Annotated in this window: 108 protein-coding genes (2 of these 108 running past the window's edge); 65 read left to right on the top strand and 43 right to left on the bottom strand. The window is 72.5% G+C overall.

Translation table 11 applies throughout. The features are described 5' to 3' along the window. Positions 1-1,505: the 3' portion of an ABC transporter substrate-binding protein gene (locus ACU436_RS04255; RefSeq protein WP_459021802.1), read on the top strand. 124 nt of this gene lie to the left of the window's left edge; 1,505 of the gene's 1,629 nt are visible here — the last part of the coding sequence; the start codon falls outside the window, past its left edge; it ends in the stop codon at positions 1,503-1,505. Here ACU436_RS04255 and ACU436_RS04250 read toward each other — a convergent pair. Both ACU436_RS04250 and ACU436_RS04245 read right to left on the bottom strand, forming a co-directional pair. After that, on the bottom strand, positions 1,478-1,921 hold the full coding sequence (locus tag ACU436_RS04250) for a DUF4267 domain-containing protein (protein ID WP_459021800.1): 444 nt from the start codon (positions 1,919-1,921) through the stop codon (positions 1,478-1,480). The genes ACU436_RS04255 and ACU436_RS04250 overlap by 28 nt on opposite strands. A 17-nt stretch (positions 1,922-1,938) precedes the next feature. Further along, complete coding sequence (locus ACU436_RS04245) at positions 1,939-2,385, bottom strand: anthrone oxygenase family protein (protein ID WP_459021798.1); 447 nt, start codon at positions 2,383-2,385, stop codon at positions 1,939-1,941. Positions 2,386-2,475: 90 nt separating this feature from the next. On the opposite strand from ACU436_RS04245, the gene ACU436_RS04240 reads away from it, so the two are divergent. Continuing rightward, positions 2,476-3,054, top strand: coding sequence for a TetR/AcrR family transcriptional regulator (locus ACU436_RS04240; RefSeq protein WP_459021796.1), 579 nt, complete (start codon positions 2,476-2,478; stop codon positions 3,052-3,054). Positions 3,055-3,060: 6 nt separating this feature from the next. Here the strand turns inward: ACU436_RS04240 and ACU436_RS04235 are convergent, their stop codons facing one another. Together ACU436_RS04235 and ACU436_RS04230 are read right to left on the bottom strand one after the other, a co-directional pair. Beyond that, positions 3,061-4,521 (bottom strand): FGGY-family carbohydrate kinase, encoded by a 1,461-nt coding sequence (locus ACU436_RS04235; protein WP_459021794.1) that lies wholly within the window; start codon positions 4,519-4,521, stop codon positions 3,061-3,063. After that, the gene (locus tag ACU436_RS04230; RefSeq protein ID WP_459021792.1) at positions 4,518-5,387 is read right to left on the bottom strand and encodes a DeoR/GlpR family DNA-binding transcription regulator; all 870 of its coding nucleotides are present in this window, start codon (positions 5,385-5,387) and stop codon (positions 4,518-4,520) included. The genes ACU436_RS04235 and ACU436_RS04230 overlap by 4 nt, the downstream gene beginning before the upstream one ends. A 154-nt stretch (positions 5,388-5,541) precedes the next feature. Here ACU436_RS04230 and ACU436_RS04225 point away from each other — a divergent pair, with 154 nt between their 5' ends. The 6 genes from ACU436_RS04225 to ACU436_RS04200 are packed head-to-tail and all read left to right on the top strand — an operon-like array spanning position 5,542 to position 12,091. After that, positions 5,542-6,576 carry a substrate-binding domain-containing protein gene (locus ACU436_RS04225; RefSeq protein WP_459021790.1) on the top strand — a complete coding sequence of 345 codons (1,035 nt, stop codon included), beginning with the start codon at positions 5,542-5,544 and terminating at the stop codon, positions 6,574-6,576. Between the two features lie 2 nt (positions 6,577-6,578). Beyond that, complete coding sequence (locus tag ACU436_RS04220) at positions 6,579-8,078, top strand: sugar ABC transporter ATP-binding protein (RefSeq protein ID WP_459021788.1); 1,500 nt, start codon at positions 6,579-6,581, stop codon at positions 8,076-8,078. Continuing rightward, the gene (locus ACU436_RS04215) at positions 8,075-9,103 is read left to right on the top strand and encodes an ABC transporter permease (protein WP_459021786.1); all 1,029 of its coding nucleotides are present in this window, start codon (positions 8,075-8,077) and stop codon (positions 9,101-9,103) included. Before ACU436_RS04220 ends, ACU436_RS04215 begins: the two co-directional genes overlap by 4 nt. Then, entirely contained in the window at positions 9,103-10,191 is a 1,089-nt protein-coding gene (locus tag ACU436_RS04210) for an ABC transporter permease (RefSeq protein ID WP_459021784.1), read from the top strand. The genes ACU436_RS04215 and ACU436_RS04210 overlap by 1 nt, the downstream gene beginning before the upstream one ends. After that, the gene (locus ACU436_RS04205; RefSeq protein ID WP_459021782.1) at positions 10,188-11,012 is read left to right on the top strand and encodes a BtpA/SgcQ family protein; all 825 of its coding nucleotides are present in this window, start codon (positions 10,188-10,190) and stop codon (positions 11,010-11,012) included. The genes ACU436_RS04210 and ACU436_RS04205 overlap by 4 nt, the downstream gene beginning before the upstream one ends. Next, entirely contained in the window at positions 11,009-12,091 is a 1,083-nt protein-coding gene (locus tag ACU436_RS04200) for an aminopeptidase (protein ID WP_459021780.1), read from the top strand. Before ACU436_RS04205 ends, ACU436_RS04200 begins: the two co-directional genes overlap by 4 nt. Before the next feature lie 229 nt (positions 12,092-12,320). Here ACU436_RS04200 and ACU436_RS04195 read toward each other — a convergent pair whose 3' ends face one another. The 8 genes from ACU436_RS04195 to ACU436_RS04160 form a co-directional block, all read right to left on the bottom strand. After that, positions 12,321-13,205 carry a phosphoribulokinase gene (locus ACU436_RS04195; protein WP_459021778.1) on the bottom strand — a complete coding sequence of 295 codons (885 nt, stop codon included), beginning with the start codon at positions 13,203-13,205 and terminating at the stop codon, positions 12,321-12,323. A gap of 15 nt (positions 13,206-13,220) precedes the next feature. After that, positions 13,221-14,153: a class 1 fructose-bisphosphatase gene (locus tag ACU436_RS04190; RefSeq protein WP_459021776.1), complete on the bottom strand. Its 933-nt coding sequence runs from the start codon at positions 14,151-14,153 to the stop codon at positions 13,221-13,223. A 106-nt stretch (positions 14,154-14,259) separates the two neighbouring features. Continuing rightward, positions 14,260-15,156 carry a LysR substrate-binding domain-containing protein gene (locus ACU436_RS04185; protein ID WP_459021774.1) on the bottom strand — a complete coding sequence of 299 codons (897 nt, stop codon included), beginning with the start codon at positions 15,154-15,156 and terminating at the stop codon, positions 14,260-14,262. A gap of 22 nt (positions 15,157-15,178) precedes the next feature. Then, a complete protein-coding gene (gene cbbX, locus ACU436_RS04180) occupies positions 15,179-16,171 on the bottom strand; it encodes a CbbX protein (protein ID WP_459021772.1) in 993 nt (330 codons plus the stop codon). 4 nt (positions 16,172-16,175) lie between these two features. Further along, positions 16,176-16,601, bottom strand: coding sequence for a ribulose bisphosphate carboxylase small subunit (locus ACU436_RS04175; RefSeq protein WP_459021770.1), 426 nt, complete (start codon positions 16,599-16,601; stop codon positions 16,176-16,178). Positions 16,602-16,623: 22 nt separating this feature from the next. After that, positions 16,624-18,054 (bottom strand): form I ribulose bisphosphate carboxylase large subunit, encoded by a 1,431-nt coding sequence (locus ACU436_RS04170; protein WP_459021768.1) that lies wholly within the window; start codon positions 18,052-18,054, stop codon positions 16,624-16,626. Between the two features lie 1,025 nt (positions 18,055-19,079). Beyond that, positions 19,080-20,294 carry a GAF domain-containing sensor histidine kinase gene (locus tag ACU436_RS04165; protein ID WP_459021766.1) on the bottom strand — a complete coding sequence of 405 codons (1,215 nt, stop codon included), beginning with the start codon at positions 20,292-20,294 and terminating at the stop codon, positions 19,080-19,082. 13 nt (positions 20,295-20,307) lie between these two features. Continuing rightward, complete coding sequence (locus ACU436_RS04160; RefSeq protein WP_459021764.1) at positions 20,308-20,976, bottom strand: response regulator; 669 nt, start codon at positions 20,974-20,976, stop codon at positions 20,308-20,310. Positions 20,977-21,114: 138 nt separating this feature from the next. Here ACU436_RS04160 and tkt point away from each other — a divergent pair, with 138 nt between their 5' ends. Continuing rightward, complete coding sequence (tkt, locus tag ACU436_RS04155; RefSeq protein ID WP_459022613.1) at positions 21,115-23,142, top strand: transketolase; 2,028 nt, start codon at positions 21,115-21,117, stop codon at positions 23,140-23,142. Between the two features lie 88 nt (positions 23,143-23,230). Here the strand turns inward: tkt and ACU436_RS04150 are convergent, their stop codons facing one another. Beyond that, entirely contained in the window at positions 23,231-24,772 is a 1,542-nt protein-coding gene (locus ACU436_RS04150) for a DUF6282 family protein (protein ID WP_459021762.1), read from the bottom strand. A gap of 40 nt (positions 24,773-24,812) precedes the next feature. Next, positions 24,813-25,097 (bottom strand): ferredoxin, encoded by a 285-nt coding sequence (locus tag ACU436_RS04145; RefSeq protein ID WP_459021760.1) that lies wholly within the window; start codon positions 25,095-25,097, stop codon positions 24,813-24,815. A 167-nt stretch (positions 25,098-25,264) separates the two neighbouring features. On the opposite strand from ACU436_RS04145, the gene ACU436_RS04140 reads away from it, so the two are divergent. From ACU436_RS04140 to ACU436_RS04105, 8 genes are read left to right on the top strand one after another with little or no spacing between them, the layout of a single operon-like run. Beyond that, positions 25,265-26,845, top strand: coding sequence for an ABC transporter substrate-binding protein (locus tag ACU436_RS04140; RefSeq protein ID WP_459021758.1), 1,581 nt, complete (start codon positions 25,265-25,267; stop codon positions 26,843-26,845). Next, complete coding sequence (locus ACU436_RS04135) at positions 26,842-27,888, top strand: ABC transporter permease (RefSeq protein WP_459021756.1); 1,047 nt, start codon at positions 26,842-26,844, stop codon at positions 27,886-27,888. The genes ACU436_RS04140 and ACU436_RS04135 overlap by 4 nt, the downstream gene beginning before the upstream one ends. Continuing rightward, positions 27,869-28,774 (top strand): ABC transporter permease, encoded by a 906-nt coding sequence (locus ACU436_RS04130; RefSeq protein WP_459021754.1) that lies wholly within the window; start codon positions 27,869-27,871, stop codon positions 28,772-28,774. The genes ACU436_RS04135 and ACU436_RS04130 overlap by 20 nt, the downstream gene beginning before the upstream one ends. Continuing rightward, positions 28,771-29,754, top strand: coding sequence for an ABC transporter ATP-binding protein (locus ACU436_RS04125; RefSeq protein WP_459021752.1), 984 nt, complete (start codon positions 28,771-28,773; stop codon positions 29,752-29,754). The genes ACU436_RS04130 and ACU436_RS04125 overlap by 4 nt, the downstream gene beginning before the upstream one ends. Beyond that, positions 29,751-30,773: an ABC transporter ATP-binding protein gene (locus tag ACU436_RS04120; protein WP_459021750.1), complete on the top strand. Its 1,023-nt coding sequence runs from the start codon at positions 29,751-29,753 to the stop codon at positions 30,771-30,773. Before ACU436_RS04125 ends, ACU436_RS04120 begins: the two co-directional genes overlap by 4 nt. After that, positions 30,770-31,015 carry a hypothetical protein gene (locus ACU436_RS04115; RefSeq protein ID WP_459021748.1) on the top strand — a complete coding sequence of 82 codons (246 nt, stop codon included), beginning with the start codon at positions 30,770-30,772 and terminating at the stop codon, positions 31,013-31,015. The genes ACU436_RS04120 and ACU436_RS04115 overlap by 4 nt, the downstream gene beginning before the upstream one ends. Positions 31,016-31,044: 29 nt before the next feature. Then, positions 31,045-32,373, top strand: coding sequence for a Rieske 2Fe-2S domain-containing protein (locus tag ACU436_RS04110; RefSeq protein WP_459021746.1), 1,329 nt, complete (start codon positions 31,045-31,047; stop codon positions 32,371-32,373). A gap of 5 nt (positions 32,374-32,378) precedes the next feature. Further along, complete coding sequence (locus ACU436_RS04105; protein WP_459021744.1) at positions 32,379-33,368, top strand: DODA-type extradiol aromatic ring-opening family dioxygenase; 990 nt, start codon at positions 32,379-32,381, stop codon at positions 33,366-33,368. Positions 33,369-33,743: 375 nt separating this feature from the next. Here the strand turns inward: ACU436_RS04105 and ACU436_RS04100 are convergent, their stop codons facing one another. From ACU436_RS04100 to ACU436_RS04075, 6 genes are all read right to left on the bottom strand, one after another. Continuing rightward, positions 33,744-34,649: an HpcH/HpaI aldolase/citrate lyase family protein gene (locus ACU436_RS04100; RefSeq protein WP_459021743.1), complete on the bottom strand. Its 906-nt coding sequence runs from the start codon at positions 34,647-34,649 to the stop codon at positions 33,744-33,746. A 61-nt stretch (positions 34,650-34,710) separates the two neighbouring features. Continuing rightward, complete coding sequence (locus ACU436_RS04095; protein ID WP_459021741.1) at positions 34,711-36,093, bottom strand: MFS transporter; 1,383 nt, start codon at positions 36,091-36,093, stop codon at positions 34,711-34,713. Positions 36,094-36,133: 40 nt separating this feature from the next. Beyond that, positions 36,134-37,147, bottom strand: coding sequence for a 2Fe-2S iron-sulfur cluster-binding protein (locus tag ACU436_RS04090; protein ID WP_459021739.1), 1,014 nt, complete (start codon positions 37,145-37,147; stop codon positions 36,134-36,136). After that, positions 37,144-38,112: a PdxA family dehydrogenase gene (locus tag ACU436_RS04085; RefSeq protein WP_459021737.1), complete on the bottom strand. Its 969-nt coding sequence runs from the start codon at positions 38,110-38,112 to the stop codon at positions 37,144-37,146. Before ACU436_RS04085 ends, ACU436_RS04090 begins: the two co-directional genes overlap by 4 nt. Further along, positions 38,109-38,612: an aromatic-ring-hydroxylating dioxygenase subunit beta gene (locus ACU436_RS04080; protein WP_459021735.1), complete on the bottom strand. Its 504-nt coding sequence runs from the start codon at positions 38,610-38,612 to the stop codon at positions 38,109-38,111. Before ACU436_RS04080 ends, ACU436_RS04085 begins: the two co-directional genes overlap by 4 nt. Then, the gene (locus tag ACU436_RS04075) at positions 38,609-39,880 is read right to left on the bottom strand and encodes a Rieske 2Fe-2S domain-containing protein (protein WP_459021733.1); all 1,272 of its coding nucleotides are present in this window, start codon (positions 39,878-39,880) and stop codon (positions 38,609-38,611) included. Before ACU436_RS04075 ends, ACU436_RS04080 begins: the two co-directional genes overlap by 4 nt. 127 nt (positions 39,881-40,007) lie before the next feature. On the opposite strand from ACU436_RS04075, the gene ACU436_RS04070 reads away from it, so the two are divergent. After that, positions 40,008-40,802: an IclR family transcriptional regulator domain-containing protein gene (locus ACU436_RS04070; RefSeq protein ID WP_459021731.1), complete on the top strand. Its 795-nt coding sequence runs from the start codon at positions 40,008-40,010 to the stop codon at positions 40,800-40,802. Between the two features lie 291 nt (positions 40,803-41,093). Here the strand turns inward: ACU436_RS04070 and ACU436_RS04065 are convergent, their stop codons facing one another. Further along, entirely contained in the window at positions 41,094-41,795 is a 702-nt protein-coding gene (locus ACU436_RS04065; protein ID WP_459021729.1) for a FadR/GntR family transcriptional regulator, read from the bottom strand. Between the two features lie 237 nt (positions 41,796-42,032). On the opposite strand from ACU436_RS04065, the gene ACU436_RS04060 reads away from it, so the two are divergent. The 14 genes from ACU436_RS04060 (at position 42,033) to ACU436_RS03995 (ending at position 56,696) form a co-directional block, all read left to right on the top strand. Next, complete coding sequence (locus ACU436_RS04060) at positions 42,033-42,290, top strand: hypothetical protein (RefSeq protein ID WP_459021728.1); 258 nt, start codon at positions 42,033-42,035, stop codon at positions 42,288-42,290. Between the two features lie 44 nt (positions 42,291-42,334). Continuing rightward, positions 42,335-44,014, top strand: coding sequence for a UGSC family (seleno)protein (locus tag ACU436_RS04055; RefSeq protein ID WP_459022611.1), 1,680 nt, complete (start codon positions 42,335-42,337; stop codon positions 44,012-44,014). 19 nt (positions 44,015-44,033) lie between these two features. Next, complete coding sequence (locus ACU436_RS04050) at positions 44,034-45,140, top strand: type 2 periplasmic-binding domain-containing protein (RefSeq protein ID WP_459021726.1); 1,107 nt, start codon at positions 44,034-44,036, stop codon at positions 45,138-45,140. A 9-nt stretch (positions 45,141-45,149) separates the two neighbouring features. Next, the gene (locus tag ACU436_RS04045; protein WP_459021725.1) at positions 45,150-46,682 is read left to right on the top strand and encodes a tripartite tricarboxylate transporter permease; all 1,533 of its coding nucleotides are present in this window, start codon (positions 45,150-45,152) and stop codon (positions 46,680-46,682) included. Next, positions 46,675-47,190: a hypothetical protein gene (locus ACU436_RS04040; RefSeq protein ID WP_459021723.1), complete on the top strand. Its 516-nt coding sequence runs from the start codon at positions 46,675-46,677 to the stop codon at positions 47,188-47,190. The genes ACU436_RS04045 and ACU436_RS04040 overlap by 8 nt, the downstream gene beginning before the upstream one ends. An 84-nt stretch (positions 47,191-47,274) precedes the next feature. Then, positions 47,275-48,366 carry a zinc-binding dehydrogenase gene (locus ACU436_RS04035; protein WP_459021721.1) on the top strand — a complete coding sequence of 364 codons (1,092 nt, stop codon included), beginning with the start codon at positions 47,275-47,277 and terminating at the stop codon, positions 48,364-48,366. Positions 48,367-48,381: 15 nt separating this feature from the next. Beyond that, positions 48,382-49,638, top strand: coding sequence for an acyl-CoA dehydrogenase family protein (locus ACU436_RS04030; protein WP_459021719.1), 1,257 nt, complete (start codon positions 48,382-48,384; stop codon positions 49,636-49,638). A 53-nt stretch (positions 49,639-49,691) separates the two neighbouring features. Then, positions 49,692-50,666, top strand: coding sequence for an alpha/beta fold hydrolase (locus tag ACU436_RS04025; protein WP_459021717.1), 975 nt, complete (start codon positions 49,692-49,694; stop codon positions 50,664-50,666). Then, positions 50,663-51,964, top strand: coding sequence for an MFS transporter (locus tag ACU436_RS04020; RefSeq protein ID WP_459021715.1), 1,302 nt, complete (start codon positions 50,663-50,665; stop codon positions 51,962-51,964). Before ACU436_RS04025 ends, ACU436_RS04020 begins: the two co-directional genes overlap by 4 nt. Beyond that, complete coding sequence (locus tag ACU436_RS04015; protein ID WP_459021713.1) at positions 51,961-53,208, top strand: acyl-CoA dehydrogenase family protein; 1,248 nt, start codon at positions 51,961-51,963, stop codon at positions 53,206-53,208. The genes ACU436_RS04020 and ACU436_RS04015 overlap by 4 nt, the downstream gene beginning before the upstream one ends. A 60-nt stretch (positions 53,209-53,268) precedes the next feature. Beyond that, a complete protein-coding gene (locus tag ACU436_RS04010; protein ID WP_459021711.1) occupies positions 53,269-53,988 on the top strand; it encodes a GntR family transcriptional regulator in 720 nt (239 codons plus the stop codon). A 34-nt stretch (positions 53,989-54,022) separates the two neighbouring features. Beyond that, positions 54,023-54,973, top strand: coding sequence for a VOC family protein (locus tag ACU436_RS04005; protein WP_459021709.1), 951 nt, complete (start codon positions 54,023-54,025; stop codon positions 54,971-54,973). Then, positions 54,970-55,605, top strand: coding sequence for an alpha/beta hydrolase (locus tag ACU436_RS04000; RefSeq protein WP_459021708.1), 636 nt, complete (start codon positions 54,970-54,972; stop codon positions 55,603-55,605). Before ACU436_RS04005 ends, ACU436_RS04000 begins: the two co-directional genes overlap by 4 nt. Next, on the top strand, positions 55,605-56,696 hold the full coding sequence (locus ACU436_RS03995) for a zinc-binding dehydrogenase (RefSeq protein ID WP_459021706.1): 1,092 nt from the start codon (positions 55,605-55,607) through the stop codon (positions 56,694-56,696). Before ACU436_RS04000 ends, ACU436_RS03995 begins: the two co-directional genes overlap by 1 nt. Before the next feature lie 6 nt (positions 56,697-56,702). On the opposite strand, the gene ACU436_RS03990 is transcribed toward ACU436_RS03995, so the two are convergent. The 4 genes from ACU436_RS03990 to ACU436_RS03975 all read right to left on the bottom strand — a co-directional run bounded on the left by ACU436_RS03990 (position 56,703) and on the right by ACU436_RS03975 (position 59,769). Next, complete coding sequence (locus tag ACU436_RS03990; protein WP_459021704.1) at positions 56,703-57,371, bottom strand: FCD domain-containing protein; 669 nt, start codon at positions 57,369-57,371, stop codon at positions 56,703-56,705. Positions 57,372-57,405: 34 nt separating this feature from the next. After that, positions 57,406-57,978 (bottom strand): TOPRIM nucleotidyl transferase/hydrolase domain-containing protein, encoded by a 573-nt coding sequence (locus ACU436_RS03985; RefSeq protein WP_459021702.1) that lies wholly within the window; start codon positions 57,976-57,978, stop codon positions 57,406-57,408. 59 nt (positions 57,979-58,037) lie between these two features. After that, positions 58,038-58,790 (bottom strand): SDR family NAD(P)-dependent oxidoreductase, encoded by a 753-nt coding sequence (locus ACU436_RS03980; RefSeq protein WP_459021700.1) that lies wholly within the window; start codon positions 58,788-58,790, stop codon positions 58,038-58,040. A gap of 163 nt (positions 58,791-58,953) precedes the next feature. Beyond that, positions 58,954-59,769: an IclR family transcriptional regulator domain-containing protein gene (locus ACU436_RS03975; protein WP_459021698.1), complete on the bottom strand. Its 816-nt coding sequence runs from the start codon at positions 59,767-59,769 to the stop codon at positions 58,954-58,956. A 91-nt stretch (positions 59,770-59,860) separates the two neighbouring features. Here ACU436_RS03975 and ACU436_RS03970 point away from each other — a divergent pair, with 91 nt between their 5' ends. The 3 genes from ACU436_RS03970 to ACU436_RS03960 are packed head-to-tail and all read left to right on the top strand — an operon-like array spanning position 59,861 to position 63,550. Beyond that, on the top strand, positions 59,861-61,201 hold the full coding sequence (locus ACU436_RS03970) for an MFS transporter (protein WP_459021696.1): 1,341 nt from the start codon (positions 59,861-59,863) through the stop codon (positions 61,199-61,201). Continuing rightward, positions 61,198-62,718, top strand: a complete 1,521-nt coding sequence (locus ACU436_RS03965) for a class I adenylate-forming enzyme family protein (protein WP_459021694.1) — start codon at positions 61,198-61,200, stop codon at positions 62,716-62,718. The genes ACU436_RS03970 and ACU436_RS03965 overlap by 4 nt, the downstream gene beginning before the upstream one ends. A 31-nt stretch (positions 62,719-62,749) precedes the next feature. Next, the gene (locus ACU436_RS03960) at positions 62,750-63,550 is read left to right on the top strand and encodes a citryl-CoA lyase (protein ID WP_459021692.1); all 801 of its coding nucleotides are present in this window, start codon (positions 62,750-62,752) and stop codon (positions 63,548-63,550) included. Between the two features lie 21 nt (positions 63,551-63,571). On the opposite strand, the gene ACU436_RS03955 is transcribed toward ACU436_RS03960, so the two are convergent. From ACU436_RS03955 to ACU436_RS03945, 3 genes are read right to left on the bottom strand one after another with little or no spacing between them, the layout of a single operon-like run. Then, entirely contained in the window at positions 63,572-64,576 is a 1,005-nt protein-coding gene (locus tag ACU436_RS03955) for a phosphotransferase (RefSeq protein ID WP_459021690.1), read from the bottom strand. Beyond that, positions 64,573-65,844, bottom strand: coding sequence for a phosphopyruvate hydratase (gene eno / locus ACU436_RS03950; protein ID WP_459021689.1), 1,272 nt, complete (start codon positions 65,842-65,844; stop codon positions 64,573-64,575). Before eno ends, ACU436_RS03955 begins: the two co-directional genes overlap by 4 nt. Beyond that, positions 65,841-66,650, bottom strand: a complete 810-nt coding sequence (locus ACU436_RS03945; protein ID WP_459021687.1) for an IclR family transcriptional regulator — start codon at positions 66,648-66,650, stop codon at positions 65,841-65,843. Before ACU436_RS03945 ends, eno begins: the two co-directional genes overlap by 4 nt. Positions 66,651-66,740: 90 nt before the next feature. Here ACU436_RS03945 and hutH point away from each other — a divergent pair, with 90 nt between their 5' ends. The 7 genes from hutH to ACU436_RS03910 all read left to right on the top strand — a co-directional run bounded on the left by hutH (position 66,741) and on the right by ACU436_RS03910 (position 76,339). Continuing rightward, the gene (gene hutH, locus ACU436_RS03940) at positions 66,741-68,285 is read left to right on the top strand and encodes a histidine ammonia-lyase (RefSeq protein ID WP_459021685.1); all 1,545 of its coding nucleotides are present in this window, start codon (positions 66,741-66,743) and stop codon (positions 68,283-68,285) included. 26 nt (positions 68,286-68,311) lie between these two features. Beyond that, complete coding sequence (locus ACU436_RS03935) at positions 68,312-69,970, top strand: urocanate hydratase (RefSeq protein WP_459021683.1); 1,659 nt, start codon at positions 68,312-68,314, stop codon at positions 69,968-69,970. Beyond that, positions 69,967-71,382 (top strand): purine-cytosine permease family protein, encoded by a 1,416-nt coding sequence (locus ACU436_RS03930; RefSeq protein ID WP_459021681.1) that lies wholly within the window; start codon positions 69,967-69,969, stop codon positions 71,380-71,382. Before ACU436_RS03935 ends, ACU436_RS03930 begins: the two co-directional genes overlap by 4 nt. Beyond that, the gene (locus ACU436_RS03925) at positions 71,379-72,557 is read left to right on the top strand and encodes an allantoate amidohydrolase (protein ID WP_459021679.1); all 1,179 of its coding nucleotides are present in this window, start codon (positions 71,379-71,381) and stop codon (positions 72,555-72,557) included. The genes ACU436_RS03930 and ACU436_RS03925 overlap by 4 nt, the downstream gene beginning before the upstream one ends. Next, a complete protein-coding gene (locus ACU436_RS03920) occupies positions 72,554-73,879 on the top strand; it encodes a formimidoylglutamate deiminase (RefSeq protein ID WP_459021677.1) in 1,326 nt (441 codons plus the stop codon). The genes ACU436_RS03925 and ACU436_RS03920 overlap by 4 nt, the downstream gene beginning before the upstream one ends. Continuing rightward, a complete protein-coding gene (gene hutI / locus ACU436_RS03915) occupies positions 73,876-75,087 on the top strand; it encodes an imidazolonepropionase (RefSeq protein ID WP_459021675.1) in 1,212 nt (403 codons plus the stop codon). Before ACU436_RS03920 ends, hutI begins: the two co-directional genes overlap by 4 nt. A gap of 88 nt (positions 75,088-75,175) precedes the next feature. Continuing rightward, complete coding sequence (locus ACU436_RS03910) at positions 75,176-76,339, top strand: mandelate racemase/muconate lactonizing enzyme family protein (RefSeq protein ID WP_459021673.1); 1,164 nt, start codon at positions 75,176-75,178, stop codon at positions 76,337-76,339. A gap of 3 nt (positions 76,340-76,342) precedes the next feature. Here ACU436_RS03910 and ACU436_RS03905 read toward each other — a convergent pair whose 3' ends face one another. Then, the gene (locus ACU436_RS03905; protein WP_459021671.1) at positions 76,343-77,023 is read right to left on the bottom strand and encodes a FadR/GntR family transcriptional regulator; all 681 of its coding nucleotides are present in this window, start codon (positions 77,021-77,023) and stop codon (positions 76,343-76,345) included. 89 nt (positions 77,024-77,112) lie between these two features. Here ACU436_RS03905 and ACU436_RS03900 point away from each other — a divergent pair, with 89 nt between their 5' ends. From ACU436_RS03900 to ACU436_RS03845, 12 genes are all read left to right on the top strand, one after another. Further along, entirely contained in the window at positions 77,113-77,802 is a 690-nt protein-coding gene (locus tag ACU436_RS03900) for an RraA family protein (protein ID WP_459021669.1), read from the top strand. Positions 77,803-77,850: 48 nt separating this feature from the next. Next, positions 77,851-78,768, top strand: coding sequence for a carbohydrate ABC transporter permease (locus ACU436_RS03895; RefSeq protein WP_459021667.1), 918 nt, complete (start codon positions 77,851-77,853; stop codon positions 78,766-78,768). Position 78,769: 1 nt separating this feature from the next. Then, complete coding sequence (locus tag ACU436_RS03890) at positions 78,770-79,636, top strand: carbohydrate ABC transporter permease (RefSeq protein ID WP_459021666.1); 867 nt, start codon at positions 78,770-78,772, stop codon at positions 79,634-79,636. Positions 79,637-79,664: 28 nt separating this feature from the next. Then, on the top strand, positions 79,665-81,032 hold the full coding sequence (locus ACU436_RS03885; RefSeq protein ID WP_459021664.1) for an ABC transporter substrate-binding protein: 1,368 nt from the start codon (positions 79,665-79,667) through the stop codon (positions 81,030-81,032). 16 nt (positions 81,033-81,048) lie between these two features. Continuing rightward, positions 81,049-82,245 (top strand): enolase C-terminal domain-like protein, encoded by a 1,197-nt coding sequence (locus tag ACU436_RS03880; protein ID WP_459021662.1) that lies wholly within the window; start codon positions 81,049-81,051, stop codon positions 82,243-82,245. Positions 82,246-82,265: 20 nt separating this feature from the next. Continuing rightward, positions 82,266-83,063, top strand: coding sequence for an HpcH/HpaI aldolase family protein (locus tag ACU436_RS03875; RefSeq protein ID WP_459021660.1), 798 nt, complete (start codon positions 82,266-82,268; stop codon positions 83,061-83,063). Beyond that, positions 83,060-84,046, top strand: coding sequence for a 2-hydroxyacid dehydrogenase (locus tag ACU436_RS03870; protein ID WP_459021658.1), 987 nt, complete (start codon positions 83,060-83,062; stop codon positions 84,044-84,046). Before ACU436_RS03875 ends, ACU436_RS03870 begins: the two co-directional genes overlap by 4 nt. Then, positions 84,043-85,686, top strand: coding sequence for a thiamine pyrophosphate-requiring protein (locus ACU436_RS03865; RefSeq protein ID WP_459021656.1), 1,644 nt, complete (start codon positions 84,043-84,045; stop codon positions 85,684-85,686). Before ACU436_RS03870 ends, ACU436_RS03865 begins: the two co-directional genes overlap by 4 nt. Further along, positions 85,683-86,633 carry a 2-hydroxyacid dehydrogenase gene (locus tag ACU436_RS03860; RefSeq protein WP_459021654.1) on the top strand — a complete coding sequence of 317 codons (951 nt, stop codon included), beginning with the start codon at positions 85,683-85,685 and terminating at the stop codon, positions 86,631-86,633. The genes ACU436_RS03865 and ACU436_RS03860 overlap by 4 nt, the downstream gene beginning before the upstream one ends. A 16-nt stretch (positions 86,634-86,649) precedes the next feature. Further along, positions 86,650-87,837 (top strand): mandelate racemase/muconate lactonizing enzyme family protein, encoded by a 1,188-nt coding sequence (locus ACU436_RS03855; protein WP_459021652.1) that lies wholly within the window; start codon positions 86,650-86,652, stop codon positions 87,835-87,837. Positions 87,838-87,850: 13 nt separating this feature from the next. After that, on the top strand, positions 87,851-88,714 hold the full coding sequence (locus ACU436_RS03850; RefSeq protein ID WP_459021650.1) for a hypothetical protein: 864 nt from the start codon (positions 87,851-87,853) through the stop codon (positions 88,712-88,714). An 81-nt stretch (positions 88,715-88,795) separates the two neighbouring features. Further along, positions 88,796-90,319 (top strand): catalase, encoded by a 1,524-nt coding sequence (locus ACU436_RS03845; RefSeq protein ID WP_459021648.1) that lies wholly within the window; start codon positions 88,796-88,798, stop codon positions 90,317-90,319. Here the strand turns inward: ACU436_RS03845 and ACU436_RS03840 are convergent, their stop codons facing one another. The 4 genes from ACU436_RS03840 to ACU436_RS03825 all read right to left on the bottom strand — a co-directional run bounded on the left by ACU436_RS03840 (position 90,320) and on the right by ACU436_RS03825 (position 93,640). Continuing rightward, positions 90,320-91,171: a phytanoyl-CoA dioxygenase family protein gene (locus tag ACU436_RS03840; RefSeq protein ID WP_459021647.1), complete on the bottom strand. Its 852-nt coding sequence runs from the start codon at positions 91,169-91,171 to the stop codon at positions 90,320-90,322. Further along, positions 91,162-91,896 carry a FadR/GntR family transcriptional regulator gene (locus ACU436_RS03835; RefSeq protein WP_459021645.1) on the bottom strand — a complete coding sequence of 245 codons (735 nt, stop codon included), beginning with the start codon at positions 91,894-91,896 and terminating at the stop codon, positions 91,162-91,164. Before ACU436_RS03835 ends, ACU436_RS03840 begins: the two co-directional genes overlap by 10 nt. 14 nt (positions 91,897-91,910) lie before the next feature. Next, positions 91,911-93,239, bottom strand: a complete 1,329-nt coding sequence (locus ACU436_RS03830; RefSeq protein ID WP_459021643.1) for an MFS transporter — start codon at positions 93,237-93,239, stop codon at positions 91,911-91,913. Positions 93,240-93,307: 68 nt separating this feature from the next. Further along, entirely contained in the window at positions 93,308-93,640 is a 333-nt protein-coding gene (locus tag ACU436_RS03825) for a hypothetical protein (RefSeq protein ID WP_459021641.1), read from the bottom strand. 14 nt (positions 93,641-93,654) lie between these two features. On the opposite strand from ACU436_RS03825, the gene ACU436_RS03820 reads away from it, so the two are divergent. Continuing rightward, positions 93,655-94,731, top strand: a complete 1,077-nt coding sequence (locus ACU436_RS03820) for a metal-dependent hydrolase family protein (protein WP_459021639.1) — start codon at positions 93,655-93,657, stop codon at positions 94,729-94,731. A gap of 2 nt (positions 94,732-94,733) precedes the next feature. Here the strand turns inward: ACU436_RS03820 and ACU436_RS03815 are convergent, their stop codons facing one another. The 8 genes from ACU436_RS03815 to ACU436_RS03780 are packed head-to-tail and all read right to left on the bottom strand — an operon-like array spanning position 94,734 to position 101,574. Then, positions 94,734-95,543, bottom strand: a complete 810-nt coding sequence (locus tag ACU436_RS03815; RefSeq protein WP_459021637.1) for an ABC transporter permease — start codon at positions 95,541-95,543, stop codon at positions 94,734-94,736. Then, positions 95,540-96,352: an ABC transporter permease gene (locus ACU436_RS03810; RefSeq protein ID WP_459021635.1), complete on the bottom strand. Its 813-nt coding sequence runs from the start codon at positions 96,350-96,352 to the stop codon at positions 95,540-95,542. The genes ACU436_RS03815 and ACU436_RS03810 overlap by 4 nt, the downstream gene beginning before the upstream one ends. Further along, positions 96,349-97,113 carry an ABC transporter ATP-binding protein gene (locus ACU436_RS03805; RefSeq protein WP_459021633.1) on the bottom strand — a complete coding sequence of 255 codons (765 nt, stop codon included), beginning with the start codon at positions 97,111-97,113 and terminating at the stop codon, positions 96,349-96,351. Before ACU436_RS03805 ends, ACU436_RS03810 begins: the two co-directional genes overlap by 4 nt. Then, a complete protein-coding gene (locus ACU436_RS03800; RefSeq protein WP_459021631.1) occupies positions 97,113-98,117 on the bottom strand; it encodes an ABC transporter substrate-binding protein in 1,005 nt (334 codons plus the stop codon). Before ACU436_RS03800 ends, ACU436_RS03805 begins: the two co-directional genes overlap by 1 nt. After that, positions 98,118-98,642 carry a LeuD/DmdB family oxidoreductase small subunit gene (locus ACU436_RS03795; RefSeq protein WP_459021629.1) on the bottom strand — a complete coding sequence of 175 codons (525 nt, stop codon included), beginning with the start codon at positions 98,640-98,642 and terminating at the stop codon, positions 98,118-98,120. Beyond that, positions 98,639-99,907 (bottom strand): 3-isopropylmalate dehydratase large subunit, encoded by a 1,269-nt coding sequence (locus tag ACU436_RS03790; RefSeq protein WP_459021627.1) that lies wholly within the window; start codon positions 99,905-99,907, stop codon positions 98,639-98,641. The genes ACU436_RS03795 and ACU436_RS03790 overlap by 4 nt, the downstream gene beginning before the upstream one ends. A gap of 3 nt (positions 99,908-99,910) precedes the next feature. After that, positions 99,911-100,786, bottom strand: a complete 876-nt coding sequence (locus ACU436_RS03785) for an isocitrate lyase/PEP mutase family protein (protein ID WP_459021625.1) — start codon at positions 100,784-100,786, stop codon at positions 99,911-99,913. Then, positions 100,783-101,574 carry an IclR family transcriptional regulator gene (locus ACU436_RS03780; RefSeq protein ID WP_459021623.1) on the bottom strand — a complete coding sequence of 264 codons (792 nt, stop codon included), beginning with the start codon at positions 101,572-101,574 and terminating at the stop codon, positions 100,783-100,785. Before ACU436_RS03780 ends, ACU436_RS03785 begins: the two co-directional genes overlap by 4 nt. A 196-nt stretch (positions 101,575-101,770) precedes the next feature. On the opposite strand from ACU436_RS03780, the gene ACU436_RS03775 reads away from it, so the two are divergent. The 6 genes from ACU436_RS03775 (at position 101,771) to add (ending at position 108,109) form a co-directional block, all read left to right on the top strand. Further along, positions 101,771-102,376: a helix-turn-helix domain-containing protein gene (locus ACU436_RS03775; protein WP_459021621.1), complete on the top strand. Its 606-nt coding sequence runs from the start codon at positions 101,771-101,773 to the stop codon at positions 102,374-102,376. 221 nt (positions 102,377-102,597) lie between these two features. Continuing rightward, the gene (locus tag ACU436_RS03770; protein ID WP_459021619.1) at positions 102,598-103,827 is read left to right on the top strand and encodes an MFS transporter; all 1,230 of its coding nucleotides are present in this window, start codon (positions 102,598-102,600) and stop codon (positions 103,825-103,827) included. A 7-nt stretch (positions 103,828-103,834) separates the two neighbouring features. Further along, entirely contained in the window at positions 103,835-105,178 is a 1,344-nt protein-coding gene (locus tag ACU436_RS03765; protein WP_459021617.1) for an FAD-dependent oxidoreductase, read from the top strand. Next, the gene (locus tag ACU436_RS03760) at positions 105,175-106,356 is read left to right on the top strand and encodes a CaiB/BaiF CoA transferase family protein (protein WP_459021615.1); all 1,182 of its coding nucleotides are present in this window, start codon (positions 105,175-105,177) and stop codon (positions 106,354-106,356) included. Before ACU436_RS03765 ends, ACU436_RS03760 begins: the two co-directional genes overlap by 4 nt. Beyond that, positions 106,353-107,138, top strand: a complete 786-nt coding sequence (locus ACU436_RS03755) for an enoyl-CoA hydratase-related protein (RefSeq protein WP_459021613.1) — start codon at positions 106,353-106,355, stop codon at positions 107,136-107,138. The genes ACU436_RS03760 and ACU436_RS03755 overlap by 4 nt, the downstream gene beginning before the upstream one ends. After that, positions 107,135-108,109, top strand: coding sequence for an adenosine deaminase (gene add, locus ACU436_RS03750; RefSeq protein WP_459021611.1), 975 nt, complete (start codon positions 107,135-107,137; stop codon positions 108,107-108,109). Before ACU436_RS03755 ends, add begins: the two co-directional genes overlap by 4 nt. Positions 108,110-108,119: 10 nt before the next feature. Here add and ACU436_RS03745 read toward each other — a convergent pair whose 3' ends face one another. Beyond that, positions 108,120-108,521: a hypothetical protein gene (locus ACU436_RS03745; RefSeq protein ID WP_459021609.1), complete on the bottom strand. Its 402-nt coding sequence runs from the start codon at positions 108,519-108,521 to the stop codon at positions 108,120-108,122. A gap of 200 nt (positions 108,522-108,721) precedes the next feature. Between ACU436_RS03745 and ACU436_RS03740 the strand changes: the two genes are divergently transcribed. After that, complete coding sequence (locus tag ACU436_RS03740; protein ID WP_459021607.1) at positions 108,722-109,753, top strand: CapA family protein; 1,032 nt, start codon at positions 108,722-108,724, stop codon at positions 109,751-109,753. Next, positions 109,750-110,433, top strand: a complete 684-nt coding sequence (locus ACU436_RS03735) for an IclR family transcriptional regulator (protein ID WP_459021605.1) — start codon at positions 109,750-109,752, stop codon at positions 110,431-110,433. The genes ACU436_RS03740 and ACU436_RS03735 overlap by 4 nt, the downstream gene beginning before the upstream one ends. 4 nt (positions 110,434-110,437) lie before the next feature. On the opposite strand, the gene ACU436_RS03730 is transcribed toward ACU436_RS03735, so the two are convergent. After that, complete coding sequence (locus ACU436_RS03730; protein ID WP_459021603.1) at positions 110,438-111,328, bottom strand: LysR family transcriptional regulator; 891 nt, start codon at positions 111,326-111,328, stop codon at positions 110,438-110,440. 100 nt (positions 111,329-111,428) lie between these two features. Here ACU436_RS03730 and ACU436_RS03725 point away from each other — a divergent pair, with 100 nt between their 5' ends. Both ACU436_RS03725 and ACU436_RS03720 read left to right on the top strand, forming a co-directional pair. After that, on the top strand, positions 111,429-113,345 hold the full coding sequence (locus ACU436_RS03725; RefSeq protein ID WP_459021601.1) for a flavin-containing monooxygenase: 1,917 nt from the start codon (positions 111,429-111,431) through the stop codon (positions 113,343-113,345). 44 nt (positions 113,346-113,389) lie between these two features. Continuing rightward, positions 113,390-114,095, top strand: partial view of an MFS transporter gene (locus ACU436_RS03720; protein ID WP_459021599.1) — the 5' portion only. 626 nt of this gene lie beyond the right edge of the window; only the first 706 of its 1,332 coding nucleotides appear in the window; the start codon lies at positions 113,390-113,392; its stop codon lies off the right edge, out of view.

Here is a 114,095-nt window from a genome sequence, read left to right as displayed (position 1 = left end):
TCCGGACCATCAACCCCTACGGCGGTGACCCGGCGCAGGAGGGCACGCCGAAGGACGGCGGCACCCTGCTGCTGGGCATGGACCGCGAGATCGTCAGCTTCGACCCGACGGTCCAGAACGCGAACCAGGCCGCATCGGCCATCTACGACTACCTGCTGAAGCTCGGCCCGAAGGGCGAGATCGAGCCCTACCTCGCCCGGTCCATGGACACCGCGGACGACGGGCTGACCTGGAAGATGGCCCTCACGCCCGGCGTGCAGTTCTCGGACGGCACGCCGTTCGACGCCGACGCGGTGATCATCAACACCCAGCGGCACATCGACAAGGTCTCCTCGCCCGCGCACCAGCTGACGGAGCGCATCAAGTCGATGCGCGCGATCGACCCGACCACCGTGGAGTTCACGCTCACCGAGCCGACCGGTGACTTCGCCAGCGCCTTCGCGCAACCCTTCGGCACCGGCAGCCTCGCGTTCATCGTCTCCCCGGCCGCGCTCGCGCAGTACGGCGACGAGATCGGCAACCACCCGGTCGGCGCCGGCCCGTTCACGTTCGTGGACTGGGTGCGCGACAACCGCCTCGCCATGGCCAAGAACCCCACCTACTGGCAGGAAGGCCTCCCGCACCTGGACGGGCTGGAGTTCCGGCCGCTCCCCGACACCGAGTCGCGCTGGGCGTCGATCGTCAACGGCGACGTCGACGTGGTGTTCGGCGGCTACATCGTCGAGCTCTCCCGGGCCATGGCCGACCCGAACCTCACCACGTACTACGCCACGGCCAACGGCGCCGAGTGGGTGTACTTCAACTTCGCGCGCCCACCGTTCGACGACCACCGGATGCGCGAGGCGATCATCCGGGCCATCAACGTGAACGCGCTGAGCGTGAGCCAGTACGACAACCAGCTGCAGACCGCGAAGAGCGTCTTCGGTGACGACAGCCCGTACCACAACCCGGCCGCATCCGACGCGTGGCCCGCGTTCGACCCCGAGCGCGCCAAGCAGCTGGTCGAGGAGTACCGGGCGTCGGGCGGGAACCCCGACTTCACGTTCAAGACGTCCAACGCCCCCAACCGCGTCGCCTTCGGCGAGTTCATCCAGGCGCAGATGGCCGCGATCGGCATCAACGTCCAGCTGCAGTTCTACGACCTGGCCCAGTTCTCGTCCGCCGTCGTGCAGAGCAACGACTTCCAGCTCACCAGCTGGGTGGGCGGGCCGTGGGAGTCGCCCTACCCCGCGGTGCACCGGCTCTTCCGCACCGAAGGCCCCGGCAACTACGGCAAGTACTCCAACCCCGAGATGGACAAGCTGCTGGACCAGGCCCTCAACACCGCCGACCCCGCGGAGCGGGCGCGCGTCTACCAGCAGGTGGACCTGCTCGCCAACCAGGACCTCGTGGTGGGCTGGTACAGCCGCGGATACCTGTCGACGATCGCCAAACCCGACGTGAAGGGCATCGTCCGCTACGTCTCGCGCGACATGTTCTACGCCACCGTCTGGCTGGACCGCTGAGCCGAGCCGTCGGGCCGCGGGGCGGCCGCGACCTCGCGGGTCTCGCGCATCAGCAGCAGGCCGCCCGCCACCATCAGGGTCGCGGTCAGGCCGTGGACGCCGAGCGCGGTGGCCACGGAGCCGTGGTGGGCCAGCACGGTGGTCATGTCGCCGTACGCGGCGAGGGCCTCCACCAGCAGCACCCAGCCCAGCGCCCGGCGGTGGCCCGTCACCAGCAGGATGCCCAGGACCAGGGCCATGACGACGTCGCGGATGCCCTTGATGATCAGGAAGCCGCCGCCGTCGCCGGACGGCCAGCTCGGCAGGCCGAAGCCCGGCGCCGTGGTCTCCGGGCTCAGGATGAACTCCGTCCCGAACCAGAGGATGAACAGGATGAAGACGGCGGCCAGGACGGTGTTGATCTTCTTGAGTGACATCGTTCTTCTCCTCGGGCTCAGGTGAGGGCGGTGACCAGCAGGGCGAACGCGGCGACGATGACGGCGACGCGGACGTAGTGGAGGCGGTCCCAACGGTTCAACTGCTGCTTCCAGTCGGTGGGCCGGTTGTCGGGGGTCCACGTCTTGCTCCGGTTGTTGATCGGAACCAGCAGCAGCACCGACATGATCACGCTGAGGACCAGCAGCGCGCCGCCGGTGACGACGAGGCCGGTGCCGGGGTGGTTCCACCCGGCGACGGCCCAGGCGCCGACGAGGACGAGCGAGCCGATGTACCAGGTCGGCATCACGGCGCCGAGCATCCGGCCCCCGTGGGCGTGGCCGAGTTGGCTGCTGTCCTCCGGGAGGGCGTTGAGGATCGGGTTGATGACGAAGGCGACGGAGAACTCCACCCCCACCATCACGCCGACGACCACGGTGGTGACGACCTCGAGTGCGCTGAGCATGGGGACCCTCTTGGAATCTAGTGCTGCTAGCTGATGAGGCAACGCTAGTACTACTGCCGCTCTCTTGTCTAGCGATGCTAGGATCGGATCATGTCGGTGCAGGAGCGCAAGCAGCGCGAACGGGCGGAGCGCGAGCGCCTCATCGTGGCGACGGCCCGTGAGCTCGCCGAGCAGCAGGGCTGGGACGCGGTCACCACCCGCCGGCTCGCCGAGCGCATCGAGTACAGCCAGCCCGTCCTCTACAGCCACTTCCGCGGTAAGCGCGAGATCATCGGCGCCGTCGCCCTCCAGGGCGCCACCGAGATGGCCGCGGTGGTGCGGGTCGCGACCGCCGCCGTGGACGGCCCGCGCGAGCGGGTCGCCGCCCTCGCGCACGCCTACCTCGACTTCGCCGCCCGCAATCCGGCCGTCTACGACGCCATCTTCCAGCTCGACGGCGGTCTCGCGTACGCGCAGGAGGACACCCCGGAACCCCTGAAGGACGCCTTCGCCGCGCTGCTGGAGAGCCTGGGCGAGGTCGCCGGGAACGGCGTCGACCCGGGGTTGTTCACCGAGGTGTTCTGGGCGTCCCTGCACGGGGTGGCGACCCTGACCCGGTCGGGACGGCTGCCGCCGGAGGACACCGGGCCGAGGGTGGAGCTGCTGGTGGACCGGCTCGCCATGGTCTGAACACCATCAGCGGTTGAGGCCCGCCAGCACGTGCATGGTGTCGGCGAGGGCGGGATACGCCCGCAGGTACTCGCCGTACAGCAGGTCGTAGACGTCGCGGACGGCCGGGTCGGGCCGTGCGCGGCGGGCGACGGGGTTCCATCCGCCGGTGTCGACGCCGGTCGCGTCCGCCGCCATCCGGGCGTCGCCGTACGACGCCCCGACCGTCACCGACGGGACGTCCTGCACCAGCCCGGTGGCGTCCGAGACGATCTGCGTCCACAGGTCGTCGCGGGTGCCGCCGCCGACCGCGACGAGCCGCTGCGGCGTCGCCCCCGCCTCGGCCATCGTGGCCAGGTTGTGCCGCACCCCGAACGCCACGGCCTCGAGGGCCGACCGGTAGAGGTGACCCCGTCCGTGCCGCAGGGACAGCCCCACCCACGCGCCGCGCGCCCGCGGGTCGAAGATCGGCGTGCGTTCCCCCGCGAAGTAGGGGAGGAGCAGGAGCCCGTCGCTGCCCGCCGGTACCCGCCGCGCCTCGTCGAGCAGGTCGGTGAACCCGCTCCCGGTGACCTCGGCCAGCCACCCGGTGATCAGGCCGGACGTGGACATCCCCGCTGCGGAGGAGAACGTCTCGCCCGTCCGCCCCACCGCGGCCCAGAGCCCGGGGTGGACCGCGGGCGCGGAGACGGTCTGGATGACGAACATCGTGGAGCCGTACATCAGCATCGTGTCGCCGGGGGCCCGGCACCCGACGCTGTAGGCCTCGGCGAGGGCGTCGACGGTGCCGGCGAGCACGGGCGTGCCGAGGGCGAGGCCCGTGGCGTCGGCGGCCTCCTGCGTGACCGACCCGACCACGTCGCCGGGCCAGGCCAGCCGCGGCCGCTCCAGCCCGCCGAGCTCCGCCCAGCCCGGCTCCCACCAGTCCCGCGCGCGCAGGTCGTAGAGCGGATCGGACCCGCTGGCCGAGTAGTGGTCGAGCGTGTACGCGCCGGTCAGCCGGCGCACCACCCATCCCGGCGCGGAGTAGAAGCGGCGCGTGCGGGCGAACGTCTCCGGCTCGTTCGCCGCCACCCATGCCAGCTTCGGGCCCACCGCCTGGCTGGTCAGCAGGTTCCCCACCGACGCCAGCAGCGTGTCGGGCCCGAACCGTTCGTTCTGCGCCGCGACCTGCCGCTCCGCGCGGGTGTCGATGCCGTAGAGGATCGCCGGGCGCAACGGCCGGTCCCGGGAGTCCGTGACCAGAACGGCGGGGCCGATCCCGCTGACGGCGACCGCGTCGACCGGGCCGGGTGCCTCGCGCAGGAGCGCGCGGAGGATGTCGGTGACCGCGGCCCACCACACCTCGTCGGCATCGTGCTCGAACCAGCCGGGGTGCGGTGACGCCGTGACGTGGGGGCGGGTGTGCGCGGCGAGGACGGATCCGGCCGCGTCCACGACGACGCCCTTGCTGCTGCCGGTCCCGATGTCGACGCCGATGAACCTCACTCGGCGCCCACCTGCGGGTAGGCGGGCACCCGGGCGCCGGTCGGGACCACGGCGGGTTCCAGGACCGTGCGCGGCGCCTGCTCCTGCGGGACGGTCTGCGGGGGCTGGAGCGCCGGTTCGGGGTGCACCCGCAGGATCCGCACCGGGTAGGCCGCGGCGTCGTCCGCGTCGAGACCGTCGTCGGTCACGACCAGGTCGACGTCGTCGAAGCCGGTGATCCGCACGAGCGCGGTGTGGCCGAACTTCGAGCTGTCGGCGACGACGAGGACCTGGGCCGCCGCGCGCACCATGGCCCGCTTCATCGAGACCTCGTTGCTGTTCGTGTTCGTGATGCCCTGCGGGTCCACGGCGTCCGCGGCCAGCACCGCGTAGTCGACGTGGAACTCCCCGATCAGGTCGACGGCGCGCTCGCTCGCGAGCGTGTAGACGGCGGGCAGCACCTCGCCGCCCGGGACGATCAGGCGGACGTCGCCCTGGTTCGCGACCTCGGCGGCCACCCGCAGGTCGTTGGTGATCACCGTCATTCCCCGGTGCTCCCGCAGCGCCTGCGCGACCTCCAGCGTGGTGGACCCGCTGTCGATCAGCAGCGAGCTCCCGGGTGGCACCATCTCGGCGATGGCCCGGGCGATCGCACGTTTCTGTGCCACGTTCTTGCCGACCTTGACCTCGTACGGGATCTCGGCGGGCTCGCCGGGCAGCGTGGCGCCCCCATGGCTGCGGACGATCACGCCGAGCTCGGCCATCGTGGCGAGGTCGCGCCGGATCGTCGAGCCGTCGACCTGGTAGTCCTGTGCCAGCTGGCTGACGCTCACATAGCCGTGCCGCTGCACGCGGCGGAGGATCTCCTCGCGGCGCTGCTTGCCCACCACTCCTCCTTCATCGGCCCAGACCGTACGGCACCCCGGTCCGCGCGCGCTGCGGCCCTACTTGACCGATCGCACGATACTGTGCATTCTCTCCGATCATTGCACGAAGTCGTGCATTGTTCCGGCCACGTGCCCCGGACGACGAGGAGTGTCGATGCGCAAGATGGTCATGGCAGCGGGCGCCATGGGAGCCGCCCTGGTGCTCGCCGCATGCGGCAGCGGCACGGTCGCCCAGAGCGGCCCGCCGGGCGGGGACCGCAACCTCGCGCCCGAGGACATGCGCTTCGTCAACGTCGTGAAGCTGGTCGGGGTCGGCTGGTTCGACCGCATGGAGCAGGGCATCCAGGAGTTCGCCGACGGCACCGGCATCGACGCGACGCAGACCGGCGCCGACGACGCGAGCCCGGAGAAGCAGGTGAAGGTCATCCAGGACCTGATCGCGCAGCGGCCCACCGCCATCGGCGTCGTGCCCAACTCCCCGGAGTCCCTCGAGGCGACGCTCAAGCGGGCCCGGGACCAGGGGATCCTCGTGGTCACCCACGAGGCGAGCAACCAGGAGAACGTCGACGCCGACGTCGAGGCGTTCGACAACAAGACCTACGGCTCCCAGATCGTCGACAGCCTCGCCACGTGCATGGGCGGCTCGGGGAAGTACGCGGCGTTCGTCGGCAACCTCACCGCGAAGACCCACATGGAGTGGGTCGAGGGCGGCCTCGAGCACGCGAAGGCGAACTACCCCGGCATCGAGCGCGTGGTCGACCCGATCGAGTCCAAGGAGGACGAGTCGGTCGCCTACGAGCGGGCGAAGGAGCTCCTCGCGACGTACCCGGACCTCAAGGGCTTCCAGGGCTCGGCCGGCACCGACGTGGCCGGCATCGCCCGCGCCGTGCAGGAGGCTGGCCTGGCCGACCAGGTGTGCGTGATGGGCACGTCGATCCCCTCGGTGGCGAAGAAGTACCTCGAGGACGGCTCGATCGACAAGATCTTCTTCTGGGACCCGGCCGTGGCGGGCAAGGCGATGATGACGATCGCGCAGCGACTCGCGAGCGGTGAGCCGGTGGAACAGGGCACGAACCTGGGGATCCCCGGGTACGAGTCGCTCACCGTGTCGCCGACCAACCCGAAGGTGTTCGTCGGGGACGCGGCCATCGCGGTCGACCGGTCGAACATCGACGACTACCAGTTCTGACCGTGGCGACGACGAGCGGCACCGTGCTCGCCGCCCGTGGCATCTCCAAGCGCTTCGGCGGTGTGCAGGCGCTCGATGCCGTCACCCTCGAGATCCGGGCCGGGGACGTGCGCTGCCTCGCCGGGGAGAACGGGTGCGGGAAGTCGACCCTGATCAAGATCCTCTCCGGGGTGGAGGTACCCGACGCCGGTGAGATCGAGATCGGGGGGACGCCGCGCCCGCGGATGAACCCAGCCGATGCGCTCCGCGCCGGGATCCAGGTCATCTACCAGGACTTCTCCCTGTTCCCGAACCTCACCGTCGCGGAGAACATCGCGCTGGCGCCCCTCATCGCGCACCGCCGCAAGCTGGTCGACCCGCGCCGGGTCCGCGCCCGCGCGGCCGCGGTCGTCGCCGAGCTCGGGGTCCAGCTGGACCTCGACGCCCGCGTCGAGGAGCTGACCGTCGCCGACCGGCAGCTCACCGCGATCTGCCGGGCCCTCGCCGAGGAGGCGCGGGTGCTCTTCATGGACGAGCCGACCACGGCGCTCACCCAGCGCGAGGTCCGCGCCCTCTTCCGCGTGGTCGAGACCCTGCGGGAGCGCGGCGTGGCCACGGTCTTCGTGAGCCACAAGCTGGACGAGGTGCTGGAGATCTCCCAGCACGTCACCGTCATGCGCAACGGCGCGGTGGTCGCGTCGGGCCGCGTCGAGGAGTTCGACCGGACGTCGCTGGCACGGGCGATGACCGGGCGGGACGTGCGCGACCAGCGCGACGTGCCGTCCCTCGACGGGACCGCCCGGCCGGTGCTGAGCGTCGACGGGCTCGGCCTGGACGGGGCGTTCGAGGACGTCACGTTCGACGTGGCGCCGGGGGAGATCCTGGGCATCACCGGGCTGCTCGGCTCGGGGCGGTCCGAGATCGCCGAGGCCCTGTTCGGCGTCACGCCCGCACAGCGCGGGCGGGTCGAGGTCGGCGGCGCGCAGGTCGAGATCCGCGGGATCGACGACGCGGTCGCGGCGGGGATCGGGTACGTGCCCAGCGACCGGCTCACCGAGGGGCTCTTCCTCGACCAGTCGATCGCCGACAACGTCGTGGCCGGCAGCCTCGACCTGCACCGGGCCCGGTCCGGGCTGCTGGACCGGGCGCGCCTGGCGCGGACGATCGACACCTTCTTCGCCGCGCTGCGGATCAAGGCGCCCTCCGTCGCGGCCCCCATCCGCAGCCTCTCGGGTGGCAACCAGCAGCGCGTGGTGCTGGCGAAGTGGCTGGCGCGAGGACCGCGGGTGCTCGTCCTCAACAGCCCGACCGTCGGGGTGGACGTGGGCTCGAAGGAGGAGATCCTCGACATCCTGCGCCGGGAGGCGGGCCGGGGCACGGGCGTGATCGTCGTCTCCGACGACATCCCGGAGCTGGTCGCGGTCTGCCACCGCGTCCTCGTCGTCCGGCGGGGCCGCATCCACCGGGTGATCGACGGGGACGGCGTCACCGAGGGCGCGATCCTCGAGGGGCTGAGCGCATGAGCGCCGCGTGGCTGCACCGGGTGCGCGGCCGGAACAACGAGGGCGTGCTCGCGCTGACGATCCTCGTGGTCGTGGCCGGGATGACGATGGTCAACCCGGACTTCCTCACCGTGTCCACGCTGTTCTCGATCCTGCGCAACTCGCTGGTCGAGACCGTCTTCGCGCTGGGCGTGCTCATCGTGATCGTCTCGGGCGGGATCGACGTGTCCTTCCCGGTGATCGGGATCTTCGCCGGCTACACGACGATCGTCATCGCGCAGGGCGGCGGTTCCGACCCCGGTGTGCTGGGCGCGCTCCTCGTCGCCGTCGTGATCGGCTCGTTGCTGGGCCTGGTGAACGGTGGCCTGATCGCGCGCTTCGGGCTGCCGACGCTCATCGTCACGCTCGGCACGCAGGGGGTCTTCCGGGGCGTCCTGCTCGCCTACATCGGCTCCAAGTACATCGCGGAGCTGCCCGCCAGCATCGCGCAGCTGTCCACGACGGACCTCTTCGTCGTGCAGCAGGGCCCGGTGGCGGCCCGGCTGCACGTCTTCGTCGTGCCCGTCGTACTGGCATGCCTCGCCGTGCACTGGCTCCTGCAGCGCACGATGTTCGGGCGGGGCGTGTACGCGCTGGGCGGCGACGCCGAGTCCGCGCGGCGGGCGGGGTTCCCCGTCGTCCGCCTCCAGCTGGCGATCTACGCGCTGGTCGGGTTGCTGGCCGGGATCGCGGGCATCATGCACGTCACGCTGTCCCGCAACGCCAATCCCTACGAGCTCGCCGGCACCGAGCTCGACATCATCGCCGCCGTCGTGCTGGGCGGGGCGTCCATCCTCGGCGGCCGCGGATCGGTGCTGGGCACCGTGCTGGGTGTCGTCCTGATCGCCGTGATCAAGAACAGCCTGATCCTGATGGGGGTGCCGGGCACCTGGCAGCGCGCCGCGGTCGGCGTCCTGCTCGTGGCCGGGGTGTCGATCCAGGCGCTCGGAGCCCGCCGCAAGGCCGCCAGGCGGCGGGCCGTCGAGCTCGAGGAGGCGCGGGCCTGATGACGATGACCGCTCTCGACGCCGCGACCAGGCGGATCGTCGGCGTCCTGCAGGAGCGGCGCAGCCTGTCCCGGCTGCTGGCGCTCGCGCTCGCGGTGCTCGTCGGCTTCTCCGTGCTGAGCCCCGACATCTTCTTCTCGGTGGTCAACTTCCAGACGATCGCGTTCACGGTGCCCGAGATCGGGCTGCTCAGCCTGGCGATCATGGTCGCGATGCTGACCGGGGGCATCGACCTGTCGATCGTCTCGGTCGCGAACCTCACGGCGCTCACCACGGCCACGCTCTTCGCGGCCGCGGGCGGTGCCGACGCCACCGGCGGGCACGCGGTGCTGCTGACCGTGCTGTTCGTTGCGGCGGGACTGCTGGTGGCCCTGCTCGCGGGCCTCTTCAACGGGTTCCTCGTCGCGGTCGTCGGGGTGACGCCCATCCTCGCGACGCTCGGCACCATGCAGCTCTACAACGGCATCGCGATCGCGTGGACGGGCGGGGAGGTGCTCTACGGGATGCCGGAGGCGTTCCTCGCGATCGGCATCAACACGGTGGCGCTGATCCCGATCTCGTTCGTCGCGTTCGTGCTCGTCGCAGCGGCCCTCGCCGTGCTGCTCGACCGCTCGCCGCTCGGCACGAAGCTGCGGCTCGTCGGCGCCAACCCGACCGCGGCCCGGTTCTCGGGGATCCGCAACCGCCGCGTGCTGCTCACCACCTACGTGGTGACGGGGCTGCTCGCCGGGATCGCCGGCGTGATCATCGCCTCGCGCTCGGCCAGCGCGAGCCCCGACTACGGCGCGTCCTACCTCCTGCTGGCGATCGTCGTCGCGGTGCTGGGCGGGACGAACCCGTTCGGCGGCTTCGGCACGGTGCTGGGCGTCGTGCTCGCCACGGTGACGCTCGAGATGGTCTCCAGCGGTTTCAACATCATGCGGCTGAGCCCGTTCGAGTACACGATCGCGCAGGGTCTGATCCTCGTGGCGGTCATGGTGCTGGACGCGGTCCACAGGCGACGGCGAGGGCGGGTGGCCCGGCCGCCCCGCCCGGAGGACCCCGCACCGCGCGGGGTCGCGAAAGAGGAGATGAGAGAACCCGGATGAACTGGATGCGCGACGTCTTCGCCGCGGAGAAGCCGATCGTGGCGATGTGCCACCTGAAGCCGCTCCCGGGCGATCCGGACTACGACGCCGACGCCGGGGTGGAAGGGGTGCTCGAAGCGGCGCGCCGCGACCTGCGGGCGCTGCAGAACGGTGGCGTGGACGGCGTCATGTTCTCGAACGAGGCGAGCCTGCCGTACCTGACCCAGGTCGAACCGATCACGACCGCCACCATGGCCCGGGTCGTCGGGGAGCTGCGCTCGCAGATCACGGTGCCGTTCGGCGTGAACGTGCTGTGGGACGCCACGGCCACCGTCGACCTCGCCGTCGCCACGGGCGCGAGGTTCGTGCGCGAGGTGTTCAGCGGTGCGTACGCCAGCGACTTCGGCGTGTGGAACACCAACGCGGGCCGCACCGTCCGGCACCGCAGGAGCGTGGGCGGCCAGGACGTGCGGCTGCTCTACAACATCGTTCCCGAGGCCGCGGTGTACCTCAACGACCGGGACGTGGCCTCCGTCGCGACGTCGACGGTCTTCAACTGCCGGCCGGACGGGCTGTGCGTGTCCGGGCTGACCGCCGGCGCGGACACGTCGGCCGACACGCTGCGCGCGGTGAAGGCGGCGGTCCCGGGCACCCCGGTGTTCGCCAACACCGGAGTGCGCGCCGACACCGTCGCCGCCCAGCTCGAGGTGGCCGACGGGGCGATCGTCGGCACCGCGTTCAAGCGCGACGGCCACATCTGGAACGAGGTCGACGAGGCCAGGGTCGCCGCGCTCATGGCGGCGTCGCGGACGCTCGGGGAGCCGGCGGGGGCGGTGCCGTGACCGGTCTCGACGGCGACCCGCGCTGGGGTGCCGTCGGGCGGGTCCTCGTCGAGCACTCCACGCGCGTCCGGCCCGGCGAGCGCGTGATGATCGCGATGGGCGAGGTGGGGTCCTACCCGCTCGCGCGGGCGGTGTTCGAGGCGGTCGTCGAGGCCGGCGGGTTTCCCCAGGTGCAGTTCCTCTCCGAGGAGCTGCGGCACGCGGTACTGGCGCACGGCGACGCCGCGCAGCTCGCGTGGGTGCCGGAGATCGAGGCGTACGGGATGGACTGGGCCGACGTCTACATCGCGCTGCGCGGCGGCTTCGACCTCGACGTCCACGCGGACGTCCCCTCCGACCGGCTCGCCGTCAACCAGGCCGCACAGGGGCGGATCTCCACGCTGCGGTGGCAGAACACCCGGTGGGCGCTGGCCCGCGTCCCGAACCAGGCATTCGCCGACCAGGCGGGCGTGTCGCTGGAGCGGGTGACCGAGATGTTCTTCGCCGGGTGCCTGCTCGACTGGGACGCCGCGGCGGCGCAGTGGCGCGGATGGGCGGACCGGGCGGCGGGCGGCCGGACGATCGAGATCCGGGGACCGGGGGCGGACCTGCGGTTCTCGATCGAGGGCCGCACCTGGGTCGTCGCCGACGGCCGGACGAACATGCCCGACGGCGAGCTCATGACCGCCCCGGTCACCGACACCGTCGACGGCTGGATCTCCTTCGAGAACCCGGCCGTGCTCGGTGGCCGCAAGATGCACGACCTCCGGTTGCGGTGGGAGAAGGGCGTGCTGGTCGAGGCGACCACCTCCACCCACGAGGACTACCTGCGCTCGGTGCTCGCCACCGACGACGGGGCGAGGACGATCGGGGAGTTCGGCATCGGCACCAACCCCCACATCGACCTCGTCTGCGACGACATCCTGATCGACGAGAAGATCAACGGGTCGGTGCACATCGCGCTCGGCCGCGCCTACCCGGAGTGCGGTGGGACCAACCGGTCGGCCATCCACTGGGACATCGTCAAGGACCTCCGGGGTGGGGGAGAGGTCCTCCTCGACGGGCGGCCGGTCGTCGACGGGCGGGGCCTGATCCTCTGAGCGAGGGCTATGGGCTCCAGCACGCGCCTTGCCCGGGCTCGCACCGGTGGCTCTGGGCGGCGAGGGGTCTCTGCGACCCCTCCCGGACACATCGCGGGCAGGCCAGAACCTGCCCGGGCAGGCGCGCGGCGCCCCCCGAAGACCGGTTTCACACGCGCGCGCGGCGCTCAACCCCTCGATGTGGCCGCTCTCGCATTGAAGCGGTGATCATGGCCGCATTCTCCTGGGATCACACCACCATCAGCTCCGTCCGGCGCCGCTCCATCAACCGCATGATCATCGGCGTGAAGATCAGTTGCATGGCGAGGTCCATCTTCCCGCCGGGGCAGACGATGGTGTTCGGCCGGGACATGAACGAGTCGTGCAGCATCGCGAGCAGGTAGGGGAAGTCGATGCCGTGCGGGTCCCGGAAGCGGATGATCAGCATCGACTCGTCGGCGCTCGGGATGGTGCGGGCGATGAACGGGTTGGAGGTGTCGACGATGGGCACCCGCTGGAAGTTCACGTCGGTGTGGGAGAACTGCGGGCACATGTAGTGCACGTAGTCCGGCATGCGGCGCAGGATGGTCTCGGCGACGGCTTCGGCGGTGTAGCCGCGCGTGACCTTGTCGCGGTGCAGCTTCTGGATCCACTCGAGGTTGGTCACCGGGACGACGCCTATGCGCAGGTCGGCGTGGCCCGCGACGTCGACGGAGTCGGTCACGACGGCGCCGTGCAAGCCCTCGTAGAACAGCAGGTCGGTGCCGTCGGGCAGGCTCTCCCACGGGGTGAACGTTCCGGGTTCCTGGCCGTGGGGGGCGGCCTCCCGCTCGTCGTGCAGGTACCTGCGGATCTTGCCGGTGCCGGTCTCGCCGTAGGTGCGGAAGAGGTCCTCGAGCTGGTCGAAGAGGTTGGCCTCGGGGCCGAAGTGGCTGAAGGTGTGGTCGCCCCGGGTGTGCGCGTCGGCCATCGCGGCCTTCATCTCGGCGCGGTCGTAGCGGTGGAAGCTGTCGCCCTCGACGTAGGCGGCGTCCACGCCCTCCCGGCGGAAGATCTGCTGGAAGGTGCGCATCACCGATGTGGTGCCCGCGCCGGACGAGCCGGTGATCGAGATGATCGGGTGCTTGCGTGACATGTGCTCTTCCTTCGCTCAGCCGGTCCCGACGCGGAACAGGCCGCGCTCGCCGTACAGGGGTGAGTCGTACGGGCGGTCGTCGTACTGCCGGTGGTGGCGGTCGACCAGCGCGACCTCGGCCGCCGTCCCGACGATCAACGGGATGTGGTGGTGCAGGTCGGTGGGGACGACGTCGAGGACCCGCGCGCGTCCCGTGCTGGCCGTGCCCCCGGCCTGCTCGACGAGGAACGCGATCGCGGCGGCCGCGTGGAGCCCGTGGCGCGGGCCGAGGAACACCCCGCCGCGGGTGAGGATCCGGTGCGTCTCGGCGGCGAGCGACGCGCCCCGGCGCTCCCGGAACCGCCGGTTCGACGCGTCGGTCGCCAGCCCGCCCGCGAGCGGGGGCACCCGGATCGCCTCCCGGGTGAGGACGAACTCGCCGAGCGCCGGGTCGAAGGTGAACGCGTGCACGCCTCGCCCGAGGGTCAGCACGAGCATCGTGGCCGGGCCGTAGAGCGCGTAGCCGGCGCAGACCTGCGCCGTCCCCGGCTGCAGGAAGTCCTGGGCCGTCGCGGTCGCCCCGGGGCAGGGCGTGCGCAGGACCGAGAAGATGGTGCCGACGGACGAGTTGAGGTCGACGTCCGGTGATCCGTCGAGCGGGTCGACGGCCAGCAGGTAGTCGCCTCGCGGGTGCGCCGCGGATGGCACGTGGAGCTCGTCGGAGGCCATCCCGGCGACGCGGCCGCTGCGCGCGGCGGCCCGCAGGAAGTAGTCGTCGGCGATCATCTCCAGCTCGTGCTGCATCTCGCCGCGCGTGCCGTGGAGCGCGCCCATCGCCACGTGGTCGGCGACGGCCCTGCTGGCGATCGCGACATGCAGGATCAGGGAGTCCAGGGCGACGTCCGTGGCGTGGTGGCGCCGCCGGTCCTCGACGAGGAACTGCGCGAGCGTCGTGTGGTCGGCCGGCATCGGCTTCCTCCAACCCGATCGCGGACGGCGTACCAGTCGTCGCCGGGTACGAGATTGCCCGCCCTCTCCGGCGCGGACATCCCCCTCGTGGGGGGACGGCAGGGGGTTAGTGGTCCCGGCCGGCCCGGGGCGCGCGCCAACCGAGCTCCGGGACCCCGAGCACGTGCTCGATCAGCAGCCGGGTGGACGGGGTCGGGTCCGGCTGGCTCACGACGTGCCATGGCCGGTCGAGCGGGACACCGGGTACCGCCAGCTCGACGAGCGCACCGGAGTCCAGCTGGCGGCGGACGGCCTGCCGCGACACGAGCGTGACGCCGAGCCCGGCCACGGCCGCGGCGACGACCGCGCCGTTCGAGCCGAGCGCCATGCGCGGCGGGGTGGCGTCGAGGCGTTCCAGCAGCGCCTCGCAGGTGGCCCGCATCCCCGACGCGGGCTCGCGCAGCAGCCAGGTGGCCCGCGCCGGGTCGAAGCCGGTCCGCTCGTCCGGCGCACCGACCACGACCAGCGCGTTCGGGCTGACCGCACGCACCCGGGCGGAGGTCAGGTCGTCCGGGGGCCGACCGGCGACGACGAGGTCGGTCTCGTGGCGCGCCAGCATGGGCCACACGTGTCCCCGTGGGGCGACCTCCAGCCGCAGCATCACGCCGGGGTGCTTGGCGCGGAACGAGGCGAGCAGGTCCGGGATGAGGAACTCCCCGGCGGTGGTGACCGCGGCGAGCCGGACCGACCCGTGTTCGGGATCGGCCTCCGCGCGGGCCGCGAGGACGGCCTCGGAGTGCAGGCCGAGGATCCGGCGCGCGTACTCCGCGTACCGTTCCCCGGCCGCGGTCAGCCGGACGCCGCGCCCGTGGCGGGTGACGAGCGGGATGCCCACCTCGGTGCTGAGGGCGCTGACCGCCGACGAGACCGACGACTCCGTCACCACGAGTCGTTCCGCCGCGCCGCGCACCGAGCCGGTGTCGGCCAGCTCGACCAGCGCGCGCAGCCTGGCGTTGGTGGTCACCTCGTGGTCCGGCCCGTCTCCATCAGGCCGAGCGCACCGACTTCGTGTGGTCGTCCTCGCGGAACACCCGGCTCGCAAGCAGGTCGGCCGCCTCGATCGTGGTCAACGCGGCCAGGTCGACCCGCGGGTCTTCCTGGTCGAGGAGCCTACGCGCCTGCCGCAACCGGGCCCGTTCCATCGCGTTGCGGACGCTCCGCGCGTTGGCGAACCACGGCTGCCCCATCCGCCGCTCCAGGTAGCCGCGCAGGACCACCCGGGCCTCGTCGGAGAGCCGGTAGGCCAGCCCGCCGGTCATGAGGACCGCGATCTCCTCGAGCTCGGCGACCGTGTAGTCCGGGAACGTGATGTGGTGGGCGATGCGGCTCTGCATACCCGGGTTCGCCGCGAAGAAGACGTCCATCTTGTCGGCGTAGCCGGCCAGGACGACCACGAGGTCGTCGCGGTTGGCCTCCATCACCTGCAGCAGGATCTCGATCGACTCGGAACCGTAGTCCCGGTCGTTCTCGACCTTGTAGAGGTAGTACGCCTCGTCGATGAACAGCACTCCGCCCATCGCGCGCTTGATGACGTCCTTGGTCTTCGGAGCGGTGTGGCCGACGTACTCCCCGACGAGGTCGTCGCGGGTCACGCTGACGACGTGGCCGCGGCGCACGTAGCCGAGCCGGTGCAGCAGCTCGGCCATCCGCAGCGCCACCGTCGTCTTGCCGGTGCCGGGGTTGCCGGTGAAGCACATGTGCAGGTTCGGACGCCGCGCGGTGATCCCGTACCGCTCCCGCATCCGGTCGACCAGCAGCAGGGACGCGATCTCCTCGATGCGGGTCTTCACGGGGGCCAGGCCGACCAGCTCCGTGTTCAGCTTCTCCAGCACCTCGTCGATGCCGGCCTCCCGGCGCGCCGCGGCCAGGTCGACCACGGCGTCGGCGGGAAGGTGCTCGACCGTCTCCTCGCCCCACGGATCCGACGCGGGCGGCTCGCTGGGCCGGTACCCGAACGGGGTGCCCTGTCCGGTCTCCACCCGGTCACCCCGTCCGGTACCGGTCGCCGCTGGGGCGGTCGCTCGCGTAGGCGTGCGTGGTGTAGCGGATCCGGCGGTCCGCCGCCTCCTGCCGTTCGAGCCGGAAACCGGGTTCCTCGGCGGGCCGCTGCACGATGAACGAGAGTGCCGTCGTCTGGCGGCCGAGGCTCGCGTCGTAGGCGGTGAGCCGGACGTAGACGTCCGGGTTGGCCTTGCGGCAGGCGTTGACCTCGAGCAGGACCCCGGCCGGGTCGCGCAGGTCGAACATCGGCAGGCCCCACATCTCCCAGTAGGTGTTGCGGGGGTGCGGGTCGTCGGTGAACTCCACCGCGAGCGGCCAGTCGTTGCCGAGGCAGTACTCGATCTGCTTGGTGATCTCCTCGTCGGTGAGGTCGGGCAGGTAGGAGAAGGTGCCCTGGGTGATGCGCATCGTCGGCTCCTCGGGGGCGCGATCAGACGGCGGTCGGCGTCGCGACGACGTCGGGGGTGTCGGTGGACTCGTAGTTGAAGGTGATGTCGCCCCACGTGGCCAGCGCCATGTCGAGGGCGCGGTTGCGGGAGGCGGCCTTCTTGAGGATCTCCTCGCCGTTCCCGTAGTAGTCGAGGCCCTCGTTGCGTGCCTTGATCATCGCCTCGAGGGCCACCCGGTTCGCCTCGGCGCCCGCCGCGATGCCCATCGGGTGCCCGATCGTGCCGCCGCCGAACTGCAGGACCACGTCCTCGCCGAGGTGGTGGATCAGCTGGTGCATCTGACCGGCGTGGATGCCCCCGGAGGCCACGGGCATCACCCCGGGCACGGACGCCCAGTCCTGGTCGAAGTACAGGCCCTTCACCGGGTCGGCGTTGACGTTGTTGAGCCGCAGGGTGTCGTAGAAGCCGGCCGTGGTGTTCGGGTCGCCTTCCAGCTTCCCGACGACGGTGCCGGCGTGGATGTGGTCCACTCCGGCCAGCCGCATCCACTTGGCGATCACCCGGAAGCTCACGCCGTGGGTCTTCTGCCGGGTGTAGGTGCCGTGCCCCGCGCGGTGCAGGTGCAGGATCACGCCGTTGGCGCGCGCCCAGTTCGCCATCGACTGGATCGCGGTGTAGCCGACCGTGAGGTCGATCATCACGATCGCCGAGCCGAGCTCCTTGGCGAAGTCCGCCCGCTCGTACATCTGCTCCATCGTCCCGGCGGTGACGTTGAGGTAGTGCCCCTTGATCTCGCCGGTGGCCGCCTGTGCGCGGTTGACCGCCTCCATGCAGAACAGGAACCGGTCGCGCCAGCGCATGAACGGCTGGGAGTTGATGTTCTCGTCGTCCTTGGTGAAGTCCAGACCCCCGCGCAGCGCCTCGTAGACGACGCGTCCGTAGTTGCGTGCGGAGAGGCCGAGCTTCGGCTTGGTCGTCGCGCCCAGCAGCGGACGGCCGTACTTGTTCAGGTGCTCGCGCTCCATGACGATCCCGTGCGCCGGGCCCTGGAAGGTCTTCACGTAGTGGGTGGGGATCCGCATGTCCTCCAGCCGCAGCGCCTTGAGCGGCTTGAACCCGAACACGTTGCCGATGATCGAGCTCGTGAGGTTCGCGATCGAGCCCTCCTCGAACAGGTCGAGGTCGTAGGCGATCCAGGCGATGTACTGGCCCGGCGCGCTCGGCACGGCCTCGACCCGGTAGCACTTGGCCTGGTAGTGCTCGTAGGTGGTGAGGCGGTCGGTCCACACCACCGTCCAGGTCGCGGTGCTCGACTCGCCCGCGACGGCGGCGCCCGCCTCCTCCGGCGGCACGCCGTCCTGCGGCGTGATCCGGAAGGCGCACAGCACGTCCGAGTCCTTGGGAACGTAGTCGGGCTGCCAGTAGCCCATCTCGGCGTAGGGGATGACCCCGGCGTTCCATCGCTCTGCCATGCCGTCGATGCTCAGGGACCCGATACCTCGGTGTCCATCGAAACTTCTCCGCGAACACTTGAGTGATTGCTAAAGTGTCGTGGCGCCGTGATCATGGTGTCCGTGCGGGGGCGGCCACATGGAGGGTCGCAGCGGTTCGTCTCTCGTGGGCGGGCCCGGTCACCTCGGGACGGGATGCTTTCCAGGTCTGTCCCGGTGGTCGTGGCCGGTGCCTGGGTTTCGCCGGTCTCCTTCGTCGGGGCGATGGCTGGGTTGGGTCACGACCGTCCCCCGGGGTTGCGGGGGCGGCCGTCCCCGACCTGGGGGCACGCCCGCCTGTGGACGAGACCGTCACCGCCGGGTGCCCACGCCACTATCCTGTGGTCCCGAATGCAGCACCGGCCGACCGCCCAGAGCTGGGTGCTGTCCCGCGGCACCGCGTTCGAGCGGACCGGGGCCGCAGTAGCTCGATGCCGAGCCCGTGGACCGCACGGATCGGTTCCGCGGAACGCACCAGGACTCTCGCCGAGGCCGTGGAGTGTGTGGGGACGGGACCACCGGATAGTCCGCGCGCACCCGGCAGCGATGGGCTCCTCGAGAACCGGCGTGCCATTAGCCGGGAACGTCCGCCAACGCAACGGAACCCCACGGCGATCGCCCGCACCGGGCAGCGGTGCGACCCATGATCGATGCGAGCAGCACCCGGCGGCGGCCGTGACCGCGCTGAGGTACTTCTCGCGGCCCATGATCGGCCCGAGCAGCACACCAGCGCGGTGGTCGCGACCGTGGCGTACGGCTCGCCGCGGCCGGGGACGGCCCGGGGCCCTCACCGGAGGCTCGTGGACCCCGGGGGATCGGTGCGCCGGCGAACCGAGGGTGTGGCCGCCTCCCATGTCGCGCAGGCGCTCGGAGGTGGCCTCCGCGATCGCCGTGATCAGCAGGATTGGGACATGAACCGCACCCATGCAGCTCATGTCCCGATTGCGCCGATCATGGCCCGCGGACCACCGGTCCTGGGTCCCGGCGGCGGTGATGCGGAACGCAACCTAGCGACGGGGGACCGTGACCGTCACCGTCGTCCCGGCTCCCGGCCGCGACCGCACGTGCAGGCGGCCGCCGACCAGCTCGGCCCGCTCCACCATCGACTGCAGGCCGTAGCCGCGCCCGTCGGGATCGGATCCGGTGGTGACCGAGGCGGTGTCGAAGCCGATCCCGTCGTCGGTCACCTCCAGCTGCGCGGCGCCGTCGGCCACGTCGAAGCGCAGCGTGGCGGACGAGGCGCGGGCGTGCTTGGCGATGTTCTGCAGGCACTCCTGGGCGATCCGGTAGAGCGCGATCTCGACGTGCTCGGGCAGCCGGTGGTCGGCCAGCTCGACCTCGGTCTCGATCTGGGGGGTGGACCGCGCGAGGCTCGCGAGGCCCCCCGCCAGCCCGAGGTCGTCCAGCACGGGCGGGCGCAGCCCGCCGATGGCCGCGCGGGCCTCGTCGAGGGCGAGCCCGAGCAGGTCGCGGGCGTGGACGAGCTGGGCGGCCACCTCCACGGGCTCGCCGCCGTCCACGGCGTGCGACGCGGCGTCGAGGTGGTAGGAGAGGCTGATCAGGCGCTGGGAGATCCCGTCGTGGATGTCTGCTGCCATGCGCCTGCGCTCGGCCTCCTGGGTGGCGATCACCTGTTCGACGAACTGCTCGTGCATGCGTTCCCGGGCCGCGAGGCGCCGGTGCAGGCGGGCCTGGTTCAGCGCGCCGGCGACCATCCGCCCGATGAGGTGCAGCAGCTCGACGTCGCGCGGGAGGAACTCGCGCCGTTGCACCGTGTGCACGTTGAGCACGCCGACCAGGCCGCCGGGGTCGATCTCCATCGGGATCGACGCCATGGAGATGAAGTCCGTCCCGCGCAGCTGCGGGATCGAGACGTAGCGCCAGTCGGACGCCTTCCCCTCGGGGAGCACCACCGGCTTGCGGTACTTCGCCACCCACCCGGAGACACCGTGCCCGAGCGGCAGGCGCACGCGGCCGACCTGCTGGTCGAACGGTGGCGTGGCCCCGGCGAGGGTCAGCGCGTTCTCGGTGTCGTCGAGGACGTGCACGAAGCACACGTCGGTGGCGGTCGCGTCGGTGATCAACCGGGCGACCTCGGCGGCGAGGGGTTCCACCTCCGGCCCGCTCGCGGTGAGGTGGATGACGTCGAGCAGCAGGGCGACCTCGCCGTCCCGGTCGACCAGCCCCCGGACCATGCCCGGGTCGGGCCGGTGCTGCGTCACCGGAAGATCACCGTCACTGGAAGATCCCCTCCCGCAGGGCGGTCGCCACCGCGCCGGTCCGGTCGCCGACCTCGAGCTTGCGGTAGATGGAACGCAGGTGGCTCTTCACGGTCTCGTCGCCGATGACCAGCCGCGCGGCGATCGCCCGGTTGGACAGCCCCGCGACCATGAACGACAGGATCTCGCTCTCGCGCTGCGTGAGGCCGTGGCGCGCACCGGGCCAGTACTCGTCGCGCTGCAGGCGTGCCGCGGTGTCCACGGCTCGCGCCGCCATGCCCGGGTCGATCACGGTCTCCCCGGCGTGGGCGCGCTCGATCTGCGCGACGAGCTCCTCGCCGCCGATCCGCTTCAGCAGGTAGCCGGACGCGCCGGCCCGCATCGCCTGGAACAGGTACTGCTCGTCCTCGTAGACCGACAGGAGGACGACCTTGCGTTCCGGGGTGCGCTCGCGGACCGCGCGGCACAGGTCCAGCCCGCTCGAGCCCTGCATCCGCACGTCGCAGAGCACGACGTCGGGCACGAGCCCGTCGATCACCGCCATCGCGCTCTCCGCGCCGACCGCCTCGCCGACCACCCGCACCCGGCTGCGGAACGCCGAGAGCATCGCCTTGAGCCCTTCGATCACCATCTCGTGGTCGTCGACGAGGACGATCCGGACGGGCCCACGTTCCGGCGTCACCATGCGAGGAGGGTAAGCCGCGCCGGGCCGCCCGCAGGGGGATGCGGCGGGCTCGCCTATCCCCCCGGTGAGCCCCCCGGGCGGGGGGCGAGGCCCGGGCCTGCGCCGACCTAGCGTCGCCGGAGGTGAGGAGGTGACGTGATGACGCACTGGACCGATCAGGCGGGCACCGCGCTGGCCGCACCGGCCGACATCGTCGACGACCTGGCGGTCGACACCCTGCGGTTCCTCGCCGCGGACGCCGTCGAGGCGGCGTCCAGCGGGCACCCGGGGCTCCCGCTCGGCGCGGCCCCGGCCGCCTGGGTGTTGTGGTCGCGCCACCTGCGCCACGACCCGGCGGACCCGGGCTGGCCGGACCGGGACCGGTTCGTCCTGTCCGCGGGTCACGGTTCCGCGCTGCTGTACGCGCTGCTGCACGTGACCGGCTACGACCTGCCGGTCGAGGAGCTCCGGCGGTTCCGGCAGCTCGGTTCCCGCACACCGGGGCATCCCGAGCACGGCGTCACGCCGGGCGTGGAGACGACCACCGGGCCGCTCGGCCAGGGGCTGGCGAACGCGGTGGGGATGGCCCTGGCGGAGCGGATGCTCGCCGCCCGCTGCAACGTCGACGGGCACCGGGTCGTCGGCCACCGGACGTGGGCGCTCGTCGGCGACGGCTGCCTCATGGAGGGGATCAGCCACGAGGCGGCGTCGCTGGCGGGCCGGCTCGGCCTCGGCAGGCTGACGGTCGTCTTCGACGACAACGACGTCACGATCGACGGGCCGGCCCACCGCAGCTGCGCCGACGACGTCGAAGCGCGGTTCCGGGCCTACGGCTGGGCCACGCTGCGGGTGGACGACGGCACCGACCTGGATGCCCTCGACCGCGCGTACGCCGAGGCCGCCGACGACGAGCGGCCCACGTTCGTCGCGGTCCGCACGACGATCGGCCACGGCGCGCCAGGGGTCGCGGGCACGTCGAAGGCGCACGGCAGCCCGCTCGGTGCGGCGGCGATCGCGGAGATGCGGCGCCGGCGCTCCTGGCCGGACACCGCGTTCCACGTGCCCCCGGAGGTGCAGCTGGCGGTCGCCGAGCGGCGCGTCCGCTGGGCCGCGGACCGGGCGGAGTGGGGGCGCGCACACGCGCACTGGTGCGCCACGCACCCGGACCTGGCCGCGGACTTCGCCCTGGATCGCGTCCCGGCACCGCCGGACCTCACGATCCTCGCCCCGCTCGCCGACCGCCCGGAGGCGGGCGGGGCGATTGCCACCCGGAAGGCCTCCGGCGCCGCGCTCGATGCGCTCGCGGCGGCCTATCCGGCGCTGGTGGGCGGCTCGGCCGACCTCGCGTCGTCCACCGCCACCGCGATCCCCGGCGGCGACGTGGCCGCCGGGGACTACGCGGGGCGCACGATCCACTTCGGGATCCGGGAACACGGGATGGCCGCGGCGCTGAACGGCATCGCGCTGCACGGCGGGCTGCGGCCCTTCGGCAGCACGTTCCTCGTCTTCTCCGACTACCTGCGTCCCGCGCTGAGGCTGTCGGCCCTGATGCGGCTCCCGGTCGTCCACGTCTTCACCCACGACTCGGTGCACGTGGGCGAGGACGGGCCGACGCACCAGCCCGTCGAGCACGTCGAGTCGCTGCGCCTGATCCCGGGCCTCACCGTGCTCCGCCCCGCCGACGCCGCGGAGGCCGTGCTGGCGTGGGAGCTCGCGGCCGCCGACCTCGACGGCCCCACCGCGCTGGTGCTGAGCCGGCAGGACCTGCCGGTGCTCGGCGGCGCGGGCCTCGCCGACGCCCGGCGGTACGGCGGGCGCGCCGTCGCGGACCCGCCCGGACCCGTCGATGTCGTTCTCGCCGCCAGCGGGTCGGAGGTGGCGCTGGCGGCGGATGCGGCCGCGCTGCTGCGGGCCCGCGGCGTCGGGGCGAGCGTGGTGTCGGTGATGTGGCGCGAGCGGTTCGAGGAATCCCTGCGCGCCGGGGCGTACTTGCTGCCCGCCGCGCCGGTCGTGTGGATCGAGGCCGGGGCGACGACGGGCTGGCGGGCGGTCGCGGGGCCCCGGGACGCCGTCATCGGGATCGACCGGTTCGGGGAGAGCGGCCCGGGGCCCGCGGTCGCCGCGCACCTCGGGTTGTCGGCCGAGGCGGTGGGCCGGGAGGCGCTGCGGCTGCTCGGCCGCGAGTAGACGCCGGCCGACTTCGCACACCCGATACCGACTTCGCACAAGGCCCGCCCTATGCGAAGCCCATGCAGGATGTGCGAAGTGGCCGTGGTCAGGTGCCCGCCCGCCGGTCGTCCGCGCCGGCCAGCCAGCGGGTGTTGCGCACCGCCACCAGCCGGATCTCCTCCTCGGTGAAGCCTCCGGCGAGCAAGCGGTCGGCGAGCATCGCGAGCCCGTCCTCGACCGGGGGATCGGACGGCCCGCCGAGGCCGCTGGAGAGCACGGAGTGCGCCACTCCGACGGCCCGGATGTGCTCCAGCAGGAGCCCCCACGGGACCCGCCCGGTGTGCGGCGCGGCGAGGCTGCGCTCCAGGAGCGCGCCCTTCGCCGCGAGCCGCCGCTGCCGGTCCACCCCCGTCCGCCGGGCGCCCGGGCCCGGGTCGGTGACGACGATGCGGCGCACTCCCGCGGCGACCGCGGCGTCCACCACGGCGTCGGTCTCGTCCGGGCCCAGGTGGCCGGTGACCAGGGTCATGTCGCGGTCGGCGATCACCGCCAGCACCTGCCGGGTGGCCTCGAGCACCTCCCCACCGGGCGAGACCACCTCCGTGGGCTCGGCCGCGTCCTCGATCCGCAGCAACACGGCCCGGGCGCCGCTCCGGCCCGCGTGTTCCACGGCCACCGGGTTCATGCCGCCCACCGAGCCGTTCAGGGTGATGGCGCCGACGGCGTCGATCCCCGGGACGGCGGCGCGCACCGCGGCGGCCCGCTCGGTCGTCGGGAAGTAACCGGAGGTCAGGACGAACCCGGCCAGCCCCACCTCGGCGAACCTGGACGCGAGCGCGATGTCGTCGATCCCGCGGCTCGGCGCGTCCGGTGCGAGCCGGACGTTCACGTCGTACGCGCCCCTGACGAGCCCGCGAGCCCGTTGCGACGGCGCCGGTGCGCCGTTCGAGCCGGCCCCCGACCTCCGTGCCCGAAGCGCCTCGAGCGCGTCGAGCAGGCTCGCGAGGTGGTGGCGCGTCGCCAGTTCCGCTGCGGCCGGATCGTGGGAGCAGATGGCGTCGATGATCGCCCGGTGCTCCTGCAGGGACGCCGCGGGTCGCTCCGGGTTCGTGCCCCGCCCGAAATGGTGGTGCACCCGCTGGGCGCGCAGCCGTTCCAGCACCCGCACTGCGGTCTCCTGGCCGCTGAAGTCGCGGATCAGCCGGTGCAGCCGGCGGTTGGCCTCCGAGTAGCCGAGCGTGTCGCCCGTCGCCACCGTGTCGGCCATGCGGGCGCCGATGGCGCGCAGTTCCACCGTCTCCGCCTCGGTCACCCGCTCGGCCGCCTTCGCCGCGCACAGCCCCTCGACGGCCATCCGCACCTCGACGATCTCGATGGACTCGTCGAGCGACACCGCCCGCACGCGCGCACCGCGGTGCGGGATGCGTTCCACGAGCCCTTCGGTCGCCAGCTGCATCAGCGCGAACCGCACCGCGCTCCGGCTGGCGAGGAAGCGCTCCGAGAGGTCGGCTTCCACCAGCCTTTGGTCCGGCACGAACTCGGCGCTGACGATCGCGTCCCGGATCAGTTCCAGGACGGGCGGACTGGCCGACTCGTCCGGCTCCTCGCCGGCGGCGATCGGCTCGGGTTCTCCGCGAGCTCTCGACACGCTTCCTTCTCCGTGATGTGCCGCCTCACCGTCGGCGCGTCTACTCGGCCTCGATGCGGATGCAGCGTCCCGGGCACGCCAGACTCGCTTCCCGCACTTCCCGCTCGTTCTCCGGGGTCACGGTCACCGTACCCGTGGGGCCGGCCGGCTGGACGGCGTCCCCGGATCGCACGAGCGCCAACCCCTCCTCGCCGATGACGAACACGCTCGGCTCGATCACCTCGCAGAGGTCGGCGCCGGTGCACTCTTCCTGATCGATCCAGACCCTCATATCACCCACCGGGAGTGTCGACAAGATTGTTGCAAATGCCGTGAAGGTTTCCACTCCGGCTCGGCGGACGTCAAGAGGTCGTTCGGGCGGAGACCGCCGCTGAGCTGCGGACAAGTCCAGGCGGCGCGCTCGAAGGGCTTGACGGCGACGAGCTCTTCCACGATTCTTGAAGCAAGATTGATGACAATCTTGTCGCGCAGTGACGCCGGGAGGTTGTTGCCGTGGTGGACCAGCCGTTCCGGGCGCTGCTCGCCAGCGCCGCCGTGGTGCTCGCGACGGCATGCGCCCCGGCCGCGACCACCAGCAGCAGCGCTCCGGCCGGCCCACCGCAGCCCGGCGGTTCCCTCACCTACCTGACCGGCCCGACGTTCACCTGGTCCCGGGGGCTCGATCCGGCCTCCGCGGGCGCCGCGCCCTCGATCTACCTGAGCGCGATCTTCGGCCAGCTGTTCCGGCTGGCGGACGGCGGCACGATCGAACCCGACCTCGCCGCCGGGTACGAGGTCGCCGACGACGGGACGACCGTCACGATCTCCCTGCGGCCCGGCGTGACGTTCCAGGACGGCACGCCGCTCGACGCCGAGGCCGTCGCGTGGAACATCCGGCGGGACCTCGACACGCCGTGCGTCTGCAGCCCGGCCGCGTCCTGGCCGGACTTCGCCGCGGAGGGCATCACCACGCCGGACGACCACACGGTCGTGCTGCATTTCAGCCGCCCGTACGCGGCAGTCATGAACGTCTTCGTCAGCACGAGCGTCAACCGCATCGCCTCGCCGACGGCGGTGCAGGCGATGGGCGAGGACGGGTTCCGGCTGAAACCGGTGGGGGCGGGCCCGTTCGCGGTCGAGAGCAACGTCGTCAACTCCGAGATCAAGCTGAAGCGCTACGACGGGTACTGGAAGGAGGGCCGGCCCTACCTCGACCAGCTCGTGTTCAAGGCGATCGGTGGCGACCAGCCCGCTTACCAGGCGATCCTCGCGGGGCAGGCGCAGGCGGGCACGCTGACGACGCCCAACCTCATCGCCCAGGCGAGCGAGAACCCGAGCCTGACGGTCACCCCGCACGACGGCACCGCGCCGTCGGTGATCCAGCTCAACACGGCGGTGGCGCCGTTCGACAACAAGCTCGCCCGGGAAGCGATCTACTTCGCGACCGACGTCGAGGCGATCCGCGTCCACCTGTTCGACGGCCTGTACCCGGCCACGCAGTCGTTCACCGGCCCGGGAGGCCTCTTCTACCAGCCGGAGGTGCCCGGCTACCGCACGTACGACCTGGAGCGGGCGAAGCAGATCGTGGCGCAGCTCGGCGGGATGCGGGTGGAGCTCTTCGGCGGCACGGACCGGATCGCCGGTGACACGGTGGCGACCCTGCAGAGCCAGTGGCAGCAGGCGGGCATCGAGACGACGATCCATTCCTACGAGCTGCCCCGCATGATCCAGGAGCTGGAGAGCAGACAGTGGCAGGCCGCGCTGCAGAGCAACGGTGCGTTCGACCCCGGCGTGAGCTCGGGAGTCCCCTTCCGCTTCCTGTCCACGGCGCCCTACAGCGGCGTCCACGACCCGGCGCTCGACGGGATGATCGAGGATGCGGTCGCGACCCTGGACGAAGGGCAGCGGGCCGGGCTCTACGGCGACATCGCCCGGTACATCAGCGATGAGGCGTACGCGCCTTTCATGATCGCCACCGCCCCCGCGGCGGTCGCGCGCAGCGGCGTCCACGGCCCCGGGCTCACCAGCAAGGTCCCGATGACGAGTGTGTCGCTGCTGCCGCAGTGGGACGAGGCATGGATCGAGAACGGATGACCGTCCGCGTCCCCGAGACCGTGCCGGACCACCCCGTGGACACCGCGGAGCGGCCGGCTCGCGGGTCGGCCTTCGCGCGGTCGCCGAGCCTGCAGCTCGCGCTGCGACGGCTGGCCACGGCGATCCCGGTGCTGTGGGGCGTCACCGCGCTCACGTTCGTGGTGCTGAACGTCCTGCCGGGCAGCGCCGCCCGGCAGCTCCTCGGGGCGGAGGCAACGCCGGAGCAGGTCGCGCAGCTCACGGCCGAGCTCGGCCTCGACAAGCCCCTGCTCACCCGCTACTGGGACTGGCTCGCCGGCGTGCTCACCGGCGATCTCGGGAGGTCGCTCGCCAGCGGCCAGGCGGTCACCGAGATCTTCGGCGAACGCCTTCCGGTGACGCTCGAGCTCGCCTTCTACGCGCTCGGCGTCTCGCTGGCGCTGACCGTGCCGGTGGCCCTGCTGGCGACGCGGCGCCCCGGCGGGCTCGCCGACCGCGTCAGCATGGCGGTGAGCATGGCGGGGCTCTCGGTCGCGAACTACGTCCTCGCGCTCCTGCTCGTCATCGTGTTCGCGGTGCAGATCCCGGTGTTCCCGGCGATCGGCTACGTGCCGCTCGAGCAGGGGATCGTCCAGAACATCAGGTCGCTCACCCTGCCGGCGGTCGCGATCGGCTTCCCGCTGTTCTGCTTCTACACCCGGCTGCTCCGCGGCGACATCCTCGAGCAGATGCGCGAGGACTACGTCGTCACGGCGCGGGCCAAGGGCGTCGGCACGTGGCGCGTCCTGCTGCGCCACGCCCTGCGCAACTCGCTCTTCGGCCTGCTCACGATCGTCGGGCTCAACCTGGGCCACCTCGTCGGCGGCACGGTGATCAGCGAGCAGATCTTCGCGCTCCCCGGGCTCGGCCAGGAGCTCGTCCAGGCCATCAACAACCGCGACGTCGTGGTCGTGCAGGCGATCGTGCTCTTCATGGCCACCGCGGTGGTGCTCGTCAACCTCCTCACCGACATCCTGTACGCCGTCCTGGACCCGAGGATCCGCTATGGTCAGCGTCCCGCCTGAGGTCCGCCCGCTGAGCGGGCCGGAACCGGACGTGACATCTGGCGGCGCGGCCGCCGCGCCGGGGCGACGCACCGGCGGATGGACCCGGCAGCGGGGGATCGTCGTCCCGGCCGCGCTGGTGGTCCTCGTCTTCGGCGCGTGCTACCGGCTGCCGCTCGTCGCCCCGCTCCCCGCGCCGATCGGCGGCAGCATCATCGACTCCGACCTGCCGCCGTTCTCGCCCGGGCACCTGCTCGGCACCGACACCGTGGGCAACGACGTGTTCTCCCGGGTCCTGCACGGCGGCCGCATCTCCCTGTTCATCGCACTGGCGGTGAACGTGATCGGCCTGGTCCTCGGCGGGCTGCTCGGGGCGTTCTCGGCCTACTGGGGCGGGGTGACGGACACGGTCATCATGCGGGTCCTCGACGTGCTGATCGCGTTCCCCTCGCTGGTCCTCGCCATGGCGATCGCGCAGAGCCTCGGCCCGAGCGTCGGCAACACGATCCTCGCGCTCTCGTTCTTCAGCGTGCCCGCGTTCGCCCGCACGGCCCGGGCCGCCACCCTCCGGCTCCGCGAGCTGACGTTCATGACGGCCGCCAGGCTGTGCGGCACCCGGACGAGCCGCGTCCTGTTCCGGCACGTGGCACCGAACATCCTTCCCCAGCTGATCACGTTCGGCCTGCTCAGCATGGGCATCGTCATCGTCGTCGAGGGTGCGTTGAGCTTCCTCCAGCTCGGCATCCCGCCGCCCAACCCGAGCTGGGGCAACATGATCTACCAAGGTCAGCAGAACATCTCGACCGCGCCGATGCTCGTCCTGATCCCGAGCGCCGTCCTGTTCGTCTCGACGCTCGCCTTCAACCTCCTCGGTGACGCGTTGCGCGCACGGTGGAACGCGGCATGAGGTCCACGCTGCTGGAGGTACGGGACCTGCGGGTGCGGTTCCGGCGCCGCGACCAGGTGACGGTCGCCGTCGACGGGCTGGACTTCTCGGCCGCGCAGGGGCGGACCCTCGCGATCATCGGCGAGTCGGGCTCGGGCAAGACCGTGAGCTGCCGGGCGGTCATGGGCCTGCTGCCCGGGAACGCGTCGGTCTCCGGCCACGTCGCGTTCGAGGGTGCGCAGCTCCTGGGGTTGCCCGAGCGCGAGATGCGCCGGCACCGGGGCGCCGACATCGCGATGGTCTTCCAGGACCCGGCGCGGTCCCTGAACCCCACCATGCGCGTGGGCGCGCAGGTCGTGGAGGCGATCCGGGAGCACCTGCCGCTGTCGCGCGCCGCGGCTCGGGGCCGGGCGGTCGAGCTGCTCGAGATGGTGCGGATCCCGTCGCCGCACCGCCGCTTCGAGGAGTACCCGCACCAGCTGTCCGGGGGTATGCGGCAGCGGGTGATGATCGCGATCGCGCTGGCCTGCCACCCGAAGCTGCTGATCGCCGACGAGGCGACCACGGCCCTGGACGTCACCACCCAGGCCCAGATCATCGAGCTGCTGCTGGACCTGCAGGACGAGCTGGGGATGGCCCTGATCTTCATCAGCCACGACCTCGGGCTCGCCGCGTCCTACACCGACGAGGTGATCGTGATGTACGCCGGCCGGGCCGTCGAGCGGGCACCGACCGACCGGTTGTTCCAGGCCGTCCGGATGCCGTACACGAAGGCGTTGCTGGACGCGATCCCGCGGCTCGACCGCCCGGCGCACACGCTGCTGCCGGTCGTGCCGGGGCGCCCGCCCGACCCGTCGTCGCCCGCCGGCGGCTGCTCGTTCGCCCCGCGCTGCTCGCGGGCCACCGACGACTGCCGGGACGACGCCCCGGTCCTGACCGAGCACGAACCGCGGCACTGGTGGGCCTGCTTCCGCCCGTACGGGAACGGAGACCCGGGATGAACACCGCACTCGCCACGCGCCCGCCGCTGCTCTCCGTGCGGGATCTGGTGCAGGAGTTCCCGGTGCGAGCCGGGGCACGGGGCGCCGTCGTGCACGCGGTGTCGGGTGTCTCGTTCGACGTGCGAGCGGGGGAGACCGTCGGCATCGTCGGCGAGTCCGGCTCGGGCAAGTCGACGCTCGCCAGGGCGGTGCTGCAGTCCCCCCGCCCGAGGTCCGGATCGGTCCACTTCCGCGGTGTCGACCTCACCTCGGTCCGGGGCGCCGCCCTGCTCGACGCGCGGCGCCACCTGCAGATGGTCTTCCAGGACCCGTTCGGGTCCCTGGATCCCACCTGGCGGGTCGCCGACCTCGTCGAGGAGCCGCTCGTCGCCTACCGGGTCGGCACGCGCGCCGAGCGCCGCCGCCGGGTGGACGAGGTCCTCGACCTGGTCGGCCTCGATCCCCGCGGCCACGGCGGCCGGCGGCCGCGCGAGCTGTCCGGCGGCCAGTGCCAGCGCGTCGCCATCGCCCGGGCCGTCGCGCTGTCGCCGTCCCTCGTCGTCTGCGACGAGGCGGTCTCCTCCCTCGACGTGCTCATCCAGGCGCAGGTGCTCAACCTCTTCGAGCGGCTGCGTGCCGACCTCGGCCTGTCCTACCTGTTCATCGCGCACGACCTCGCCCTCGTCAAGCAGGTCAGCGACCGGGTGGCCGTCATGTACCTGGGGAAGCTGTGCGAGGTGGGGGCCGCTGGGCCCGTCTACGACCACCCGTTGCACCCCTACACGCGGGCTCTCCTGGACTCGGTGCCCCGTCCCGAACCGGGTGCCACCCGACGTGCGGCGGACCGGGCGATCAGCGGGGAGCCGCCCTCACCGACCGACCCGCCCAGCGGATGCCGCTTCCGGACCCGCTGCCCGTACGCCCGGCCGCGCTGTGCGGCCGAGGAACCGCCGTTGCGCGAGCTCGGCGCCGACCACCGGGTGGCCTGCCACTACCCGCTGGAAGCCGACACGTCGGCGGGAAGGAGCCGAGCAGGATGACACCCCAACTGCCGTCGTTGTGGATGGCGATCGTCGTCGAGCGGGCGTGCACCGAGATCTGGCGGGCCTGGAGCGAGAAGAGCGACGCCGCGGGGCTGCGGGTGAACCCGGCGGTCTACCGGGCGGTGGCGCGGGCGCGGCCCGGCGAGGTCGACCGCGGGTACCCGCTGATGCTCCTCGGCCTGGAGCTCGTCGCGGATCCCGCCGTGCAGATCTACGAACCGGTCGTCGTCAGGAGCTGACCGCAGCCCGATCAACCGAAGGAGAGCACATGCTCACGCCAGAAGAGAACGAGGCACTCTGCCGGGTCGGGCCGGGTACGCCCATGGGAACGCTGCTGCGCCGCTACTGGGTTCCGGCCTTCCAGCTCGCCGACCTGCCCGCCCCGGACTGCCCGCCGATCCGGGTCACCGTTCTCGGCGAGACCTACGTCGCGTTCCGGGACACCGAGGGCCGGATCGGCGTCCTGGACGAGCTGTGCTGCCACCGGGGCGCCTCGCTCGTCCTCGGGCGGGTCGAGGACTGCGGCATCCGGTGCCTCTACCACGGGTGGAAGTACGCCGTGGACGGCACGATCATGGAGACGCCCAACCTGGCCGGGTCCCGGTTCCGGGAGCGGGTGAAGCACGGGAGCTACCCGGTCCGGGAGAGCGGCGGGCTCGGGTGGATCTACCTCGGACCGCCGGACTCCGCCCCGCCGTTCCCGAGGTTCCGGTGGGACGAGGCGGCGGAGGACGAGGTCGCCGCCAGCGAAATGATCATGGACTGCAACTGGATGCAGGTGCTCGAGGGATCCATCGACTCCTCCCACGTCGGCATCCTGCACCTCGACACGCTGGCCGTGATGGGGGCCGGACCGCGCAGCGTCGGCTCCTACGACTTCCCCGGTGACCCGTGGGACCACGACATGCCCACGCCGCCGCGGGGTGACAACCCGTGGCCGAGCCACGACAACGCCCCGCGGATCGAGGTCGAGGACACTCCCTTCGGGTTCCACTACGCGGCGATCCGGGACTCCGCCGACGACTCGGGAAGCACGTACGTGCGGATCACGGCGTTCGTCATGCCCTACATGGCCTTCGTCGGCGGCTCCAGCGGCGCGGTCATCGTGGTCCCGAGGGACGACCACACCTGCTCGTCCTTCGGCGTCTTCATGGTGCCGAAGGGCATGGGCGGAGCCGCCGCCGTGGCGCGGCGCCGGGGCGTGGACCCGAGCGTCTGGGGGCCCGAGCCGGAGAACCGGCGCCTGCGCATCCCGCCCCAGGACCGCGAGGCGATGGCGGCGGGCCAGAGCTTCGCGGGGTTCCGCGGCGGCAACCGGGTCCAGGACGGCGCGGTCCAGATGTCGTCCGGCCCGCTCTACGACCGGGCGAAGGAGCACCTGGTGCCGGCCGACCTCGCGATCATCAGGCTGCGGCGGGTGCTGGCCGACTCGATGCGGCTCGTGGAGGAGGGGAAGCCGCCGCTCGGGCTGGGCGTCGGCTACGACTTCACCGGCGTCAGCGCCGCATCCGCCACCGTCGACGCCGAGAAGCCCTGGCAGGACCTCGTGCCGGGCAACCTCGGTGGCCGGGAGACGACCGCGAAGGCGGGTGGCTGACGACCGTGGCGGAGATCGTGCTGGGCCTGGCCTGCTCGCACACCCCCCAGCTCAGCTCGGGTTCGGAGCTGTGGGACGACCACGCGAAACGCGATCAGCGGTACTCGTTGCTCGGCCGGGACGCCGAGTTCCACACCTACGAGGAGCTCCTGGAGGGAGCGGATCCCCGCATCGCGGACGAGCTCGAGCCCGCGGTCTGGGCCGCGAAGTACCAGCGCTGCCAGGAGGCCATCGCGACGCTGTCGAAGCGCCTCGCCGAGGTCCGCGCGGACGTCGCCGTCGTGATCGGCGACGACCAGCAGGAGATGTTCCGGAACGACGGGACGCCGACCTTCGCCTGCTTCCTCGGCGCCGAGCTGACGGATGTGCCGGCGTCCCCGGAACGGTTCGAACGGATGCCGCCCGGCATCCGCGCCGCCGCGTGGGCGGCCCACTCCGACCGGCCGGAGCGGCACCCCGTCTGCACCGAGCTGAGCCGCCTCGTCATCGAGGCGCTCGTGGCGGCCGACTTCGACCCGCTGAGCTTCACCGAGCAGCCGGCCGGGCGGACGCTCGGGCACGCGTTCACGTTCCCGCGCTACCGGCTCGGCCTGCCGCCGGAGACGCCGATCGTGCCGATCTTCATCAACACCTACTTCCCGCCGAACGTGCCCTCGGCGCGGCGCTGCTACGACCTCGGCAGGGTGGTGCGGGACGCCGTCGAGTCGTGGCCGGGCGACGCGCGGGTGGCGATCATCGCCTCCGGCGGGCTGAGCCACTTCGTCGTGGACGAGGAGCTGGACGGCCGGTTCCTGTCGGCGTTGGAGCGCAGCGACTCCGACGCCCTCGCCGCCCTGCCCCGCGCACAGCTCAGGTCGGGGAACTCCGAGCTGCTGAACTGGGTCGCGGCGGCCGGCGCGTTGGAGGGGAAGCGGCCCACGGTGCTCGACTACGTGCCCGGCTACCGCACGGCCGCGGGTACCGGAACGGGGATGGCCTTCGTCCACTGGGAATGAAGGCCGAACCCGGTGCGCCGGTGCCTCCGCCGGTTCTTCGCCGAGGGGAGGAGACGGTGCCTCAGACCGGCGTCCGACCGAGTGGCATGGTGTCGAACGACCGTACGGCCAGATCGCGTCGCGGCCGAGGAGGCGCTTGCCGTGCGCGGTGGTCCAGATGGCGTCGTGCCGGAACAGGTCGACGAACTCGCCCGGGAGCTCGTTCTGCTGGGTGTGCTGGATCGCGGCGACCACCTGCTCGATCCGCTCGATCTCCGTCGCCCGGGTCTGCGGCGGTTGCGAAGCGTGCAGCGGGGTGAACGGGCGCCCCTCACGTCTCGGGAGCGCCGATCGCGTGCAGGTGGTCGATCGTGGCCTTCTGGTTCGGTCGTCGCGTCAGCCGCCCGACCGCGGGTCGTCCTCGGCGAGGACGGCCCGGGCGCGGTGGGCGATCGGGTAGTCGACGAACGTGCCGTCCTCCAGCCGGATGGAGGAGACGCCGGCGTCCTCCGCCTCGCGGAACGCCTCGTCGACGCGCCGCGCCCACCGCATCTCCTCGGCGGTCGGGGCGAACGCGGAGGCGACGACGGAGACCTGGCGGGGGTGGAGCACCTGCTTGCCCCCGAACCCCAGGCGCCTCGCCTTCGCCGCGGACCGCGCGAGGCCGTCCGCGTCGTCGAGGTCGAGGTGGGGCCCGTCGATCGGCTGCGGCCGGCCGGCGGCCGCAGCGGCCAGCACGAGCTGGCACCGGGCGACGAACAGCTCCTCGCCGTCGGCGGTGGGGGTCACCCCGAGCTCGCGGGAGAGGTCGGCCGGGCCGAAGGCGAGCGTGTGCACCCGCTCGTCGGCGGCGGCGACGTCGCGGGCCGCGGCGATCCCCGCGGCCGTCTCGACCAGGGGGATGATGCGCGTCCGGCCCTGTTCGAGGCCCGCCCGGCGTTCGGCCCGCCCGAGGAGGGCGGCCGCTCCGCGCACGGCGTCCGGGGTCGAGCTCATCGGGACGATCACCAGGTCGACCCGGCCGAGCACCGGCTCGAGCGCCTCGACGTCCGCCTCGGCGAGGCCGGTGTCCACGGCGTTGATGCGCACCGTGACCACCGGCCCGCCCGCCGGCAGGGCCGCGAGCGACCCGGCGACCGCCTGCCGCGCCGCGTCCTTGCGCGACAGGGCGACCGCGTCCTCGAGGTCGACGACGATCGCGTCCGCACCCGCCGCGGCCGCCTTGGGGACGCGGTCCGGCCGGTCGCCGGGCACGAACAGCAGCGTGCGCAGCCGCAGCTGCGTGGCGTTCCTCGGTGTCATCAGTTCGCGTCCCATCTGGTCGGGCGGGGTGGACGGGTGGGCCGACGGCACGATCGCTCGCCTAGCGAGCGAAAGTGTCGCTCGCTTCGCCCGGGCGGCTCCGCTCGGTCCCGGCCACCACCGGTGCGTCCTGGTGCCGGCGCCGGTTCAGTGCGATGACCGTCACGGCCGCGACCAGCATCGGTACGGCGAGCGCCGCGAACAGCTGGGCCGTGGACCACCCCGCGCCCACCGCGAGCCCGACGACGATCGGCCCGAGGATGCCGCCGATCCGGCCGATCCCCAGCGCCCACGCGACGCCGGTGGAGCGCATGTCCGGTGGGTAGAACAGCGACGCGAACGCGATCACGCTCTTCTGGCCGCCGCTGACGCAGCAGCCGACCAGGAACGTCACGCACAGCAGGAGCCAGAGCGAGGCCCCGAACACGACGCCGAGCACGCCGACGAAGATCGACCCGACCACGTAGAGGATGCCGAGCGTGGACCCGGCGCCGAACCGGTCCATCGCCGGCCCGGTGATCAGCGCGGCCGCGATGCCGCCGACGGTCGTCAGGGTGGTCGCCGTGACGACGGTGCTCGTCGGGTGGCCGAGGTTCTCCAGGATGGTCGGCAGCCAGCTCTGCAGCGCGTAGAACTCGGCGAGGTTGATCGCGAAGACCAGCCACAGCAGCAGCGTGCCGAGCAGCCACCGGCGTTCGAACAGCCGGACGAGCGGGATCCGCGCGTCCGAGTCCGGCTGGTCGGCGCTGCGCACCTCCGTGTCGGCGGGCAGGGACGGGTCGAGGCGACGCAGGGTGTGCGCCACGGGGCGTCCGCGGCGGATCAGGTAGGCCGGTGACTCGGGGAGCAGGCGCCACAGCAGCGGCACCAGGACGAGCGGCACGATGCCGCCGACCAGGAACATCGAGCGCCAGCCCAGCAGCGGGATCAGCGTCCCGGCCGCCAGACCCGCGGCGACGAACCCGAGCGAGAACCCGCAGTAGATGACGAGCACGAACGTGGCCCGCCGTCGCCGTGGGGCGAACTCGCTGGTGAGCGCGATCGCGCTGGGCGCCGCCGCGCCGAGGCCGATGCCGGTGAGCAGGCGCGCGGCCAGCAGCACCTCCACCGAGGGGGCGAAGGTGGTGAGCACGGTCAGCACGCTGAACGCGGCGGTCGCGGCCATGACCGTCGCGCGGTGACCGAAGCGGTCCGCCAGCGGGGACAGGACGAGGTAGCCGATCATCAGACCGACCAGGGCGGAGGAGAAGACGGGCCCCATCGCCGCCGGCGAGAGACCCCACTCCCGGGCGATGGACGGGGCCATGTAGCTGATCGCCTGGGTGTCGAACCCGTCGAGGAACATGACCAGGCCGCAGAGGGCCAGGACCGTGTACTGCAGCCGTCCGATCGGACGGTCGTCGATGAATCCGGGCAGGTGAACGGTTCGGGAGTGTTCGGGCACGCTCGTGACCTCGCTGTACGGCGTCGCTGTGGTGGGTGGGTCAGCTGGTCGGTACGGGACTTCGGATCGGGACGAACGCATCGGCGAGGAACCGCTCCTCGGGCAACCCGTTCGTGGTGGTCAGCAGCTCGCGGGCGGCGCGGGTCATGTCCGGGTTGCCGCAGGCGTAGACGGTGTGCCCCGTCAGGTCGGGGTGCCGGGCGGCGGCGACGTCCTGGACGTGGCCGGTCGCCCCGCGCCAGGTCCGGTCCGGGCGGGAGAGCACGGGGCGGACGGTCAGCCAGGGCAGCGCCCGGGACCAGCGCAGGACGGTGTCGAGCTGGTACAGGTCAGACTCGTCGCGGCCGCCCCAGTACAGGGTCGTCGGCCGGGCGGCGCGCCGCGTGACCTGGTCCAGGAGCACCGACCGCACCGGTGCGAAGCCGGTCCCCGTGGCGAGCAGCACCACGGGCTCGGTGCCCGGCTCGACGGTCGTGTCCCCGTAGGGCGCCTCGACGGTGAGCAGGTCGCCCGGGCGCAGGTGCCGGGCCGTCCGGTCGGAGAACAGGCCGTCCGGCTCGATCCGCACGTGCAGCTCGGCCATGTCGTTGTCGCGGGGCGGGTTGGCCAGCGAGTACGGCCGCGACTCCGCGCCGGGCAGCCGCACCTCCAGGTACTGGCCCGCCCGGAACGGGATTCGGCGCCCGATCGGGTACCGCAGCTCCAGTACGACGACCCGCGGGGCGGGCCGCCGGACCCGGTACACCCGGGCCGCCAGCTCGCGCCGCCGCGGCGGGCCGGAGTGGGCGATCCGGCGCGGCCGGATGTCGACGGGGCCGTCCGGCACGGCCTGGCAGAGCAGGGCGTCGGCGCCGGGACCGTCCGGCCGGTCGCTGCGCCGGTCCCGCACGGTGCCGCTGACGATCGTCCCGAGGCAGCTGGTGCAGGCCCCGCGCCGGCAGGAGTACGGGATCGTCCAGCCCGCCGCCTCGGCGGCGTCGAGCACCGTCTGGCCGGGGGCGCAGTCGAAGGCGATGTCCGTGTCCGCCACCCCGACCCGGTGGACCGCGGTCATGCCGGGACCACCTCGCGCCGGGCGTCGACGGTGTGCAGCGCCCGGAGCAGCGCCTCGGGATCGGCGCGCCCGCTGCCGGCCAGGTCGAACGCGGTGCCGTGCCCGACGCTGCAGAACGGCACGCCCGCGCCGATCGAGAGCGCCACGGCGGTCCGCCCGGCGAGCAGCTTGACGGGGACGTGGCCCTGGTCGTGGTAGGCGGCGACGTAGCCGGCGTGCTCGTTCGCCGCCAGCAGCACGTCGGCGCCGGTCGGTCCGTCCACCGGCAGTCCCTCGGCACGCAGCCGGGCCACGGCGGGTGCCGTGACCCGCTCGTCGTCGTCGCCGAAGAGCCCGCCCTCGCCGGCGTGCGGGTTGATCCCGAACACCGCGATGCGCCCGGGTGCGCCCAGGTCGCCGAGGGCGCGGTGCAGGGCGCGTCCGGCCGCGGCCACCCGGTCGGCGTCCAGCGTGGTGACCGCGTCGGCCAGCCGCTGGTGCAGCGTGGCGTGCACGATCCGCAGCCCGCCGCCGACCAGCAGCAGGAAGACCCGGTCGGCGGGGAGTCCGGTGACCTCGGCCAGCAGCGACGGGTAGCCGGTGAACGAGGCCCCGCCGGCCCGGACCGCGGTCTCCGAGTGGGGCGCCGCGACGACGGCCCGGTAGCCACCCGTGAGAGCGGTCCGGATCGCGGTCCGGGCGTACTCCAGCGTCGCCCGGCCGGCGGCGGCGTCCACCGTGCCGGGCCGGTGCGCGCCCGCGGGCAGCGCGCCGACGTCGATCAGGTCCAGCGTGCCGGGTTCGGGGGCGGTGCCGGGCCGGTGGTCGCGGACGGTCTCCGTGCCACCGGTGACCCGCACCGCCCACTCGACGACGGCCCGGTCCCCGACCAGGACGGGTGCGGTTGCGGCCCGGCGGGCCGCGGCGACCGCGATCTCCGGGCCGATCCCGTTCGGGTCCCCGGTGCTGAGCAGCGTGCGCGTCACAGCGGGACCGCCAGCAGCGTGTCGATCCGAGAGCTGTCGCAGACCACGACCCGCTCGCGCAGCAGCGCGCGGTCGTCCTCGACCAGGTACCGATCGATGTAGCGGCCACTGGCGAACAGGTCCATCGGCCCGTCCCCGGTGATGCGCACGACCAGGAACGAGGTCTCGCTCCGCACGTCGAACGCCCCGTCGGGTGCCTGCTCCGCCGACAGTACGGCCGGTGACCCGAGCAGGTGCCGGTAGCTGTGCCGCTCGTAGATGTTGGCCTCGCGCAGCGCGGACACCCGGTCGACGAGCATCCCGCGCGAGTCGGCCCAGACGATGCCCGCCGGGAGCCCGCGCCGGTGGTTGTCGGCTGTGGTGATCCGGTAGTGGCACTTCTCGACGAAGAAGCCGGGCCAGTCCTCGAGCCGATCGTCGTCGATGCAGCGCACGTAGTGCCCCTGGGCCTCGAGGATCGCCCCGTGCACCCGCGAGGTCAGCGCGGTGGTGCTGCTCATGCGTCCTCCAGCGTGAACCCCATGCCGGCGCGGTAGGCCTTCCAGAACCCGCGGACCGAGGCCTCGGTGACCCGGCTGCTGCTGGAGACGGCCTCGGATCCGCCCATCTGCAAGGTGGCGAACTCGTCGCCCGCGCCGGCGATGCCGCGCTGGACGAAGCCGCCGATGCAGCCGTCCTCCATCGAGACGTAGCCCGCCGGGCCGACCAGGTTGGACTGCTTGAGGCGGACGAGCCGCTGCTCCTCGGTGTCGGCGGTGAACCCGAGGTAGGTCCAGTTCAACCGCGTCCGGTCGACGGCGGTGGGCAGGATCTGCCGGACGGCGACCGAGTTCTGGATCTGCTGGAGCACGAATCCGGGGAACACCGACAGGATCTGCAGCGTCGTGTCGTCGCCGACCTCCGGGAAGCCGTCGAGCATGCTCGGGTCGGAGAGGCGGTACTCGCTCTCCGAGCGGATCTGCTGGTCCCGGTACCCGTCGTCGTCGGTGGCCGAGCGGTCGATCGCCGAGTAGCTGACGTGGTGCGCGCCGTCCTCGCTGACGATGATCCCGCCGCGCTGCGAGAGCTTGTTGATCCCGAACGTCGTGAAGAACAGGTGCAGGATGCTCGCGTGGTAGGAGTCCTTGACGTTCTCCACGTAGAGCTTCCAGTTGTTCGGCAGTTCCTGGGTGAACCGGCCCAGCACCACGGGCGTTCGGCCGCCCAGCAGGCGCTCGATCCGGGCGACGATCTCCTCGCCGAGGTACTCCTCCAGCGGCAGGACGTCGTTGGACAGGCTGCCGAACACGAGCCCGTTCAGCACGGCCGTGCGCAGCTTCCGCGGCCCGTGCCGTTCCATGCAGAACTCCGGCGGCATCCCGCCGGCCCCGCCGACGCCGTCCTGGAAGGCGACCGCGGTGAGGTCGCCCTGCAGGTTGTAGGTCCAGGCGTGGTACACGCAGGTGAAGTCCTTCGCGTTGCCGTGCTCGGCCATCGCGATCAACGCCCCGCGGTGCGCACACCGGTTCTCGAAGGCGTACAGCTCCCCGTCGACGTCCCGGGTGACGAGCACGGGCTGGTCGCCGATGAACGTCGCGCAGAAGTCGCCGGGCTCGGCGAGCTCCGCCTCCAGGCAGAGGTAGCTCCAGTACGGCCCGTGGAACAGGCGGCCGAGCTCCGTGCGCAGGACCTCCTCGTCCTGGAACGCCCAGTAGGGAACCCGCGTGAGCGATCCGGGCCAGGTCCGGTCCGACAGGGGCTCGGCCTTCGGACCCTCGAGTCGATCCATCACCCTCCCTCCGATTGTTCGAATATCGAACGTCGATCCATCCAGCGAACGCATGGAAGCTCGCGTTCGCCCGGGTCGTCAAGGGATCCGCGTTGACGGGCGCGAACTCGGTTCGTATAACGAACGCGTGCAGGATGCTGAGATCGACGCCCCGACCGACGAGGTGCGCTCCCGGGCCCCGGAGGGGATGGCCGGGCTGGCGAAGGGCCTCGCCATCATCGAGCTGTTCGGGAGCTCGTCGTCACGGCTGTCCGTGGCGTCGGCCGCGGAGGGGATCGGGGTCGCCAGGGCCACCGCACGCCGGTGCCTGCTCACCCTCGTCGACCTCGGCTACGTCGAGTACGACGGGCGGTACTACCGGCCGACCCCCCGCATGCTCCGGCTGGGCAGCGCCTACCTGGACACGTCGTCGTTGCCCGGGCTCGCCGACCAGCACCTCGTCGACGCCCGCGACGAGCTCGACGAGTCGGTGTCCCTCGCGGTCTGGGAGCAGGGATGGTCGATCTTCGTCGCCCGGTCCGAGGCCCAGCGGATCGTGAAGACGGGGGTGCGGGTGGGGGCCCGGCTGCCGGCCCACTGCTCGGCGACCGGGCGGGTGCTGCTCGCCGCGCTCGGCGACGACGAGGTCCGCGAGCGCCTCGCGGGCGCGGATCGCGAACGCCGGACGCCCCACACCGTCACCGACCCCGACGACCTGCTGGGAGTGGTCCGGCACGTGCGCGAGGAGGGCTTCGCGATCAGCGACGAGGAGCTGGAGCTCGGGATGCGCGCCATCGCGGTGCCGGTGGTCGATGGCGCGCGCCGGGTCGTCGCCGCGATGAGCGTCAGCGCGTCGGCCGCGCGGGTCTCCGCGGAACGGATGCGCCGCGAGTTCGTCCCCGTGCTCCGCCGGGAGGCAGGCCGGCTCGGGAGGAAGCTCTAGTGCAGCGGCCACATACGGCTGTGGATGCACCGATTCGCTGATCAAGCCGCTTCCGGCGGAACAGAGCGGCCGCCCGTGGACCGCAGCGGTCTCGTCGTGAGCTCGATGCGAGACCAGGCATCGCGTCACCGAGCGCCCATGATCGCGAGTATCGGTTGTCCATTGCCGCGCCCACAGCAACCGCGAACCGAAACCGTGGATCATCGCCGCGTGCGGCCCGCCCGGGCGCCTCTGCTCATTGCTTGGCCGCGTCGGCGATCGGGTATCGGTGCGACCGTCCTGGCGAGCGCTTCAGTCGCCCGGCACCCAGGACAGCAGCCGGACCCGGCTCACCGTCTCCAGGTGGGTGCGCATCGCGGCGCCCGCAGCTCGGCCGTCGCGTTTGCGGATCGCCTCGGCGATCCGCTCGTGCTGGGTGAGTGACTTCGCCGGTCGCTTGGGCTGTTGGAGCGACTCCCGGCGGCTCTCGGCGATCTGGTCGGCCATCTCGGCCATGAACTTCTCGAGCAGCGCGCTGCGCGCCGCCCTCGTGACCGCACCGTGGAACTGGCGGTCGCCGTCGGCGCCGAGCATGCCGTCGGCGATCTCGGCACGCATCACGTCGAGCGCGGCATCGATGCGGGCCAGGTCGTCGTCGGTGCGGCGCTGCGCTGCCAGCTGGGCGAGCTTCGTCTCGATGGCCTCGCGGGCGTCGAGGACGTCCGGCAGGCGTTGCCGCCGTGCCTCGAGGGCCGCGACGGGCTCGGGTACGAGGCGGTCGGCCCGCAGGTAGGTCCCGCCGCCGTGGCGGATCTCCAGGAGTCCCTGGACCTCCAGCACGACCATCGCCTGCTTGAGCGAGGCGCGGCTGATGCGAAGCCTCTCGGCGAGGGTCCGTTCGGAGGGCAGGCGGTCACCCGTCTTGAGCCCCGCGACCTCGACGTGTTCCTGCAGCCGGGCCATGACCTGCTCGTAGAGCCGCGGGCGGCTGACCGGCTCGAGCGCGTCTGACAAGTCGCCTCCTGATGGCCCGAACTGGATGAGCCAGTCGTTCACGGCACAGCGTATCCCCGCGCTGCGCCCTGCCGATCGTCGCGCCCGGCACCAGGACAAACGAAGGTCCGCACCAGGACGAACGACGGTTGACCACTCCCGTCCCGCGGAAAGAGACTCATCCAATCAGCCACTGACCCACCGACGGTCCCGTCAGCGACGGGCCCTCGCCGCGCACCGCCGGAAGGGGTACCGGTCATGAGCCAGCCGAGCGCCGATGTCCACCGGGCGGTGGACGACATCGGGTTGATCGTCCGCCGCGACGGCGGAGTACTGGACTTCCGGACCTTCGATCCGGAGACGGGCGAGCTGGTCGTCGCCTTCCGCCAGGCCGCGAACGACGAGTGCGTCGCATGCACCATCGACGAGCCGATGGTCCGGGCGTTCCTCGAGGAGGCCGTCCGGGCCCAGGGCGTCGAGCTGGCCGCATTGCACATCCAGGCCCCGGCCGGTTGACCCGCCGCCCCCCTTCGACGTCGAGGAGATCGGTCCCATTGGTGATGCTGGACGTGTTGAACCCGACGGCCGACAGGTACGGAACCGATGTCGCGGGGCTCGCGCCGCGTCCGCCCGGACTCGCCGGGCAGACGGTCGGGCTGCTGTGGAACGGCAAGCCCAACGGGGACGTCGCGTTGCGCGCACTCGGTGCGGCCCTGGAGTCGCAGTTCGAGGGGCTCCGGACGAGGTTCTACAGCGGGTCGATCCCGTGCGACCGAAGCCTCCTCGAGCAGGTGGCCAGGGAGTGCACCGCCGTCGTGGGCTGCACGGCCGACTGCGGTTCGTGCAGCTCCTGGATGACCCACGACATCATCGCGATGGAGCGTGCGGGCGTCCCCGCCGTCATCGTCGTGTCGAAGGGTTTCGAGGAGGACGTCGAGGCGAGCGCCCGGGCCTTCGCCCTCCCCGACGTGCAGCGGGTCGTGGTGCCGTGGGTCTACAACAACGCCACGGAGGAGGTGTCGGTCCGGCAGTCGCTGGATGCCCTGCCCGGCATCGTCGGCTGCCTCGACGGCCGGCCCCGCGCCGAGGGCGCGTCGAGCGGTGCGACGGCGTCGCCACCGGTCATCTCCTTCGCCGCCGACGACCCCACGGAGCTGTTCGCCGAGTTCAACCGGTACTTCATGGACCGCGACTGGGGCGACGGGTACCCGCTGCTGCCGCCGACGCGGGAGGCGGTGGACACCCTGCTGGAGGGCATCGCCGACGCGGACGAGGTGCTCTACACCCTGCCGCCCGGGAACGGGCAGGTCACGCCGCGGAAGATCGCCGTCGCCTGCGCCATGGCGGGCGCGACGGGGCGGGAGATGGCCGTCGTCGAGGCCGTCCTCCGGGCCTTCAACGACCCGCAGCAGCAGGTGCGGCTGCGTACCGTGCTGATGTCGACGAGCGCCCATGCCCCGTTCGTGCTGGTCAACGGCCCCATCACGCGCACCCTCGGGATCAACGGTGGCCGGGCGTGCATCGGGCCCGGTGCGCAGAACCAGGTGAACCTCAGGATCGGGCGTGCCGTCACGCTCGCGCTCAAGAACCTCGGCGCCTGGTACCCCGGCGTGCTGGACATGGACACCATCGGCTCCGTCCGCAAGAACGTGATCGTCATCAGCGAGAACGTCGACGAGAGCCCGTGGACGCCGTTCCACGTCGACGCCGGCTACGGGGCCGAGGAGAACACCGCGACGCTCTTCGTCACCCTCGGCGAGACCGACGTCGGTTTCCAGGGGCACCTGGATCCCGACCAGCTCGCCCGCTCGATCAGCGCGTTCGACGCCGTGCAGGGCGGCTACTTCTCCGGGCTCTTCGGCGGTGAGCGGGCGAAGGAGTCCCCGAGCGGCCGCCTGCTGCTCGTCGCCCCGCCGCACGCACAGGCGCTGGAGGACGGCGGCATCGGCAAGGAGCGGTTCCGGGACCTCCTCTTCGAGTACGGCCACCAGCCCCACGCCCGCGTGATCGAGCAGTGGCGCAAGCTGCACCTGGACGGCAAGACGTTCCCGGAGTGGGACTGGGCCTTCCGGCTCAGCGACGAGGAACAGGCGGGCCGCACCCTGCCCGTCGTGCGCGACCGCGACCGGTACGTGCTCGCGGTCTGTGGTTCCACGCGGGGCAAGGACATGTTCCTGCCGACCGCGCTGCCGCCGGTCACCGCGGCCCTGAGGGCGGACTGGATCGACCGGAGCAGCTGATTTCGCGAGGGAGACAACGATGTCGAACCACAGGACGACCGCGGGCCTGGCGCTCGCCGCAGCGGCCGGCCTGCTGCTCGCCGGCTGCGGTGTGACCAACACCGGGTCCGCGGACGGCGGGAACGGGGACGGGCCCTTCTACCAGGGCAAGGAGATCAACCTCATCGTCCCGTTCGACGCGGGCGGGGCGTCGGACGTCTACAGCCGCATGCTGGCGGGCCACCTCTCGACGCACATCGAGGGCCAACCCCGGATCACCATCGAGAACGTCCCCGGTGGCGCGCAGAAGGACGGCGTCAACCGCTTCGAGCGCACCGAGCACAACGGCCTGAACCTGGCGATGAGCTCGGGTGGGCTCATCGCGGCCACCAAGTTCGACACGGAGGGGATCCAGTTCGACCTGGCCCGCTACGAGCCGCTGATGGCCTTCGGCGGCACCATGGTGATCTTCGGCAGCACGGCGGCCGGCATCCACTCGCTCGAGGACCTCAGGAGCTCGGCCAACCCGATCTTCTACGGGGGGCTGGAGTTCAACGCCTCCGAGGCGGTGCGCGCGTTCGCGCTGCAGGAGATGGGGTTGACCGACTTCGAGCCGCTCATGGGCTACGACGGCGGGGGCGCCGTCACCGCGGCCGTGCTGCGCGGGGAGCTCACCATCGGCAACTCGACCTCGTCGCACTACATCGAGAACGTCAAGCAGCTCGAGGCCGACGGCTCGGTCGTCCCGCTGATGACCCAGGGGTACGTCGTCGGCGGCGAGGTCGTGCGGGACCCGGCGTTCCCCGACCTCCCGACCATGCCCGAGGCCTACCGGATGCTCACCGGTCAGGAGCCGGAGGGGGTTGCCTGGGACACCTACAAGGCCCTCACCGCCGCGCAGACGAACCTGCTGCGGACCTACTGGATCCACGGTGACGCGCCGGAGGAGGCCCGGGTGGCGCTGCGCGACGCGGTCGCGAAGCTCGTCGTGGACGAGGACTTCGTCGCCGAGTCCACGCGGCTCCTGCACGTCGACTCGCCGCCGCAGATCGGCGCCGAGGTCAAGGCCTCCACCTCGTCGATCGTCGACCTCGATCCGCAGTCGGTGACGTGGCTCGAGGACTACATGGCCCGGAACAACGCCTGAGGACCGACGGTGCTCGAATCCGCGCTCGAAGCGCTGCAGATCCTCGTCAGCCCGCAGCACCTCGTCTGGCTGGTACTCGGTGTCGGCATCGGCCTGCTGCTGGGGCTCATCCCGGGGCTGGGCGGCCTCACCGGGATGGCGGTGCTGCTCCCGCTCATCGTCGGCCTGGAGCCGGCCAGCGGTATCGCCATGCTGATCGGCCTCAACGCCGCCACGACGATCGGCGACACGTTCCCGTCGGTGCTGATGGGGGTCCCCGGGACGGCCGCATCGCAGGCCACGGTGCTCGACGGCTATCCGATGGCCCGCAAGGGCCTCGCCAACGTCGCGCTCGGCGCGGCCTTCACGTCGAACATGGTGGGCGGGTTCATCGGCGGGGTCGTCCTCCTCGTGCTGATCCCGTTCGCCCGCCCGCTGATCATCGGGATGGGCTCCCCGCAGCTGTTCATGCTGACGCTGCTGGGGTTCAGCCTCGTCGGGGTGCTCGCCCGGGGAGCGGTCGGCCCGGCCTTCATGTCCGGCCTGCTCGGGATGTTCCTCGCCACCGTCGGCAGCGCGTCGATGACGGGCGACTACCGCTTCGTCGGCGGCATCTTCTACCTCTACGACGGCCTCGACCTCTCCATCCTCGCGATCGGGCTCTTCGCGATCCCGTCCATCCTGTCGCTGCTCACGCAGAACGAGTCGGTGGCGCGGACGATGGTCCACGAGCGGGGCGGGGTCCTGCGCGGAGCGCGCACCGCGTTCCGCCACAAGCGGGTGCTGGTGGGCAACTCCGTGCTCGGCAGCCTCCTCGGGATCGTGCCCGGCATCGGCGGGAGCGTCGTCGACTGGATCACCTACGGCGCCACCAAGCAGGCCGTCCGCAAGGACCGCGACCAGTTCGGCAAGGGGGACGTCCGCGGGGTCATGGCCCCGGAGGCCGCCAACAACGCCAAGGACGGCGGCGTGCTCGTCCCGACCCTGATGTTCGGGATCCCGGGGAGCGCGACGGCGGCCATCCTGCTGGGCGGGTTCGCCACCATGGGGATCTCGACCGGGCCGAGCATGCTCTCTCCCGAGAACCTCTACCTGATCTTCGTGATCATCTGGACGCTGGTGCTGGCCAACGCCATCGGGGCCATGTCGTGCGCGGCCCTCACCGGCACCCTCAGCAAGATCAGCCTCCTGAAGCCCTACACCTACGGCCCCTTCCTGCTGGTGATCATGATCATCGCCGGCTACCAGGCCGGTGTCCGCTGGGGCGACGTGGTGGCCGTCGTCGTGATCGGCCTGCTGGCCTGGCTGATGCAGGCGCTCAAGTGGCCGCGACCACCGCTGCTCATCGGGTTCGTCCTGGGCACCGGCGCGGAGAACTACCTGTGGATCTCGGTGGGCAGGTACGGGTGGAGCTGGCTGGCCGACCCGTCGGTCATCGTCATCGGCCTCGTCATCCTCGTCACGTTGCTGGCGGGGTTCACCGGTGTCTTCGGCCGGCTCTACGCACGGTTCGCCCCGGTCGAGACCCTGACGGAGCCGACGAAGGAGCCCTCCCGTGGTTAGCATCAGCGCGGTCCGGATCGGGGCGGACGGGGTGCTCCTCGCGGTGTTCGCCGTCGCGGCGATCATCTCGCTGCAGTCCGTCGACAGCCCGACGTACTGGTTCCCGGCCTTCATCACCGTCAGCGGGACGCTCGCCGCCGGGTACAACCTCGTGGCCGACCTGGTTCGCGTGCGCGGCGGTCACTCGTTGACGGAGGGGGAGATCGTCGACATCGGGGCCACCATCTCCGACAGCCACGACGAGGCGGGCCCGGGGGACCAGGCCGGGAGCCTGGCCCGCAGGGCCTTCGGGCTGGCGTTGTGGCTGGTGGCGTTGCCGCTGCTCGGGCTCGTGATCCCGTTCTTCTACGCCTCGCTGGTCTGGTTGGTCGCCCTGCTCCGATTCCAGGCGAGGCAGCGGTGGCTCTTCGTGGTGGCGTCCGTGGCCGTGTTCGGCGTCCTCCTCAACGTGCTCATCGTCCTGCTGGAGATCAAGATGCCGCCGGCGATCCTGACGGGGCTCGGGTAGCCGTTTCGTATGACAGAACTTCCGCGTTCTGGTTGACACGGGGCTCATCGGGCTCGAATGTATGACCATCCGACAGAGAGGCGGATGGCTGTGCGTGCAGCGGTGCTGGGAGATTTCGGGATCCCGCCCGTCGTCGAGGACGTCGAGCCGATGCCTCCGGGCCCGCGCGAGGTGGTGGTGCGGGCCGGTGCCGTCGAGGTGTGCGTGACCGACTCGTACGCGCTGCGGCCCGGGCCGCTGGCGCACCCGCCGGCGATCCTCGGGCACTCCGCCGCCGGTGTGATCGAGGAGGTCGGCTCCGCGGTCACCTCGGTGGCCCCCGGCGACCGGGTGGTCGTCGCGGGCACCCCGGCCTGCGGTGATTGCTTCTGGTGCGACCGCGGAGAGGGCCACCAGTGCCGGGAGGTCTTCGAGGCCGACGTCCGGTACGTCGCCCGCCGGGCCGACGGCACCTCGGTGAGCGCGGCCGGTGGCGTCGGCACCTACGCGGAGCGGCTGCTCGTGCGCGACTACGGGGTGGTGCCGATCGACACCACCCTGCCCGACGAGCACCTGTGCCTGCTCAGCTGCGGCGCCGCCAGTGCGCTGGGGGCCGTGTTCGGCATCGCGCGGGTCGGCCTCGGCGACACGGTCGCGGTGTTCGGCGCCGGCCGGATCGGGGGCTGGATCGTGCAGAGCGCCCGGCTCGCCGGGGCCGTGCGCATCGTGGCGGTCGAGCCGATGCCCGGACGCCGCGAGCGCGTGCGCGCGCTGGGTGCCACCGACGTGCTCGACCCGGCCGACGGTGAGGTCGTCGACCGGATCCGGGACCTCACCGGCGGCCGCGGCGTCGACGTGGCGTTCGAGGCCGCGGCGGCCGCGGCGGCGGTGCGCGCGGCGTTCGACGCCACCCGCCGGGGCGGGGTCGTCGTCCCGCTCGGGATGACCGACTGGGGCGTCACGGTCGACCTGCCGGTCAACGACCTCGCCATGCGCGGGCGCGAGATCCGCAGCTGCCAGTACGGCAACGTCGACGTCCGCCGCGACCTGCCGCGGTTCGCCCGCGTCCTGGAGGCGGGCCTGCTCGACGCCGCCGCCATGGTCGACCGCACCTACCCGCTCGCCGACGCCGGCAAGGCGCTCGGCGCCGCCGCGGGCCGGGAGCTGATCACCGCCGTCCTCCTGCCCCAGTCCTGACCCACCGAGGGAGCCATGACCACCACCGCCTCACCGACGCGGCCCGCCGACGCCCAGCCGGAGCCCACCCCCGCGCAGCTCATCCGGACCGTGGTCGACCTGCGACCGGAGCTGGTGGCGGCGCAGGCCGGGACCGAGGAACGCACCTACTACTCCAGCGAGATGCACGAGGCGTTCCGCGCGGCCGGCTTGTACCGGGTGGTGCAGCCGAAGCGCTACGGGGGCCTCGAGTACGACTTCACGACGTTCGCGCGCCTGCAGCTCGAGATGGCCCGCGGGTGCGTGTCGACGGCGTGGTGCTGGGCGTTGGCGTCGAGCCACGCGCTGCAGATCGGCTCCTACTTCCCCGAGGCGGCGCAGGAGAAGATCTTCGGCGACGGTGACTTCCGGTGCGCGTCGGTGGCCGCCCCGGACGCGAAGGCACAGCGGGTCGACGACGGCTGGCGGCTCGACGGGACCGTCCGCTACTGCTCCGGCATCCCGTACTCCACGCACTTCATGGGCCAGGCGATGCTCGCCGGGCTGCCGCCGCAGGAGGCCGCCGAGCACCTGATGCTCTACGTCGCCCCGCGCAGCGAGTGGACGATGCTCGACGACTGGGGCGACACGCTGGGCCTGCGGGGCAGCGGCTCGCACAGCATCCGGCTCGAGGACGGGCGGATCCCGGCGGAGTTCGTCGTCGAGGACACGAACATGGTCAACGTCGACGTCAGCGAGGGCACCCCGGGACTCGCGCTGCACGGCAACCCGATGTACGTGGGCCGGGCGCTCGCGCCGTTCACGATCTCCCTCGCCGCGCTCACCACGGGGGCCGGGTACTGCGCACTGGACGAGTTCGAGCGCCAGATGCGCACCCGCAAGACCAGCATCCCGCCGATGGTCCCGCGGCTCGGTGACGGCGACTACCAGCGGTGGTACGGCACGGGCCTGGCGAAGCTCGCCACGGCGGAGGCGCTGACGATCCGCTGCGCCGAGGAGCACATGGAGATCTGCGAGCGCACCGCCGCGGGCGGGGAGCCCTACAGCGAGGAGGAGGAGCAGCGGATCGGGATCATCGCGCGGGAGGCCATCGTGCAGGTGTGGGAGGCCGTCGACGAGGCGCTCTTCCGCAACATCGGCTCCAGCGCGATCAAGGCCGGGCAGCCGTTCGAGCGCGTGTGGCGCGACCTCACCATGATCGCGAGCCACCGCAACACGAGCTTCCGCGAGACGTCGTTCCGCAAGCTCGCCCAGCTGCACCTCGGCCTGCCGATCGGTGACGGGGCGCGATGAGGGAGCGTCAGCGAGCGAATCAATGTCACAGCGCCCGCGCGAAGGGCCGAGCGATGAGTTCGCAGCCGCTCACCTCTCGGCGCGGGTTCTTCTGGGTCGGCACCGAGCGCGCCCGGCACCCGGCCGGCACGGTGCCCCGCGCCCCGATGTTCGTGGCGTGGGAGGAGCCCGAGCGCGTCACCGCGCCGCACCCGGTCGTGTTGGTGCACGGCGGCGGGGGCCAGGGCACCGACTGGATGGGCACCCCGGACGGGCGTCCCGGCTGGGCGGAGGCGCTGGTCCGCGGCGGGCACCGGGTGTACGTGGTCGACCGGCCGGGGCACGGCCGCTCGCCCCACCACCCCGACGTGCTCGGCCCGATGGGCGAGCCGTTCTCCTACGAGCGGCTCAAGGGCCTCTTCGACCCGGACGATCTCGCCGACCGGCACACCCAGTGGCCCGGCTCCCACGACCTCGACGACCCGCTGTTCGACCAGGTCGCCGCGCCGACCGGCCCGATGCTCGCGGACCTCGCGGCGAGCCAGCGCCTCGACGCCGAGCGGCTCGTCCAGCTCCTGGAGCGCGTCGGGCCCGCGGTCCTGCTCACCCACTCCGCGGGCGCCCCGGGCGGCTGGCTGGCGGCCGACGCCCGGCCGGACCTCGTCGTCGCGCTGCTCGCCCTGGAGCCGATGGGCCCACCGTTCCTCACGGTCCCGGACGGGCCGCGGCTGCTGCCGTGGGGCCTGACGGCGGCCCCGCCCGCGTTCGACCCGCCCGTCGCCGACCCGGCCGACCTCGTACCCGGGACGCACCGGTTGCCGGGCCTCGCGAAGGTGCCGATCGGCGTGTTCTCGGGCGAGGCGTCGCCGTTCGACGGGTTCGCCGGGGACATCGCCGCGTTCCTGTCCGGCGCGGGGTGTCGCGCGGAGCACGTCCGCCTGGCCGACCGGGGCGTGCGCGGCAACGGGCACGCCGTGCAGTTCGAGCGCAACAACATCGAGGCGCTCGACGTCCTCGTGCGGTGGCTCGCCGAGGAGTCCGGCCGGTGACCGCGCCGTCCCCGGGTCGGGTGTCGACCTGGCGGGTCGCGTCCGCGAGCTTCGCGGGCACCACCGTCGAGTACTACGACTTCGCGATCTACGGGACGGCCGCGGCGCTGGTCTTCCCACGGCTGTTCTTCCCCACGGCCGACCCGTTCGTCGGCACGCTCGCCGCGTTCGGCACGTTCGCGGCCGGGTTCCTCGCCCGCCCGGTCGGCGGCGTCCTGTTCGGGCACTTCGGCGACCGCGTGGGCCGCAAGCGGATGCTCGTGATCACGCTCGTGCTGATGGGCGTCGCGACCACCGCGATCGGCCTGCTGCCCGGCTACGAGTCGGCGGGTGCGTTGGCCCCGACGCTGCTCATCGCCCTGCGGCTGGCGCAGGGGATCGCGTTCGGCGGGGAGTGGGGCGGGGCGGTCCTGCTCGCCTACGAGTACGCGCCCCCCGACCGCCGCGGGTTCTTCGCGAGCCTCCCGCAGACCGGCCCGGCCGCCGGCGTGCTGCTGGGCAACCTCGTCTTCCTGCCGGTCGCCGCCCTGCCCGACGAGGACCTGCTGTCGTGGGGGTGGCGAATCCCCTTCCTGGTCAGCATCGTGCTGATCGCGATCGGCATCGTCGTGCGGCTGCGGATCGCCGAGTCGCCGGAGTTCGTGGCGGTCCAGCGGGCGGGTGCCGAGGCGCGCGTGCCGCTGGCGGACGTGCTGCGCCACAACCTGCGTGAGGTCTTGCTGATCTGCGGGGGCTTCCTCGGCTTCGGGGCGCTCTCGATCGTGGCGGCGACCTTCCTGCTGAACCACGCCACGGTCACGCTCGGCGTCGACCGGTTCGCGGTGATCACCGCGATCCTGCTGGCGAACATCGTGCAGTTGCCGGTCGTGCCGCTGTCGGGCTGGCTCGCCGACAGGTACGGTCCCCGGCCGGTGGTGCTCACCGGCGCGGTCGCGTCGATGGTCGGGATCTTCGTGCTCGTCGGCGCGGTGGAGACCAGGGACGTCGGGCTGATCACCCTCGGGTACGTGCTGGGGTTCGGGCTGCTGTACTGCATCGGCTACGGCGCGCAGCCGTCGGTCTACGCGGGCGCGTTCGACGCCCGGGTGCGCTACACGGGCATGTCGCTGGGCTTCCAGCTCGCCACGGTGCTGGGCAGCGCGGTGGGCCCGGGCATCTCGGCGATCATCCTGCAGGCCACCGGACAGCCGTACGCCGTCGCGGTGTACGTCTCCGCGATGCTGGTGATCTCGTTCGCGTGCCTGGCCGTGCTGACCGCCCGTCCACGCGTGGCCGCCGTGTCCGGGATCGACACATGACCCGGACGCATCCCGGCGGGCCGGCGATCGCGGCCCCCGAGCCGGACCTGACGCCCGAGGCGATGATCGCGCGGGCCACCGCCATGCGCGCCGAGCTGGTGGCGGAGGCGCCGGCGGGGGAGGAGCGCGGCGGCTACTCGGAACGGCTGCACGAGCGCTTCACCGAGGCCGGCTTCTACCGGGTGCTGCAGCCACGCCGGTACGGCGGGTACGAGTTCGGGCTCGACACGTTCTTCCGGCTGATCACCGAGATCTCCCACGGCGACCCGGCCACCGGCTGGTCGGTGTGCCTCGCGTCGGACCACATCTTCCACATCGCCTCGTTCTTCTCGGAGCGGGCGCAGGAGGAGCTCTTCGCCCCGGACGGCCACTTCTGCTCCCCGCACCGGGCGGCGCCCACCGGCACGGCCGAGCGCGTCCGCGGCGGCTACCGGGTGAGCGGCACGTGGGACTACTGCTCCGGGATCACGCACGCCACCCACTTCATCGCCACGGCGATGGGTCCCGCACCCGGCACGGACGGCCCGCCCGTCCCGCTGGCGTGCGTGCTCCCGCGCGGCGACTACACGGTGCTCGACGACTGGGGCGGCGGCGCCACCCTCGGCCTGCAGGGCACCGGCTCGAACTCGGTGCGCGTGGACGACGTCTTCGTGCCAGAGCACCTCGCCGAGCACTACGACTGGAAGGCCTTCGCGATGCCGCGCGACGGCACGCCGGGCTACCGCCTGCACCGCAACCCGCTGTACCTCGGGCGCTCGCTGACGATCTACTACGGCGGCCTCGCCGCGCCGGTGGTCGGGGCCGCCCGCGCGGCGCTGGACGAGTACGAGCAGGTCCTGCGCACCCGCCAGACCACCGTTCCACCGAAGGTGCTGCGCTGCGAGTCACCGGACTACCAGCGGTGGTTCGGGGAGGCGCAGAGCCTGACCGACTCCGCGCTCGCCGTTCTCGTCGCGGCCGGCGCGGGCTACACGGCCGCAGGGCGCGAGTGGGAGCGCACCGGTGCGTTCCCCGTCGGCGCCGACGTGCGGCCGCGGGGGATGGCCCAGCAGGCCGCCCGCCTGGCCGCCGACGCCGTCGACCGGCTCTTCACCACCGGCGGGACGTCCGCGGCCAAGCGGGGCTCGCGCCTGCAGCGCTGCTTCCGCGACGTGGCCATGTACCGCACGCACATCGGGGCGCAGGCCGACCTGCACTTCGCCGCCAACGCCCGCGTCCACTTCGGACTCCCGACCCCGCTGTGACCGACCGAGGAGGCAGTCGTCATGACCGAACGTATGACAACCATCCAGTAGGCTTCCGCCGTGGACGAGCCGGACGTACCCGACCTCGCATCCCGGATCGGCCGGGTCTCCGCGCCGCTGCGCCCCCAGGTGCGCGACGTCCTGCGCGAAGCCATCCTGACGATGCGGTTCGCGCCCGGCCAGCGGCTGGTGGAGCGCGAGCTGATCGACATGACCGGCGTCTCCCGCACCACGATCCGGGAGGTGCTGCGTGAGCTCGCCGCCGAGGGGCTCGTGCGCACCGTGCCGCAGAAGGGCGCCGTCGTCGTCGCGCTCTCGCCCGAGGAGGCCGAGGAGCTCTACGAGCTGCGCGAGGTCCTCGAAGCCCACCTCGTGCGGCGGTTCGTCGCCCAGGCGCCGGACAGCCGGCTCGTCGCGCTGCGGCGCGCGTTCACGAAGCTCGAGGACGTCGTGGCCGAAGGCGGCGGCACGATGGACGTCGTGGCGGCCAAGGACCTGATCTACGACGTGCTGCTCGACGGCGCGGGCAACTCCGCCCTGCGCACCAGCCTCTCGCAGCTGCACGCCCGGGTGAGCCTGATGCGGGCCGGCTCGCTGGCGTCCGATCCCGGCCGTCCCGGGCGCTCCGTGGCGGAGCTGCGCGAGATGGTCAAGGCCGTGGAGGCCCGCGACGCCTCGGCCGCATCGGCCGCGATGATCGCCCACGTCCGGGCGGCCGCCCGGCTCGGCATCGCCGCGATGCGGGCGTCGCAGGAGGCCGGCGCCACACGTTTCGTATGACGGAATGACATTCCTGCTGTCTCGAGGAGGAGACATGGCACACCTCAACGGGGGCCACCACGTCACGCTGTCGGTCGGACCTGCGCAGGAGGACGTGGACTTCCACGTCGAGACCCTCGGCATGCGCTTCATCAAGAGGACCGTGCTCTTCGACGGGTCGCTGCCGATCTACCACCTCTACTACAGCAACGCGAACGGCGACCCGAGCGCCGTCGTCACCACGTTCCCGTTCCGGCAGGCCGGGCTGCGCGGCCGGCGGGGCACCAACCAGGCCCGCGAGGTGCACCTCGCGGTTCCGTCCGGCTCGCTCGACTACTGGCAGGGGCGCCTCGCCGCGCGCGGGGTCGAGGTCGAGAACGCCGAGGTGCTCGACCAGCGGCGGCTGCTCTTCCACCACCCGTGCGGGATCGAGTACGCGATGGTGGGCGTCGAGGACGACCCCCGCGTCGGGCACGCGGGCGCGGGCGTGCCGCCCGAGCACGCGATCCACGGCGTGTACGGCGTCGGCGTGCACGTGGCGAACCCGGAGAACATGGTCGAGTTCCTCAGCGACTCCTTCTACGGCAAGGGCCTCGTCGAGGAGGGCGACCGGGTCGTGCACCAGGTCGGCCGGCCCGGTCAGGGCGGCTCCGTCGAGCTGGTGGTCAACCGCACCGACGAGCCCGGCACCTGGCGTTACGGCGAGGGCACGATCCACCACTTCGCCTGGAACGCCGAGACGCTCGAGAACCAGGACGCCCTGAAGTTCGAGATCGAGGGGGTCGGCTACACCGACATCTCCGAGCTCAAGGACCGCAAGTACTTCAAGTCGGTCTACGTCCGCACACCGGGCGGGGCGCTGTTCGAGCTCGCCGTCACGCACGCCGAGGGCGGCTGGACCTGCGACGAGTCGCCGAAGGAGCTCGGCAGCGCCTTCCAGCTGCCCGAGCAGTTCGAGGACCGCAGGGCGGAGCTGCTCGGCCAGCTCGAGCCGATCTCGGTATGACGGCCGAGACGACGCTGCGCATCGAACGGTGGGGCGACGACCCGGGGCGGGCGGCGCTCGGCGTCCTCGCCGTGCACGGTCGCGACCAGGAGCCCGGGTTCATGCGCGCCGTCGCCGACCGCGTCGGCCTGCCCGGGCTCGCCTGGTACGCGCCGGCGGCGCCCGGGCGCACCTGGTACCCGCAGCGGTTCACCGAGCCGCTCGCCGCGAACGAACCGTTCCTGTCGGCGTCCCTGCGCGCCCTCGGCGCGGTGCTCGAAGGCGTCGGCCGGGACGGGTTCGGGGCTGACCGCCTGGTCCTGCTCGGGTTCTCCCAGGGCGCCTGCCTGCTCAGCGAGTACCTCGTGCACCACCCCCGCCGGTATGCGGCCGCCGCGCTGCTGACGGGCGGGTTCGCCGGGCCACCCGGGTCGCCGCGGGAGGTGGCGGGCGACCTCGCCGGCACGCCGGTGCTGCTCGCGTCCAGCTCCCGCGACGGCTGGGTGCCGGTCGAGCGCGTGCGCGAGACCGCGGCACTCCTGGGCGGAGCGGGCGCCGAGATCACCCTGCGCGTCGACGAGGACCCGGAGCACCACGTCAACGACGCCACGGTCGGGGCCGTGCGCGACCTGCTGACCCGCGCCACCGCCTGATGCGCGCCGCCATCATGACGGGGCCGGGCCGGCTCGAGGTGCAGGACGTCGACCTGCTCCCGCTCGCGCCCGGGCGGATCCGGGTGCGCACCGGCGCCACCCCGTTCTGCGTCACCGACGTCATGAACTCCGACGGCGTGTTCGGGAAGGAACCGCCGACGATCCTCGGGCACGCCTCGATGGGTGTGGTGGAGGAGCTGGGCCCGGACGTCACCGGGGTGCGCGTCGGCGACCGCGTGGTGGTGCACGGCACGGCCGAGTGCGGTCGCTGCTTCTACTGCGTGCGCGGCCGCGCCGACCAGTGCTCGGTGATCTTCGACCGGCCGGACGGTCCGCCACCGGTGGCCCGGCTCGCCGACGGGAGCATCGCGACGGCGGCGGGGAACGTCGGCGGGTACGCGGAGCTGATGTCGGTGGACGCCCGCCAGGTGGTCCCGATCGACACCACCGTGCCGGACACCGTGCTGGGGCTGCTCGGGTGCGGGGTGACCACGGGCCTCGGATCGGTGTTCAACGTGGCCGCCGTCGTCCCCGGGTCGGACGTGGCCGTCGTGGGCTGCGGTCAGCTCGGGCTGTGGATGATCCAGGCCGCCCGGCTCGCCGGGGCGGGGCAGATCATCGCCCTCGACCCGGACGCGGGCCGCCGCGAGCGCGCCGCCGCGGCCGGCGCCACCGCGACCCTCGACCCGGCCGAGGCCGACCCCGTCGAGCAGGTGCGCGCCCTGACCGGCGGGTACGGCGTGACCTACGCGCTGGAGGCGGCCGGGCCCGCGCTCGCCCAGCGGCAGGCCGTGCTGATGACCCACCGCGGCGGCACCGCCGTCCTGACCGGCTGCGAGCCGCTCGGCGCGGAGCTCTCGCTCCCGCAGGTGCCGATCGCGCTGCACGGCCGCACCGTCGTCAGCAGCCAGAACGGGCGGGTGCGGATGCACCACGACATCCCCCGCTTCACAGCGATGCTCGAGGACGGGCGGCTCGACGCGTCGCTCGTCGGGAGCGTCGAGTTCACGCTGGACGAGATCGACGAGGCGAAGGAGGCGGCGCGGGCGCACCGCACGGTGATCGGGGTGATCGTGCCGGGCGCTCGCTGAGGGGAGTCAGGGCGTGTTGCCCAGCTGCTTGAGCCCGGCGTCGGTCGAGTTCGTCCGGTGCCGGTCGCAGGCGGCGATCGCGGCCTCCGCGTCGCGGGCGGCGAGCGCCCGGTGGATCGCGCGCAGCTCCGCCACGACCTCCGCGGGCCTGCCGGGGCCCGCCACCGCGAGGGACATCACGAGACCCGCGTGCGACCGCAGGTTCCGCAGCAGGTCCCGGGTGGCGAGGCCGGCCGCCCGCAGCATGACGACGAAGAACCAGTCCCGCGCCCGGACGAGCTCCTCGAGCACCGGGGCCGGCCGCACGGCGACCTCCTCGACCGCCTCCAACGACCGCCCCAGAGCCTCCACCTGGGAATCGGTGGCCAGCTGGACGAAGCGCCGGACGGCGACGTCCTCCAGGATGTGCCGGATCTCGTCGGTCTCGGCCATGTTGTGCGCCGTCGGGTCGGCGATCACGACCCCGTCGGCGTCCTGGCGGGCGACGCCGAGCTCGGCGAGCTCGCCCAGCGCGTCCCGCACGGCGTCGGGGGGCGCCCCGGTGCGGGCCACGACCGCCTCGACGGGGAGGGCGTCGCCGGGCCGCAGCGTGCCCCGGACGATCCAGCGCAACACCGCGTCGCGCACGACTGCGGGTTGCGATGCGGGTGTGGCCGAGCCGTCGTTGGCGGGCACCGGGCAACCCTAGCAGCCGCCCACCCGTCGAAGATCAACTCTTGGGTCCCAGGTGATTCAGCAGCAGGTCCAGCGGCCGCGGAACGTGATCGAGATCGAGGGCCGCGACGAGCCGGCCGGAGTAGCGGATCTTGCGGCCGCTGCCCGATCCCAAGAACCGGCGCAGCTGGTCGTGGGTGGTGCTCCCGCGCCACGCGGGTTGCTTCTGGAGCGTGCGGAACGAGCCGAGGTCGCCCTCCGCGTCGACGACGCCCTCGACCGCGGCGGTGCCCAGGGCGCGGATCAGCTCGTCCTCCAGGTCGGCGACGCACACGAAGAACCCGAGCGCATCCAGACCGCTCCGGCCGCCGCCGACCCCGAGGCCGGCGCGCTCGAGCCCCCGCCGGAAGTCGCCTTCCTCCCCGGCGTCGCACAGACCGGCCAGCCGCAGATCCCGACCGGAAGGGCCGAACCTGCGGACGTACCTCCCGATGTTCGTGGCGCCGCCCATCGCCAGGACGGAGATGCCCTCGGCCGCCAGGTCCCGGCCACGGCGCGCGGCCAGCGCCGCGACGGCCGACTCGTCACTGGCTCCCTCGACCAGGACCACCGTGTGCGGGTTGCTCACCGGCCCAGCCTCGCACCACTGCCGTTCAGCGGAACGCGGCCATGCGCACGAGATCCGGTTCAGACGGAGGTCAGGCCCCCGTCGACCAGGATCTCGACCCCGGTCACGTAGGAGGACTCGTCGCTCGCCAGGAACAGGACGACGTCGGCGACCTCCTGGACCTCCCCGCCCCGCTTCATCGGCACCCCGCCGATCTGCGCCGCCCGCCAGGCCGGGTCGGCCGAGCCGCGGGAGGTGACCATCGGCGGCAGCAGGCCCGGCGCGACCGCGTTGACCCGGATGCCGTGCTCCGCGTGCTGCACCGCGGCGGTGGTCGTCATCGCCTTGATCGCGGCCTTGGACGCGCTGTAGCCCATGTGAACGCCGGGCTGGCCGATCGAGGCCGAGACCGAGGTCAGGTTGACGATCGCACCACCACCGGAGCGGGCCATCGCCGCGGCGCCGTGCTTGATGCCGAGGAAGGCGCCCTTCGCGTTCACCAGCATGAGCCGGTCGTAGAAGTCGGTGCTGGTGAGGTCGGGGTCGAAGGTCCCGCTGATCCCGGCGTTGTTGACCAGTACGTCGAGCCGGCCGAACGAGTCGAGCACCTCCTCGATGGCGGCGGACCACGAGCCCTCGTCGGTGACGTCGAGGTGCAGGTAGTGGGCTTGCCCGCCGCCGTCGTGGATCTCCTTCACCGCCGCGGTGCCGCCGGCGTCGTCGATGTCGGCCGCGACGACGGTGGCGCCTTCGCGGGCGAACGTGGCCGCGGTGGCCCTACCCATTCCGTTGGCCGCCCCGCTGATCAGGGCAACCTTGTCGCGCAGTCGCATGGCGTGGATCCTTCCGTGCTCTCGAAGCCGGCCCTGCTGACCGCCGTCCAGCGGCACCGACGCTATGCGGTCGCCGCACACACCTTCGCTGGACCGCACACATGCCCGGTCATGTGTGCCGACCTCAGCCGATGTGTGCGGCCAATGTGCCTCGGCCTGGGTGCTACACGCCCAGGTCGAGGGAGTGGACGAGTGCGGGGAAGTGGTCGAGCTGGCGCCGCAGGGCCGCGGCCGCGGCCTGCAGCAGCGGGAGGCGGGAGTGGAGGAACTCGTCGTTGGGTTGGCGGCCGGACGTGGTGGCGCAGCTGATCCCCGCGATGGCGACCCCGTCGTTGAAGATCGGCACCCCCAGCACCGTGATCCCGAAGTCCAGCTCGTCGGCGACGAGGGCGTACCCGTCCCGCCGGACGTGGCCCAGGCAGTCCCGCAGCCCGGCTTCGGTGGTGACGGTGTGCGGGGTGCGCCGGACGAGCCGCGCCGCGGCGAAGTACTCGGTGAGGCGCGGCTCGGGTTGGAAGGCGAGGAGCGCCCGGCCCGTGGCCGACACGTAGGCGGGCACCCGGCTGCCGGGTGTCACCGCGAAGCGGAGCAGGCCCTCGGTCTGCATGTGGCAGAGGTGGATGATGTCGACCCCGATGAGGGTGGTCAGCGAGACGCTGTCGCCGGTCTCGTCCCGCAGGTGCTGCAGGTGGGGCTGGGCGACCTCGGCCAGGTTCATCGAGTCCGGGTAGCCGGCTCCCAGCTCCATGACCTGGGGCGTGAGCACGAACTTCCGGCCGACCTTTCGCACGTATCCCAGCTGCACGAGCGTCAGGAGGAACCGTCGGACGACGGCGGGGCTGAGGTCCGTGGCCGCCGCCACCTCGCTGAGGGTCGGCTCGGGGCCGGCCGGCCCGAACGCCCGCAACACGGCGAGGCCGCGGGCGAGCGAGCTGACGAACTGTTCCTTGTCCGGCGCGGGCCGGGCCGGGGTTGACATGCCGCCTCCTCCGTCGCATGCTGCGCGCGTTCGGAGAGCGAAACCTTATTCGCTGAGCGAAACTCCGTCAAGTCCTCGATGAGGAGGCGTGATGAGCAGTGCGACACCGCCCGGTGCCGAGGTTCCGCCGTCCCAGCTCACCAAGCGGGTCACGACAGCGGTCTCGCTGGGAACGGTCATCGAGTGGTACGACTTCTTCCTCTACGGCACCGCGGCCGCGCTGGTCTTCCCGCACCTGTTCTTCCCGGCGCAGAACGGCACGGTCGGCGCCCTGCTGTCCTTCGCGACCTTCGCCACGGGGTTCGCCGCACGGCCCGTCGGCGGGATCATCTTCGGGCACCTCGGTGACCGGGTCGGCCGCAAGACGGTCCTCGTGACGACCCTGGTCCTGATGGGCGTCGCTACGGTCGGGATCGGCCTGCTGCCGACCTACGACCAGGTCGGGGTCGCCGCACCGGTCCTGCTCGTCGCACTGCGGATCGTCCAGGGCCTCGGCACGGGCGGCGAGTGGGGCGGCGCGGCCCTGATGACGAAGGAGAACGGCAGCACGCGGCCCGGGTTCTTCGGTTCCTTCCTGTCCGCCTCGGTCTTCGCCGGGCTGATCCTCGGCTCGGTGGTCTACACCGCGCTGGCCTCCGTGCTCACCGAGGAGCAGCTGTTCGGCTGGGGCTGGCGCGTCCCGTTCCTCGTGAGCATCGTGCTCGTCGCCGTCGGGCTCTGGATCCGCCGCGACCTGCCGGAGACGGCCGAGTTCGAGCAGGTCAAGCGCAGCGAGGTGCAGGAACGGGCGCCGATCCTCGCCGCGCTGCGGCGGCCGCGCAACGTCATCGCGATCTTCCTGATGCGGGTCGGGCAGAACACGACCTTCTACATCGTCTCGGTGTTCGTGCTGACCTACGCCACCACCACGCTGGACCTGCCGCGACCGACCATCCTGGCGGCCACCCTGGTCGGCTCGCTGGCGGCCGGGCTGCTGTGCCCGCTGTACGGCCACCTCGGGGACCGCTTCGGATTCGGCCGGGTCATGCTCGTGGCCCTGGTGCTGCAGGCCGTGTTCGCCTTCCCGTTCTTCCTGCTCGTCGACACGCGGAACTTCGGGGCGATCCTGCTCGCCGTCGTCGTCGCGATCGCCGGGGGCGCGGCCGCCGCCGACGCCATCCAACCCGCCTACTTCACGAGCATGTTCGGGACCCGGAGCCGGTTCAGCGGGGTCTCGATCGGGCGCGAGGGGGGCACGGTGATCGGCGGTGGGCTGGCGCCACTGATCGCGGCCGGGCTCCTGGCCTGGCAGGGCGGGTCGAGCTGGGCGGTCTCCGGCTGGATGCTGCTGACGAGCCTGCTCGGCATCGTCGGGGTGCTGCTCGTGCGCCCGGTGGCCGCCGAGCCGGCCGGGGCCGAACACCGGATCGACACCTCGGGTGCGGCTCAGTGACCTCGGAGCTCGTCGCTCGGGCCGCCGACAGCACGATCGTCAGCCTGTTCGACGCGCGGGCCCGGCTGCACCCGGCGCGGGTCGCCGTGCAGTCGGGGGCGTCGCGGACGACGTACGGCGATCTCGAGGAGCGCAGCAGGCGGGCCGCCACCGTCCTCGCCACCGCCGGGGTGCGCCGCGGGGACCGCGTCGGGTTGCTGTCGGAGAACCGGCCGGAGTACCTCGAGATCCTCCTCGGCGCCGCGCGCCTCGGGGCGATCGTCGCCTGCCAGAGCATGCGGGCCTCCGACGAGGAGCTCGCGGCGTGCCTCGACCTCGTGTCGCCGGCCGTGACGATCTCCTCGGAGCGCGCCGACGCCCGGTACGACCTGCGGACGCGCCCCGAGGAACGGATCGTCCTCGGCGCGGCCCACGAGCGGCGGCTCGCGTCGGCTGCGCCGTGGACGGAGCCGTCCGCGGCCCGCGCCGAGGACATCGCCGTGATCATCTACACGAGCGGGACGACCGGCGTGCCGAAGGGTGCGTGCATCAGCCACCGGGCGGAGATCGTGCGCAGCATGGCCACGCGCGCCGAGCTCGGCATCGCGGGTGACGACACGTTCGTCGCCTGGTCGCCGCTGCACCACATGGGCGCGCTCGACAACTCCGTGAGCACGCTGGTGTCCGGGGGCAAGGTCGTCGTCGTGGACGGGTTCCGGCCCGACGAGCTGGCCGGGATCGTCGCCGCGGACCGGCTGGGGTGGCTGCTCGTCATGCCCGGCACCGTGGCCCGGCTGGCGCAGGCGCTGCGGGAGAACGGCACGCGGCCGGCCGGGGTGCGGCTCTGCGGCGTGATGCCCGACCTCGTCCGGCCCGAGGAGATCGCCGAGATCACGAGCCTGCTGGACGCCCCGTTCGCCAACACGTTCGGCGCCACGGAGACCGGTTGCCCCCCGTGTTCCGCCGGCGTCATCCCGGTCGGCGAGGCGCCAACGGCCTTCCCGAAGGAGCAGAGCGGCTACTGCGAGGTCCGCCTCGTCGACCCGGACGGCCGGGACGTGCCCGACGGCGTGCCCGGCGAGCTCTGCATGCGCGGCCCGACGCTCTTCAGCGGCTACTGGAACAACCCGGAGGCGACGAACGCCGACTTCCGGGACGGCTGGTTCCACATGGGCGACGTGCTCCTCCGGGAGGCGGACGGCCGGCTCACGTTCGTCGACCGCGTCAAGTACATGATCAAGAGTGGTGGGGAGAACATCTACCCGGCCGAGATCGAACGGGTCCTCCTGCGCCTGCCCGGCGTCCTGGAGGCCGGGGTCGTCCGCCGTTCCGACCCGACCTGGGGCGAGGTGCCCGTCGCCGTCGTCGTGCACGCGGGCGAGGCGTCCGCCGACGAGCTGAAGCAGGCCTGCCGCCGGCACCTGCCCTCCTACAAGGTGCCGAAGGACATCGTCTTCGCCGCGCCGGACTCCCTCCCCAGGAACCCCTCCGGGAAGCTCGTCCGGCGCGAGCTGGAGCAGCTGCTCGCCGAGCGCTGACACCGACCACCGACCCGAGAAGGAGAACCACTTGTCCGACGGAACCGCGCTCGACGTCCGCAGCGACATCTGCTGGAGCGACCCGACGAGCATCACCGTCCTGGGCCGCGACCTGTGCCACGACATCATGGGCCGGCTCGACTTCGGGAGCTTCGCGTTCCTCCTGCTCACCGAGCGGATGCCCAGCGAGGCCGAGGGGAAGCTGTTCAACGCCGCGCTCGTGAGCCTCGTGGAGCACGGCATCACCCCCAACGCGATGGCCACACGGCTGACCCACCTCGGGGCGCCGGAGTCGTTGCAGAGCGCCGTCGCGGCCGGCCTGCTCGGGCTGGGCAGCAGGTTCGTGGGCACGATCGAGGGGGCGGCGCGGTTCGTCACCGAGGGCGTCGCGCGGCTGGGGAGCGACGAGTCGGACGCGGCGGTCGGCGCCGAGGCCGGGCGCATCGTCGCCGACTTCCGCGCGCGGGGTGAGCACGTCCCCGGGATCGGGCACCCCATCCACGAGCCGGTCGACCCCCGCACGGAGGTGCTCTTCGAGATCGCGGAGTCGGAGGGGTTCCCGACCCTGCCGATCCGCCTCGTGCGGGCCGTCTCGGCGGCGGGCAGCGAGGCATCGGGACGCGCGCTGCCGGTCAACGTCACGGGGGCCATCGGCACCGTCGTCGCGCTGCTGGACCTCGACTGGCGCATCGCGCGCGGGCTGGGCGTCATCTCGCGGACGGTCGGGCTGGTCGGGCACCTGCGGGAGGAGCTCGCCCAGCCGATGGCCACCACGTTGTGGCGGACGACCGACGCCGCCGCGACCCGCCACATCCACGCACCCGAGCCCTGAGTCCGCGGGAACCTGGACCTGTCATCGCCGATGGGGGCCGCTCGATGCGGGGTCGACGGCAGCGCACCACCGGTCGAGCACCCGTCGAGGCGAGTCCACCGGGCGGAGCAGCATGTCGATCGCGACCCGCCGCACCGTGGCCCGGTGCGCATCGGTCAGGTACTCGACCGGGGAGGCGCCGTCCACGCGCGCCAGCAGCACCGCCGGCAGGAGGGACGCGACCCGACGGTCGAACGCGATCGCGGGCTCCCAGTCGATGTGGGCGGAGTGCCCGGACAGGAGTGCATCGGCGGCGGCGCGCAGTTCGGCCGCCCGGTCGGGGCGGACGAGCATCTTGAGCGACAGGTGGGTCAGGCAGAACGCGACGTCGAAGGCGGGGTCGCCGAACCAGGCGCACTCGGCGTCGAGGAAGACCGGGCCCGCGGGGCCCACGAGGATGTTCTTCGGGCTGACGTCGCCGTGCACGAGCGCCGAGTGGGTGGCGGCCGTCCGCTCGGCGAGACCGTTGAGGTGGCCGGCCAGCTGCGGATGCCGGCGGGCGGTCGTCCCGAAGTAGGGTTCCAGCCGCAGCGCGGCGAAGTTGGCGTCGGTCGCGAACTCCTCGGCGGCGCCGGGCTCGCGGGTGGAGACCCGGTGCAGCTCGCCGAGCACGTCGCCCACCGCGCCGGCGAGCGCGGGATCGACCCGGCCCGCCATGAGCTCGCCCTTCCACAGCGGGTGGGGGAGGAACTCCATGGCGAAGTAGCCGGCGTCGGGGTCGTGGGCCAGCAGCCGGGGCGCGTTGCCGGGGCGGTGCCGGGCGGCGAACGCGAGCCAGGCGTGCTCGACCGCGTTGCGGCTGACCGGGGCGTGCCAGCCGTCGCCGACCCGCAGCGTGGGCAGCGCCCGCTTCACGCAGACGGATCGCCCGGGCAGGTCGACCCGCCACAGATCCGACGACACCCCGCCGGTCAGGGTCGTCCAGGTCGCCGGCTCGCCCGCTACCTGCAGGCCGCTGCGCAGCAGGAACTCCTCGGGGGCGGTCATGGGGTGCCCGCGAACGGCAGGCTCTCGTCCTCGGCGATCCGCAGCAGCTGGTTGTACTTGGCGAGCCGGTCCGAGCAGCGCAGCGAGCCGACCTTGATCTGGCCCGCACCGGTGCCGACGGCGAGGTCGGCGAGGAAGTCGTCCTCGGTCTCGCCGGAGCGGGCGGAGACGACGGGCACGTAGCCGGCGTCCCGGGCGCGGGCGATGACGTCGAGGGTGCCCGACAGCGTCCCGTTCTGGTTGACCTTGACGAGGATCCCGTTGGCCGCGGCCTCGGCGATCCCGCGGTCCAGCCGCCTGACGTTCGTGGTGAACAGGTCGTCGCCGATGAGCCGCACGCGCTGCCCGACCCGGCTCGTGAGCTCCGTCCAGCCGGCCCAGTCCTCCTCGTCGAGGGCGTCCTCGACCGAGACGATCGGGAACTCCTCGACCCATCCCCGCACCAGGTCGACCATCTCGGCGGTCGTGCGGACGACGCCCTCGCGAGCGTGCACGTAGCGCCCGTCGGGGTCGACGAGGGAGTGCGCGGCGACGTCGATCGCGATCGCGGCGTCGCGACCCGGTTCGAGCCCCGCGCGTTCGATGATCTCCACCAGGAGCGTCAGCGCCTCGTGCCCGCTGGCGCAGCCCGGGCTCAGCCCGCCTTCGTCGGCGAGCAGCGTGGGCAGGCCCCGGTGCGCGAGGACGTCGCTCGCCGCGGCCCGGACCCGCTCGACGGTGTGCAGCGCGTCCGCGACGCCGGTCGACCCCGCCGGCACGACGAGGAAGTCCTGCACGTCCATGCCGCGACCCGCGTGCAGGCCGCCCGACAGGATGTTGACCATCGGCACGGGCAGGCTCGGGGCGGCGACGCCCGCCAGCTCGGCGATCCGGCGGTACAGCGGTTGCCCGGTGGCGAGCGCGGACGCCCGGCACCCGGCCAGTGACGTGCCCAGGACGGCGTTGGCCCCGAGCCGGGCGAGGTTGGCGGTGCCGTCGAGGTCGCGCAGGAGGGTGTCGATGCCGCGCTGGTCGCCGACGTCGTGCCCGTGCAGCGCCGGGGCCACCTCGTCGTGCACGGCCCGCACCGCGCCGCGCACACCCAGGCCCGCGTAGTCGGCGGGGTCGCCGTCGCGCCGCTCGTGGGCCTCGTACGTGCCGGTCGACGCGCCGGACGGGACCGAGGCGCGGCCCAGCGTGCCGTCGTCGAGGGTGACGTCCACCTCCACCGTCGGGCGGCCGCGGGAGTCGAGGATCTGCCGGGCGCGCACCGCCTGGATGCGTGTCATACCTGCCCGCCCTTCCGGGATGTGGTGGTCGACGGACGGGTGTGGCCGCCGATGCGCGCGGCGATCGCCCGCGCGGTCCGGCCGACCTCCGCGACGACCACCTCGCGCAGGTCCGGGCCGAGCTCCGATCGTGGCACCGTGACGGCGACGCTCGCGACGGGGTGCCGCGTGTGGTCGAGCACCGCCGCGGCGATCGAGGCGAATCCGGGCGTCACCTCGCCGACCTCGACGGCGTGTCCCCGGCGCCGGGTCTCCACCAGGAGCTTGCGCAGCGCCGAGAGGGAACGGGGGCCCGGCTCGTGCCGGGTCACGAAGGCCTCGGGCTGCGGGAACAGGGCGCGGATCTGGGCCGCGGGCAGGGCGGCGAGCATCGCCCGGCCGCTGGCGGTGAGGTGGGCGGGAAGGCGGACCCCGACGTCGGTGACCAGCGGTGGGCGGCCGGGCGCGCGCTCCTCGATGAGGTAGACGACCTCGCGTCCGTGCATGACGGCCAGGTGCGCGGTGTGGCCGGTGCGGTCGACGAGCCGGGCGAGCGGCACCCGCGCGACGCGCTGCAGGGGCGCCTGCCGGGCGTAGCCGGTGGCGAGCTCGTAGGCCGCCAGCCCGAGGCTGTAGCGCCGTTCGTCGGCGAGGTGCACGACGAAGCCGCTCTCGGCCAGCGTCGACAGCAGCTGGTACGTGGTGGAGCGGGGGAGCGCCAGTTCCCGCGCGATGGCGGCCGCCGGGACGGGGCCGGCCTGCCGCCCGAGATGTCCGAGGATGGCCAGCACGTGCTGCGCCGCGGGCACCTTCACCGGGCGGGACATGGCGCCGAAACTAGCAACTGTCCGGGATCCCGGACAGAACCGAGCGTCTCGCCATGGTGCCGTGGCTCCTCCTGGGTGTCCGATGCAGTGATGCGTGACATCACCGTCGAGGTCGGGACCGGCCCGCTGGCCCCCGAAGAGATCCTTGCCGTCGCCCGTGGCGGGGCGGGCGTCCGCCTGTCCGCCGACGCCGAGACCGCGATGGCGGCGGGGCGGAAGGTGGTGGAGGCGCTCGCCGACGACGTGGAGCCCCACTACGGGATCTCGACCGGGTTCGGGGCGCTCGCCGTCCGGCACATCCCGGTGGACCGGCGGGCTCAGCTGCAGCGCAGCCTGGTGCGTTCGCACGCGGCGGGCTCGGGTCCCGAGGTCGAGCGCGAGGTGGTGCGTGCGCTGATGCTGCTGCGCCTGTCGACGCTGGCCACCGGGCGCACCGGGGTCCGCCCGGAGACGGCGCGGGTGTACGCGGCGATGCTGAGCGCGGGGATCACCCCGGTGGTGCGCGAGTACGGGTCGTTGGGCTGCTCGGGGGACCTGGCGCCGCTGGCGCACTGCGCGCTGGCGGCAATGGGCGAGGGCGAGGTGCGCGCCGCCTCCGGGGCGCTTCGCCCCGCGGGGGAGGCGCTCGCCGCGGCCGGTATCGAGCCCGTCGCGCTGGCGGAGAAGGAAGGTCTCGCGCTGATCAACGGCACCGACGGCATGCTCGGCATGCTCGTGCTGGCCTGCCAGGACCTGCGCACGGCACTGCGCACCGCGGACGTGGCCGCCGCGATGAGCGTGGAGGCGCTGCTGGGCACCGACGCGGTGTTCGCCGCCGACCTGCAGGCGCTGCGCCCCCACCCGGGGCAGGCCGACAGCGCGGCCAACCTCCGGCTGCTGCTGTCGGGTTCCGCGATCATGGCCAGCCACCGCACGCCGGACTGCACGCGCGTCCAGGACGCGTACTCGCTGCGGTGCGCCCCGCAGGTGCACGGCGCCGCCCGGGACACGGTCGCGCACGCCGAAGCCGTGGCCGGCCGCGAGCTGGCGGCCGCCGTGGACAACCCGGTCGTCACCGTGGACGGTCGGGTGGAGAGCAACGGGAACTTCCACGGCGCCCCCGTCGCGTACGTGCTGGACTTCCTGGCGATCGCGGTCGCGGACGTGGCGTCGATGAGCGAGCGGCGCACCGACCGGTTCCTGGACGTGGCGCGCAACCACGGGCTCGCGCCGTTCCTGGCCGACGACCCGGGCGTGGACTCCGGGCACATGATCGCGCAGTACACGCAGGCGGGGATCGTGTCGGAGCTGAAGCGGCTGGCCGTTCCGGCGTCCGTCGACTCGATCCCCTCCAGCGCGATGCAGGAGGACCACGTGTCGATGGGGTGGGCCGCCGCGCGCAAGCTGCGGCGCGCGGTCGACGGGCTCACCCGGGTGGTCGCGGTCGAGGTGCTCACCGCCGCGCGAGCCCTGGACCTGCGGGCACCGCTCGCGCCGGCCGCGGCCACGGCCGCCGTCCGGGACCGGCTGCGCGCCGAGGTGGCGGGCCCGGGGCCGGACCGGTGGCTGGCGCCGGAGATCGAGGCCGCCGTCGGGCTCGTCGCGTCCGGCGAGGCGCTCGCCGCCGCCGAGCGCGTGACCGGCCCGCTGCGTTGATCGAACTGCGCTGAGAGGAGATCGTCATGGAGGGTGCTCGTCCGGTCCGCGCCGCGCGCGGCACGACGCTGACGGCGCGGTCCTGGCAGACCGAGGCCCCGCTGCGGATGCTCTGCAACAACCTGGACCCGGAGGTGGCCGAGCGGCCCGACGACCTCGTCGTCTACGGCGGCACCGGGCGCGCGGCGCGCGACTGGCGGTCGTTCGACGCGATGGTCCGCACGCTCACCACGCTGGCCGACGACGAGACGATGCTCGTGCAGTCCGGCCGCCCGGTCGGGGTGCTGCGCACGCACGAGTGGGCGCCGCGGGTGCTGATCGCCAACTCCAACCTGGTCGGGGACTGGGCGACGTGGCCGGAGTTCCGCCGCCTCGAGAAGCTCGGCCTCACGATGTACGGCCAGATGACCGCGGGCTCGTGGATCTACATCGGCACCCAGGGCATCCTGCAGGGCACCTACGAGACGTTCGCCGCCGTCGCCGAGAAGCGCTTCGGGGGCACCCTCGCCGGGACCCTGACCGTCACCGGCGGCTGCGGCGGGATGGGCGGCGCGCAGCCGCTCGCCGTCACGCTCAACGGCGGCGTCTGCCTGGTGGTCGACGTCGACGCGGCCCGGCTGCGGCGCCGCGTCGACCACCGCTACCTCGACGAGCTTGCTAGGGACCTGGACGACGCGGTCGCCCGCGTGTCGGCGGCTCGCGCGGACCGGCGTGCGCTGTCGGTGGGGCTGGTGGGGAACTGCGCCCGCGTTCTGCCGGAGCTGCTGCGCCGCGGGGTGGAGGTCGACATCGTCACCGACCAGACCTCCGCGCACGACCCGCTGTCCTACCTCCCCGACGGCGTCGACCTGGACGACTGGGACGACTACGCCGCGAAGAAGCCCGAGGAGTTCACCGACCGGGCGCGCGAGTCGATGGCCCGCCACGTCGAGGCGATGGTCGGGTTCCTCGACGCGGGCGCCGAGGTGTTCGACTACGGCAACTCGCTGCGCGACGAGGCCCGGCAGGGCGGCTACGACCGCGCGTTCGCCTACCCGGGATTCGTACCCGCCTACATCCGGCCGCTGTTCTGCGAGGGCAAGGGCCCGTTCCGCTGGGCCGCGCTGTCGGGCGACCCGGCCGACATCGCCGTCACCGACGACGCCGTGCTCGGGCTCTTCCCGGAGCACGACCGGCTGCACCGGTGGATCCGCGCCGCCCGCGAGCGGGTGGCGTTCCAGGGACTGCCCGCGCGGATCTGCTGGCTCGGGCAGGGCGAGCGCGACCGCGCCGGGCTGCGGTTCAACGAGCTGGTCGCCTCGGGTGCGATCAGCGCGCCGATCGTGATCGGCCGCGACCACCTCGACACCGGCTCGGTCGCCTCCCCCTACCGCGAGACCGAGGGCATGGCCGACGGCTCCGACGCCATCGCCGACTGGCCGCTGCTGAACGCCCTGGTCAGCGCGGCGTCCGGCGCGAGCTGGGTGTCGATCCACCAGGGCGGCGGCGTCGGCATGGGCCGCTCGATCCACGCCGGCCAGGTCACGGTGGCCGACGGCACCGACCTCGCGGCCGCCAAGATCGAACGCGTGCTGACCAACGACCCGGCGACGGGCGTCCTGCGCCACGTGGATGCGGGCTACGAGCGGGCGGAAGCGACGGCGGATGCCCACGACATCCGGGTCCCGATGGCCGAGCTGCGATGACCGCTTCCCGCATCGAGCGCCGTTCCATCGACGTCATCCCGGACGCCGAGCGGCACGGCTCACCGGTCAACCAGTTCACGCTGTGGTTCGGCGCCAACATGCAGATCACGGCGATCGTCGACGGCGCTCTCGCCGTCGTCTTCGGGGCCGACGCGCTGTGGGCGATCATCGGCCTGCTGATCGGCAACCTCGCGGGCGGCTGCGTGATGGCGCTGCACTCGGCGCAGGGGCCGCGGCTCGGGCTCCCGCAGATGATCTCCAGCCGGGCGCAGTTCGGCGTGTACGGGGCCGTGGTCCCGCTGGTGCTGGTCGTGCTGCTGTACCTCGGGTTCGCCGCGACCGGCACGGTGCTGGCCGGGCAGGCGGTCAACGAGATCGTGGGCGTCGACGCCCCGGTGGTGGGCATCCTCGTGTTCGGCGCGCTCACCGGGATCGTGGCGACGCTCGGCTACCGCTACATCCACATGCTCGGGCGCACCTCCACCGTCGTGGGCGTCGTCGGCTTCTCCTACCTGGGCATCCGGCTGCTCGTCGAGCACGACGTGCCCGCGTTGCTGGGCGTCGTGCCGTTCGACGCCGCGACCTTCCTGCTCGCGATCGCGCTGGGCGCCGGCTGGCAGCTGACGTTCGGCCCGTACGTGGCCGACTACTCCCGCTACCTCCCGCGCCACACCAGCGAGCGCGTGACGTTCCACTCGACGCTGTGGGGGAGCGTGCTCGGCTCGCAGTGGTCGATGAGCCTCGGCGCGCTGATCGCGGCCATCCCGGTGGCCGATGGCGGCGGGTTCCTGGACAACCAGGTCGGGTTCCTCGGCGAGCTGGCCGGCGGGGGCGCCGCGGCGATCGCGATCTACCTCGTGATCGTGGTCGGGAAGCTCACGGTCAACTGCCTGAACGCCTACGGCGGCTTCATGTGCCTGCTGACCACGGTCACCTCGGTGACCCGGGCCGCCTCGGTGTCGCGGGCCGGGCGGGTGGCGTTCATCGGCGCGTTCCTCGTGGCGTCCGTGCTGATCGCGCTGCTCGCCTCGGAGAACTTCCTGGACAACTTCCGGCAGTTCATCCTCGCACTGCTGATGGTCTTCACGCCGTGGAGCGCGGTGAACCTGATCGACTACTACCTGGTCTCGCGGGAGCGGGTCGACGTCCCGGCGCTCTACGACCCCGACGCCCGCTACGGGCGGTGGAACGTCGTCGCGCTGGTCTCGTACACGATCGGGGTGCTCTCCCAGATCCCGTTCATGGCGCAGGCCCTCTACACGGGCCCGGCGGCCGAGGCGCTGAACGGCGCCGACATCTCCTGGATCGTCGGGCTCGTCGTGACGGCCGCGGTGTACTACCCGTGGGCCAAGCGGACGACGGACGTGCCGCCCGAGATGATCTACCCGGCCGGGACGATGGCGGCGCGATGACGTTCGACGGCATGTGGGCCGACCTGCACCCGCTCGGCCGCGACGGGCGCAGCGGCGGCTACCGCCGGTTCGCCTGGACGGCCGAGGACGCCGCCCTGCGCGAGTGGTTCACCGGCGAGGCGGCGGCGCGCGGGCTCGACCTCACGTCCGACCGGGCGGGCAACCTGTGGGCGTGGTGGGGGAACCCGGACGCCGACGGGCCCGGCCTCGTCCTCGGCAGCCACCTCGACTCGGTCCCCGACGGCGGAGCGTTCGACGGGCCGCTCGGCGTCGTGTCCGCCCTCGCGGCCCTGGACGCCCTGCGGGCACGGGGGTGGACACCGCCCCGTCCGCTGGGGATCGCGGTCTTCGCCGACGAGGAGGGCGCGCGGTTCGGCGTCGCCTGCGCGGGCAGCCGGATCGTCACCGGTGCGCTCGGCCCCGACCGCGCCCGGTCGCTGACCGACGCCGACGGCACGACCCTCGCCGAGGCGATGGCCGCGGCCGGCCTGGATCCGGCGCACGTCGGCCCGGACACCGAGACCCTGCGCCGGGTGGGCACGTTCGTCGAGCTGCACGTGGAACAAGGCAGGGCGCTCGTCGACGACCCGGACGGGGCGCCCGTCGGCGTCGCGAGCGCGATCTGGCCGCACGGCCGGTGGCGCCTGGACCTGCGCGGCCGCGCCGACCACGCCGGCACCACCCGGCTCGAGGACCGCGCCGACCCGATGCTCCACCTCGCCGACGCGATCACCGCCGCCCGCGCCGCGGCGCGGCAGCACGGCACCGTCGCGACGATCGGCAAGTTGCAGGTCCATCCCAACGGGGTCAACGCGATCCCCGCTGCCGTCACGGCGTGGCTGGACGCCCGCGGCCCCGTCGAGGCGGACGTGCGGTCCGTCGTCGCCGCGGTGGGGGAGGCCGCCGGGAGCGAGCCGGTCGAGGAGTCGTGGACCGGGCCCACCACCTTCGACGCCGGCCTGCGTGACCGGCTGGCGGCGCTGCTCGGGGCGCCGGTGCTGCCGACCGGCGCGGGCCACGACGCGGGGATCCTCTCCGCCGGGGGCGTCCCGACGGCGATGCTGTTCGTCCGCAACCCGACCGGCGTGTCCCACTCACCGGAGGAGCACGCCGACCCGGCCGACTGCCACCGCGGCGTCGACGCGCTCGCCCGGGTGGTCGAGGAGCTGGGGTGACGGTCTTCTGGTGCGAGCGGGCCTGGCTGGACGGCGGCCCGCGCGACCGGGTCCGGGTCCGGGTCGACGGCGGCCGGATCGCGGAGGTGACACCCGGGTTGGTCCCCGGGCCCGGGGACACGCGGCTCGCCGGCCTGGTGCTGCCGGGCTTCGCGAACGCCCACAGCCACGCGTTCCACCGCGCGCTGCGGGGGCGCACGCACGACCGCGGCGGCACGTTCTGGACCTGGCGGGAGCGGATGTACGCGGTCGCGGCGCGGCTCGACCCCGACCGCTACCTCGCGCTGGCCCGGGCCGCCTACGCGGAGATGGCACTGGCCGGGGTCAGCTGCGTCGGCGAGTTCCACTACCTCCACCACGACCGCGACGGCACCCCGTACGCCGACCCGAACGCGATGGGGGAGGCGCTGGTCGAGGCGGCCGCCCAGGCGGGCGTGCGGCTCACGCTGCTGGACACCTGCTACCTCGCGGGCGGGCTCGGCCCCTCCGGCCACACGCCCCTGGAGGCGGTGCAGGTGCGGTTCGGCGACGGCGACGCCCGGGCGTGGGCGGAGCGGGTCGGCGGGATCGCGGCGCGGGACGGGGTGCGGGTGGGCGCCGCGGTGCACTCGGTCCGGGCCGTGCCCGCCCCGCAGCTACCGGCCGTCGTGGCGGCCGCGGCCGGGCGCCCCCTGCACGTCCACCTGTCGGAGCAGCCGCAGGAGAACGATGCGTGCCGGGCGTTCTACGGCCGCACGCCCACGGCGCTGCTGGCCGACCACGGTGTGCTCGGGCCGGGCACGACCGCGGTGCACGCCACGCACCTGAGCGCCGACGACATCGCCCTGCTCGGCGGTTCGCGCACCGGCGTGTGCGCCTGCCCGAGCACGGAGGCCGACCTCGCCGACGGCATCGGCCCCTTCCGGGCGCTCGCGCGGGCCGGGTCGCGGCTGACGGTGGGCAGCGACCAGCACGTCAGCGTCGACCTGCTCGCCGAGGCGCGGCTCGTCGAGTCCCACGAGCGGCTGGGCTCCGGGGAGCGCGGCCGTCTCGCGCCCGCCGCGCTCGTGGACGCGCTCACCGCGGACGGGCACGCCTGCCTCGGTTGGCCGGACGCGGGACGCATCGCTCCCGGCGCGCGGGCCGATCTGGTCGCGGTCGCGCTGGACCGCCCGGGCACCGCCGGGATCGCCCCCGAGCAGGTGGTGATGGCCGCCTGCGCCGGTGACGTCGACACCGTCGTGGTCGACGGCCGGATGATCGTTCGCGAGGGAAGGCACGTACTCGGGGACGTGGGCCGGCTGCTGGCCGGCGCCATCGTCCCGCTGTGGGAGGAGCCATGAGCGAGCTTGCGAGCGAATCATGTTACAGCGCCTGCGCGAAGCGTGCGGTGAGCACGCTCGTCACGGGCATCGCCGAGCTGGTCACCAACGATCCGGTGGCCGGTCCGGGCCCGCTGGGCATCGTGACCGACGCGGCGCTGGTGGTCGACGACGGCCGGGTCGCCTGGGTGGGGCCGGCCGGCGCGGCTCCAGCGGCCGACGCGCGGCTCGACCTGGACGGACGGGCGGTGCTGCCCGGGTTCGTGGACAGCCACACCCATCTGGTGTTCGCCGGGGACCGGTCGGCCGAGTTCGAGGCCCGGATGTCCGGCGTCCCCTACGACGGCGGCGGCATCGCGTCGACGGTCGCGGCCACCCGCGCGGCGGACGACGACCGGCTGCGGTCGCGGCTGCGCGCACTGGTGGCGGAGATGCGGGCCCAGGGCACCACCACGGTCGAGGTCAAGAGCGGCTACGGCCTGAGCGTCGCCGACGAGGCGCGGGCGCTGCGGCTCGCCCGCGAGGTGACCGACGAGACCACCTTCCTCGGCGCGCACGTCGTGCCGCCGGAGTACGCGGGCCGCGTCGAGGAGTACGTCGGGCTGGTCACCGGCCCGATGTTGCGGGAGTGCGCGCCGTTCGCGCGCTGGGTGGACGTGTTCTGCGAGCCCGCCTCCCCGCACGCGTTCGACGGGCCCGCGAGCCGCGCGGTGCTGGAGGCCGGCCGGGCCGCGGGCCTGGGCCTGCGGGTGCACGGCAACCAGCTCGGGCCGGGCCCGGGCGTGGGGCTGGCGGTCGAGCTGGGGGCCGCGAGCGTCGACCACTGCACCTACCTGACAGACGCCGACGTCGACGCGCTGGCGGCCGGTGGCACGGTGGCGACCCTGCTCCCCGGGGTCGAGTTCTCGACCCGCAGCCCCTACCCGGACGCGCGCAGGCTGCTCGACGCCGGGGTCACGGTCGCCCTCGCCACGGACTGCAACCCGGGCACGTGCTTCTCCTCGTCCATGTCGATCTGCATCGCACTCGCGGTGCGGGAGATGCGGATGACGCCTGCGGAGGCGGTGTGGGCGGCGACCGCCGGTGGTGCGGCGGCGCTGCGCCGCGACGACGTCGGGTGCCTCGGGGTCGGGGCGCGCGCCGACCTGACAGTGCTGGAGGCGCCGTCCTACCGGCACCTGGCGTACCGGCCGGGCGTGCCGCTGGCGCACCCCGCCGCGCCCGGCTAACGTCTCCCTCAGATATGAGATATGAGAAGCTCACCGACGACGAGCGGGCCGAGGTGCGCGACGTGCCGGTCTGCTGGGGGCTCGCATCATGACCCGGATCACCGGCGTGACGCTCACGTCGATCAACACCCCGCGCACGAGCGGGCTCGAGTGCGGGCACGTCATCGTGGAGCTCGGTACCGACGTGGACGGGTTGGTCGGCGTCGGGGAGATGTCGGACTTCCAGCACCTGCCGCGGTTCCACGTCGACGTCCGCGAGCTGGAACGCACGCTCGACGGGCTCCTCACCGGCCTCGACCCACGCATGCTCAACGAGGTGCAGCGCCGGCTGGAGGAGAGCTTCCCGCAGGCCGGCAACCTGTACGACAAGGGGAGCGTCATCAAGTGCGGCGTCGACATCGCCGTGTGGGACATCCTCGGCAAGATCGAGGACCGCAGCGTGGCCGAGCTGTTGGGCGGGGCGGTCCGGGACGCGCTGCCGGTGGCGTACCCGATCTTCCGCCAGCAGGAGCCGGCGGACGTCGACGCGAACCTGGAAGTCGTCGCCGGCAAGCTGGGTGCGGGGTTCTTCCGGTTCCGCGTGTACGTCGGCCGGCGGCCGGACCTGGACGAGTCGTTCCTGCGGCGGGCCCGGGAGCGGTTCGGGGACGCGATCCAGATCAAGTCCCTCGACTTCTCGAACCTCCTCGAGGCCCGCGACGCATGCGCCTTCGTGGACCGGACGAGCGAGCTGGGCTACGAGCTCATCGAGGCGCCGGCCCGCTCGGGGGACGTGGCCGGGCTCGCGTACGCGCGCGGCCGGGCGCCGGTCCCGGTCAGCGAGCACGTCTACAGCGGGAGCTGGGCCATCGAGCTGGTGGCCGCGCGGGCGGTGGACGTGTTGAACGTCGGGCTGTTCGCGATCGGTGGCATCACGCCGGCCCGGCGGCTCCTCGCCATCTCGGAGGCCGCCGGCCTGCGCTGCCTCATCGGTACGACCCAGGAGCTGTCCATCGGGACCGCCGCCGCGGCCCACGTCGGGGTCTCCGCACCGACCGTCACCGTCGCGAGCGACCCGGTCGGGCCGCTCCTCTACACGGCGGACGTCGTGCGCGAGCCCGTCCGCTACCGGGACGGGGACCTCGTGCCCCCCGACGGCCCCGGGCTCGGGATGGAGATCGACCGCGAACGGCTCGCGGCCGCCGCGGGACCGCTCCGCTGGCCGGTCGCCGACATCGCCGGCATCGTCGACCGGGTGGGGCCCCCGCGATGAGGATCAGCGACCCATCAGGTCCTGCCAGTAGCTGTCGGCGCCCTGCAGGTGGGCGTCGAGCAGCGCGGCGGCGCGCTCCTCGTCCCGCTCGACGACGGCCCCGAAGATCTGCCGGTGCTCGGTGAACGACTGCCGGCGGCGGTCGGCGCTGCGGAAGAAGTACTCGCGGCGCCGCTGCGTCATCAGGTAGAAGATGTTGACCAGCCGCAGGAGCACCGTGTTCTGGGTGGCCTTGACGAGCCCGCAGTGGAAGGCCCGGTCCAGCTCGGCGAACGGGCCGTCGCCCGCGATCGCGTCCTCCCAGTCACCGAGGCAGTGGCGCAGCTCCGCGATGTTCCCCGCGTCGTGCCGGCGGCATGCGAGCCGGATGGCCTCGAGCTCCTGGATGCGCCGCACCTCGACGATCTGGCCGACCTCGTCGCGCGACATCGGGATGCCGACCTCCGCGAACAACCGCAGGGTCTCGATGCTGGCCGACTCCGGCGTCATGTAGATGCCGGACTTCGGCCGGCGTTCGATCAGCCGGAGGGCCTCGAGCACGGAGAGCGCTTCGCGGACCTGGGGGCGGCCGGCGTGGAAGCGTTCGGCGAGCTCGCGCTCGGACGGCGCGCGCTCGTTGGGGCCGTAGCCACGTGCCAGCAGGAACGAGACGAGCTCCGCCAGCAGGACGTGCTGTTCCTTCACGCCCACTCCTCTGACAACTGGCCTTCCAATCTGGTCTGTCCAGATGCTAGCTTCGAGCGGCACTCTCGATGTCGAGAGAAGGAGTACAGATGCCTGACGCGCTCGACCCGTCCGTGCTCGAAGCGCTGAAGAAGTACGACACTCCGACCCTGTCCAACGCGATCGAGACGTTCGACGTGCGCCCCCGGGACGGGGGCTACATGAGCCACGAGATCCGCTGCATGTTCCCCGACCTTGGGGTGATGGTCGGCTACGCCGCCACCGCCACCATGCGGGCCCGTGGCAACGCGCCGAGCGACCCGGAACCGCTTGCCGCGCACGTGCGGACGGTCCCGGGGCCGCGGGTCGTCGTGATCCAGGACCTCGACGACCCGCCGGCGCACGGTGCCATGTGGGGCGAGGTGATGGCCACGACCTACACCGCGCTGGGCTGCGTCGGCACCGTGACCGACGGGTGCGTCCGCGACCTGGAGGAGGCCGGCTCGATCGGCTTCCGGTTCTTCGCGCGGGCCGTGGGGGTGTCCCACGGGTACGTCCGCACCGAGACGGTGGGGGAGCCGGTGACGGTCGGCGGGCTCACCGTCGGCCCCGGCGACCTGCTGCACGCCGACCGCCACGGGGTGCTGCTGATCCCGGCCGGGATCGCGGCCGCGCTGCCGGCGGCCGCCGACCGCGTGATGGCCGCCGAGCAGGACTTCATCGGCTGGGTGCGCTCGCCCGAGTTCGACCCGGACCGGCTGGCGGAACGGCGGGCGGCCCTGAAGAAGGCCATCGGCTAGCGCCCCGTCGTCCTCGATTCGAACCGTCGGCCCGGAGGACGATTCGCGATGACCAGGAACGTGCTCGAGGACTCGGGGCGCCCTTCATCCGACGAGAGCCCCGGTGGGTCCCGGGACGTGCGGACACCGTGGCCGGCGCGCCTGCCCCCGCTGGCGAACTGGCCGGTGATCTTCGCGCTCCCGTTCGTCGTCACGGCACTCCTGATCGTCGTGTACCCGGTGCTCTACGGGTTCTGGCTGGGCGCCGACCTCGACCTGTACGAGGACCTGTTCACCGACGACACCTACCTGCGGACGGTCGTGAACACGATCATCTTCGTGGGGATCGGGGTCAACCTGAAGCTGGTGCTGGCCCTGCTGCTGTCCGGGTTCTTCGCGGTGGGCAGCTGGTGGATCCGCGGCCTGCTCGCCGTCAGCCTCCTGCCATGGGCGATCCCGTCGGTCCCCGCACTGCTGTCCATCCACTGGATGCTGAACCCGCAGTGGGGAATGCTCGGCACGCTGCTCGGGTCGCTGGGGATCCCCAACCCGGACTGGCTGATCAACTCCGCCTGGGGGATGACCGCAGCCATCGCCGCGCACATCTGGAAGTGGCTGCCGTTCTGGACGCTGATCATGCTGGCCGCCCGCATGGCGATCCCGCAGGACGTCTACGAGGCGGCGGCGGTGGACGGCGCCACCGGGGTGCGGCGCTTCTTCTGGGTGACGTTCCCGATGCTCAGCAACGTGTTCCTCACCAGCGCGCTGCTGTCGTCGATCTGGACGCTCTCGGACTACAACAGCATCCACTTCGTCACCGGTGGCGGCCCGGCCGACACCACGCACGTGCTGGCCACGTTGGGGATCCGCTACGCCTTCGACGTCGGTGACGTCGAGCAGGGCATCGCGGTCGCGCTCAGCGCCCTGCCGGTGATCATCCCGCTGATCATCGTCCTGGTGCGCCGGCTCGGACGGGAGGGGTTCTGACGTGGCCGCGACGCGAATGGGTACCCCGGCCGCGCGGGTGCGGCGGGGGGTCGGGCTCGGTGTGGTGGCGCTCGTCCTGCTGGTCTGGACGCTGCTGCCGATCTACCACATGGTGATGATGTCGCTGTCCCCCGACGGCGAGGTGTTCGAGCGGCAGCTGTGGCCGGAGAACCCGACGCTCCAGAACTTCTGGACCGTGCTGACCGCAGGCGACTTCTTCATCGAGCACTTCTGGCTGCAACTGTGGAACAGCATCTTCGTCGCCGCGATCACGACCCTGCTGGTGCTCGTGATCGGTTCGTCGGCGAGCTTCGCGATCGCGCGGTTGCGGCCCCGGTGGGGCAACGCGCTGTCGAACGCGGCACTCGCGACCTACGTCATCCCGACCAGCTTCCTCGCCATCCCGCTCTACCGGGCGATGGCGAGCTACAGCCTGCTCGACACGTCGTGGGCGCTGATCTTCTCGATGACGGCGTTCGCCTCGCCGTACGCGATGTGGGTCTTCACCCAGTACGCGAAGTCCGGCATCCCGAGGGAGCTCGACGAGTCCGCGAGGGTCGACGGTGCGACGAACTGGCAGATCTACGTCCGGATCTACCTGCCGCTGATGCGACCGGTGCTCGTGGCGATCGGCACGTACGCGCTGCTCAGCTCCTGGAACGAGTACCTGCTCGCGTTCCTGCTGCTGAACTCCGCGGAGAACATGACGTTGCCGGTGGCGCTCGGCTCGTTCCTGAACACCGACCAGGTGCCGTGGAACCTGCTGATGGCGACGTCGCTGTTCTACGCGATCCCGCCGGTGATCATTTACTACGTGTTCCGCAAGAACGTCACCAGCGGCATGACCGCAGGTGGGGTGAAGACGTGACCTGCTCGACGAGGAGAAGGGAACGGTGATGGCAGATATCGGGAGGCGGGACTTCCTGCGGGGCGCCGGGCTGTTGGCCGCGGGCGCGTCGGCCGTGCCACTGCTGTCGGCGTGCGGCAGCTCCGGCGCCGGGAGCAGCGACGCCCTGGTCGTGTGGTGGAACCAGGGCTTCTACCCCGCTCAGGACGAGGCCGTCCGCGCGGTCGCCCAGGCCTGGTCGCAGCAGGCCGGCATGCCGGTCGACCTGCAGTTCTACGGCACCAACGACATCCCGCAGAAGGAACAGAGCGCGGTGGCCGCCGGCAGCACCCCCGACGTGCTGTTCGCCGAGATCAACCAGTCGGCCAAACACGCCTACGACGGCCTGCTGGCCGACGTCTCCCGCGTGGTCGAGCCGATGCAGATCACCGATGGCGCGCGCCGGTCCTCGCGGCTCTACAACGGCGAGGCCCAGGCGGCCTCCCACTACACGGTGCCGCTGTGGCAGTTCACGGTGTCGATGTTCTACTGGCGCAGCATGCTCGCCGACATCGGCATGGACCACGACCGGGCACCGCGCGACTGGGACGGGTACTGGGGGTTCTGGAAGCAGGCCCAGGACGCCTACCGCGCCCGGGGCCAGGGCGACGTGTTCGCGGTCGGCTGGCCGATGGGATCGGCCGCGGGCGACACCAACTACGACACCCAGCAGGTGCTGCGTGCGTACGGGGTCGAACTGCTCGACGACCAGAACAACCTCATCACCACCGACGAGGTGCGCCGGGGCGTCGCCGACGCGCTCACCTGGATCGTCGATCTCTACAAGCAGGGCTACTCGCCCGGCGACAGCCTCAACTGGCAGGACAGCAGCAACAACACCTACTTCCTCAACCGCTCCGTGCTCTGCACCCCGAACGGGTCGCTGTCCATGCCGGGTGCGATCAAGGAGGACGAGCCGGAGAAGTGGAAGGACATCGTCACCACCGGCTTCCCGGACCGGGCGGTCGGCGGCCCGAGCCCCTCGATCACGCTGCTGCACAGTGCCGCGGTGTTCGAGGCGAACGAGAAGAAGGACCAGGCGATGGACTTCCTCTCGTTCTTCACCCGGCCCGAGAACGTGATCCAGGTGCTCAAGGGAGCCCAGGGCCGATGGGCTCCGGTGCAGACGTCGTTGCTGGAGGACCCGTACTTCGCCCGGTCCGACGACCCGAACGTGCAGGCCGCGATCGGGCAGCTGAGCGGGCAGACCGTGCCGTCCTGGGCGACGCTGAGCCCGGCCTACAGCCAGTCCGAGCGCATCCAGGTGTGGGGCAACGCGATCGGCCGGGTCGCGCTGCAGGGGTCGTCGCCGGAGCAGGGGGCCGACTGGGCGCTGGAACAGATCCAGGAGCAGTTCGAGGAGTTCAAGGTCGGCTAGACGAAGGGAACCGCTCGTGAAGATCGCAGCCGTTCGCTGCGTGGAGTACACCGGCACGCTCGACCACCCGGGCGCGTTCTGGGAGGAGCGCCTGATCCGCCCGGTCGACATCTACCCGCAGTTCCGCGCGGAGGGCCCGCCCTTCCTGCCGCCCGCCGGCTCCGGCGCGTACCGGGTCACGTCGGTGTTCGTGCACGTCGAGACCGACGACGGGGTCAGCGGGACGGCCGGGCCGATCACCCGCGAGCAGGCCCACCTGATCGAGACCGGCTTCACGCCGCTGCTCGTCGGCCAGGATCCGCTGGCCACCGAGTACCTGTGGGACGTCATGTACCGCTACGCGGTGCACGGCCGCAAGGGCGTCGAGATGATGGCGATCAGCGCCCTGGACTGCGCGCTGTGGGACCTCAAGGGCCGCCACTTCGGGGTGCCGGTGCACGTGCTGCTCGGCGGGCCGTCGCGGGCCTCGATCCCCGCCTACGCCTCGGCGCTGGGCTACTCCCTCGACCTCGACGAGGCGCGCGAGCGCGCCGCCGAGATCACCCGTCAGGGGTTCACCGCCACCAAGTGGTTCCCGCGGCACGGGCCCACCGACGGCAAGGCCGGCATCGAGGCCAACGTCGCGCTGGTGGCTGCGCTGCGGGAGGCGGTGGGGCCCGACGTCGACATCATGGTCGACGCCTGGATGTCCTGGGACGTGCCCTACGCCCTGCACATGGCCGACCGCCTCGCCGAGTACGCGCCGCGGTGGATCGAGGAGCCGGTCATGCCGGACAAGCCGCACTCGTACGCCGAGATCACCCGCCGGATGCGCCCGGGCATCCTGGTCTCCGGTGCCGAGCACGAGTACACGCGCTGGGGCATCCACCAGCTCATGGCCGCCCGCGCGATGGACCTGTACCAGCCCGACACGTACTGGGCCGGCGGCATCAGCGAGCTGCTCAAGATCGCCGCGCTGGCGAGCACCTACGACGTGCAGCTGATCCCGCACGGCCACTCGGTGCCGGCGAACACCCACCTCAGCTTCGCCCTGCCGGCGACGCTCACCCCGATGATCGAGTACCTGGTCAAGTGGAACGTGCTCCACCAGTGGTTCCTCGCTCATCCCGTCCACCCGGTGGACGGCGCGGTGACCCCGCCGACCGAGCCCGGCCTGGGCATGTACCTGGACCAGAACAAGATCGAGAGCCAGCGGGAACTGACGTTCGCGTGAACGCCGAGCAAGGAGGACGTATGGGTAGGACGCTGCGGGAGCTGTGGGACGGCGGCGAGGCGACGATCGGCGGCTGGTGCTCGATCCCCAGCTCGTTCTCGGCGGAGATGATCGGCCGCTGCGGATTCGACTGGGTCTGCATCGACACCCAGCACGGCGTGATCGGCTACGACGAGATGATGCCGATGCTGCAGGCGCTGTCGATCACGGGGACTCCCGCGTTCGTGCGCGTGCCCTGGAACCAGCCCGACCACATCATGAAGTCCCTCGACGCGGGCGCGCAGGGCGTGATCGTGCCGATGGTGAGCACCGTCGAGGACGCGCAGGCCGCGGTCGCGGCCGCGAAGTACCCGCCGATGGGGATGCGCAGCTGGGGCCCGATCCGGGCCGCGCTCGACGTGCCGGACTACAGCCCGGAGGTCGCGAACCGGCGCACGATCGTCGCCGTGATGATCGAGACGCCCGGCGGGGTGCAGAACCTCGAAGAGATCCTGCAGGTCCCCGGCGTCGACGCGGTGTACGTGGGCCCGTCGGACCTCGGCCTCGGACACGGCATGACACCCACGCTGAAGGTCGAGAACCCCGAGCACGAGAAGCTGATCGACCGGGTCCTCGACGCCTGCCGGCAGCACGGGATCGTCGCGGGCATCCACTGCGACAGCGTCGAGACGGTGCGCCGCTGGCACGCCCGCGGCTACGGGATGTTCACGGTGGGCTCGGACGCCGCGCTGATGCGCTCGGCGGCGACCGCGGTGGTGGCGCAGGCGTTCGAGGGCGGCCGGGAGATCAAGGTCCCGGCCACGGGCCAGTACGCATGAGCAGGGTCTTCGTCTCGCAGGAGATCGTCGAGGACGCCCTCGACGAGTTCGACGGCACCGGCATCGCGGTGGACCTGCGTCGCGACGACCGGCCGCTGCCCGCCGCCGAGCTGCGGGCCGCGGTCGCGGGCTACGACGGGCTGATCTGCCTGCTCACCGATCGCATCGACGCGGAGTTCCTGGCGGCGTGCCCGCAGCTGCGGGTCGTCGGATGTGTCGCCGTCGGCTTCGACAACATCGACGTGCGCGCGGCCACCCGCGCCGGGGTGGCGGTCACCAACACCCCGCGCGTGCTCACCGACGCCACCGCCGACCTGGCGTTCACGCTGCTGCTGTCCACCGCCCGCCGGGTGCCCGAGGGCGACGCGTTCCTGCGGGCGGGGAAGTACACGCACTGGCGCGTGAAGCAGGAACAGATGGGTGTGGACGTCTTCGGCGCCACGCTGGGGCTGTTCGGGCTCGGCCAGATCGGGCGGGCCGTGGCGCGGCGGGCCCGCGGCTTCGAGATGACGGTGCTGTACCACGACGTGCAGCGGCTGCCGGCCGAGGACGAGCGGGAGCTCGGCGTGACGTACGTGGAGTTCGAGGAGCTGCTCGCGCGCAGCGACTTCGTGTCGGTGCACTCACCGCTCACCGACACCACCCGCCACCGGTTCGACGCCGCGGCGTTCGCGGCGATGAAGCCGACCGCCATGCTGATCAACACCGCGCGCGGCCCGATCGTCGACGAGGCGGCACTGGCCGCCGCGCTGCGCGGCGGCGTGATCGCCGGGGCGGGGCTGGACGTGTTCGAGCGCGAGCCCGAGGTGGACGCGCAGCTGCTGGAGCTGCGCGAGCGGGTGGTGCTGCTCCCGCACCTGGGCAGCGCCACCGGCACCACCCGCCGGGAGATGTGCCGGATGGCGGCGCGCAACGTCCGCGACGCGCTCTCCGGCAAGCGCCCGGAGAACCTGCTGAACCCCGAGGTGGAGGGGTCGGGATGAAGGTCCGCGAGGCCGTCACGGAGATCCTGAGACGCGAGGGCGTGCAGATCATCACCGGGTACCCGGTCAACGACGTCATCGAGGAGGCGGCGGTCGCCGGTATCCGCCCGGTGATCGTGCGGCAGGAGCGCATCGGCCTGCACATGGCCGACGCGATGTCGCGGGTCACCAGCGGGGACACCATCGGCGTGTTCGCCATGCAGCACGGCCCCGGCACCGAGAACGCCTACGGCGGCATCGCGCAGGCGTACTCGGAGTCCGTGCCGATCCTGGTGCTCCCGGCGGGCTACCCGCGCCGGCTCGCCTACGTCGAGCCGAACTACCACGCCTCCCGGCAGATGGCCGCGGTCACCAAGTCGGCCGAGCCGATCGTCGACGCGGCCGAGGTGCCGCACGTCCTGCGGCGGGCGTTCGGCCGGCTGCGCACCGGGCGCGGCGGGCCGGTGCTGGTCGAGATCCCGGTCGACCTGTGGCACGAGGAGGTGCCCGAGCCGCTCGCCTACACACCGGTCACCCGGGCGCGGTACGGGCCGGACCCGGCCGACGTGCGGCGGGCCGCGGAGCTGCTGGCGGGGGCCCGCCGCCCGGTGGTCTACGCCGGGCAGGGGGTGCACTACGCGAAGGCGTGGGACCAGCTGCGCGAGCTCGCCGAGCTGCTGGCCGCCCCGGTGACGACCAGCCTGGAGGGCAAGAGCGCCTTCCCGGAGGACCACCCGCTGGCGCTCGGGTCGGGCGGGCTGGCGATCCCGAAGCAGGTGCGGCGGTTCCTGGACGCCTCCGATGTGATCTTCGGGGTGGGGTGCAGCTTCACCGAGACGTCCTTCGGCACCCAGCTGCCGCTGGACAAGCGGGTGGTGCACGCGACGCTCGACCCGGCGCACCTGGGCAAGGACCTCCCGGTGGAGGTCGGCCTGCCCGGCGACGCGGCACTCACCCTGGACGCTCTGCTCACCGAGCTGCGCCCGCGGGTCGGCGCGCCGCGCGACGCCGGCCCGGTCACCGCGGAGATCGCGCAGGTGCGCGATGAGTGGCTCGCGGAGTGGCTGCCGAAGCTCACGTCGGACGAGACGCCGATGTCGCCGTACCGGGTGCTGTGGGACCTGCAGCGCACGGTCGACGTGGCGAACACGATCATCACCCACGACGCGGGCAGCCCCCGCGACCAGCTCTCGCCGTTCTGGACCTGCACCCGCCCGCTGACCTACCTCGGGTGGGGCAAGACCACCCAGCTCGGCTACGGCCTGGGGCTGGCGATGGGTGCGAAGCTCGCCCGCCCGGACATGCTGTGCGTCAACGTGTGGGGCGACGCGGCGATCGGCTTCACGGGGATGGACTTCGAGACCGCGGTGCGCGAGCGGGTCCCGATCCTGTCGGTGCTGCTCAACAACCACAGCATGGCGATCGAGCTGTCCCGCATGCCGGTGTCCACCGAGCGCTACCGCGCCACGGACATCTCCGGCGACTACGCCGCGTTCGCCAGGGCGCTCGGCGGGTTCGGCGAGCGGATCACCGAGCCGGACGGGATCGTGCCGGCGATCGAGCGGGGCATCGCGGCGACCGAGGCCGGCCGTCCCGCCCTGCTCGAGTTCATGACCAGCAAGGAGACCTCGGTCTCCCGATACCCCAGGGGGTCCTCGTGAGCACGTCGGATCGGGTCGAGATCGCCGTCATCGGCAGGCAGCGCCCCGCCGTGATCGAGGCGCTCGGCGCCGAGTTCACCCTGCACGACGTCGCGTCGCTCGACGACATCGCCGGCTCGCTCGGGCCGGCGGCGGAGCGGGTGCGCGGCGCGCTGTCGAGTCCCATGATCGGGCTGTCGGCGGCGATGATGGACGCGCTGCCCAAGCTGGAGATCACCACCCTGTTCGGGGTGGGGCTCGAGCGCACCGACCTCGCCGCCGCCCGCGAGCGCGGCGTCGTCGTCACCACCACCCCGGTGCTCTACGAGGACGTCGCCGACACCGCCGTGGTGCTGGCGATGGACGTCTCCCGCCGGATCACCGCGGGCGACCGATGGCTGCGCGGCGGGCAGTGGGCGGCGGGCGGCCAGGCCGCGTCCGGCAGGCGGTTCTCCGGCAAGCGCGCCGGGATCCTCGGCATGGGCCGGATCGGCCGGATGCTCGCCAAGCGGCTCGCGGCGTTCGACATGGAGATCGCCTACTACGACCCCCGGCCGGCCCCCGACGTGGCCTACCCGCTGCACGACAGCGGCGCCGACCTGGCGCGCGAGTCGGACTTCCTGTTCCTGTGCGCCGCCGGCGGCCCGGGCGCGGGGCACGTCGTCGACGCCGAGACCCTCGCGGCGCTCGGCCCGGAGGGCGTGTTCGTCAACGTCGCCCGCGGCTGGCTCGTCGACGAGCCGGCCCTGGTCGACGCCGTCACGAACGGCACGATCGGCGGTGCGGGTCTCGACGTGTTCGACGACGAGCCGACCGTCCCGCAGCCGCTCATCGACGCCGACAACGTCGTGCTCGTACCGCACATCGCGAGCAACACCTTCGAGAGCCGCAACGACATGGACCAGTGCGTGATCGACAACATCCGGTCCTGGTTCTCGACCGGCAAGGCCGTCACCCCGGTGCCGTGAGCGGAAGGACCCGCCGATGAAGATCACTGGTGTCGAGACGTTCCCCGTCGAGGTCCCGCCGCCGTACAAGGGCGGCACCGGCTGGCTGTTCCTGCGCCTGGACACCGACACCGGGGTGCGCGGCTACGGCGAGGTCATGATGCTCGCCGGCGCGTTCGGGCTGCGGACCACCGGCACCCTCGTCGAGGACCTGGTGGGCAGCCACCTGCTCGGCCACGACCCGTACGAGATCGAGCTGCTCTGGGAGAAGCTGTACAACCGGGCCGGCTACAGCCACTACCCGGAGCAGACGAAGCTGGCGATCATCAGCGCGCTGGAGATGGCGTGCTGGGACATCGTCGGCAAGGACCTGGGGCAGCCGGTGCACCGGCTGCTCGGCGGGGCGGTGCGCGACCGCGTCCGCACCTACACCTATCTCTACCCGGACGACGCGGGCGACGTGGACCGGCACGAGATGTGGACGCAGCCGGATCTCGCGGCGGAGCGCGCGGCCCACTACGCGGACCTGGGGTTCACCGGGGTCAAGCTGGACCCGTTCGGCACGTTCCCGACCGAGGACCAGGGGTTGGGCCAGCTCGTCCCGGTGCAGTACTCGCTGCACGCGCTCGACACGGCCGAGGCGGTGATCGCCGCGATCCGCGCGGCCGTCGGCAGCCGCTGCGACATCCTCGTCGGCACGCACGGCCAGATGACGGCGGCGGGCGCGCTCCGTGTCGCCCGCCGCCTCGAGCCCTACGACCCGCTGTGGTTCGAGGAGCCGGTGCCCCCGGAGAACATGGCCGAGATGGCCAAGGTCGCCCGGGGCACGCGGATCCCCATCACGACCGGCGAGCGGCTGACCACGAAGTACGACTTCGCCCGGCTGATCCAGCACGAGGCGGCGGCGATCTTCAACCTGGACGTCGGGCAGGTCGGCGGCATCCTGGAGAGCAAGAAGATCGCGGGGATGGCCGAGGCGCACTACCTGCAGATCTCGCCACACGTGTGGGGCGGCCCGGTGATCGCCGCGGCGTCGGTGCAGCTCGGCGTGTGCTGCCCCAACTTCCTGATCATGGAGTCGATCGAGCGGTTCGGCGGGCTGCACGCCGAGCTGCTCGACGAGCCGATCGAGTGGAGCGACGGCTACGTCGTCGCGCCGGACCGGCCAGGGCTCGGCCACAACCTGAACGAGGACGTCGCCCGCCGGCTGGCGCCGGAGGGCTGAACGGATCACGGAGGTGGAGCCCGTGCACGCCGACTCCCGGCAGATCCTGATCAGGGTGTGGAGGGGAGGCTGGGGCTCCACTGTGGACGAGGGGAGGTTCCACGACCACTGCGCGGTCAGCGAAGCGAACAACGGCGAGAGCGGCTGGGGCACCGTCCGGGGCACCAGGGCCGACATGCGGGCGTGGAGCGAGGCCGAGGCTTCCTTCACGGAAGCGATCCGTTCGGCGGAACGCGCCTACCGGCGGCTGGTCGACCCCGGGTGGCGTCGGTGGCTGCCCGGCCACGACGGACGGGTCGAGCGGGCGAAACAGGCATACCGCCGGGCGACGGCGGCCGCGCAGGCGACGTACCAGCCCGTCGTCGACGAGATCGTTCGACGGGAGGCGGCCGCCGAGGCCGAACGGCAGCGGCGTGACGAGGAGCGGCGACGCTTCCACGAAGAGGCGCAGGCGAACGGGCGGGAGCGGGACAGGCGGCGCAACGCGCTTGCGGAACGGGCGATCTGGGGCTGGTCCGAGGTCGATCCCACCACCGTGCGCGTCTTCGAGTCGGCCGAACAGGGGCTGACCGCCGCGGAGCTGGACGAGGCGCTCCGCGCCCTGCACGGGTCCGGGGTCAGGACCGTCGAGTGGGATCCGGCCGCCCGCGCTGCGGCCGCGCGGGCCTGCGCGCTGCCGGGCACGCCACCGTCCGACTTCGACTTCCGGCAATGGTGGAAGTCGGTGGCGGATCTCGGGTGGAAGGACCCGGCGGAGATCCCGCCACCGCGTCCCCCCGGCCGCCGCCGCGGCAACGACGCGACGTTCCACCACAGCGACTACGGCGGTGGCGATTACGGCGGCAGCTACGGGGCGAGCCACGGGACCAGCTTCTGAGCTACCAGGTTTGAGTCGTTCCGGAGCGGGGAGGCCTGGACCGACGACGTCGTGCCGACTGCCCGTCCGCAAGGAGTAGGAATGGCTGAACCGAAGACGAACATCACCACAACGGATGCCGGTGTCCCGGTGGAGAGCGACGAGCATTCGCTGACCGTCGGACCGGGTGGCCCGATCCTGCTCCAGGACAGCTACCTGATCGAGCAGATGGCCCAGTTCAACCGGGAACGCATCCCGGAGCGGCAGCCGCATGCGAAGGGGAGCGGCGCGTTCGGCCGGTTCGAGGTCACCCACGACGTGAGCGCCTACACCAAGGCCGAGGTGTTCCAGCCCGGGACGACCACGGAGATGGCGGCCCGGTTCTCCACCGTGGCCGGCGAGCGGGGAAGCCCGGACACGTGGCGTGACCCCCGCGGTTTCGCGCTGAAGTTCTACACGACCGAGGGCAACTACGACATGGTCGGCAACAACACGCCGGTGTTCTTCGTCAAGGACCCGATGAAGTTCCAACACTTCATCCGGTCGCAGAAGCGACGGGCCGACAACAACCTGCGCGACCACGACATGCAATGGGACTTCTGGACCTTGTCGCCGGAGTCCGCGCACCAGGTGACGTGGCTGATGGGTGACCGGGGCGTCCCACGTACCTGGCGACACATGAACGGCTACACCTCCCACACCTACATGTGGGTGAACGCCGCGGGCGAGGAGTTCTGGGTCAAGTACCACTTCAAGACCGACCAGGGCATCGAGTGCTTCACCCAGGACGAAGCCGACCAGATGGCCGCGGTCGACACCGACTACCACACCCGGGACCTGTTCGAGCACATCAGGGACGGCGACCACCCGAGCTGGACGCTGTACGTGCAGGTCATGCCCTACGACGACGCGGTCGGGTACCGGTTCAACCCGTTCGACCTGACCAAGGTGTGGCCGCACGGGGACTACCCGCTGATCCCGGTCGGGAAGATGACCTTGGACCGGAACCCGACCGACAACCACGCGCAGATCGAGCAACTGGCGTTCCAGCCCAACAACATGGTGCCCGGCGTCGGCCCGAGCCCGGACCGGATGTTGTTGGGCCGCCTGTTCTCCTACGCCGACGCGCACCGCCACCGCATCGGCGCCAACTACCAGCAGTTGCCGGTCAACGCGCCCACCGCCGCCGTGAACTCCTACAGCAAGGACGGCGCGATGCGGTTCCACAACGCGTCCGACCCCGTGTACGCGCCCAACTCCAAGGGCGGTCCGGCGGCCGACACCCAACGCTACGGCCAGGGCCCCAGCTGGTACGCCGACGGCGACATCACCCGCGCCGCCTACGTCGACCACGCCGAGGACGACGACTGGGGCCAGCCCGGCACCATGGTCCGTGACGTGTTCGACGACGCCGCCCGGGCGCGGCTCGTCGACAACGTGGTCGGTCACCTGCTGAACGGCGTGTCCGACCCCGTTCTGGAGCGGGCGTTCGAGTACTGGCGCAACATCGACAAGGACACCGGCGACAAGATCGCAGCCGGGGTGGCTGCGAAGAAGAACGACGTCGACCCCAAGGCGGCGGACCAGGCCAACCCGGCCCGCGGATCCATGCAGGCGAAGGCCTGATCAGCCGAAGGCGCTCTCGGCGAGGGCGGTCTGGACCTCGTAGATCGAGCCGCCCCGGGCGTGCTTGGGCAGCGGGATCCGGACGGGAACGGGCTCGAGCCGCGGTGTGGCGCTCGGGTCGCCGCACAGCAGCCGGTCGTTGAACTGCTCCCAGCCGGGGAAGTCGACCAGCGGCCACGCGTCGGCAGCGGCGTACTCGAACAGCAGGAACCGGCGGGGGCGCTGGGACCGGTTGGGGGCCGATCCGTGCAGCAGCCGCGCGTGGTGGATCGAGATGTCGCCCGCGTGGAGCTCGATCGGTACGGCCTGCTCGGCGAAGCCGTCGGACGGCACGGCACCGGCGAAGACGCCGTCGTGGTGGTGGTCGTGGACGGGGCCGTGGTGCGATCCGGGCACCACCATGAGGCAGCCGTTCTCGAGCAGCATCTCGTCGATGGCGATGCCGACCGCGAGCACGTCGTCGTTGGTGTGCGGGTAGAAGGCCCAGTCCTGGTGCCACTCGACGGGGCTGCCGAACTCGGGCGACTTCAGGTTGAGCTTCGTGTTCTGGTACCGGACGCCGTCCCCGACCAGCTGGCGGACGGCGGTGAGCACGGCCTCGTTGCGCAGCGCGCGGTCGTAGGTCGGGTGCTGGAGGTGCGGCGCCTTGAGCCGCCGCAGCCGCGGCTCGGCGGCGGTGTGCCCCGGTTCGAGGTCGAACACGTCGGTGTGGTCCGACACGCTGCGCGAGCGGTCCACGAACTCGTCGGTCACCCGCTGCAGCTCGCGGACCTCGTCAGGGGTGAACACGCCCCGCACCGCGAGGTAGCCCTGCTCGCGGTAGGTGCCGATCTGATCCGGCGTCAGGTGCACTGGGAACTCCCTTCCTGGTCGCCGCGGGGGCCCGCGGCGTCTCGGACCTGGCAGTCGACGTGGTCCTCCATCAGCGCGACGGCGCGCGCGGCATCGCCCGCCTGGAGCGCGGCCAGGATCTCGATGTGCTCGAGGTGCAGGCTCCGGCGGTCACCCGGTGCGAGGCCGAACTCGCTCCACGCGGTGACCCACGCCTGGTGCACCCACTTCTGCGCCCGCTCCAGCACCGGGTTTCCGGCCGCGCGGGCCAGCAGCGCCTCGAACCGGACGTCGAGGCTGCCCTGCTGGACGTCCTGGTCGGCGAGCTCGTCCGCCGCGCGGTCGAGGAACTCCCGGACGGCCGACAGGTCGGGGTCGGGTCGGCGCGCCAGCAGCTGCACGACCCGCGTCTCGATCGCGGTGCGCAGGTCGGTGAGCCATTGCAGCGAGTCCGCGCCCGTCGGCATCCCGGCGACGAGCTGCTCGGCCGGCAGGGTGCCGTCGGGGTCGAGCACGAACGCGCCGGCGTTGCGCCGGATCTCGATCTTCCCCATGCTCTCCAGCGCACGGAGCGCCTCGCGCACCGAGACCCGGCTGACCTGCAGCCGCTCGGCGAGCTCCCGCTCCGACCGCAGGCGGTCGCCGGGCGCCATCGTCGCGACCATCCCGTCGAGCTGGGCGAAGACCTCGCGGTACACGTGGACCTGTTTGATCGGCAGCAGCCGGAAGGCGCGGCGGTCGGGCATGACCCTCCTACCGGTCATCGCGGCCCCGCTGCCGCCGGTTCGGCGAGGATGTCCGTGCGGTAGGTCTCGGGCCCCCACAGCACGGCCGCGGCGGTGATCACCGACAGCACGACCATGTACGCGGCGACGCCCCACGGCGCGCCACCCGCCCACACGAGCAACAGGCTGGCCAGGAACGGCGCCGGTCCGCCGGCGAGGATCGACCCCAGCTCGCGCGCGAAGGCGAACCCGCTGTAGCGCACGCGCGGGCCGAACAGCTCGGTGAAGTACGCCGCCTGCGGCCCGAACATCCCCGCCACCCCGATGCCGACGGCCGCGGCCATCGCGAAGACCACCACGGGAGTGCTCCCGGTCTGCAGCAGCAGGAAGTAGGGGAAGGCGAACAGCGCGCAGAACACCGCCGCGCCCGCGTAGACCGGCTTGCGCCCGATCCGGTCGGAGAGGATCGACCAGACCGGCACCATCACGAACTGCGCGCAGGTCGCGATCGTGACCGCGATCAGGGCGCTGGTGCGCGAGAACCCGAGCTGACCGCTCAGGTAGCTGATGCTCCAGGTCGGGAACAGGTAGCCCAGGCCGTTCTCGGCGAACCGGGCGCCGATCACGACCACGAAGCTGCGCGGTTGCGTCACCAGCGCGTGTTTGATCGGCATCCGCAGGACGTCCCGGCGCTCGCGCGCCTCCTCGAACACCGGCGACTCGGCCAGGCTCAGCCGCAGGTAGAGGCCGACGGCGACCAGGACGATGCTGACCCAGAACGGCACCCGCCAGCCCCAGGACAGGAACTGCTCCTCGGGCAGCGTCGAGACCACCGCGAACACGCCGGACGCCATCAGCGTGCCCAGCGAGACCCCCATCGGGGACCAGCTGCCGAACCAGCCGCGCCGGTTCGGCGGGGCGTGCTCGACGGCGTAGATGACCGCGCCGCTGTACTCGGCCCCCGCGCCGAAGCCCTGCACGAGCCGCAGCAGCACGAGCAGCACCGGCGCCATCACGCCGATGCTGTCGTAGCCCGGGATGAACCCGATGAGGAAGGTCGCCCCGCCCACCAGCAGCAGCGTCATGATCAGAACGTTCTTGCGCCCGATCCGGTCGCCGAAGTGGCCGAAGAAGAGGCCCCCGAGCGGGCGGGCGACGAAGCCGACCCCGAACGTCGCGAACGCCACCAGCGTTCCGACGGCCGGATCCAGCTCGGGGAAGAAGAGGACGTTGAACACCACGGCGGCCGCGGTGCCGTAGATGAAGAAGTCGTACCACTCGAGGCAGGACCCGATCCCGGAGGCGAACGCCACCCGCGCCAGCGACCGTTGCCCGATCCCACCCTGTTGCGTCGTCCTGGTCACCCGGACCTCCTCGTCCTGGTAAGTGGACTGACCACTGACCACAGGGTGCGGGCCGCGTGTGCGCCGGGTCAAGGGTTGGTCCGGGATCCGTGGTTCGGGACCGGTTCAGGACGGATGCTCAACCGATCGGTGGACGCCGCCCTCCGGCCCGGTCGCCCGGCAGGCGGGATGTGGTGTGCTGCGAGGGCGTGGACGAGCACCGCGGAGAGGGGTCCTTCAGCGATGAGCAGCAACAGCACGCTGTTCACGAACGTGCGGGTCTTCGACGGGCGCTCGGATCGGCTGTCCGCGCCGACGGCCGTGCTGGTGACCGGCGGCACGATCACCTCGATCGGCGAGCCGCCGGCCGTGGCCGACGCGGAGCAGCGCACGACGATCGACGGTGCCGGGCGGACGCTCATGCCGGGACTGATCGATGCACACACACCTGGCCTTCAGCACGCTGCCGGCCCACGTGGCGATCATGTCCGACCCCGGCTACATCGCCGTGCGCGGCGTGCTGGCCGGGCGGGAGATGCTGCTGCGCGGGTTCACCTCCGTGCGGGACTGCGGCGGGCCGACGTTCGGGATCAAGCGCGCCGTCGACGAGGGGCACGTCCCGGGGCCGCGGATCTGGCCGTCGGGCGCGTTCATCTCCCAGACCTCCGGGCACGGGGACTTCCGCATGCCGTACGAGACCCCGCGCGGCGTGTGCGGGCACCTCTCGCACATCGAGCTGGCCCGGGCGGCGGTGATCGCCGACGGTGTGGACGAGGTGCTGCGCGGTGTGCGCGAGCAGCTGATGGGCGGGGCCAGCCAGATCAAGATGATGGCCGGCGGCGGCGTCGCATCCGCCTACGACCCGATCGACGTCACCCAGTACACCGAGACCGAGCTGCGGGCCGGTGTCGAGGCCGCCGAGAACTGGGGCACCTACGTCCTCGTGCACGCCTACACCGACCGGGCGGTCCGGCAGGCCATCCGGGCCGGGGTGCGGTGCATCGACCACGGGCACCTCGTCGGCGAGGACACCGTCGCGAAGATGGTCGAGCACGACGTGTGGTGGAGCCTGCAACCGTTCCTCGACGACGAGGACGCCATCCCCATCCCGGACCCGCGCAGCAACGCCAAGCAGCTCGAGGTCATCCAGGGCACCGACACGGCCTACGGGCTCGCCAGGAAGCACGGCGTCAAGCTCGCCTGGGGCACCGACACGCTGTTCGACGCGAAGCTGGCCGCCCGGCAAGGGGCGCAGCTGGCGAAGATGACCCGCTGGTTCACCGCCGCCGAGACGCTGCGCACGGCGACGTCGGGCAACGCCGAGCTCCTCGCGCTCAGCGGCCCCCGAAACCCGTATCCCGGCAAGCTCGGCGTCGTCGAAGAGGGCGCGCTCGCCGACCTGCTCCTCGTCGACGGCGACCCGCTGGACGACATCGACCTGATCGCGAGACCGAGCACGTCGTTCTCGATCATCATGAAGGACGGGACGATCCACCAGGATCTACTGCGCTGAACTCACACCGCGGGCTCGTCGGTCACCTCGCGTCCGGCGAACCGGGCGGTGACCCGGTGCTCGAGCCGCAGGAGGAGCATCGTGGGCACGAGCGCGATCACCGCGATCAGCACGACCTCGCCGACGATGTTGCCCATCCGGACGAGCTGGACGTTCCGCAGCAGTTCCCCACCCAGCCCCGCGGAGCCGCCGAGCAGTTCGGCGATCAGCAGACCGAGGAACGTCAGGCCGAAGGCCAGCCGCATCCCCGTGACCGCGGACGGGACGACGCTCGGGACGACGATCTGGCGGATCACCCGCGGCGTGGACAGCCGCAGGCTCGCGGCGAGCTTGAGGTGGGTCCGGTCCACGCCCGTGGTGGCGCCGAGGATGATCAGCATCATCGGGATCACGCCGTGCAGGAAGGCGAAGCCGGCGCGGCTGACCTCGCCGAGGCCGAGGAACACGAGGAACAGCGGGTACAGCGTGATCTTCGGGATGCTGTACACGGCGTAGACGAGGGGCGAGAGCACGTCGGACCAGAACGTGCTCAGGCCGACGAGGAAGCCCAGCGCGGACCCGACGACCACGGCGAGCGCGTAGGAGACGGCCAGGACCAGGAGGGTCTCCGACAGCGACTCGAGGAAGCTCCCCGAGCCGAGGTCTGCGACCAGGGTGCCGGCCGCCTCCACCGGGGTCGGGAACACGGCGCTGTCCAGCGCGGCCGCCGCCGCGTGCCAGCAGAGCAGCGCGGCGACCAGGAGCAGCAGCGGCGCGACGGCCGGTTCGAGGGCGCGGCGGGCGCCCCGCGGGGCCGGGGGAGCGGCGGTCACGACCGCCTCCAGTCGAACCGGTCGAGGACGGCGCTGAGCGCGAGGTTCGCCCCGAGCGCGAACAGGCAGACGAACAGGATGCCGGCGTACATCTCCTCGGAGTCGAACGTGATGTACGCGTGGGAGATGAACTGCCCGAGCCCGCGCGTCGCGAGGATGAACTCGGTGGCGAGCACGCCGATCAGGGCGTACACGAAGCCCAGCTTCATGCCGGCCGCGATGTTCGGCGCCGCCGAGGGCAGCAGCACCTTCCACAGGTACGTGCCGGGGCGCAGCCGCAGCGACGCCGCGAGCTTGTCGACCGTCGGCGGCACGGAGTCGAAACCGTTGAGCGCGTTGGCCGCGATGACCACCGAGCTGAACGCCACCGCGAGCAGGATGATCGGGATCGCGCCGGTGCCGAAGAGCACCACGAGGATCGGGTAGAGCGCGAACGTCGGCACGGCGTAGTAGACGTTGAGGTAGGGCTGCACCGCGCGGCGCCACCAAACGGCGCGCCAGAGGGTGTAGGCGAGCCCGACCCCGAGCGCCGTGGCGAGCGTGAAGCTCACGGCGATGAGCCCCACCGTCCACAGCAGGTCGCCCACGAGGAACTCCGGGTCGACGAGCAGGGCGGCGATCCCGGCCAGCATCTCGCTCACCGGGATGAGGTCGGTGCCGTCGACGACGCCCGAGCGGGCCAGCAGCTCGACCGCAACGACCAGCCCCGCGCCCACGAGTGCCGTCCACGCCGGCGCGCGCAGCCCCAGCACCCGCTCCGGGCGCGGCCGGACGTAGCGCGGCACCCCGGTCGCGCGGCGGCCGGTCACCGCTTCACCCGCATCGCCGACCCGGCCTCGTCCCGCAGCAGCGACCAGAGCCGCTCGACGGCGGCGGTCGCCGTGGGCGTCGTCAGGTCCTCCGTGGAGCGCGGCCGGTCCAGCGCGATCGGCAGCTCCTCGAGGACGCGGCCGGGGCGCGCGCTCATCACCACGACCCGGTCGGACAGCAGGACGGCCTCCTGCAGGCTGTGGGTCACGAACAGCACCGAGCAGGACAGTCGTTCCACCACGCGCAGCAGTTCGGACGCCATGAGCAGGCGGGTCTGCTCGTCGAGCGCGCCGAACGGCTCGTCCGCGAGGATCAGGTCCGGGTCCATCGACAGGCAGCGGGCGATCGCGACCCGCTGCCGCATGCCGCCCGACAGCTGGGACGGCCGGGCGTTCTCGAACCCGGCGAGCCCGACGACCTCGACGAGCTCGCGGGCGCTGGCGTGCCGTTCGGCCCGGCCCATCCCGCGCGACTCCAGCCCGAACGCGACGTTGTCGAGCACGGTGCGCCATGGCAGCAGCGCCGAGTCCTGGAAGATGATCGACGTCGCGTCCCGCGGGCCCGTGACCGGTTCCCCCGAGATCGCGATGGTGCCCGAGTCGGGGACCTGCAGGCCGGCCACGAGCTCGAGCAGGGTGGACTTGCCGCACCCGCTCGGGCCCACGACCGACACGAACTCGCCGCGGCGGACCGAGAGGTCGACCGGGTCGAGCGCGTGGACGGACCCGAACCGCCGGGTGACCCCGCTGATCTCGATCATCAGCAGGTGACCGGGAGCTGGAAGCGCGCCCCCTCGGGCAGGTACTGCGGGTCGAACAGCTCGCAGTAGGGGATCTCCCCCTCGAAACCCGAGAGCGCGATGGCCCGGTCGGCGCTGCCCAGGGCCTCGGTCTTGATCCCCGCCGACCACGTGTCGAGCTCCGCCGCGCTGCGGACGGCGGCCACCGCCATCTCCATCGGCAGGTCCGTGTGCGCGGCGTAGAGTGCGCCCGCCTCCTCGATGTGGTCGTGGATCCACCGCGCGGACTCGTCGTAACCCGCGAGGACCGCCGACACGACCTCGGGGTTGTCCTCGGCGTAGTCGGAGGTCGTGGTGATCACGGTCTGCTGGAAGGACTTGATGTACTCGTGGGTGGGCACCACGAGCCGGAACGTGTCGGGGTTCTTGGCGCGGACCGCGTCGGGGACGATCGCCGCGTCGACGGCACCCGACTCGAGGAGGGCGACCCCCTCGCCGATGCCACCCGATGCGACCCGCTCGACCGGCTGCTCGGCGATGCCGGCGGCCTCGGGGACGAGGTGGGTCAGGGACTCGGTGACGGAGCCCGGGTTCGTGAACGCCCAGGTCCGGATGCCCTCGACACCCTGCACGGCGGTGTTGGAGGACAGCGCGTAGAAGTCGAGGCCGTAGAGGCTCTGGAAGGCGCCGCCGACGGCCTTGACCTCGGTGCCCTCGGCCGCGGCGTCGACCACCGCGGGGTAGCTGACCTCTCCGATCGCCAGGTCGCCGCTGATCAGGTTGCGCAGGGTCGTGCTGCCGCCCTGGCCCGGGACGAGCTCCCCGATCCGGACCCCGCGCTTCTCGAAGAAGCCCTGGTCCATGCCGACGAGCCAGGGCACGGTGTAGGTCTCGGTGGCGTTGGTGACGGTGATGTCGATCGTGACCGGGTTGTTCGGGTCGGGCGGGGCGCTGCCGCCACCCGAACAGGCGGCGGCGAGCAGCAGCGCCATCGAGGCGGCTCCTGCGGTCAGCGTGCGGCGCATCTACGCGTTCCTCTCCGCCCCGGGGTTGAGGTGACCGTCGCGTTCCAGCTGGGCGATCAGGCCTCCCGCGCGCAGCACGCGCAGGAGGAAGTCGGGGATCGGCGGGCCCGCCAGCAGTTGGCCGGTGCGGTGGTCGAGCACGGTGCCCGCGGCGACGTCGACGTCGAGGGTGTCGCCGTCGGTGACCTCTTCCGCGATGCCCGGAACCGTCAGGGCCGGCAGGCCGTAGTTGATGCAGTTGCGCAGGAACAGCGAGTTGAACTCCTCCGCCAGCAGGCACCGGACGCCGAGCTCCTGGAACAGCAGCGCCACCGGCCGGCTCGAACCGAGGCCGAAGTTGCGCCCGCCGACGACGATGTCGCCCGGCCGGACCTGCCGGGGCCAGTCGGGCCTCGTGGCGTCGAACATGTGCCGCGCGGCCTCGGGTACGGGCAGCTTCATCGCGAAGCCCGGGTACATGTCGTCGGTGTTGATCTCGTCGCCGAACACCCACGCCCGGCCGCTGACGGGCTCCTCGCCGTTCACGACGCCACCCCCGCGGGGGCCACGTCGCGGACGTCGCTGATCCGGCCGCGCAATGCCGACGCGGCCACCGTGGCGGGGGACGCCATGTAGATCGACGCCTCCCGGCTGCCCATCCGGCCGGTGAAGTTGCGGGTGCTGGCGGTGATGCAGACCTCGCCGGGCCCGACGACCCCCATGTGGTAGCCGAAGCACGCCCCGCACGTCGAGTTCGTGACGACCGCGCCCGCGGCGACCAGGGTCTCGACGTAGCCGCGCCGCACCGCCTCCAGGTAGACGGCCTGGGAGGCGGGGGTGACGATGAGGCGGACGCCCGGCGCCACCGTGTGTCCCCGCACCACCTCGGCCGCAGTGGCCAGGTCGGCGAGCTGGCCGTTCGCGCACGAGCCGATGAACGCCTGCTGGATCGCCACGTCCGCCACGGTCGAGACCGGCCGCGTGTTGTGGATGACGGTGCCGGGTTCGGCGACCATCGGTTCCACGGCGGACAGGTCGATCTCGCGGACCTCGGCGTAGTCGGCGTCCGGGTCGGGCAGGACCGGGTCCGGCCGCGCGTCCGGTGCCACCGAGGCGACGAACTCGAGGCACGCCTCGTCGGCCGGGAAGATCGAGAAGTCGGCGCCGACCTCGGCGCCCTGCGTCGCGATCGTCCGGCGGTCCGACATCGGCAGGGCGGCGAGGCCCGGCCCGCCGAACTCGAGCGCGCAGTTCGTGGCGTCGCCGTACGTTCCGGCGATCCGCAGGAAGACGTCCTTGCCGTTGACCCACGGCTGCGGCGCCCCGGTCAGCTCGTAGCGGATCGTCGGCGGGACGCGGTGCCACGTGGTGCCGGTGCAGACGATCGAGAGGATCTCGGCGGGGCCGAGCCCGCGCGCGGCGCAGTTGTAGGCCCCTGCGGCGCACGTGTGCGAGTCGGTGCAGGCCACGAGCGTCCCCGGCAGGGCGAGCCCCTGCTCGGCGAGGACCTGGTGGACGATCCCGTGGTTGCCGACGTCGAAGAACTTGTCGATGCCGTGCCGCGCCGCGAACTCCCGTGCGTGCGTGCCGGCCTCGGCCTCGCGCAGCCCGGGGGCGGGCACCGCGTGGTCCATGACGATCGCCAGGCGGTCGGGGTCGTGGACGGCGACCACGTCGAGCAGCCGGTCCCACAGGAACTGGATGTCGAGCAGCACGGTCATGTCGACGGTGCAGACGGCGATGTCGCCGGGCCGCACCGAGTCCCGGCCGGCCGCGCGGGCCAGCACCTTCTCGATCAGCGTGCCCGCCACGGCTCAGGCCGTCCCGGCGAGCTGGTGGCGTTCCCGCAGGTCCTCCCAGAAGGGGAGACCGAGCGCGTCGAAGAGCTCGTGCGGCGACAGCTGGGGCACCTCGCCGTCGTTGTGCCGGCCGGCGCGCAACGCCTGGAGCGCGGCGCCGATCGCCACGCCCGCGGCGCCGATGCACAGCCCGGGCGCGATGATCACCCGGTACCCGAGGCGGGCGAGCTCGGCGTGGTCCACGGCCGGGGTGTGCCCGCGCGGCACGTCGTTGAACAGGCAGGGCACGGAGAACTCCGACGGGACCCGTTCGATCTGCTCCACCGTCTGCGGGGCCTCGACGAAGATGACGTCGGCGCCCGCCCGCTCGTAGAGCTTCGCCCGGCGCAGCGCCTCGTCGAACCCGAGCGGCGCGAGCGCGTCGGTGCGGGCGATGATCAGCATGTCCTCGTCGGTGCGCGCCTCCCGGGCGGCCCGCAGCTTCGCGACGAACTCCTCCGCGGGGACGACCTCCTTGCCGGCCAGGTGGCCACAGCGCTTGGGGAAGGCCTGGTCCTCCAGCTGGATCGCCGACACGCCCGCGCGCTCGTACTCGCCGACGGTGCGGTACACGTGCGCGATGTCGCCGAACCCGGTGTCGGCGTCGGCGATGAGGGGGATGTCGCCGAGCACCGCGGTGAGCCGCTCGGCGGCCTGGCGCATCTCGGTGAGCGTCGTGAGGCCGAGGTCGGGCCGCCCGATCACGCTGGCCGCGACGCCCGCGCCCGTCATGTAGGCCGCCGGGAACCCGGCTCCCCGCACGAGGGCGGCGGACAGGCCGTCGTAGACGCCGGGTGCGAGCACGGGAGCCGGCTCGGCGAGCCGGGCGCGCAGATTCTGGCGTGCGGTCATTCGGATCTTCCTTTCCTGCCGCCGATGGCGTGCGAGAGCACGGACGCGCTCGCCGCCACCGCAGGTCCCAGGTCGGTCACGTGCTCGGTGGTGAGGCGGAAGTACGGCGCGCCGACGCTGAGCACCGCGAGCAGGCGCCCGGCCGGCCCGAACACCGGCGCGGCGACGGAGCTCAGGCCGACCTCGCGCTCCTGGTCGGCGAACACGTAGCCCACCTCGCGGCCGGCGGCCAGCTGACGCTCGACATCGCCCCAGTCGGTGATCGTGCCCGGCGTGAGCCGCTGGAGCCCGAGGTCCTTCGCACGCTCGAGGGCGGCCGGGTCCCACGCCATGAACACCTTCCCGGCGGCGCCCGCCGCGAGCGGCATCGCCTCGCCCACGGCACCCCGGAAGACGATCGAGTGCCGCGACTCGGCGACGTCGACGATCACGCGTTGCGCGTCCTGCCGGACGAAGAGCACGGTGGTCTCGCCGGTGTCGTCGCGCAGCCCGCGGACCACCGGCCCGGCGGCCGCGAGGAGCACGGAGCCCGCGGTGGCCGCGGCACCCCACACGAGCACCCGGAGCCCGATCCGGTAGACGTCGCCCTGGCGCTGCAGCAGGTCCTGTTCCACGAGCGTGCGCACGATCCGCAGGCAGGTGGTGGCCGGGAGCCCGGTGCGTTCGCGGATGTCCCCGACGCGCATCGCCGGGTTGTCCGTGGAGAAGCAGTCGAGGACCTTGCCCGCCTTCTCCAGCACCTGGACCGAGCCGGATCGCTCGACCATCTGCGTCGACAGCACTGTCACGCCTCCTGATCCGCATCGCGGACATCAGAACTGCATGGTGGATGCCTAGGTGGTGCCGGGTGCGCCTGTCAAGGGCGTGGCATCCGCCGGCGAGCGCCCTGGCAGAGTGAAGAACTTCAACATCGTGTGCCCCCGACCCTTGTCTGGATGAAGAACTTCAGTATTCTGAGGTCTCCGGCGTGGAGGTGGCACTGGCATGACTGATCGGGACGTACGACCCGGGCAGGATCTGCCGGTCGCAGCGATGTTGGGCGAGGTCGGCAACCAGGTCCGCTCACTGCGCAAGGAGGCCGGTCTCACGCTCGAACGGCTCGCCGAGCTGTCCGGGCTGAGCACCGGGATCGTCAGTCAGATCGAGCGCGGGCTGGCCAACCCGTCGTTCGGCACGCTGGTGCAGCTCGCGCACGGGCTCGGCATCCCGGTCGGGGGCCTGTTCCAGGTCTCGGACCGGCACCGCTCGCCCGTGGTGCGCCGGTCCGAGCGCCGCCGGTTGGACGGCCACGGCATCGCCGACGACGGCGCCCGCTACGAGCTGCTCACCCCTGACCTCACCGGAGCGCTCGAGGCGACCTGGGTGGAGACCCCGCCCGGGTACGACTCGAGCGCGAACCCCTACCGCCACCAGGGCGAGGAGTTCGGGCTGGTGCTGTCCGGGCGCAAGGACGTCTACCTCGACGGGAAGCGGCACGAGCTCGGTCCGGGCGACTCGATCCGCTATCCGTCGACCACACCGCACTGGTACGTCAACCCCGGTGACGAGACCTGCACGGCCGTCTGGGTGATCACCCCGCCCACCTGGTGACGGGTCGGCCCGCCGGGGCCGCAGAGATCACGTTCGAGATCACGTACTTCGGCGCACGCCTCCGGCGTGCTGCTCGACCGCGCCCTGCGGGGCCCCCTTGTCCGACGCGCCGCGCGCGTCCATGGCTTTCAAAGGCGAACACCATGACCGTGACACCCTCATCGACAGCTCCTGCTACGCCACCTCCGTCGCCCGGCACCACGGCTGTCACGCGGAAGGCGATGCTCGGCCTCGGGCTGGGCAACACCCTCGAGTGGTACGACTGGATGGTCTTCGGACTGCTCTCGGCGTTCCTCGGGCCGCACTTCTTCCCGTCCGAGGACCCGGTGTCGGCCACGTTGAGCGCGCTGGCGGTCTTCGCCGTCGGGTTCGCCGTGCGCCCGCTGGGCGGCGTGCTGTTCGGCGTCGCGGCCGACCTGATCGGGCGCAGGCGCGTGATGATCGGCTCGGTCGCGCTGATGGCGGTCACCACGCTGGTCATCGCGTTGACCCCGACCTACGGCGCGATCGGCGTGTGGGCCGGCGTGATCCTCGTCGGGTGCCGGCTGCTGCAGGGGATCTCGACGGGCATCGAGGCCCCGTTGTCGACGTCCTACGCCGTCGAGCTCAACCCGGCGGGCCGCGAAGGTCGCGCTGCGGGGTACATCAGCTTCTTCGTCAACCTCGGGATCCTGCTCGCGTCGCTGGTCAGCTTCGCCACCAGCGCGATGATCGGCGGCGACGCGATGCAGGAGTGGGGCTGGCGGATCCCGTTCGTCATCGGCGCCGCGCTCGGCGTCGTCGTGATCTGGTTGCGGCGCGCGCTGCCGGAGACCCTGCACGAGGAGGAGCGGGCGGAGTCGTCGTCGGGCTCGGTGGCCCGCGGCGTCGGGAGGCACTGGCTCGGGCTGCTGGCCATCGTGTTCGTGGTGGGGTCCGCGCAGGCCTACAACTACGCCTGGAACGTCGGCCTGCCGAACCTCGCCCGCGGCACCTTCCGCGAGGACCCGACGGCCGTGTTCGGCCTCACCACCGTGCTCGGGATCGTGCTGCTCGTGGGGTCGCCCGTCACGGGCGCGCTGGCCGATCGCTACCGGCTGTCGCGCACGTTCGTGGTGACGCGGTTGCTGGCGGTGCCGTCGGTGTTCCTGATGCTGCTCTACGACGGCCCCGGGATCGTCGGGTTCGCGGCCGTGCTGCTCGGCGGCTCGATCGTGCTGGTGCTCAACATGACGCTCTACAACGTCGTGGCGACGTCGCTGATGCCGAAGTCCTGCCGGGCCACCGGGGTGGCGCTCGGGTACGGCGTGGCGGTCGCGCTGTTCGGCGGCACCGCCTCCTACCTGCTGGTGTGGCTGCAGCAGCGGGAGCTCGACTGGCTGTTCCCCGTCTACGCGGCCGTCCTGTCCCTTGTCAGTGTGGTGCTCTACGTGGCGGCCCGCCGCCGCGGCGGCACCTTCGCGGGTGAATGAGGAAGCGATGCAGCTGTCCGATCTGACCGATCCGGTGGTGCGCCGGTCCGACGTCGTGGTCGTGGGCGGTGGGCCGGCCGGGGTGAGCGCGGCCGTCGCCGCGGCCCGCACCGGCGCGAGCGTCACGCTCGTCGAGCGCTACGCGGCGCTCGGCGGGCTGGCGTCCGGCGGCATGGTGCTCGTGCTCGACGACATGGTGAACGGCCCGGAGGTGTCGGTCACCGGGATCGTCGCGGAGTACATCGAGCGCCTCGAGAAGCTGGGCCTCGCGGTCTCCCCGCCGGAGTCGGACCGGTACTCCTCGGTCGAGACGTGGAACCGGTGGGGCCGCTTCGGCGTCTTCGACTTCCATCAGCACGTCACGCCGAAGCCGATCTGCTACGCCGTCGCGTTCGACCCGGACGGCTGGAAGCGGGTGTCGAACGACCTGGTCCGCGAGGCGGGCGTGCACCTGCGCCTGCACTCGTGGTTCTCCCGCCCCGTGCTGGACGGCGACCGCCTGGCCGGGGTCGTCTGCGAGACGAAGCAGGGCCCGCAGGCGGTGCTGGGCGACGTCGTCGTCGACACCACCGGGGACATCGACGTCGCCTCCCGCGCCGGGGCCGACTACGTGCACGACAGCTACCTGACCACGCTGGTGTTCCGCCTCGGCGGGGTGGACACGGACGCCGCGGAGCGCTTCGAGCAGGAGGACCCGCGCGCGGCGAGGGCGATCAACCGGACGGTCAAGCGGATGCTCGGTGGCGCCTGGGAGCTGTGGTGGCTCAAGACCCCGCTGCCCGGTGTCGTGTGGTGCAACTGCCCCCACATGACCGGCTACGACGGCGCCGACCCCGAGTCGCTCACCGAGGCGGAGTTCGACGCCCGCGCCCGCATCGGCGCGGTCGTCGACCACATCCGCGAGCACCTGCCCGGGTTCGAGAACTGCTACGTCGTGGACGTCGCCGAGCAGATGGGCGTGCGCCAGACCCGCCTGCTGCAAGGTGAGTACGTGGTGACCAAGGACGACATCAACGAGCGCAGGCACTTCGCCGACTCGGTGGCCCGCGGCCGCGACTACTACACGCCCTACCGCGCGCTGCTCCCGCGCGGCGTCGACCAGCTCCTGGTGGCCGGGCGGCACTACTCCGCCACGCCCGACGCGCAGAAGATCTCCCGGGAGATCCCGCCGTGCATGGCGATGGGCCAGGCCGCCGGGATCGCGGCGGCCCTGGCCGTGGACGCCGGCGTGACCGTCCGCGAGCTGGACGCGGCGGCGATCCAGCGGACGATGCGGGTGCAGGGCGCCGACCCCGGAGACGTGCCCGCCGCCAACGCGACCATCACCGATCCCGTGGAGGTTCCCTCATGACCCTGCCGCTCGCCGGCGTCACCGTCGTCGACTTCACGCAGGTCTACATGGGTCCCAGCTGCACGCAGCTGCTGGGGGACTACGGGGCCGACGTCGTCAAGATCGAACGTCCGGGCGTCGGGGACCTGTCCCGGTCCTCGATCACGGACCCGGACGGTCCCGACAACCCGATCTTCCTGTCCATCAACCGCAACAAGCGCAGCGTCTCCGTCGACACCCGCACGGCCGAGGGCGTGGCCGTCGTGCACCGGCTCATCCGGGACGCCGACGTCGTCGTCAGCAACTTCCGCTCCGGCGTGATGGAGCGCATCGGGTTCGGCTACGAGCGGTGCCGGGAGCTCAACCCGCGGGTGATCTGGGCGTCCGGCACCGGGTTCGGGGACTCCGGGCCGTACGCGCACAAGGGCGGCCAGGACGTCGTCGCGCAGGCCTACTCCGGGGTGATGTGGCGGCGGGAGTCCGAGGACGTGCCGCTCTCGGTCTACCCGACGACGCTCTGCGACTACACCACCGGCATGCACCTGATGCAGGGCATCCTGCTCGCCCTGCTCGCGCGGGGCACCACGGGCGAGGGGCAGAAGGTGGAGGTGACCATGTACGACTCGATGCTGCACACGCAGATGCAGGAGGCGTGCATGCAGCTCAACCGCGGCCGGGAGGTCAACTGGGCGGCGATGCCGCTGTCCGGGGTCTTCGAGACCACCGACGGCGCCGTCTGCATGGTGGGCGCGTTCAAGGAGAACCCGCTGCGTGACATCTCCTCGGCGCTGGAGCTCGCCGAGGACCTGTCGCAGCGCCCGGAGTACGCCACGCTCGACCGCCAGACCGAGCACCGCCCGCAGCTGCAGGCGATCTTCCGCGAGCGGTTCGCCACGAACTCCACCGAGTACTGGGTGAAGCGGCTGGAGGAGGTCGACATCCTGTGCGCGCCGGTCCACAGCCTCGAGCAGGCACTGGCCGACGAGCAGACCGCGGTGAACCGGATGGTGCTGGAGATGCAGCATCCGACGGCCGGGCGGGTCCGCGCACTGGACGCGCCGATCCGCCTCTCCGCGACCCCGGCGCAGGTGCGGCGGGTGCCCCCGCGGCTGGGCGAGCACAACGCGGAGGTGCTCGCGGAGCACGGCTATGCCGCCGACGACGTGGCGGCGCTGGTCGAGGCGAAGGTGCTGCGGTGACCGACGACGTCGGGTTCGAGATCAGCGACCACGTCGCCCGCGTCACCATCGACCGGCCGGCCGTGCTCAACGCGGTGGACGGGCCCACGCACGAGCGGCTCTGCGAGATCTGGGACCTGATCGAGGCCGACCGCGACGTTCGCGCCGTCGTCGTCACCGGCGCGGGGGAGCGGGCGTTCTGCGTCGGCGCGGACATGTCCGCGGCCGCGATCGCCAAGACCGGCCTGGAGTACTGGGCCGACCTCGACCCGAACGGCTTCGGCGGGCTCTCCCTGCGCACCACGCTGGACGTCCCGGTGATCGCGCGCGTGAACGGCTACGCGCTCGGCGGCGGCATGGAGATGGTGCTGGGCTGCGACATCGTGATCGCTGCCGAGCACGCGAGGTTCGGGCTCACCGAACCGCGGGTCGGCCGGCTCCCGCTCGACGGCGGGGTCTTCCAGCTGGTCCGCCGGGTCCCGCACACACAGGCGATGGGCATGCTGCTCACCGGCCGCCGCGCGGAGGCGGCCGAGATGCGGGCGATGGGCCTGGTGAACGAGGTGGTCCCGGCCGCAGAGCTGGATGCCGCCGTCGACCGCTGGCTGGCCGACGTCCTGGCGTGCGCGCCGACCTCGCTGCGCGCGGTGAAGCAGATGGTGCAACGCACCGCGCACCTGTCCGCGCAGGAGGCACGGGACCAGCGGCTCCCCGCGCTGATGGCCGCGCTCGACAGCGAGGACAGCAAGGAGGGGGTGCGCGCCTTCCAGGAGAAGCGCGCTCCGGTCTGGCCCGGCCGGTGAGTGCCGACCTGGTGGCTCTCCCGAAGGCGGAGCTGCACCTGCACCTGGAAGGGGCGATCCGCCCGTCCACCGCGGCGGAGCTCGCCGCCCGCTCCGGGAGGCCGCTGCCGGCCACCGGGACCTTCCCGGACCTGGCCGAGTTCGTCCGGGCCTACGAGGCGGCCCGCGACCTCGTCGGAAGCCTCGACGACCTGCGCCGGATCGGGTGCGAGCTGGTGCAGGACGCGGCCGCGCGGGGCGTCGTCTGGTCGGAGGTGCACCTCGTCCCGCCGACGTACGCCGGCCGCCTCGGGCCCGACGAGGCCGTGCTGGAGGCCGTGCTCGACGGGCTCGCCGCCGGTGCCGGGCCCGGGTCCGCCGCCGGCGTGATCGTCGGCGTCAACCGGGGGCTGCCGCCGGAGGCGGCGGAACGGTCCCTGCGCCTGGCCATGGCCTACGCGGACGCGGGCGTGGTCGGGCTCGGACTCGCCGGCGACGAGGCGAGCCACCCCGCCACGCTGTTCACCGACCTGTTCGCCCGCGCCCGGGACGTGGGACTGCGCGCGCTGCCGCACGCGGGCGAGGGCGCCGGGCCGGACAGCGTCCGTGCCTGCGTGGAGTCGCTCGGGGCCGCGCGGATCAACCACGGCGTCCGCGCCGTGGAGGATCCCGCGCTGCTCGACCTGCTCGCCGAGCGGGAGATCTGCCTCGACGTCTGCCCGTCGTCGAACATCGCGCTCAGCGTGTTCCCCTCCCTGGAGGAGCACCCCCTGCCGCGGCTGCTCGCCGCGGGCGTCCCGGTGTCGCTCGGCAGCGACTGCCCGCTGTTCCTCGGTGTCACGCTGGTCGACGAGTACCGGACCGCGACCGAACGCCTCGGCCTCGGCCCGTCCGACGTCGCGCGGGTGGCGGGCACGTCGATCACCGCGAGCTCGTGCCCGCCGGACCGGCGCGCCGCCGCGCTCGCCGACCTCCGCTCCTGGCTCCCCTGAGCCCCAGGGCTCAGTCCTTCGCCAGCGCGATCTCCGAGGCGTCGCAGCGCGGGAGCTCGCCCGAGAAGCCGTCGGTGCCGGTCCGGACGAAGGCGTCGGGCACGAACTTGTGGCCCGTCACCGTGGGGTCGCCCGCCGGGGCGGACACCAGGTCCCAGACCTTGCTCCCGTACGCGGTCTCCCCGCTCGTCTGGCAGACGACGTGCACCGAGTCGCCCTCGTTCACGAAGTTGTAGACGTAGGTCGCGTTCAGCTCGGGCCGGTCCCGCCCGTCGAGGTCGGCGGTGGCGGTGTAGCCGCGCTGCTCGGGCGGGCGCTCCTTGGCGAAGGCCGGCGCGGCCACCGCCGACCCGAGACCGGTGAGCATCAGGGCCACGGCCGCCGCACGGACGGCCACTCGCTTCATCGACATGCTTCCCCCTTGGTGAGCGTTGTGGGGATAGGACGTCGGGACCACCCGAACGGGTTGCACGGATTCAAGAAGCCGTCGGATAGAGGGTGTTGCCGAACGGCGTAGCCCCGGGTGCCGGGCGCGACCACCGTCGTACTAGTTTCATATGTCGATACTTGTGTACGAATATCGTACGACTGAGCGGAAGGTGGGGAAGCGGGATGACAGCTGGTCCGTTCCGGATGGGGGCCGTCGGCGACATCAACCTGCTGGGCTTCGACACCGGCTCGAACCCCTTCGCCGAGCTCATGCCCTACCTCGGCTCGCTGGACCTGGCGATCGGCAACCTCGAAGGCCTGCTGGCCGAGCCCACGGAGCTGTTCTACAAGCCGGGGTTCACCCACGTCGGCACCGGGCACGCGCCCAACCTCGCCGAGGCCGGGTTCAAGGCGCTCAACCTCGCCAGCAACGTCACGTACGGCGCGGAACCGATCCGCACCACGATCGAGCAGCTCGACGACGCCGGGATCGCGCACACCGGGGCGCACGCCGACCTCACCCGGGCGCAGGAACCCGCGCGGGTCACGGTCAACGGGGTCCGGGTCGGGATGGTGTCGCGCACGTCGGTGTTCTGGCCGAACGGTCACGTGGCCACCGAGACGCAGGCCGGGGTCGTGCCGGTCCGGGTGGCCACGTCGTACCGCCCGCACCCGCGCCTCATCGAGATGCCCGGGCTGCCCGCCGCCGTCGTCACGACACCCGACGCGGCGGACGTCGACGCGCTGCGCGCCGACCTCGGCGCGATCCGCGACGACGTCGACGTCCTCGTCGCGTTCTTCCACTTCGGGGTGTCGTCCCAGCGCGACGTCGTCGACTACCAGCGCACGCTCGCGCGGGCCGCGATCGACGCGGGCGCCGACGTCGTGTTCGGGTCGCACGCGCACGTCGTGCAGCCGATCGAGGTGTACCGCGGGAAGCCGATCTTCTTCGGCCTCAGCCAGGTGATCTTCGGGTGGGACTTCGTCGCCCGCGTGAAGCACCCGGGCCAGCCGGGGCTGCTGGCGGAGCTCGAACTCGAGGACGGCGACTTCCGCTGGAGCGCGCGGTTCGTCAAGCCGCAGGACGACCTCCGGCCGCGGATCGTCCCGTTCTCCGAGGTCCCCGACGAGATCGAGCACCTGCGGGCGACGTGCCCGGACACCGTTGCGTTCGAGGGCGACCGGCTGGTGGTCAGGACCGGCCCGTCGCGGTGAGCGAGCCGGACCGCTCGGTCTCCCAGACGCTCAGCCGCGGCCTGCAGGTCCTGGAGGTGCTCGCCGCGGAGGGCAGGCCGTTGACGGCACAGCAGGTCGCGGTGGCACTCGGGCTGAGCCGGCAGGTCGTGTACCGGCTGCTGCGCACGCTCTCCCAGCACGGGCTGCTGAACACCGAGGCGGGCGAGGGGCGCTACGACCTGGGGCTCGGGCTGCTCACCCTGTCCCGCGGCGTGCAGAAGGACCTGCGGCACGCCGCGTTCCCCGTCGTGCGCGCGCTCGCGCAAGAGCTGGGCACCACCGTCGTGCTCGGGCTGCGCGACGGCGACGAGATCGTCTACGTCCTCGCCGTCGAGGCGGAGTTCGCCCGGATGGCGGTGCGTTCCCGGGAGGGCACGCGCCGGCCCCTCGCCGACAGCACCTCCGGGCTGGCGATCCGGCTCACGCTCGTCCCGGACCCCGGCGACGACGACGAGCTGCGCACGGCGCGGGCCCGCGGGTACGGGGCCCGGGACGACGTCATGGGCTTCCACGCCACCGCGATCTCGGCGCCCGTCCCGGCCACGGTCGGGGCGAGCGAGGCGTGCGTGACGGCGCTGTTCCCGACCGTGATCGACGACGTCGAGGAGCGCGCCCCGCTCCTGGTGGAGGCGGCCCGCCGGATCGCCGCCGCCACCTGAGGCCTCACAGCACGGCGTTCGCGCCACCCGGGCACAGGTCCAGGAACCGGGCCAGCACCGGGTCGGTGGCGTCGTTCCAGGCCGCCGCGATCCGCAGGCGCAGCTCGATCCCCGTGAGCGGCACGAGGGCCACCCCGGGCTGTGCGACGCGGCGGGCGGAGGCCGGGACGAAGGCCGCGCCCAGCCCGCTGGCGACCAGCCCCATCGCCACATGGGTGCGGTCGACCTCGTGCGCGACGCGGGCGGTGAAGCCGGCGTCCGCGCAGGCGCTCGTGTAGTAGTCGTGCAGCTCCGGCTCCAGGCCACGGGCGATCAGGATGAGATCGGTGTCGGCGAGCTCGGCCAGCGCGACCTCCGGCCGCCCGGCGAGCCGGTGGTCCTCCGGGACGGCCAGCAGCACCTCCTCGCTCTGCACCGGCTGCAGGCGCAGGTCCGGCGACTGCCGCACCGGCAGCCGGACGAGCGCGACCTGGACCCGGCGGTGCCGCACGCCGTCGACGGCCTGCTGGTTGTGCATCTCCTCCAGGACCAGCCGCACCTCCGGGTTCCGCGCCCGGAACGTGCGCAGCAACGGCGGCAGCACGGCGTACAGCGCCGGCGCGATGAACCCGAGCCGCAGCGTGCCCGTCGTACCCCGGCCCGCCGCCCGGGCGCGGCGGGTGGCCTCGTCGGCGTGGCCGAGGAGCTGCCGGACGTCCTCCAGCAGGGCGTGGCCCGCGGGCGTCAGGTCGACGCGGTGGCGGTCGCGTTCCAGCAGGGTGACGTCCAGCTCCCGCTCCAACGCCGAGATCTGGCGGCTGAGCGCGGACTGGACGATGAAGAGCCGCTTCGCCGCGCGGCCGAAGTGCAGCTCCTCGGCGACCGCCAGGAAGGAGCGCAGGTGCCTCAGCTCCACGTGCATCCCACCGTGCTTCTCATCTCGGTGATTCTCGTCCGGCATCACGGCCGACCCGTTCAGTATCTCCGGAGCCCCGCCGGGCACCGATGCTCGACGGATGTCGATCGCCGCGCTGTTGCACGACGAGGATGCGCTCGTCGCGGCGGTGCGCTCGGCCGAGCTGCCCGCGCTGCTGCCCGCGATCGCGCACCTCACCGGCGACCTGTCACTGGTGGACGACGGGTTGCGCCCGCCGTTGCGGCTGCTGCCGGACCGGGTCGAACCGCAGGGCGGGATGTCTCCGGACGTGCAGGAACGGGCCCGGCACCGCGCGCTGGCCGCGCTGCGGGCGTTCCGGGACGGCGGGATGACCCCGGCGCCCGAGCCGGACGAGGCCGCGCTGCGGGCGCTGATGCGCTTCGTCTCCGGTGCCGTCGGCGACGAGTACCTGCCGTTGATGGCGCACGAGCTGGGGCTGCCGGTGGACGCGGGCGTGCCCGGCTGGACGGTCGAGGACGTCGCACCCGGCCGGACGCTGGACGTGATCGTCATCGGGGCGGGGCTGTCCGGGCTCGTCACGGCCCACCGGCTGGGACAGGCCGGGATCGGGGTCACGGTGCTCGAGCGCAACGCCGACGTCGGCGGGGTCTGGCTGGAGAACTCCTATCCCGGGGCGCGGCTGGACACCCCCAACTTCGCCTACAGCTTCTCCTTCGCGCAGGAGCCCGGCTGGCCGCACCGCTTCTCCACCCGCGCGGACATCCACGGCTACCTCACGGGCGTCGCCGACCGGTTCGGCCTGCGCGGGCGGATCCGCTGCGGGCACGAGGTCGTCGCCGCCACGTTCGACGACGGGACGTGCCGGTGGACGGTGCGCGCCCGCCGCGTCGACGGCTCCGAGGTGGTGTTGCAGGCCGACGCGGTGATCAGCGCGACGGGGCAGCTGAACCGGCCGAAGCTGCCCGACGTACCCGGCCGCGACGCGTTCGCGGGCCCCGCGTTCCACACCGCCCGGTGGCGGCACGACGTGGACCTGACGGGCCGGCGCGTCGCGGTGGTCGGCACCGGGGCCAGCGCCTACCAGGTGGTGCCCTCCATCGTCGACCGGGTGCGGTCGCTGACGGTGTTCCAGCGGACCCCGCCGTGGATGCTGCCCACCCCCGACTACCACGATCCGATCCCGCCGGCCGAGAGCCGCCTGCTGGCCGAGCTGCCCACCTACCACCGGTGGCTGCGCTACTACCAGTTCTGGACGGCGGTCGACGGGCGCCGCCCGTTCGCGGAGGTCGACCCGGACTGGCACGAGGCCGGGTCGGTGTCGCCGCGCAACGCGGCGTTGCGCCGCGCGCTCGAGGCGCACCTGCGGCGCCGGTTCGGGGACCGGCCGGACCTGCTGGCCAAGGTGGTGCCGGACTACGCGCCCGGCTCGAAGCGGATGATGCGCGACAACGGCGTGTGGCCCGCCGCCCTCAAGCGGCCGCACGTCGAGCTGGTCACCGAGCCGATCACCCGGATCGTCCCGGACGGCGTGCGCACCGCCGACGGCCGGCTGCACGAGGCCGACGTACTGGTCCACGCGACCGGCTTCCACGCCTCGGACTTCCTGTCCCCGATCCGGGTCACCGGGCGCGGCGGCAGGGACCTGCACACCTGGTGGGCCGGCGACGCCCGCGCCCACCTCGGCGTGCACGTGCCCGGCTTCCCGAACCTGTTCTGCGTCTTCGGACCGAACACGGGCCTCGTGATCAACGGGAGCATCCTGCTGTTCTCCGAGATCGCGGTGCACCACATCCTCGGCTGCCTGCGCGAGCTGCTCACCCGTGGCGCGCGGACGGTCGAGGTGCGCCCGGCCGCCCACGACGCGTACAACGCCGCGGTGGACGCCGGAAACGCCCGCATGGCGTGGGGGGTGGCCACCGTGAACAGCTGGTACCGCAACGCCACGGGCCGGGCCTCCCAGGTGTGGCCCTTCACGCTGCTCGACTACTGGCGGATGGTGCGGGTCCCCGACCCCGCCGACTTCGGCTGGGACTGATCCCCGGTTCCGCTTCCTCCCCGACGACGACGTCAGGAGCGCTCGTGACCCGACCCTCCACCACTCCCACCGACCGGGCCCTGCGGCGCCGGGTCGCCGCCGCCACCTTCGTCGGCACGGCCATCGAGTGGTACGACTTCAACCTCTACGGCGCCGCGGCGGCGCTGATCTTCGCGTCGCAGTTCTTCCCGAACTTCTCGCCCGTGGCGGCGACGCTCGCCGCGTTCGGCACCTTCGCCGTCGGCTTCATCGCCCGGCCGATCGGCGGCATCGTGTTCGGTCACTTCGGCGACCGCCACAGCCGGAAGCAGACACTCGTGGCGTCGCTCCTGCTGATGGGGGCGGGCACCGTCCTCATCGCCGCGCTGCCCACCTACGCCCAGATCGGGATCGCGGCGCCGGTCCTGCTCGTCGTGCTGAGGTTCGTGCAGGGCCTGGGCGTCGGCGGTGAGTGGGGCGGTGCGGTCCTGCTGGCGCTGGAGCACGCCCCGGCCGGGCGGCGCGGCCTCTTCTCCGCGTTCCCGCAGATCGGCCTGCCCGCCGGCGCGCTACTGGCCAACCTGGTGTTCTTCGCGGTGTCGGCGGGCCTGGGGCCCGAGCAGTTCGCGGCGTGGGGATGGCGGATCCCGTTCCTGCTCAGCGCCGTCCTGGTGATCGTCGCCCTGGTCGTCCGGCTCAAGGTGGAGGAGAGCCCCGAGTTCTCGACGATGCGCAGCCGCGGTCAGGTGCGGCGGCTCCCGCTCCTGGAGG

It is taken from the genome of Pseudonocardia wallangbongensis (assembly GCF_054486945.1).
This window is presented reverse-complemented; position numbering and strand designations above follow the sequence as displayed.

What these genes read in the sequence shown, in the direction of transcription:
- ACU436_RS04240 (WP_459021796.1), top strand. Translation starts at nt 2,476, where the DNA reads ATGTCGGTGCAGGAGCGCAAGCAGCGCGAACGGGCGGAGCGCGAGCGC.
- ACU436_RS04080 (WP_459021735.1), bottom strand. Translation starts at nt 38,612, where the DNA reads ATGAGCAGCACCACCGCGCTGACCTCGCGGGTGCACGGGGCGATCCTC.
- ACU436_RS04110 (WP_459021746.1), top strand. Translation starts at nt 31,045, where the DNA reads ATGCTCACGCCAGAAGAGAACGAGGCACTCTGCCGGGTCGGGCCGGGT.
- ACU436_RS03820 (WP_459021639.1), top strand. Translation starts at nt 93,655, where the DNA reads ATGCACACACACCTGGCCTTCAGCACGCTGCCGGCCCACGTGGCGATC.
- ACU436_RS03895 (WP_459021667.1), top strand. Translation starts at nt 77,851, where the DNA reads ATGACCAGGAACGTGCTCGAGGACTCGGGGCGCCCTTCATCCGACGAG.
- ACU436_RS03725 (WP_459021601.1), top strand. Translation starts at nt 111,429, where the DNA reads ATGTCGATCGCCGCGCTGTTGCACGACGAGGATGCGCTCGTCGCGGCG.
- ACU436_RS03930 (WP_459021681.1), top strand. Translation starts at nt 69,967, where the DNA reads ATGACCGCTTCCCGCATCGAGCGCCGTTCCATCGACGTCATCCCGGAC.
- ACU436_RS03925 (WP_459021679.1), top strand. Translation starts at nt 71,379, where the DNA reads ATGACGTTCGACGGCATGTGGGCCGACCTGCACCCGCTCGGCCGCGAC.
- ACU436_RS04015 (WP_459021713.1), top strand. Translation starts at nt 51,961, where the DNA reads ATGACCCGGACGCATCCCGGCGGGCCGGCGATCGCGGCCCCCGAGCCG.
- ACU436_RS03785 (WP_459021625.1), bottom strand. Translation starts at nt 100,786, where the DNA reads ATGACCGCACGCCAGAATCTGCGCGCCCGGCTCGCCGAGCCGGCTCCC.
- ACU436_RS04130 (WP_459021754.1), top strand. Translation starts at nt 27,869, where the DNA reads ATGGTCAGCGTCCCGCCTGAGGTCCGCCCGCTGAGCGGGCCGGAACCG.
- ACU436_RS03745 (WP_459021609.1), bottom strand. Translation starts at nt 108,521, where the DNA reads ATGTCGATGAAGCGAGTGGCCGTCCGTGCGGCGGCCGTGGCCCTGATG.
- ACU436_RS03765 (WP_459021617.1), top strand. Translation starts at nt 103,835, where the DNA reads ATGCAGCTGTCCGATCTGACCGATCCGGTGGTGCGCCGGTCCGACGTC.
- hutH (WP_459021685.1), top strand. Translation starts at nt 66,741, where the DNA reads ATGCGTGACATCACCGTCGAGGTCGGGACCGGCCCGCTGGCCCCCGAA.
- ACU436_RS03955 (WP_459021690.1), bottom strand. Translation starts at nt 64,576, where the DNA reads ATGACCGCCCCCGAGGAGTTCCTGCTGCGCAGCGGCCTGCAGGTAGCG.
- ACU436_RS03845 (WP_459021648.1), top strand. Translation starts at nt 88,796, where the DNA reads ATGGCTGAACCGAAGACGAACATCACCACAACGGATGCCGGTGTCCCG.
- ACU436_RS04245 (WP_459021798.1), bottom strand. Translation starts at nt 2,385, where the DNA reads ATGCTCAGCGCACTCGAGGTCGTCACCACCGTGGTCGTCGGCGTGATG.
- ACU436_RS04215 (WP_459021786.1), top strand. Translation starts at nt 8,075, where the DNA reads ATGAGCGCCGCGTGGCTGCACCGGGTGCGCGGCCGGAACAACGAGGGC.
- ACU436_RS04000 (WP_459021708.1), top strand. Translation starts at nt 54,970, where the DNA reads ATGACGGCCGAGACGACGCTGCGCATCGAACGGTGGGGCGACGACCCG.
- tkt (WP_459022613.1), top strand. Translation starts at nt 21,115, where the DNA reads ATGACGCACTGGACCGATCAGGCGGGCACCGCGCTGGCCGCACCGGCC.
- ACU436_RS04025 (WP_459021717.1), top strand. Translation starts at nt 49,692, where the DNA reads ATGAGTTCGCAGCCGCTCACCTCTCGGCGCGGGTTCTTCTGGGTCGGC.
- ACU436_RS04030 (WP_459021719.1), top strand. Translation starts at nt 48,382, where the DNA reads ATGACCACCACCGCCTCACCGACGCGGCCCGCCGACGCCCAGCCGGAG.
- ACU436_RS04005 (WP_459021709.1), top strand. Translation starts at nt 54,023, where the DNA reads ATGGCACACCTCAACGGGGGCCACCACGTCACGCTGTCGGTCGGACCT.
- ACU436_RS03970 (WP_459021696.1), top strand. Translation starts at nt 59,861, where the DNA reads ATGAGCAGTGCGACACCGCCCGGTGCCGAGGTTCCGCCGTCCCAGCTC.
- ACU436_RS04175 (WP_459021770.1), bottom strand. Translation starts at nt 16,601, where the DNA reads ATGCGCATCACCCAGGGCACCTTCTCCTACCTGCCCGACCTCACCGAC.
- ACU436_RS03875 (WP_459021660.1), top strand. Translation starts at nt 82,266, where the DNA reads ATGGGTAGGACGCTGCGGGAGCTGTGGGACGGCGGCGAGGCGACGATC.
- ACU436_RS03805 (WP_459021633.1), bottom strand. Translation starts at nt 97,113, where the DNA reads ATGATCGAGATCAGCGGGGTCACCCGGCGGTTCGGGTCCGTCCACGCG.
- ACU436_RS03740 (WP_459021607.1), top strand. Translation starts at nt 108,722, where the DNA reads ATGACAGCTGGTCCGTTCCGGATGGGGGCCGTCGGCGACATCAACCTG.
- ACU436_RS04100 (WP_459021743.1), bottom strand. Translation starts at nt 34,649, where the DNA reads ATGACACCGAGGAACGCCACGCAGCTGCGGCTGCGCACGCTGCTGTTC.
- ACU436_RS04250 (WP_459021800.1), bottom strand. Translation starts at nt 1,921, where the DNA reads ATGTCACTCAAGAAGATCAACACCGTCCTGGCCGCCGTCTTCATCCTG.
- ACU436_RS03775 (WP_459021621.1), top strand. Translation starts at nt 101,771, where the DNA reads ATGACTGATCGGGACGTACGACCCGGGCAGGATCTGCCGGTCGCAGCG.
- ACU436_RS03980 (WP_459021700.1), bottom strand. Translation starts at nt 58,790, where the DNA reads ATGCGACTGCGCGACAAGGTTGCCCTGATCAGCGGGGCGGCCAACGGA.
- ACU436_RS04035 (WP_459021721.1), top strand. Translation starts at nt 47,275, where the DNA reads ATGGCTGTGCGTGCAGCGGTGCTGGGAGATTTCGGGATCCCGCCCGTC.
- hutI (WP_459021675.1), top strand. Translation starts at nt 73,876, where the DNA reads ATGAGCGAGCTTGCGAGCGAATCATGTTACAGCGCCTGCGCGAAGCGT.
- ACU436_RS04055 (WP_459022611.1), top strand. Translation starts at nt 42,335, where the DNA reads ATGCTGGACGTGTTGAACCCGACGGCCGACAGGTACGGAACCGATGTC.
- ACU436_RS04115 (WP_459021748.1), top strand. Translation starts at nt 30,770, where the DNA reads ATGACACCCCAACTGCCGTCGTTGTGGATGGCGATCGTCGTCGAGCGG.
- ACU436_RS03855 (WP_459021652.1), top strand. Translation starts at nt 86,650, where the DNA reads ATGAAGATCACTGGTGTCGAGACGTTCCCCGTCGAGGTCCCGCCGCCG.
- ACU436_RS03825 (WP_459021641.1), bottom strand. Translation starts at nt 93,640, where the DNA reads ATGAGCGTCCGCCCGGCACCGTCGATCGTCGTGCGCTGCTCCGCGTCG.
- ACU436_RS04050 (WP_459021726.1), top strand. Translation starts at nt 44,034, where the DNA reads ATGTCGAACCACAGGACGACCGCGGGCCTGGCGCTCGCCGCAGCGGCC.
- ACU436_RS03975 (WP_459021698.1), bottom strand. Translation starts at nt 59,769, where the DNA reads ATGTCAACCCCGGCCCGGCCCGCGCCGGACAAGGAACAGTTCGTCAGC.
- ACU436_RS04090 (WP_459021739.1), bottom strand. Translation starts at nt 37,147, where the DNA reads ATGACCGCGGTCCACCGGGTCGGGGTGGCGGACACGGACATCGCCTTC.
- ACU436_RS03910 (WP_459021673.1), top strand. Translation starts at nt 75,176, where the DNA reads ATGACCCGGATCACCGGCGTGACGCTCACGTCGATCAACACCCCGCGC.
- ACU436_RS04205 (WP_459021782.1), top strand. Translation starts at nt 10,188, where the DNA reads ATGAACTGGATGCGCGACGTCTTCGCCGCGGAGAAGCCGATCGTGGCG.
- ACU436_RS04120 (WP_459021750.1), top strand. Translation starts at nt 29,751, where the DNA reads ATGAACACCGCACTCGCCACGCGCCCGCCGCTGCTCTCCGTGCGGGAT.
- ACU436_RS04210 (WP_459021784.1), top strand. Translation starts at nt 9,103, where the DNA reads ATGACGATGACCGCTCTCGACGCCGCGACCAGGCGGATCGTCGGCGTC.
- ACU436_RS03885 (WP_459021664.1), top strand. Translation starts at nt 79,665, where the DNA reads ATGGCAGATATCGGGAGGCGGGACTTCCTGCGGGGCGCCGGGCTGTTG.
- ACU436_RS04225 (WP_459021790.1), top strand. Translation starts at nt 5,542, where the DNA reads ATGCGCAAGATGGTCATGGCAGCGGGCGCCATGGGAGCCGCCCTGGTG.
- ACU436_RS04075 (WP_459021733.1), bottom strand. Translation starts at nt 39,880, where the DNA reads ATGGATCGACTCGAGGGTCCGAAGGCCGAGCCCCTGTCGGACCGGACC.
- ACU436_RS03945 (WP_459021687.1), bottom strand. Translation starts at nt 66,650, where the DNA reads ATGTCCCGCCCGGTGAAGGTGCCCGCGGCGCAGCACGTGCTGGCCATC.
- ACU436_RS03900 (WP_459021669.1), top strand. Translation starts at nt 77,113, where the DNA reads ATGCCTGACGCGCTCGACCCGTCCGTGCTCGAAGCGCTGAAGAAGTAC.
- ACU436_RS03800 (WP_459021631.1), bottom strand. Translation starts at nt 98,117, where the DNA reads ATGCGCCGCACGCTGACCGCAGGAGCCGCCTCGATGGCGCTGCTGCTC.
- ACU436_RS03935 (WP_459021683.1), top strand. Translation starts at nt 68,312, where the DNA reads ATGGAGGGTGCTCGTCCGGTCCGCGCCGCGCGCGGCACGACGCTGACG.
- ACU436_RS03870 (WP_459021658.1), top strand. Translation starts at nt 83,060, where the DNA reads ATGAGCAGGGTCTTCGTCTCGCAGGAGATCGTCGAGGACGCCCTCGAC.
- ACU436_RS04135 (WP_459021756.1), top strand. Translation starts at nt 26,842, where the DNA reads ATGACCGTCCGCGTCCCCGAGACCGTGCCGGACCACCCCGTGGACACC.
- ACU436_RS04160 (WP_459021764.1), bottom strand. Translation starts at nt 20,976, where the DNA reads ATGGTGACGCCGGAACGTGGGCCCGTCCGGATCGTCCTCGTCGACGAC.
- ACU436_RS03835 (WP_459021645.1), bottom strand. Translation starts at nt 91,896, where the DNA reads ATGCCCGACCGCCGCGCCTTCCGGCTGCTGCCGATCAAACAGGTCCAC.
- ACU436_RS04060 (WP_459021728.1), top strand. Translation starts at nt 42,033, where the DNA reads ATGAGCCAGCCGAGCGCCGATGTCCACCGGGCGGTGGACGACATCGGG.
- ACU436_RS04125 (WP_459021752.1), top strand. Translation starts at nt 28,771, where the DNA reads ATGAGGTCCACGCTGCTGGAGGTACGGGACCTGCGGGTGCGGTTCCGG.
- ACU436_RS03770 (WP_459021619.1), top strand. Translation starts at nt 102,598, where the DNA reads ATGCTCGGCCTCGGGCTGGGCAACACCCTCGAGTGGTACGACTGGATG.
- ACU436_RS03865 (WP_459021656.1), top strand. Translation starts at nt 84,043, where the DNA reads ATGAAGGTCCGCGAGGCCGTCACGGAGATCCTGAGACGCGAGGGCGTG.
- ACU436_RS04170 (WP_459021768.1), bottom strand. Translation starts at nt 18,054, where the DNA reads ATGGCAGAGCGATGGAACGCCGGGGTCATCCCCTACGCCGAGATGGGC.
- ACU436_RS04190 (WP_459021776.1), bottom strand. Translation starts at nt 14,153, where the DNA reads ATGCCGGCCGACCACACGACGCTCGCGCAGTTCCTCGTCGAGGACCGG.
- eno (WP_459021689.1), bottom strand. Translation starts at nt 65,844, where the DNA reads ATGACACGCATCCAGGCGGTGCGCGCCCGGCAGATCCTCGACTCCCGC.
- ACU436_RS03760 (WP_459021615.1), top strand. Translation starts at nt 105,175, where the DNA reads ATGACCCTGCCGCTCGCCGGCGTCACCGTCGTCGACTTCACGCAGGTC.
- ACU436_RS04195 (WP_459021778.1), bottom strand. Translation starts at nt 13,205, where the DNA reads ATGTCACGCAAGCACCCGATCATCTCGATCACCGGCTCGTCCGGCGCG.
- ACU436_RS03995 (WP_459021706.1), top strand. Translation starts at nt 55,605, where the DNA reads ATGCGCGCCGCCATCATGACGGGGCCGGGCCGGCTCGAGGTGCAGGAC.